Annotated in this window: 104 protein-coding genes and 2 pseudogenes (2 of these 106 only partly in view); 46 read left to right on the forward strand and 60 right to left on the reverse strand. The window is 71.2% G+C overall.

Annotated features, from left to right (window positions below; all coding sequences use genetic code 11):
* The 8 genes in view from nuoH to ACFYY7_RS14270 are tightly spaced (at most 29 nt apart) and all read right to left on the reverse strand, a layout consistent with a single transcriptional unit that may run on beyond the window.
* Window positions 1-1,318, reverse strand: the 5' portion of a protein-coding gene (gene nuoH / locus ACFYY7_RS14235) for an NADH-quinone oxidoreductase subunit NuoH (RefSeq protein ID WP_385825589.1). It extends 86 nt beyond the left edge of the window; the window shows 1,318 of its 1,404 coding nt (coding positions 1-1,318); the start codon lies at window positions 1,316-1,318; its stop codon lies off the left edge, out of view.
* A complete protein-coding gene (locus ACFYY7_RS14240; RefSeq protein WP_388661318.1) occupies window positions 1,315-3,822 on the reverse strand; it encodes an NADH-quinone oxidoreductase subunit G in 2,508 nt (835 codons plus the stop codon). Before ACFYY7_RS14240 ends, nuoH begins: the two co-directional genes overlap by 4 nt.
* Window positions 3,819-5,195, reverse strand: a complete 1,377-nt coding sequence (nuoF, locus tag ACFYY7_RS14245) for an NADH-quinone oxidoreductase subunit NuoF (RefSeq protein ID WP_388661321.1) — start codon at window positions 5,193-5,195, stop codon at window positions 3,819-3,821. Before nuoF ends, ACFYY7_RS14240 begins: the two co-directional genes overlap by 4 nt.
* Window positions 5,195-5,968: an NADH-quinone oxidoreductase subunit NuoE gene (gene nuoE / locus ACFYY7_RS14250; protein WP_388662001.1), complete on the reverse strand. Its 774-nt coding sequence runs from the start codon at window positions 5,966-5,968 to the stop codon at window positions 5,195-5,197. The genes nuoF and nuoE overlap by 1 nt, the downstream gene beginning before the upstream one ends.
* Before the next feature lie 29 nt (window positions 5,969-5,997).
* Window positions 5,998-7,320 (reverse strand): NADH-quinone oxidoreductase subunit D, encoded by a 1,323-nt coding sequence (locus ACFYY7_RS14255; RefSeq protein ID WP_388661324.1) that lies wholly within the window; start codon window positions 7,318-7,320, stop codon window positions 5,998-6,000.
* Window positions 7,320-8,048, reverse strand: coding sequence for an NADH-quinone oxidoreductase subunit C (locus tag ACFYY7_RS14260; protein WP_351259319.1), 729 nt, complete (start codon window positions 8,046-8,048; stop codon window positions 7,320-7,322). Before ACFYY7_RS14260 ends, ACFYY7_RS14255 begins: the two co-directional genes overlap by 1 nt.
* Complete coding sequence (locus ACFYY7_RS14265) at window positions 8,045-8,599, reverse strand: NADH-quinone oxidoreductase subunit B family protein (protein WP_030926341.1); 555 nt, start codon at window positions 8,597-8,599, stop codon at window positions 8,045-8,047. Before ACFYY7_RS14265 ends, ACFYY7_RS14260 begins: the two co-directional genes overlap by 4 nt.
* Window positions 8,600-8,617: 18 nt before the next feature.
* On the reverse strand, window positions 8,618-8,977 hold the full coding sequence (locus ACFYY7_RS14270; RefSeq protein ID WP_003992243.1) for an NADH-quinone oxidoreductase subunit A: 360 nt from the start codon (window positions 8,975-8,977) through the stop codon (window positions 8,618-8,620).
* An 818-nt stretch (window positions 8,978-9,795) separates the two neighbouring features.
* Between ACFYY7_RS14270 and ACFYY7_RS14275 the strand changes: the two genes are divergently transcribed.
* The 3 genes from ACFYY7_RS14275 (at window position 9,796) to ACFYY7_RS14285 (ending at window position 13,605) form a co-directional block, all read left to right on the forward strand.
* A complete protein-coding gene (locus ACFYY7_RS14275; RefSeq protein WP_388661328.1) occupies window positions 9,796-10,611 on the forward strand; it encodes a C40 family peptidase in 816 nt (271 codons plus the stop codon).
* 257 nt (window positions 10,612-10,868) lie between these two features.
* Entirely contained in the window at window positions 10,869-12,077 is a 1,209-nt protein-coding gene (locus tag ACFYY7_RS14280; protein ID WP_388661331.1) for an MFS transporter, read from the forward strand.
* Between the two features lie 145 nt (window positions 12,078-12,222).
* Complete coding sequence (locus ACFYY7_RS14285) at window positions 12,223-13,605, forward strand: acyltransferase (protein WP_388661334.1); 1,383 nt, start codon at window positions 12,223-12,225, stop codon at window positions 13,603-13,605.
* A gap of 28 nt (window positions 13,606-13,633) precedes the next feature.
* Here the strand turns inward: ACFYY7_RS14285 and ACFYY7_RS14290 are convergent, their stop codons facing one another.
* Window positions 13,634-14,086 carry an ATP-binding protein gene (locus ACFYY7_RS14290; RefSeq protein WP_388661336.1) on the reverse strand — a complete coding sequence of 151 codons (453 nt, stop codon included), beginning with the start codon at window positions 14,084-14,086 and terminating at the stop codon, window positions 13,634-13,636.
* Between the two features lie 270 nt (window positions 14,087-14,356).
* Here ACFYY7_RS14290 and ACFYY7_RS14295 point away from each other — a divergent pair, with 270 nt between their 5' ends.
* The 4 genes from ACFYY7_RS14295 to ACFYY7_RS14310 all read left to right on the forward strand — a co-directional run bounded on the left by ACFYY7_RS14295 (window position 14,357) and on the right by ACFYY7_RS14310 (window position 17,372).
* Window positions 14,357-15,211, forward strand: a complete 855-nt coding sequence (locus tag ACFYY7_RS14295; RefSeq protein ID WP_376310365.1) for a helix-turn-helix domain-containing protein — start codon at window positions 14,357-14,359, stop codon at window positions 15,209-15,211.
* Between the two features lie 11 nt (window positions 15,212-15,222).
* Entirely contained in the window at window positions 15,223-15,420 is a 198-nt protein-coding gene (locus ACFYY7_RS14300; RefSeq protein WP_388661340.1) for a DUF397 domain-containing protein, read from the forward strand.
* A gap of 230 nt (window positions 15,421-15,650) precedes the next feature.
* Window positions 15,651-16,052 carry a hypothetical protein gene (locus ACFYY7_RS14305; RefSeq protein ID WP_388661343.1) on the forward strand — a complete coding sequence of 134 codons (402 nt, stop codon included), beginning with the start codon at window positions 15,651-15,653 and terminating at the stop codon, window positions 16,050-16,052.
* Between the two features lie 96 nt (window positions 16,053-16,148).
* Window positions 16,149-17,372 (forward strand): MraY family glycosyltransferase, encoded by a 1,224-nt coding sequence (locus tag ACFYY7_RS14310; protein ID WP_388661346.1) that lies wholly within the window; start codon window positions 16,149-16,151, stop codon window positions 17,370-17,372.
* Between the two features lie 90 nt (window positions 17,373-17,462).
* On the opposite strand, the gene uraH is transcribed toward ACFYY7_RS14310, so the two are convergent.
* The 4 genes and pseudogenes from uraH to ACFYY7_RS14330 all read right to left on the reverse strand — a co-directional run bounded on the left by uraH (window position 17,463) and on the right by ACFYY7_RS14330 (window position 20,359).
* The gene (gene uraH, locus ACFYY7_RS14315; protein WP_388661349.1) at window positions 17,463-17,816 is read right to left on the reverse strand and encodes a hydroxyisourate hydrolase; all 354 of its coding nucleotides are present in this window, start codon (window positions 17,814-17,816) and stop codon (window positions 17,463-17,465) included.
* Between the two features lie 21 nt (window positions 17,817-17,837).
* Window positions 17,838-18,140: pseudogene (locus ACFYY7_RS14320) on the reverse strand (hydroxyisourate hydrolase); the annotation flags it as partial.
* Window positions 18,141-18,425: 285 nt separating this feature from the next.
* Complete coding sequence (gene uraD / locus ACFYY7_RS14325; protein ID WP_388661352.1) at window positions 18,426-18,989, reverse strand: 2-oxo-4-hydroxy-4-carboxy-5-ureidoimidazoline decarboxylase; 564 nt, start codon at window positions 18,987-18,989, stop codon at window positions 18,426-18,428.
* The gene (locus tag ACFYY7_RS14330; protein ID WP_388661355.1) at window positions 18,986-20,359 is read right to left on the reverse strand and encodes an MFS transporter; all 1,374 of its coding nucleotides are present in this window, start codon (window positions 20,357-20,359) and stop codon (window positions 18,986-18,988) included. Before ACFYY7_RS14330 ends, uraD begins: the two co-directional genes overlap by 4 nt.
* 792 nt (window positions 20,360-21,151) lie before the next feature.
* Between ACFYY7_RS14330 and ACFYY7_RS14335 the strand changes: the two genes are divergently transcribed.
* On the forward strand, window positions 21,152-21,538 hold the full coding sequence (locus ACFYY7_RS14335) for a DUF4440 domain-containing protein (RefSeq protein ID WP_388661358.1): 387 nt from the start codon (window positions 21,152-21,154) through the stop codon (window positions 21,536-21,538).
* Between the two features lie 127 nt (window positions 21,539-21,665).
* Window positions 21,666-22,817 carry an abortive phage infection protein gene (locus tag ACFYY7_RS14340; RefSeq protein WP_388661361.1) on the forward strand — a complete coding sequence of 384 codons (1,152 nt, stop codon included), beginning with the start codon at window positions 21,666-21,668 and terminating at the stop codon, window positions 22,815-22,817.
* A 35-nt stretch (window positions 22,818-22,852) separates the two neighbouring features.
* On the opposite strand, the gene ACFYY7_RS14345 is transcribed toward ACFYY7_RS14340, so the two are convergent.
* The 4 genes from ACFYY7_RS14345 to ACFYY7_RS14360 all read right to left on the reverse strand — a co-directional run bounded on the left by ACFYY7_RS14345 (window position 22,853) and on the right by ACFYY7_RS14360 (window position 27,333).
* A complete protein-coding gene (locus ACFYY7_RS14345; RefSeq protein ID WP_388661364.1) occupies window positions 22,853-23,383 on the reverse strand; it encodes a hypothetical protein in 531 nt (176 codons plus the stop codon).
* A gap of 23 nt (window positions 23,384-23,406) precedes the next feature.
* On the reverse strand, window positions 23,407-25,347 hold the full coding sequence (locus ACFYY7_RS14350) for an alpha/beta hydrolase (protein ID WP_388661367.1): 1,941 nt from the start codon (window positions 25,345-25,347) through the stop codon (window positions 23,407-23,409).
* Between the two features lie 3 nt (window positions 25,348-25,350).
* On the reverse strand, window positions 25,351-25,803 hold the full coding sequence (locus ACFYY7_RS14355; RefSeq protein WP_388661370.1) for an amino acid ABC transporter permease: 453 nt from the start codon (window positions 25,801-25,803) through the stop codon (window positions 25,351-25,353).
* A gap of 243 nt (window positions 25,804-26,046) precedes the next feature.
* The gene (locus ACFYY7_RS14360) at window positions 26,047-27,333 is read right to left on the reverse strand and encodes a geranylgeranyl reductase family protein (protein ID WP_072485638.1); all 1,287 of its coding nucleotides are present in this window, start codon (window positions 27,331-27,333) and stop codon (window positions 26,047-26,049) included.
* A gap of 97 nt (window positions 27,334-27,430) precedes the next feature.
* Between ACFYY7_RS14360 and ACFYY7_RS14365 the strand changes: the two genes are divergently transcribed.
* On the forward strand, window positions 27,431-27,949 hold the full coding sequence (locus ACFYY7_RS14365; RefSeq protein ID WP_388661374.1) for a GNAT family N-acetyltransferase: 519 nt from the start codon (window positions 27,431-27,433) through the stop codon (window positions 27,947-27,949).
* Between the two features lie 23 nt (window positions 27,950-27,972).
* Here the strand turns inward: ACFYY7_RS14365 and ACFYY7_RS14370 are convergent, their stop codons facing one another.
* A complete protein-coding gene (locus tag ACFYY7_RS14370) occupies window positions 27,973-30,477 on the reverse strand; it encodes a zinc-ribbon domain-containing protein (RefSeq protein WP_388661377.1) in 2,505 nt (834 codons plus the stop codon).
* A gap of 121 nt (window positions 30,478-30,598) precedes the next feature.
* Window positions 30,599-31,291 carry a demethylmenaquinone methyltransferase gene (locus ACFYY7_RS14375; RefSeq protein ID WP_266730529.1) on the reverse strand — a complete coding sequence of 231 codons (693 nt, stop codon included), beginning with the start codon at window positions 31,289-31,291 and terminating at the stop codon, window positions 30,599-30,601.
* Between the two features lie 138 nt (window positions 31,292-31,429).
* Between ACFYY7_RS14375 and ACFYY7_RS14380 the strand changes: the two genes are divergently transcribed.
* Window positions 31,430-32,161 (forward strand): DUF3152 domain-containing protein, encoded by a 732-nt coding sequence (locus ACFYY7_RS14380; protein WP_388661381.1) that lies wholly within the window; start codon window positions 31,430-31,432, stop codon window positions 32,159-32,161.
* Between the two features lie 22 nt (window positions 32,162-32,183).
* Here the strand turns inward: ACFYY7_RS14380 and ACFYY7_RS14385 are convergent, their stop codons facing one another.
* From ACFYY7_RS14385 to ACFYY7_RS14400, 4 genes are all read right to left on the reverse strand, one after another.
* Complete coding sequence (locus tag ACFYY7_RS14385; protein WP_388661384.1) at window positions 32,184-32,813, reverse strand: hypothetical protein; 630 nt, start codon at window positions 32,811-32,813, stop codon at window positions 32,184-32,186.
* Window positions 32,814-32,820: 7 nt separating this feature from the next.
* Window positions 32,821-34,020: a cyclic dehypoxanthinyl futalosine synthase gene (mqnC, locus tag ACFYY7_RS14390; RefSeq protein ID WP_388661387.1), complete on the reverse strand. Its 1,200-nt coding sequence runs from the start codon at window positions 34,018-34,020 to the stop codon at window positions 32,821-32,823.
* Window positions 34,021-34,092: 72 nt separating this feature from the next.
* On the reverse strand, window positions 34,093-35,925 hold the full coding sequence (locus ACFYY7_RS14395; RefSeq protein ID WP_388661390.1) for a serine/threonine-protein kinase: 1,833 nt from the start codon (window positions 35,923-35,925) through the stop codon (window positions 34,093-34,095).
* 421 nt (window positions 35,926-36,346) lie between these two features.
* Complete coding sequence (locus tag ACFYY7_RS14400; protein WP_351259280.1) at window positions 36,347-37,225, reverse strand: menaquinone biosynthesis protein; 879 nt, start codon at window positions 37,223-37,225, stop codon at window positions 36,347-36,349.
* Window positions 37,226-37,588: 363 nt separating this feature from the next.
* Between ACFYY7_RS14400 and ACFYY7_RS14405 the strand changes: the two genes are divergently transcribed.
* The gene (locus ACFYY7_RS14405; RefSeq protein ID WP_003967102.1) at window positions 37,589-37,792 is read left to right on the forward strand and encodes a cold-shock protein; all 204 of its coding nucleotides are present in this window, start codon (window positions 37,589-37,591) and stop codon (window positions 37,790-37,792) included.
* A gap of 235 nt (window positions 37,793-38,027) precedes the next feature.
* Window positions 38,028-38,855, forward strand: a complete 828-nt coding sequence (locus ACFYY7_RS14410; protein WP_266730539.1) for a MerR family transcriptional regulator — start codon at window positions 38,028-38,030, stop codon at window positions 38,853-38,855.
* 146 nt (window positions 38,856-39,001) lie between these two features.
* On the opposite strand, the gene ACFYY7_RS14415 is transcribed toward ACFYY7_RS14410, so the two are convergent.
* Window positions 39,002-40,234 (reverse strand): amidohydrolase family protein, encoded by a 1,233-nt coding sequence (locus tag ACFYY7_RS14415; RefSeq protein WP_388661395.1) that lies wholly within the window; start codon window positions 40,232-40,234, stop codon window positions 39,002-39,004.
* A gap of 262 nt (window positions 40,235-40,496) precedes the next feature.
* On the opposite strand from ACFYY7_RS14415, the gene ACFYY7_RS14420 reads away from it, so the two are divergent.
* Window positions 40,497-43,454, forward strand: coding sequence for a BTAD domain-containing putative transcriptional regulator (locus ACFYY7_RS14420; RefSeq protein WP_388661398.1), 2,958 nt, complete (start codon window positions 40,497-40,499; stop codon window positions 43,452-43,454).
* 220 nt (window positions 43,455-43,674) lie between these two features.
* Window positions 43,675-43,884, forward strand: a complete 210-nt coding sequence (locus tag ACFYY7_RS14425) for a hypothetical protein (protein WP_376310685.1) — start codon at window positions 43,675-43,677, stop codon at window positions 43,882-43,884.
* Between the two features lie 265 nt (window positions 43,885-44,149).
* On the opposite strand, the gene ACFYY7_RS14430 is transcribed toward ACFYY7_RS14425, so the two are convergent.
* Both ACFYY7_RS14430 and ACFYY7_RS14435 read right to left on the reverse strand, forming a co-directional pair.
* On the reverse strand, window positions 44,150-44,956 hold the full coding sequence (locus ACFYY7_RS14430; RefSeq protein ID WP_388661401.1) for a thioesterase family protein: 807 nt from the start codon (window positions 44,954-44,956) through the stop codon (window positions 44,150-44,152).
* A gap of 125 nt (window positions 44,957-45,081) precedes the next feature.
* Window positions 45,082-46,638: a FadD3 family acyl-CoA ligase gene (locus tag ACFYY7_RS14435; RefSeq protein WP_388661404.1), complete on the reverse strand. Its 1,557-nt coding sequence runs from the start codon at window positions 46,636-46,638 to the stop codon at window positions 45,082-45,084.
* Between the two features lie 90 nt (window positions 46,639-46,728).
* Here ACFYY7_RS14435 and ACFYY7_RS14440 point away from each other — a divergent pair, with 90 nt between their 5' ends.
* From ACFYY7_RS14440 to ACFYY7_RS14450, 3 genes are read left to right on the forward strand one after another with little or no spacing between them, the layout of a single operon-like run.
* A complete protein-coding gene (locus tag ACFYY7_RS14440; protein ID WP_388661406.1) occupies window positions 46,729-47,877 on the forward strand; it encodes a lipid-transfer protein in 1,149 nt (382 codons plus the stop codon).
* A 14-nt stretch (window positions 47,878-47,891) separates the two neighbouring features.
* Window positions 47,892-48,332 (forward strand): Zn-ribbon domain-containing OB-fold protein, encoded by a 441-nt coding sequence (locus ACFYY7_RS14445; RefSeq protein WP_388661409.1) that lies wholly within the window; start codon window positions 47,892-47,894, stop codon window positions 48,330-48,332.
* Window positions 48,333-48,338: 6 nt separating this feature from the next.
* Entirely contained in the window at window positions 48,339-49,112 is a 774-nt protein-coding gene (locus ACFYY7_RS14450; RefSeq protein ID WP_388661412.1) for an enoyl-CoA hydratase/isomerase family protein, read from the forward strand.
* Between the two features lie 16 nt (window positions 49,113-49,128).
* Here ACFYY7_RS14450 and ACFYY7_RS14455 read toward each other — a convergent pair whose 3' ends face one another.
* Window positions 49,129-49,677, reverse strand: a complete 549-nt coding sequence (locus ACFYY7_RS14455; protein ID WP_388661415.1) for a hypothetical protein — start codon at window positions 49,675-49,677, stop codon at window positions 49,129-49,131.
* Between the two features lie 158 nt (window positions 49,678-49,835).
* Here ACFYY7_RS14455 and ACFYY7_RS14460 point away from each other — a divergent pair, with 158 nt between their 5' ends.
* Window positions 49,836-50,531: a hypothetical protein gene (locus ACFYY7_RS14460; protein WP_388661418.1), complete on the forward strand. Its 696-nt coding sequence runs from the start codon at window positions 49,836-49,838 to the stop codon at window positions 50,529-50,531.
* A gap of 144 nt (window positions 50,532-50,675) precedes the next feature.
* Here the strand turns inward: ACFYY7_RS14460 and ACFYY7_RS14465 are convergent, their stop codons facing one another.
* Together ACFYY7_RS14465 and ACFYY7_RS14470 are read right to left on the reverse strand one after the other, a co-directional pair.
* Window positions 50,676-53,093: a PQQ-binding-like beta-propeller repeat protein gene (locus ACFYY7_RS14465; protein WP_388661421.1), complete on the reverse strand. Its 2,418-nt coding sequence runs from the start codon at window positions 53,091-53,093 to the stop codon at window positions 50,676-50,678.
* A 161-nt stretch (window positions 53,094-53,254) separates the two neighbouring features.
* The gene (locus ACFYY7_RS14470; RefSeq protein ID WP_388661424.1) at window positions 53,255-54,172 is read right to left on the reverse strand and encodes a VOC family protein; all 918 of its coding nucleotides are present in this window, start codon (window positions 54,170-54,172) and stop codon (window positions 53,255-53,257) included.
* A 323-nt stretch (window positions 54,173-54,495) separates the two neighbouring features.
* Here ACFYY7_RS14470 and ACFYY7_RS14475 point away from each other — a divergent pair, with 323 nt between their 5' ends.
* A complete protein-coding gene (locus ACFYY7_RS14475) occupies window positions 54,496-55,143 on the forward strand; it encodes a TetR family transcriptional regulator (RefSeq protein ID WP_072485663.1) in 648 nt (215 codons plus the stop codon).
* A 172-nt stretch (window positions 55,144-55,315) separates the two neighbouring features.
* Here ACFYY7_RS14475 and ACFYY7_RS14480 read toward each other — a convergent pair whose 3' ends face one another.
* Window positions 55,316-55,810, reverse strand: a complete 495-nt coding sequence (locus ACFYY7_RS14480; protein ID WP_388661428.1) for a nitroreductase/quinone reductase family protein — start codon at window positions 55,808-55,810, stop codon at window positions 55,316-55,318.
* Window positions 55,810-57,048: an acyl-CoA dehydrogenase family protein gene (locus ACFYY7_RS14485; protein ID WP_388661431.1), complete on the reverse strand. Its 1,239-nt coding sequence runs from the start codon at window positions 57,046-57,048 to the stop codon at window positions 55,810-55,812. Before ACFYY7_RS14485 ends, ACFYY7_RS14480 begins: the two co-directional genes overlap by 1 nt.
* Window positions 57,049-57,212: 164 nt before the next feature.
* Between ACFYY7_RS14485 and ACFYY7_RS14490 the strand changes: the two genes are divergently transcribed.
* A complete protein-coding gene (locus tag ACFYY7_RS14490) occupies window positions 57,213-58,382 on the forward strand; it encodes an acetyl-CoA acetyltransferase (protein WP_351263044.1) in 1,170 nt (389 codons plus the stop codon).
* Between the two features lie 25 nt (window positions 58,383-58,407).
* Here ACFYY7_RS14490 and ACFYY7_RS14495 read toward each other — a convergent pair whose 3' ends face one another.
* Window positions 58,408-58,812, reverse strand: a complete 405-nt coding sequence (locus ACFYY7_RS14495; RefSeq protein WP_388661434.1) for a type II toxin-antitoxin system VapC family toxin — start codon at window positions 58,810-58,812, stop codon at window positions 58,408-58,410.
* Window positions 58,805-59,083: a type II toxin-antitoxin system Phd/YefM family antitoxin gene (locus tag ACFYY7_RS14500; protein ID WP_376421088.1), complete on the reverse strand. Its 279-nt coding sequence runs from the start codon at window positions 59,081-59,083 to the stop codon at window positions 58,805-58,807. The genes ACFYY7_RS14495 and ACFYY7_RS14500 overlap by 8 nt, the downstream gene beginning before the upstream one ends.
* 85 nt (window positions 59,084-59,168) lie before the next feature.
* Here ACFYY7_RS14500 and ACFYY7_RS14505 point away from each other — a divergent pair, with 85 nt between their 5' ends.
* Entirely contained in the window at window positions 59,169-59,849 is a 681-nt protein-coding gene (locus tag ACFYY7_RS14505) for a pyridoxal 5'-phosphate synthase (RefSeq protein WP_388661437.1), read from the forward strand.
* Window positions 59,850-59,938: 89 nt separating this feature from the next.
* Here ACFYY7_RS14505 and ACFYY7_RS14510 read toward each other — a convergent pair whose 3' ends face one another.
* Complete coding sequence (locus ACFYY7_RS14510; RefSeq protein ID WP_388661440.1) at window positions 59,939-60,127, reverse strand: ferredoxin; 189 nt, start codon at window positions 60,125-60,127, stop codon at window positions 59,939-59,941.
* Window positions 60,128-60,198: 71 nt separating this feature from the next.
* Window positions 60,199-61,392, reverse strand: coding sequence for a cytochrome P450 (locus tag ACFYY7_RS14515; RefSeq protein ID WP_388661443.1), 1,194 nt, complete (start codon window positions 61,390-61,392; stop codon window positions 60,199-60,201).
* Window positions 61,393-61,606: 214 nt separating this feature from the next.
* On the opposite strand from ACFYY7_RS14515, the gene htpX reads away from it, so the two are divergent.
* The 4 genes from htpX to ACFYY7_RS14535 all read left to right on the forward strand — a co-directional run bounded on the left by htpX (window position 61,607) and on the right by ACFYY7_RS14535 (window position 64,701).
* On the forward strand, window positions 61,607-62,542 hold the full coding sequence (gene htpX, locus ACFYY7_RS14520) for a zinc metalloprotease HtpX (RefSeq protein WP_388661446.1): 936 nt from the start codon (window positions 61,607-61,609) through the stop codon (window positions 62,540-62,542).
* A gap of 57 nt (window positions 62,543-62,599) precedes the next feature.
* Window positions 62,600-63,184, forward strand: a complete 585-nt coding sequence (locus tag ACFYY7_RS14525; RefSeq protein ID WP_388661449.1) for a hypothetical protein — start codon at window positions 62,600-62,602, stop codon at window positions 63,182-63,184.
* A gap of 104 nt (window positions 63,185-63,288) precedes the next feature.
* On the forward strand, window positions 63,289-63,876 hold the full coding sequence (locus tag ACFYY7_RS14530; protein WP_388661452.1) for a DUF1707 domain-containing protein: 588 nt from the start codon (window positions 63,289-63,291) through the stop codon (window positions 63,874-63,876).
* Window positions 63,877-63,990: 114 nt separating this feature from the next.
* Window positions 63,991-64,701, forward strand: coding sequence for a hypothetical protein (locus ACFYY7_RS14535; protein WP_388661455.1), 711 nt, complete (start codon window positions 63,991-63,993; stop codon window positions 64,699-64,701).
* Window positions 64,702-64,726: 25 nt separating this feature from the next.
* Here ACFYY7_RS14535 and ACFYY7_RS14540 read toward each other — a convergent pair whose 3' ends face one another.
* A complete protein-coding gene (locus ACFYY7_RS14540) occupies window positions 64,727-65,146 on the reverse strand; it encodes a Zn-ribbon domain-containing OB-fold protein (RefSeq protein WP_388661457.1) in 420 nt (139 codons plus the stop codon).
* Window positions 65,143-65,595, reverse strand: a complete 453-nt coding sequence (locus ACFYY7_RS14545) for a DoxX family membrane protein (protein WP_388661460.1) — start codon at window positions 65,593-65,595, stop codon at window positions 65,143-65,145. The genes ACFYY7_RS14540 and ACFYY7_RS14545 overlap by 4 nt, the downstream gene beginning before the upstream one ends.
* A 191-nt stretch (window positions 65,596-65,786) precedes the next feature.
* Between ACFYY7_RS14545 and ACFYY7_RS14550 the strand changes: the two genes are divergently transcribed.
* Window positions 65,787-66,974, forward strand: a complete 1,188-nt coding sequence (locus ACFYY7_RS14550) for a flavin-containing monooxygenase (protein WP_388661463.1) — start codon at window positions 65,787-65,789, stop codon at window positions 66,972-66,974.
* A gap of 42 nt (window positions 66,975-67,016) precedes the next feature.
* Here the strand turns inward: ACFYY7_RS14550 and ACFYY7_RS14555 are convergent, their stop codons facing one another.
* On the reverse strand, window positions 67,017-67,604 hold the full coding sequence (locus ACFYY7_RS14555; RefSeq protein WP_388662003.1) for a Uma2 family endonuclease: 588 nt from the start codon (window positions 67,602-67,604) through the stop codon (window positions 67,017-67,019).
* A gap of 813 nt (window positions 67,605-68,417) precedes the next feature.
* On the opposite strand from ACFYY7_RS14555, the gene ACFYY7_RS14560 reads away from it, so the two are divergent.
* Window positions 68,418-69,071, forward strand: a complete 654-nt coding sequence (locus tag ACFYY7_RS14560) for a PepSY domain-containing protein (RefSeq protein ID WP_388661466.1) — start codon at window positions 68,418-68,420, stop codon at window positions 69,069-69,071.
* Window positions 69,072-69,162: 91 nt separating this feature from the next.
* On the opposite strand, the gene ACFYY7_RS14565 is transcribed toward ACFYY7_RS14560, so the two are convergent.
* Complete coding sequence (locus tag ACFYY7_RS14565; RefSeq protein ID WP_388661468.1) at window positions 69,163-70,518, reverse strand: hypothetical protein; 1,356 nt, start codon at window positions 70,516-70,518, stop codon at window positions 69,163-69,165.
* A gap of 249 nt (window positions 70,519-70,767) precedes the next feature.
* Between ACFYY7_RS14565 and ACFYY7_RS14570 the strand changes: the two genes are divergently transcribed.
* Window positions 70,768-72,999, forward strand: a complete 2,232-nt coding sequence (locus tag ACFYY7_RS14570) for an acetate--CoA ligase family protein (protein ID WP_388661471.1) — start codon at window positions 70,768-70,770, stop codon at window positions 72,997-72,999.
* 94 nt (window positions 73,000-73,093) lie between these two features.
* A complete protein-coding gene (locus tag ACFYY7_RS14575) occupies window positions 73,094-73,933 on the forward strand; it encodes an enoyl-CoA hydratase/isomerase family protein (protein WP_388661473.1) in 840 nt (279 codons plus the stop codon).
* Window positions 73,934-73,953: 20 nt separating this feature from the next.
* Here ACFYY7_RS14575 and ACFYY7_RS14580 read toward each other — a convergent pair whose 3' ends face one another.
* Window positions 73,954-74,517: a Uma2 family endonuclease gene (locus ACFYY7_RS14580; RefSeq protein WP_388661475.1), complete on the reverse strand. Its 564-nt coding sequence runs from the start codon at window positions 74,515-74,517 to the stop codon at window positions 73,954-73,956.
* A gap of 177 nt (window positions 74,518-74,694) precedes the next feature.
* Here ACFYY7_RS14580 and ACFYY7_RS14585 point away from each other — a divergent pair, with 177 nt between their 5' ends.
* Both ACFYY7_RS14585 and ACFYY7_RS14590 read left to right on the forward strand, forming a co-directional pair.
* Entirely contained in the window at window positions 74,695-76,140 is a 1,446-nt protein-coding gene (locus ACFYY7_RS14585) for a sensor histidine kinase (RefSeq protein WP_388661478.1), read from the forward strand.
* Between the two features lie 118 nt (window positions 76,141-76,258).
* The gene (locus ACFYY7_RS14590; protein WP_356089491.1) at window positions 76,259-76,945 is read left to right on the forward strand and encodes a response regulator transcription factor; all 687 of its coding nucleotides are present in this window, start codon (window positions 76,259-76,261) and stop codon (window positions 76,943-76,945) included.
* 87 nt (window positions 76,946-77,032) lie between these two features.
* Here the strand turns inward: ACFYY7_RS14590 and ACFYY7_RS14595 are convergent.
* Window positions 77,033-77,254 (reverse strand): annotated as a pseudogene (locus tag ACFYY7_RS14595) (phosphatase PAP2 family protein); the annotation flags it as partial.
* On the opposite strand from ACFYY7_RS14595, the gene ACFYY7_RS14600 reads away from it, so the two are divergent.
* Entirely contained in the window at window positions 77,160-77,471 is a 312-nt protein-coding gene (locus ACFYY7_RS14600) for a hypothetical protein (RefSeq protein WP_388662040.1), read from the forward strand. The pseudogene ACFYY7_RS14595 and the gene ACFYY7_RS14600 overlap by 95 nt on opposite strands.
* 371 nt (window positions 77,472-77,842) lie before the next feature.
* The gene (locus ACFYY7_RS14605; RefSeq protein WP_376424558.1) at window positions 77,843-78,457 is read left to right on the forward strand and encodes a flavin reductase family protein; all 615 of its coding nucleotides are present in this window, start codon (window positions 77,843-77,845) and stop codon (window positions 78,455-78,457) included.
* A gap of 63 nt (window positions 78,458-78,520) precedes the next feature.
* Here the strand turns inward: ACFYY7_RS14605 and ACFYY7_RS14610 are convergent, their stop codons facing one another.
* Window positions 78,521-79,408: a LysR family transcriptional regulator gene (locus tag ACFYY7_RS14610; protein ID WP_388662005.1), complete on the reverse strand. Its 888-nt coding sequence runs from the start codon at window positions 79,406-79,408 to the stop codon at window positions 78,521-78,523.
* 105 nt (window positions 79,409-79,513) lie between these two features.
* Here ACFYY7_RS14610 and ACFYY7_RS14615 point away from each other — a divergent pair, with 105 nt between their 5' ends.
* On the forward strand, window positions 79,514-80,257 hold the full coding sequence (locus ACFYY7_RS14615; protein WP_388661482.1) for a DUF6585 family protein: 744 nt from the start codon (window positions 79,514-79,516) through the stop codon (window positions 80,255-80,257).
* Window positions 80,258-80,278: 21 nt separating this feature from the next.
* Here ACFYY7_RS14615 and ACFYY7_RS14620 read toward each other — a convergent pair whose 3' ends face one another.
* Complete coding sequence (locus tag ACFYY7_RS14620; RefSeq protein WP_388661485.1) at window positions 80,279-81,631, reverse strand: MFS transporter; 1,353 nt, start codon at window positions 81,629-81,631, stop codon at window positions 80,279-80,281.
* Window positions 81,632-81,800: 169 nt separating this feature from the next.
* On the opposite strand from ACFYY7_RS14620, the gene ACFYY7_RS14625 reads away from it, so the two are divergent.
* Entirely contained in the window at window positions 81,801-82,127 is a 327-nt protein-coding gene (locus tag ACFYY7_RS14625) for a hypothetical protein (protein ID WP_388661488.1), read from the forward strand.
* Here ACFYY7_RS14625 and ACFYY7_RS14630 read toward each other — a convergent pair.
* Window positions 82,084-82,539 (reverse strand): DUF2809 domain-containing protein, encoded by a 456-nt coding sequence (locus ACFYY7_RS14630; RefSeq protein WP_388661491.1) that lies wholly within the window; start codon window positions 82,537-82,539, stop codon window positions 82,084-82,086. The genes ACFYY7_RS14625 and ACFYY7_RS14630 overlap by 44 nt on opposite strands.
* Window positions 82,536-83,756, reverse strand: coding sequence for an MFS transporter (locus ACFYY7_RS14635; RefSeq protein WP_266730597.1), 1,221 nt, complete (start codon window positions 83,754-83,756; stop codon window positions 82,536-82,538). Before ACFYY7_RS14635 ends, ACFYY7_RS14630 begins: the two co-directional genes overlap by 4 nt.
* A gap of 151 nt (window positions 83,757-83,907) precedes the next feature.
* Here ACFYY7_RS14635 and ACFYY7_RS14640 point away from each other — a divergent pair, with 151 nt between their 5' ends.
* Window positions 83,908-84,891, forward strand: a complete 984-nt coding sequence (locus ACFYY7_RS14640) for a GlxA family transcriptional regulator (protein WP_388661494.1) — start codon at window positions 83,908-83,910, stop codon at window positions 84,889-84,891.
* 87 nt (window positions 84,892-84,978) lie between these two features.
* Here the strand turns inward: ACFYY7_RS14640 and ACFYY7_RS14645 are convergent, their stop codons facing one another.
* The 3 genes from ACFYY7_RS14645 to ACFYY7_RS14655 are packed head-to-tail and all read right to left on the reverse strand — an operon-like array spanning window position 84,979 to window position 88,173.
* On the reverse strand, window positions 84,979-86,028 hold the full coding sequence (locus tag ACFYY7_RS14645) for a Zn-dependent alcohol dehydrogenase (RefSeq protein ID WP_388661497.1): 1,050 nt from the start codon (window positions 86,026-86,028) through the stop codon (window positions 84,979-84,981).
* Window positions 86,025-87,221 carry an acyl-CoA dehydrogenase family protein gene (locus ACFYY7_RS14650; protein ID WP_383717396.1) on the reverse strand — a complete coding sequence of 399 codons (1,197 nt, stop codon included), beginning with the start codon at window positions 87,219-87,221 and terminating at the stop codon, window positions 86,025-86,027. The genes ACFYY7_RS14645 and ACFYY7_RS14650 overlap by 4 nt, the downstream gene beginning before the upstream one ends.
* 37 nt (window positions 87,222-87,258) lie before the next feature.
* Window positions 87,259-88,173 carry an SDR family oxidoreductase gene (locus ACFYY7_RS14655; RefSeq protein WP_266730603.1) on the reverse strand — a complete coding sequence of 305 codons (915 nt, stop codon included), beginning with the start codon at window positions 88,171-88,173 and terminating at the stop codon, window positions 87,259-87,261.
* 83 nt (window positions 88,174-88,256) lie between these two features.
* Between ACFYY7_RS14655 and ACFYY7_RS14660 the strand changes: the two genes are divergently transcribed.
* Entirely contained in the window at window positions 88,257-89,183 is a 927-nt protein-coding gene (locus ACFYY7_RS14660) for a cyclase family protein (RefSeq protein WP_388661502.1), read from the forward strand.
* A 31-nt stretch (window positions 89,184-89,214) separates the two neighbouring features.
* On the opposite strand, the gene ACFYY7_RS14665 is transcribed toward ACFYY7_RS14660, so the two are convergent.
* The 4 genes from ACFYY7_RS14665 to ACFYY7_RS14680 all read right to left on the reverse strand — a co-directional run bounded on the left by ACFYY7_RS14665 (window position 89,215) and on the right by ACFYY7_RS14680 (window position 93,594).
* Complete coding sequence (locus ACFYY7_RS14665) at window positions 89,215-89,733, reverse strand: ATP-binding protein (RefSeq protein ID WP_388661504.1); 519 nt, start codon at window positions 89,731-89,733, stop codon at window positions 89,215-89,217.
* Window positions 89,734-90,250: 517 nt separating this feature from the next.
* Entirely contained in the window at window positions 90,251-91,225 is a 975-nt protein-coding gene (locus tag ACFYY7_RS14670) for an acyl-CoA dehydrogenase family protein (protein WP_388661507.1), read from the reverse strand.
* Between the two features lie 7 nt (window positions 91,226-91,232).
* Window positions 91,233-92,393: an acyl-CoA dehydrogenase gene (locus ACFYY7_RS14675; protein WP_388661510.1), complete on the reverse strand. Its 1,161-nt coding sequence runs from the start codon at window positions 92,391-92,393 to the stop codon at window positions 91,233-91,235.
* A 7-nt stretch (window positions 92,394-92,400) separates the two neighbouring features.
* A complete protein-coding gene (locus ACFYY7_RS14680) occupies window positions 92,401-93,594 on the reverse strand; it encodes an amidohydrolase family protein (RefSeq protein WP_356089477.1) in 1,194 nt (397 codons plus the stop codon).
* A gap of 144 nt (window positions 93,595-93,738) precedes the next feature.
* On the opposite strand from ACFYY7_RS14680, the gene ACFYY7_RS14685 reads away from it, so the two are divergent.
* Window positions 93,739-95,277: a class I adenylate-forming enzyme family protein gene (locus tag ACFYY7_RS14685; protein ID WP_388661514.1), complete on the forward strand. Its 1,539-nt coding sequence runs from the start codon at window positions 93,739-93,741 to the stop codon at window positions 95,275-95,277.
* A 64-nt stretch (window positions 95,278-95,341) separates the two neighbouring features.
* On the opposite strand, the gene ACFYY7_RS14690 is transcribed toward ACFYY7_RS14685, so the two are convergent.
* A complete protein-coding gene (locus ACFYY7_RS14690) occupies window positions 95,342-95,863 on the reverse strand; it encodes an EF-hand domain-containing protein (protein WP_388661517.1) in 522 nt (173 codons plus the stop codon).
* Between the two features lie 82 nt (window positions 95,864-95,945).
* On the reverse strand, window positions 95,946-96,320 hold the full coding sequence (locus ACFYY7_RS14695; RefSeq protein WP_388661520.1) for an STAS domain-containing protein: 375 nt from the start codon (window positions 96,318-96,320) through the stop codon (window positions 95,946-95,948).
* A gap of 257 nt (window positions 96,321-96,577) precedes the next feature.
* Between ACFYY7_RS14695 and ACFYY7_RS14700 the strand changes: the two genes are divergently transcribed.
* Window positions 96,578-97,153 (forward strand): RNA polymerase sigma factor, encoded by a 576-nt coding sequence (locus ACFYY7_RS14700; protein ID WP_388661523.1) that lies wholly within the window; start codon window positions 96,578-96,580, stop codon window positions 97,151-97,153.
* Complete coding sequence (locus tag ACFYY7_RS14705; protein ID WP_388661526.1) at window positions 97,150-98,526, forward strand: zf-HC2 domain-containing protein; 1,377 nt, start codon at window positions 97,150-97,152, stop codon at window positions 98,524-98,526. Before ACFYY7_RS14700 ends, ACFYY7_RS14705 begins: the two co-directional genes overlap by 4 nt.
* Window positions 98,527-98,545: 19 nt before the next feature.
* On the opposite strand, the gene purU is transcribed toward ACFYY7_RS14705, so the two are convergent.
* Together purU and ACFYY7_RS14715 are read right to left on the reverse strand one after the other, a co-directional pair.
* Window positions 98,546-99,424, reverse strand: a complete 879-nt coding sequence (gene purU, locus ACFYY7_RS14710) for a formyltetrahydrofolate deformylase (protein WP_388661529.1) — start codon at window positions 99,422-99,424, stop codon at window positions 98,546-98,548.
* Between the two features lie 28 nt (window positions 99,425-99,452).
* Window positions 99,453-99,956, reverse strand: coding sequence for a hypothetical protein (locus tag ACFYY7_RS14715; RefSeq protein WP_388661532.1), 504 nt, complete (start codon window positions 99,954-99,956; stop codon window positions 99,453-99,455).
* Between the two features lie 117 nt (window positions 99,957-100,073).
* Here ACFYY7_RS14715 and ACFYY7_RS14720 point away from each other — a divergent pair, with 117 nt between their 5' ends.
* On the forward strand, window positions 100,074-101,354 hold the full coding sequence (locus ACFYY7_RS14720; protein WP_388661535.1) for an ABC transporter substrate-binding protein: 1,281 nt from the start codon (window positions 100,074-100,076) through the stop codon (window positions 101,352-101,354).
* A 107-nt stretch (window positions 101,355-101,461) separates the two neighbouring features.
* Here ACFYY7_RS14720 and ACFYY7_RS14725 read toward each other — a convergent pair whose 3' ends face one another.
* Together ACFYY7_RS14725 and ACFYY7_RS14730 are read right to left on the reverse strand one after the other, a co-directional pair.
* Entirely contained in the window at window positions 101,462-103,000 is a 1,539-nt protein-coding gene (locus ACFYY7_RS14725; RefSeq protein WP_388661537.1) for a hypothetical protein, read from the reverse strand.
* Between the two features lie 186 nt (window positions 103,001-103,186).
* On the reverse strand, window positions 103,187-104,569 hold the full coding sequence (locus ACFYY7_RS14730) for a transcriptional regulator (RefSeq protein WP_388661540.1): 1,383 nt from the start codon (window positions 104,567-104,569) through the stop codon (window positions 103,187-103,189).
* A gap of 353 nt (window positions 104,570-104,922) precedes the next feature.
* On the opposite strand from ACFYY7_RS14730, the gene ACFYY7_RS14735 reads away from it, so the two are divergent.
* Genes ACFYY7_RS14735 through ACFYY7_RS14745 form a run of 3 tightly spaced genes read left to right on the forward strand, consistent with a single transcriptional unit; the run spans window position 104,923 to window position 108,124 of the window.
* Window positions 104,923-105,594 (forward strand): bifunctional DNA primase/polymerase, encoded by a 672-nt coding sequence (locus tag ACFYY7_RS14735; protein WP_388661543.1) that lies wholly within the window; start codon window positions 104,923-104,925, stop codon window positions 105,592-105,594.
* A 41-nt stretch (window positions 105,595-105,635) separates the two neighbouring features.
* Complete coding sequence (locus tag ACFYY7_RS14740) at window positions 105,636-106,475, forward strand: ABC transporter ATP-binding protein (protein ID WP_388661545.1); 840 nt, start codon at window positions 105,636-105,638, stop codon at window positions 106,473-106,475.
* Window positions 106,472-108,124 carry a transporter gene (locus tag ACFYY7_RS14745; RefSeq protein WP_388661547.1) on the forward strand — a complete coding sequence of 551 codons (1,653 nt, stop codon included), beginning with the start codon at window positions 106,472-106,474 and terminating at the stop codon, window positions 108,122-108,124. Before ACFYY7_RS14740 ends, ACFYY7_RS14745 begins: the two co-directional genes overlap by 4 nt.
* Window positions 108,125-108,244: 120 nt before the next feature.
* Here the strand turns inward: ACFYY7_RS14745 and ACFYY7_RS14750 are convergent, their stop codons facing one another.
* Both ACFYY7_RS14750 and ACFYY7_RS14755 read right to left on the reverse strand, forming a co-directional pair.
* Window positions 108,245-109,138: an alpha/beta fold hydrolase gene (locus ACFYY7_RS14750; protein ID WP_388662006.1), complete on the reverse strand. Its 894-nt coding sequence runs from the start codon at window positions 109,136-109,138 to the stop codon at window positions 108,245-108,247.
* A 758-nt stretch (window positions 109,139-109,896) separates the two neighbouring features.
* Window positions 109,897-110,589 carry a metal-dependent transcriptional regulator gene (locus ACFYY7_RS14755; protein WP_266730631.1) on the reverse strand — a complete coding sequence of 231 codons (693 nt, stop codon included), beginning with the start codon at window positions 110,587-110,589 and terminating at the stop codon, window positions 109,897-109,899.
* A 214-nt stretch (window positions 110,590-110,803) separates the two neighbouring features.
* Between ACFYY7_RS14755 and ACFYY7_RS14760 the strand changes: the two genes are divergently transcribed.
* On the forward strand, window positions 110,804-110,954 hold the 5' end (the start) of the coding sequence (locus ACFYY7_RS14760; protein ID WP_388662008.1) for an SIS domain-containing protein. It continues 605 nt past the right edge of the window; 151 of the gene's 756 nt are visible here — the first part of the coding sequence; the start codon lies at window positions 110,804-110,806; its stop codon lies beyond the right edge, outside the window.

Below are 110,954 nucleotides of genomic sequence, written 5' to 3' on the forward strand. Positions count from 1 at the left end.
CCCGCGGCCTGCGGCGCGGCACCGGCGGCAGGGTCTGTCCGGGCAGCGGCGGCACCGGGAACCCGCCCGCCATCGGGTCGAACGCCGGCTCAGGTCCGGCCTCCGCCTCGGCGGCCCGGCCCTTCTTGTCGCGGAAGATGTCGGCGACGAAGGAGATCAGCAGGATCGCGATCACGGCCCCGGCCACGTACAGCACGATCCTCGTGAAGTCGTAGCCCTCGTTGCGCAGCGCCCGCACCGTCGCGACCAGCATCAGCCAGACCACGGAGACCGGGATCAGGACCTTCCAGCCGAGCTTCATCAGCTGGTCGTAACGGACCCGGGGCAGCGTGCCGCGCAGCCAGATGAAGAAGAACAGCAGCAGCTGGACCTTGAGGACGAACCAGAGCATCGGCCACCAGCCGTGGTTCGCACCCTCCCAGAAGGTGCTGATCGGCCACGGGGCCCGCCAGCCGCCCAGGAACAGGGTCGTGGCGACCGCGGAGACGGTGACCATGTTGACGTACTCGGCGAGCATGAACATCGCGAACTTGATCGACGAGTACTCGGTGTTGAAGCCGCCGACCAGGTCGCCCTCGGACTCCGGCATGTCGAACGGGGCGCGGTTGGTCTCGCCGACCATCGTGACGATGTAGATGATGAACGAGACCGGCAGCAGCAGGATGAACCAGCGGTCCTGCTGCGCCTCCACGATCTTCGAGGTCGACATCGACCCGGAGTAGAGGAAGACCGAGGCGAACGCGGCGCCCATCGCGATCTCGTAGCTGATCATCTGCGCGCAGGAGCGCAGACCGCCCAGGAGCGGGTACGTCGACCCGGACGACCAGCCGGCCAGCACGATGCCGTAGATCCCGACCGAGGCGACGGCGAGGATGTAGAGCATCGCGATCGGCAGGTCGGTGAGCTGCATCGTGGTGCGGTGCCCGAAGATCGAGACCTCGTTGCCGGACGGGCCGAACGGGATCACGGCGATCGCCATGAACGCCGGGATGGCGGCGACGATCGGCGCGAGCACGTACACGACCTTGTCGGCCCGCTTGACGACGAGGTCCTCCTTCAGCATCAGCTTGATGCCGTCGGCGAGCGACTGGAGCATGCCCCAGGGACCGTGCCGGTTGGGGCCGATGCGCAGCTGCATCCAGGCGACGACCTTGCGCTCCCACACGATGGAGAAGAGCACGGTCACCATCAGGAACGCGAAGCAGAACACCGCCTTGATGACGACGAGCCACCACGGGTCGGTGCCGAACATCGACAGATCCTCGGCGGCGAGTACCGCACTGTGCGGTGCCGCGGCCAGTTGAGCGAAGGCACTCACGCCCCCACCTCCGGTGTGACGTCGGGAGTACCCGGTGCGGCGGGGCCGATCCGGACCAGACCGCCGGGCCGGGCACCGGTGTCGGCCGGAACGCCCCGCCCGGCGGAGTTCAGCGGCACCCAGACCACCCGGTCCGGCATGTCGGTGACCTTCAGCGGGAATGCGACGCTGCCCGCCGGGCCGGTGACGGCCAGCAGATCGCCGTCCTTCACGCCCGTCTCGGCGGCGGTGGCCGCGGAGAGCCGGGCGACCGCGGCGTGCCGGGTACCGGCCAGCGCCTCGTCGCCCTCCTGGAGCCGGCCCAGGTCGAGCAGCATCCGGTGGCCCGCGAGGACGGCCTCGCCGTCGCCGGGCCTGGGCAGCGGCCGCGCCGGCTCGTTCGGGTCGGTGGCGTGCGTACCGGTCCAGCCGCCGAGCCGGTCCAGCTCACGGCGTACGGACTTCAGGTCCGGCAGCGCGAAGTGAACGTCGAGGGCGTCGGCCAGCATGTGCAGCACCCGGGCGTCGCCCGGCGCGAGCGTGCGCGTCATCTGCTCGGGCTTCAGCGCCGCCTCGAACATCCGCGCCCGGCCCTCCCAGTTGAGGAAGGTGCCGGACTTCTCGGCCACCGCGGCGACCGGGAAGACCACGTCGGCGCGGTCGGTGACCTCGTTCGGCCGCTGCTCCAGGGAGACCAGGAAGCCGACCTGGTCCAGCGCCTCCAGGGCCCGTGCCGGGTTCGGCAGGTCCACGGTCTGGACCCCGGCGACGACCAGCGCGCCCAGTTCGCCGGTGGCCGCGGCCTCGACGATCTGGCCGGTGTCGCGGCCGAAGCGGGACGGGAGTTCGGCGACGCCCCAGGCGGCCGCCACCTCGCCCCTGGCCCGCGGGTCGGTCGCCGGACGGCCGCCGGGCAGCAGCGACGGGAGCGCGCCCGCCTCCACCGCGCCGCGCTCGCCGGCCCGGCGCGGGATCCACACCAGCGCGGCCCCGGTCGCGGTCGCCGTCCGTACCGCGGAGGTGAGCCCGCCCGGCACCCCGGCCAGCCGCTCACCGACCACGATCACGGCGCCCTCGCTGCGCAGCGCCTCGGCCGCCGCGGCTCCGTCGCCGTCGAGTCCGACGCCGCCCGCGATCGCGTCCAGCCACTCGGTCTCGGTGCCGGGGGCGGCGGCCAGCAGCGTACCGCCCGCCTTCTCCAGGCCCCGGGTGGCGTGCGAGGCGACGGCGTAGGTGCGCTGGCCGTGCTTGCGGTTGGCCTTGCGCAGCCGCAGGAAGACGCCGGGCGCCTCCTCCTCCGACTCGAACCCGACCAGCAGCACCGTCGGGGCCTTCTCCAGCGAGGTGTACGTGACACCCTCACCGTCCAGGTCCCGGCCGCGCCCGGCCACGCGGGCGGCCAGGAAGTCGGCCTCCTCGCTGCTGTGGACCCGGGCCCGGAAGTCGATGTCGTTGGTGTCCAGCGCGATCCGGGCGAACTTGCTGTACGCGTAGGCGTCCTCGACGGTCAGCCGGCCGCCGGTGAGCACCCCGGTCCGGCCGCGCGCGGCGGAGAGACCGGCGGCTGCGGCGGCCAGCGCCTCGGGCCAGCCCGCAGGTTCCAGGACGCCGTCCGCGTTGCGTACCAGCGGAGTGGTGAGACGGTCCCGCTGCTGCGCGTAACGGAAGCCGAAGCGGCCCTTGTCGCAGACCCACTCCTCGTTGACCTCGGGGTCGTTGGCGGCGAGCCGCCGCATGACCTTGCCGCGCCGGTGGTCGGTGCGGGTGGCGCAGCCGCCCGCGCAGTGCTCGCAGACCGACGGCGAGGAGACCAGGTCGAAGGGGCGGGAGCGGAATCGGTACGCCGCCGAGGTCAGCGCCCCGACCGGGCAGATCTGGATGGTGTTCCCGGAGAAGTACGACTCGAACGGGTCGCCCTCGCCGGTACCGACCTGCTGGAGCGCGCCGCGCTCGATCAGCTCGATCATCGGGTCGCCCGCCACCTGGTTGGAGAACCGGGTGCAGCGCGCGCAGAGCACGCACCGCTCACGGTCCAGCAGCACCTGGGTGGAGATCGGGACGGGCTTCTCGTACGTCCGCTTCTTGCCGTCGAAGCGGGAGTCCGCGTCGCCGTGCGACATCGCCTGGTTCTGCAGCGGGCACTCGCCGCCCTTGTCGCAGACCGGGCAGTCCAGCGGGTGGTTGATGAGCAGCAGCTCCATCACACCCTTCTGGGCCTTCTCGGCGACCGGCGAGGTGAGCTGCGACCTGACGACCATGCCGTCGGTGCAGGTGATGGTGCAGGACGCCATCGGCTTGCGCTGGCCCTCGACCTCGACGATGCACTGGCGGCAGGCGCCGACCGGGTCGAGGAGCGGGTGGTCGCAGAAGCGCGGGATCTCGATGCCGAGGAGTTCGGCGGCCCGGATGACCAGGGTGCCCTTGGGCACGCTGATCTCGATGCCGTCGATGGTCAGCGTGACCAGGTCCTCGGGCGGGATGGCCGCCTCGCCGCCCCCGGAGGGCGCACTCGTGGTGACTGTCATGCGTTCACCCCCTGGTGAGCGTTCTTGTCGTCGGCCCAGACGGTCGACCTGGCGGGATCGAAGGGGCAGCCCTTGCCCGTGATGTGCTGCTCGTACTCCTCGCGGAAGTACTTCAGCGAGGAGAAGATCGGCGAGGCGGCGCCGTCGCCGAGGGCGCAGAAGGACTTGCCGTTGATGTTGTCGGCGATGTCGTTCAGCTTGTCGAGGTCGGACATCTGGCCCTTGCCGGCCTCGATGTCGCGGAGCAACTGGACGAGCCAGTAGGTGCCTTCGCGGCAGGGCGTGCACTTGCCGCAGGACTCGTGGGCGTAGAACTCGGTCCAGCGGGTGACGGCCCGCACCACGCAGGTGGTCTCGTCGAAGCACTGGAGCGCCTTGGTGCCGAGCATGGATCCGGCGGCGCCGACGCCCTCGTAGTCGAGCGGTACGTCGAGGTGCTCGTCGGTGAACATCGGGGTCGACGAGCCGCCCGGCGTCCAGAACTTCAGCCGGTGGCCGGGGCGCATCCCGCCGCTCATGTCGAGCAGTTGGCGCAGTGTGATGCCGAGCGGGGCCTCGTACTGGCCGGGGCCCGCGACGTGCCCGCTGAGCGAGTACAGCGTGAAGCCCGGGGACTTCTCGCTGCCCATCGACTTGAACCAGTCCTTGCCCCGGTTCAGGATCGCGGGAACCGAGGCGATGGACTCGACGTTGTTCACCACAGTGGGGCAGGCGTACAGACCGGCGACCGCGGGGAAGGGAGGTCGCAGCCGGGGCTGGCCACGCCGTCCTTCGAGAGAGTCGAGCAGCGCGGTTTCCTCACCACAGATGTACGCGCCGGCACCGGCGTGCACCGTGAGTTCCAGATCGAGCCCTGAGCCCAGGATGTTCGTCCCCAGATAACCCGCCTCGTACGCCTCTCGTACGGCTTCGTGCAGACGCCGCAGCACGGGGACGACCTCACCGCGCAAGTAGATGAACGCGTGCGACGAACGGATCGCGTAACAGGCGATCACGATGCCCTCGATGAGGCTGTGCGGGTTGGCGAACAGGAGCGGGATGTCCTTGCAGGTGCCCGGTTCCGATTCGTCGGCGTTGACAACCAGATAGTGCGGTTTGCCGTCGCCCTGCGGGATGAACTGCCACTTCATCCCGGTCGGGAAGCCCGCGCCGCCGCGGCCGCGCAGACCGGAGTCCTTGACGTAGGCGATCAGGTCGTCCGGCGCCATGGCGAGGGCCTTGCGCAGTCCCTCGTATCCCTCGTGGCGGCGGTAGGTGTCCAGGGTCCAGGATTCCGGCTCGTCCCAGAAGGCGGAGAGGACGGGGGCGAGCAGCTTCTCGGGGCTGCCCCCGTTGCCGCTTCCGTTGTCGTTGATCTCGGTCGTCAACGTCATCACTCCCCCTCCTCGGCGGTCGGGCCGGCCGGCTGGTCCGGGTCCTGCGGGGCGGTGTGGCCGGAATCGCCGTGCGGGCGCTCGCCGCGGGGGGCGACGACGCGCGGGTACGGCTCCTCGCCCTTGGCGAGGCGGAGGCCGATCAGCGAGGCGGGGCCCGCGCCGCCAGAGGCCTCGACGGCACCGGGGCGCTCGTCGGGGAAGCCGGCCAGGATGCGGGCGGTCTCCTTGTACGAGCAGAGCGGGGCGCCGCGGGTGGGTTCGACGGTGCGCCCGGCGATCAGGTCGTCGACCAGGCGGGTCGCGCTCTCGGGCGTCTGGTTGTCGAAGAACTCCCAGTTGACCATCACCACGGGGGCGAAGTCGCAGGCCGCGTTGCACTCGATGTGTTCGAGGGTGATCTTGCCGTCCTCGGTGGTCTCGTCGTTGCCGACGCCGAGGTGCTCCTTGAGCCGGTCAAAAATCGCGTCGCCGCCCATCACCGCGCAGAGCGTGTTGGTGCAGACGCCGACCTGGTAGTCGCCGCTCGGCCTGCGCCGGTACATCGTGTAGAAGGTGGCGACCGCGGTGACCTCGGCGGTGGTGAGGCCGAGCAGCTCGGCGCAGAACGCCATGCCCGTACGGGAGACGTAGCCCTCCTCGGACTGCACCAGGTGCAGCAGGGGCAGCAGGGCGGAGCGGCTGCCGGGGTAGCGGGCGATCACCTCCTTCGCGTCCGTTTCGAGCCTGGCGCGCACCTCGGCCGGGTAGGCGGGGGCGGGGAGCTGCGGCATCCCCAGACTGACTTCCTGACGTGCTTCGGTCACCGGTCGACGCCTCCCATCACGGGGTCGATGGACGCGACGGCGACGATGACGTCGGCGACCTGGCCGCCCTCGCACATCGCCGCCATGGCCTGGAGGTTGGTGAAGGACGGGTCACGGAAGTGGACCCGGTAGGGGCGGGTGCCGCCGTCCGAGACGACGTGCACGCCGAGTTCGCCCTTGGGCGACTCGACCGCGGTGTACGCCTGCCCGGCCGGGACCCGGAAGCCCTCGGTCACCAGCTTGAAGTGGTGGATCAGGGCCTCCATGGAGGTGCCCATGATCTTCTTGATGTGGTCGAGCGAGTTGCCGAGACCGTCCGGGCCGAGCGCGAGCTGGGCCGGCCAGGCGATCTTCTTGTCGGCGACCATCACGGGACCGGGGGCGAGCCGGTCGATGCACTGCTCGACGATCCGCAGCGACTGGCGCATCTCCTCCAGGCGGATGAGGAAGCGGCCGTAGGCGTCGCAGGTGTCGGCGGTGGGGACGTCGAACTCGTAGGTCTCGTACCCGCAGTACGGGTCGCTCTTGCGCAGGTCGTGCGGGAGTCCGGCGGAGCGCAGGATCGGGCCGGTGGCGCCCAGCGCCATGCAGCCGGTCAGGTCGAGATAGCCGACGTCCTGCATGCGGGCCTTGAAGATGGGGTTGCCGGTGGCGAGCTTGTCGTACTCCGGCAGGTTCTTCTTCATGGTCTTCACGAACTCGCGGAGCTGGTCGATCGCGCCGGGCGGCAGGTCCTGGGCGAGTCCGCCGGGGCGGATGAACGCGTGGTTCATGCGCAGGCCGGTGATCAGCTCGAAGAGGTCGAGAACGAGTTCACGATCACGGAAGCCGTAGATCATGATCGTGGTGGCGCCGAGCTCCATGCCGCCGGTGGCGATGCACACCAGGTGCGAGGAGAGCCGGTTGAGCTCCATCAGGAGCACGCGCAGGATGGTGGCCCGGTCGGGGATCTGGTCCTCGATGCCGAGGAGCTTCTCGACGCCCAGGCAGTACGCCGCCTCGTTGAAGAACGGCGTCAGGTAGTCCATGCGCGTGACGAAGGTGGTGCCCTGCGTCCAGTTCCGGTATTCGAGGTTCTTCTCGATGCCGGTGTGGAGGTAGCCGATGCCGCAGCGGGCCTCGGTGACGGTCTCGCCGTCGATCTCCAGGATCAGCCGCAGAACACCGTGCGTGGACGGGTGCTGGGGGCCCATGTTGACAATGATGCGCTCGTCGTCGGACTTGACGGCGGACTCGACGACCTCGTCCCAGTCGCCGCCGGTGACTGTATATACAGTCCCCTCGGTCGTGGCCCGGGGCGTTGCGTGGGGAGTAGACATCAGGAGTACGACCTCCGCTGGTCCGGAGCCGGGATCTGGGCGCCCTTGTACTCGACGGCGATGCCGCCGAGCGGGTAGTCCTTGCGCTGCGGGAAGCCCTGCCAGTCGTCCGGCATCATGATCCGGGTGAGAGCGGGGTGCCCGTCGAAGACGAGCCCGAAGAAGTCGTAGGCCTCGCGCTCGTGCCAGTCGTTGGTCGGGTAGACCGCGACGAGGGACGGGATGTGCGGATCGCTGTCCGGGGCCGACACCTCCAGGCGGATCAGCCGGCCGTGCGTGATCGAGCGCAGGTGGTAGACGGCGTGCAGCTCGCGGCCCTTGTCGCCGAGGAAGTGGACGCCGCTCACCCCCGTACAGAGCTCGAAGCGCAGCGCCGGGTCGTCGCGCAGGGTCTGTGCGACCCGGACGAGGTGCTCGCGGGCGATGTGGAAGGTGAGCTCGCCGCGGTCGACGACGGTCTTCTCGATGGCATTGGCGGGAAGCAGGTCCTGTTCCTCCAGGGCCCCTTCCAGCTCGTCGGCGACTTCGTCGAACCAGCCGCCGTACGGACGGGAGGTCGCGCCCGGCAGGGACACGGTGCGGACGAGGCCGCCGTAGCCGGAGGTGTCGCCGCCGTTGTCGGCGCCGAACATGCCCTTGCGTACGCCGATGACCTCGCCGGTGTCCGTGCGCGGCGCGGGCACACCGTTGTTGTTGCTCTGTTCGTCGTGGTTGTCGTTCCCGCTCATCGCAGCAGCCCCTTCATCTCGATCAGGGGCAGTGCCTTGAGTGCCGCGTCCTCCGCCTCGCGGGCGGCCTCCTCCGCGTTGACCCCGAGCTTGGAGCCCTGGATCTTCTGGTGGAGCTTGAGGATCGCGTCCATCAGCATCTCGGGCCGTGGCGGACAACCCGGCAAATAGATGTCAACCGGAACAATGTGATCAACACCCTGCACAATGGCGTAATTGTTGAACATTCCGCCCGATGATGCACAAACCCCCATGGAGATCACCCACTTGGGATTGGGCATCTGGTCGTAGACCTGACGCAGGACGGGCGCCATCTTCTGGCTGACCCGTCCTGCGACGATCATCAGATCCGCCTGTCGCGGCGATCCGCGGAAGACCTCCATGCCGAAACGGGCCAGGTCGTAGCGCCCGGCCCCGGTCGTCATCATCTCGATGGCGCAACAGGCGAGGCCGAAGGTGGCGGGGAAGACGGAGGACTTCCGTACCCAGCCGGCGGCCTGCTCGACAGTGGTCAGCACGAAGCCGCTGGGCAGCTTCTCTTCGAGTCCCATGGTGTGCCCCTCAGCCCCTCAGTCCCATTCCAGGCCGCCGCGACGCCACACATACGCGTAGGCGACGAAGACGGTGAGCACGAAGAGCAGCATCTCCACGAGCCCGAAGATCCCCAGGGCGTCGAAGGTGACCGCCCAGGGATAGAGGAAGACGATCTCGATGTCGAAGACGATGAAGAGCATCGCCGTCAGGTAGTACTTGATGGGGAAGCGGCCGCCTCCGGCCGGAGTGGGTGTGGGTTCGATACCGCACTCGTACGCTTCGAGCTTTGCCCGGTTGTACCGCTTGGGGCCGATAAGCGTGGCCATGACCACGGAGAAGATCGCAAACCCTGCCCCGAGGGCGCCGAGCACGAGGATGGGCGCGTAGGCATTCACGCTCCTCGCTCCTTCCAGTCGTCCTTGACCGTTGGACCGCATCGGGCGACCGGCTCACCGCCTCACCAAGATCGTGCACATGTGAGGCAGTTCACAAGCCCGACTGCCCCGCATCCTATGCCCGCCATCCTGTGATCTGCGACACGGGGTACGACAACGCCTTTGTGATCTCCACCACCTGACGAAGGATCATGAAGTCGGATGAGCGGTGATCTTCACACGCGAAGCGGCCGAGTGATCACGAGACGTGACATCCGATGCTGTTACCGCTGGTCAAACGGCTGTCGCCCTATCAAGAGATGGCCATGCCAAGCAAATTGGCGGTGGACAACACGGGGTGATAGAGGAACCCTCCCGATCTTGGTCCCGCCGGACGCCCACCACCCCTCCCTCGGCCCGCCGGCCCCCTCCCGGCCGCCCGAACCTCACCCGGGAGAGGGGGCCACGGGGAGCGAAGTGGACGCGCGAGAGCATTTCCGATCTTCGGGACGAACAGGACATCTCCCTTCGTCCGACGCCACCTTGGCCGCATGGCGCATAACCGCCCCTCACCTCGCATTCACACTGTGACCTGCGTCACTTCATCAATGCCCCTACAAAAGCGGGCTTGGCCATCGGTGTGAACGGATGGTAAGCGGCGGGCAATTCGGGCGTATTGCCGAAAGCCCGTGATCACAGCCGTGTTCAAGCATGCCCGTTTTGCCCGTTACGGCGTCAATAAGGGCCCTCGGAAAGCGGATTCACAGATTCCGTACGTAACTGTGTCGCAACACACGTTTCTTGATGGGAACCCCAGGGCCCTGATAGCGCTAGTACTCATGTCCCACACCGCTCACATACCCAGCCACCGGAAGCCCCGCCGAAACGCCTCGAAGACGGCGCTGCGGGCCGGAGTTGCCGGTGGCGTCCTCAGCACCATCGCGGTCGCAGGCGCTGCCGGTCCGGCCCAGGCCGAGCCGGTGACCCAGACCATCGAGATGCCCACCATCACCTCCGGGCTCTCCACCGCCGTCGCCGCGTCCGCCCAGGCCACGCAGCAGGTCGCCCTGGACCTGCAGACGCAGGCCCAGGAGGACGCCGCAGCCACCACCGCGGCCAAGACCGCCAAGAAGGCCAAGGCCGAGGCGGTCCGCAAGGCAGAGGCCAAGAAGAAGGCGGAGGCGGCCGCCAAGGCCAAGGCGGAGGCCGCCGAGCGCGCTTCCCGCTCCACCGCCCGTACGACGCTCAGCACGACCTCCGGCTCGGCCACGTCCGCCTCCGTCTCCACGTCGAACGCGACCGGCTCCGCAGCGGCCGTCATCGCCTTCGCGAAGGCGCAGCTCGGTGACGCGTACGTGCTGGGCAGCACCGGCCCCAGCTCGTGGGACTGCTCCAGCCTCGTCCAGGCCGCGTTCCGTTCGGTCAACATCGACCTGCCGCGCGTCTCGCAGTCCCAGTCCACCGCCGGCACCCAGGTCTCCCTGAGCAACCTCCAGCCGGGCGACATCCTGTACTGGGGCGGCGCGGGCAGCGCGTACCACGTCGGGATCTACGTGGGCGGCGGCGAGTTCATCGGCGCGCAGAACTCCGGCACCGGTGTGGTGCAGCGCCCGCTCTCCTACGACCCGCCGTCGGGCGCGGTCCGCGTTCTCTGATCCGGCGCGACCTTCCGGGTTCACGGATTCACAAGCGCCTTCGCGGCGCGCGCTGAAGGGCTGTCACTCCCCCGCTCGGGAGCGACGGCCCTTCGCCGTTTCCGGTCCTCCGGCGAAAAGTGTCCGCCCTCCGGCGAAAAAGCGACCTCGACCCCGCCCGACGGCGTTGACGTCGCGAACCTGCCGGACACCGTCCACCGTCGCTTGTGAACTGGGGCGAACAGCCCCGCGTCACCGAGCACAGGACGGCACCCGCCATGACCACCCCCGCGGCCACCACCCCATCCGAACGCACCGTCCGCCCTCCCCGCACCCCTTTACGCGGCCGGCTCGCCGTTCTCTCCGTCATGCTGGGCATCTTCTCGATCGTCACCACCGAGATCCTGCCCATCGGCCTGCTCACATCGATCGGGTCCGACTTCGCCGTCTCGGACGGCACGGCGGGCCTGATGATGACCATGCCCGGACTCCTCGCGGCGGTCTCCGCCCCCTTGGTCACGGTGGCGACGGCGCGCATCGACCGTCGCGTGATGCTGTGCGCCTTCATGCTCCTGCTGGCCCTGGCCGACTTCCTCGTCGCCGCCGCGACCGACTACCGCATCGTCCTGGTCTCCCGGGTGATGGTCGGGGTCACCATCGGCGGTTTCTGGTCCATCGGGGCCGGACTGGCCGGCCGGCTGGTCCGCCCGGCGTCGGTCGGCCGAGCGACAGCGGTGATCTTCTCGGCCGTCCCACTGGGCTCCGTACTCGGCGTCCCCGCCGGTACGTTCATCGGCGGCCTGGCCGGCTGGCGGACGGCTTTCGTGGTCCTGGGGGTGCTGAGCGTGGGCGTACTCGCCCTGATGCTCCTGGTGGTTCCGCCCCTCCCGCCGACGCGGGTCACCCGCGCGGGCCTGCTGCGTACCGTGCTCGCCCGGCCCGGAACCCGGTTCGCCACGCTCATCACCTTTCTCATCGTTCTGTCCCACTTCGCGACGTACACCTATGTCACTCCCTTCCTGGAGCGGGTCACTCACGCCGGTCCGGCGCTGATCACGGTGTTCCTGCTGGTCTACGGGGCCGCCGGGATCGTCGGCAACTTCGTCGGCGGCGCGCTCGTGGCGCGCCGCCCGCGCCTCGCGGTCTCCCTCGCCGCGGGCCTGATCGCCACCGCGACCGCGCTGCTCCCGGTCCTGGGCAGGTGGGAGGCCGGAGCCGTCGCGCTGCTGATCGTCTGGGGTGTCGCGTACGGTGCGGTGCCGGTCTGCTCGCAGACGTGGTTCGCCAAGGCCGCACCTGACACACCCGAAGCGGCGTCCGTCCTGTTCACCGCGTCCTTCCAGGCGACCTTCGCCCTCGGCGCCCTGGCAGGCGGAGCCGTCCTGGACCACATGTCCTTGTCGGCGGTCATGCTGCTCGGCGGCGCGGTCGCGGCTCTGGTGCTGGTCGTGGCGGGGCCGGGCTCCGGGCGGCGGTTCGCCGGTTGAGACGGCTACCAAGGGGGTGCCCGAACGGACCGCATCACCTTGAGGCCGGTGGGGAGAACCCCACCATGGCACGAAGTGCTGACCCCCGACCGATTCGGGGGGCCACTTCACTGTGCGTATCGCCTGCTGACGCCACGCTGTTTACATGCAGCAAACCCACGCGCATTCGCCCGGTCGCAGCAGCATTCTCAGCAGCAGTCGCGGCCGCGATCCATTCATAGACGTCATCAGAGCGCTATGCGTGCTGGCAGTGATTTCCCAGCACTGGCTCATGCCCGTACTGGCCTACGAGAATGGGCATTTGAGCACCGGAAATGCTCTCGCGAGCCCCGGCTGGTGGATTGTCACATGGCTGACACAGGTCATGCCCATGGTGTTCTTCGCCGGCGGGGCCGCCAATTTCTTCTCCTTCCGGTCGGCGAAATCGGCGCGTGCCTGGCTCCGTAGCAGAATTGCGCGACTCCTGGTGCCGGTCGTCCCCCTGGCGGCCGTGTGGCTGGTGCTGCCCCACGTGTTGATCGGCGCGGGGGTGCCCGAGCAACCGGTGCTGATGGCGGGCAGGATTGCCGGCCAGCTGCTCTGGTTCCTCGCCGTCTACGTGCTCGTGGTGGCGCTCACGCCGGTGATGTTCAGGTGGTACCGGCGGTACGGGTGGCGCGTGATCGGCGTTCTCGCCGTCTGCGCCCTGGTCGTCGACGTACTGCGTTTCGAGGTCAGCCCCGCGATCGGTTTCCTGAATGCCCTGTTCGTCTGGCCGGCGGCCCACCAGTTCGGCTTCCACTACGCCGACGGCGGCCTGCGCATGCGGAGCGGGTGGACATCGGCGGGCCTGGCCGCCGTCGGCTTCGGACTCACCGCGGCCGCCGTGTTCTTCGGCCCCTACCCGGCATCCATGATCGGAATGCCCGGGGCCCCGGTCTCCAACATGAGCCCGCCGACCGCCGTGATGCTGTCGCTGACGATCGGCCAGCTCGGACTGTGGCTGACGCTCAAGCCGGTAATCACGCGATTCGCCGAGCGTCCCATGGCCACCGCCGTACTCCAGTGGTGCGGAACCCGCTTCATGACGCTCTATCTGTGGCACATGCCCGCGCTCGTGATGACGGCGGGAATCGCCATTGTCGGACTCGGCCTTGCTACACCGGAACCCGGCAGCCCGATGTGGTTCGCGGTGGCACCCCTGTGGGTCGGCGCCTCGGGACTCTTCCTGCTGTGCTTCACCAGAATTTTCGGCCGATTCGAATTCCGTCGCCGTTCCGGTGCGGCGTCGGAATTGAGCCTCGGCAAGGTCGTTCTCGCGGCGGTGCTTTCCGCCGGCGGTCTCCTCGGACTTGCCGCGCAGGGGTTCATCTCCCCCGGAAACCCGGTCGGCCCCGTGCTGTGGGTGCTGTTGGTGGTGGCCGGGCTGCTCGTCGTACGGGAGCAGAACACCCGTGGGACGGTTGTCGCCCAGGGATCTCGCACCGTGCCCGTGCAGTTGGCCGTGCGCCGCGAAGGTGCCCGGGTTCTCTCCCGGCAGGGCGGCTGATGAGGAGGCCTGCGTGGGTCGGGCCACCTCAGCGCCCGGCGGCGGAGAGGGTGAACCACACCGTCTTCGAGTGCGGCGACCGCACCCCGTACGCGGTGGTCCCCCACCGGGCGGCGAGCCCGTCCACGAGGAGGAGCCCCCGGCCGTGCTCGTCCCGGTCCGGTTGCACGGCGGTGCGGGGGCGGGGCGTCGAACCGGGGTCGTCGTCCGTCACGTACACCGTCACCTGCCGGTAATTGACGGTGATCTCCACCCGGACCTGCGGCGAGTCCGTATGGCAGTACGCGTTGGAGACGACCTCGCTCGCGCAGAGCCGGGCGTCGTCGACGAGGCGCGGGTGCTCGGCGACCCACAGCACCGTCGCCACGAAGTCCCGCACGATCCTGGGGGCGGTGGGGGCGTTCGGCACGACGAGCCGGTAGCGCTCACCGCGCTGGGGGAGGTAGGGGGCGGGTGACGGAGGAGCGGTTACGGGGGTCATGACGCGGTCTCCCTGCGTGAGGCGGTCTCCGGGGCGTCGTGCGGTGGGCGTCGTGCGGTGGCGCGGTCCGTGGCATCGGCCGAGTTCCGTGAGCGTTCAACTCGCTTACGGATGGCTGCACTTCGGGCCTATGACGCTCTTGTGCGCCGCCCATTGGGACCATAGGGCGCAGGAACGCACCGTAGCAAGGTTGCCACTGTCACTTCACGCGATCGGGTGGACCGGGACAGCCGCACCACGCAAGACTGCGCGGGGACGAAGGATGGTGACATGCCACCGAGGGACAACCCGACCGCACGCCAGGCGCGCCTGGGCTGCGAACTGAGAAAGCTGCGGGAACAGGCCGGCCGCACCGCTCGCGAAGCCGCCGGACTCATCTCGACCGATCAGGCGAAGATCAGCCACATGGAAGCGGGCCGCATCGGCATCAGCGAGGCGCGGATCCGCCGCCTGGCCAGCTTCTACGCATGTGACGACGCCACGTTGATCGAGGCGCTGTGCGCCATATCGCGGGAGTACCGGGGCCAGTTCTGGTGGGACGAGTACCGCGGCGTACTGGCGCCGGGCTTCTTGAACATCGCGGAGCTGGAACACCACGCCACCTACATGCGCTGCCTCCAGTCCGTGACGTTGCCCGGACTGATCCAGACTCCGCAGTACGCGCGGGCGCTGTTCGAGGGGGTGCTGCCCAAGCTGCCCGAGGACGAGGTGGAGGCGAGAGTCGAGCACCGCATGCGCAGGCAGGCCGTGCTCGACCGCGACAGGCCACCGAAGTTCGACGTCATCGTCCACGAGGCCGGTCTCCGCATGCGGGTCGGCGGACGCGAGGTCGCGCGCGGCCAGCTGATGCACCTCCTGGAGGCAGCCGACCGGCCGGACGTGACCGTGCGCGTGATCCCGTTCGCCAGCGAGAAGTTCGTCGAGGTGACGCAGACCGTGCTGTACGCGGGCGGTGTGGCGCCGCAGCTGGACACCGTCCACATCGACACCCCGTTCAGAGGGGCCTACCTGGACGCTGCGGCCGATCTGAACCGGTACCGCATGCAGCTCGACTTCGCCCAGCGGGTCAGCCTCGGGCCCGAGGAGTCGCGGAGCTTCGTTCACCACCTCGCACGGGACCTGTGATAATCCGCAGCATGAGCGCAGACATCGAGTGGCAGAAGTCGTCGTTCTCCGGTGGCGGAGAACAGTGTGTCGAGGTGGCGTGGCAGGGCGAGGAGATCCTGGTGCGCGAGAGCGACGCCCCGCGCACGGTGACCAGGACGAGTCGCGCCAAGTTCGCTGCCTTCATCCAGGGCGTCAAGGCGGGCGAGTTCGACCACTTCGTCCGGTAGCGCCCTCCCACCTGCCCCAGGAGAGCCCCCGCCCGACCAGGGCGGGGGCTCTCCTGCCATTCAGGCCAACTATGCCCCGGGGCATAGTTGCGCCATGCATTCTCGTAGCGCTACCGTCACACTGTGTCGCCGGAGTGGCGGATCCACCCACCCCCGCCGTTTCGCCTGGCACCACAACTCCCCCACCTCTCACGCCACTCGGCGCAAGCGGCGCGATCGGACGGTCGACCATGCGTACACCCCTCACCCCCTTACAACCAGCCGTCGAGCACGGCTTCAGGTTCGAGGCCCTCCGCTACGGCCCCGCCACCGGCTTCGTCCCCGAGCCGATCGACCTGCGTGTCCTGGCCACGCCCCGGGAAGCCGTCCGCGCCATCCGCGTCCAGCTCCGGGCGAACCATCTCTTCGGCCTCACGCCGCGCGAACCGATCCGCGCCCACCACTGGGCGGACCAGGGCGGCTGGGTTCAGGCCCTGGGGGCGCTCCACCGCGGCGAACCCTGCGGGTTCACGCTCATGCTGCGCGGCGGCCGGCACATCGAATGGCACGTCCGCCCACTGACGTACGTATCGCTCGGCGCCTGCACCCACCGCCGTCCCACCCCACTCCCCATCGCACAGAACTACGTATGAGTTAGGCTCGCCGGGGCGCAGCGAGGGCATCGATCGGGCTCAGGTATCGGCCCGCTGGGCCGGAATGTGAGGCCGCCCGTGCGGGAATACTTGCTCATGCTGTTCATCACGGCGGCCGTGACACTTCTCCTGACCGGCCCCGTACGGAAGTTCGCCATCACGATCGGGGTGGTTCCCGAGGTCCGGGCGCGCGACGTCCACCGCGAGCCCACTCCGCGTCTGGGCGGCATGGCCATGTTCGGTGGGCTGCTGGCCGGGCTGCTCGTCGCCTCCCATCTGCCGCACCTGGAAGGGATCTTCACCGGTAGCTCGACGCCACGGGCGTTGCTGTCCGGCGCGGCACTGATCTGTCTGCTCGGCGTACTCGACGACAAATGGGGCGTCGACGCGCTGGTCAAGCTCGGCGGTCAGGTGCTCGCCGCCGGAGTGATGGTGTTCCAGGGGCTGACGATCCTCTGGCTCCCGGTGCCGGGCACGGACGGGATCTACCTCTCCGACTGGCAGGGCACGCTGCTGACCGTGGGGCTGATCGTCGTCTCCATCAACGCGGTCAACTTCGTCGACGGGCTCGACGGGCTGGCAGCCGGCACGGTGGGCATCGCCGCGACGGCGTTCTTCCTGTACGCGTACCGGCTCTGGTACGGCTACGGGATCGAGGCCGCCGCGTCCACCACGCTGATCTCCGCGATCCTGGCGGGCATGTGCCTCGGGTTCCTGGTCCACAACTCCCACCCGGCCCGGATCTTCATGGGTGACTCGGGCTCGATGCTGCTCGGGCTGCTCATCGCCGGGTGCGCGGTCTCGGTGACGGGCGAGGTCGATCCGAGCCTGCTCAACCAGTCGTTGGACGGCAGGTCGGGTTCGGCCGCGATGGTGCCGGTCTACATTCCGCTGATGCTGCCGCTGTCCGTCATCGCGCTGCCCGTCGCGGACCTCGTGCTCGCCGTCATAAGGCGTACGTGGAACGGGATGTCCCCCTTCGCCGCCGACAAGGGCCACCTCCACCACCGCCTGCTCCAGCTCGGCCACTCGCACCGCCGGGCCGTGCTGCTCATGTACTTCTGGTCGGCACTGTTCTCGTTCGGGATCGTGGCCTACTCGGCACGGGGCGCCAAGTCCTGGATGCTCTTCGGGGTCGCGTTCGTCTGCGCGGTGGGCCTGTTCCTGCTGCTCCAGCCGCGCTACGAGTCCGGCCTCACCCGCCGCCTGCTGCCGCGCAGGCCCGGGGGCCGTGTGGTCGCCACCGGCGGACGGCGCACCGATGCCGATGCCGACGTCGATGCCAATGCCGACGAGGAGCGCCGGGTGCCGTCCAGGTGACCGTGGCGCTCCGACCGCCGGACATCGCAAGGGCGCGGACCGGGCCGGGGATCCCGGCCGGTCCGCGCCCCCGCGTAAATGGCACACGGCTCAGCTGCCGCGGTACGTCGTGCAGTTCCACGGCGTACAGATCATCGGCACGTGGAAGTGCTGCGTCGCGTCGAACACCGTGAAGCGCACGGGCACTTGATCGACGAACGGCGGGTCCGACAGCTTCCCCCTGAGCCCGTCGTAGTACTCATCGACATGGAACAGCAGCTCGTACCGCCCGGCCTTCGCCTCCTCCGGCTTCAGGATCGGCTCGTCGGTCCGGCCCTCCTGATTTGTCCGCACGGTCTTGATGAGCCGGTACTTGCCGTTTTCGAGTATCGAGAATTCGATACGCATTCCGGCGCCTGGTTTCCCATGGGCGATATCCAGAACGTGCGTCGATATTCCGGCCATTTCGTCACCTCCTGGGGCGGGTTAGCTGCCTCGGTAGTAGGAGTAGTTCCAGGGGGTGAAAAGGATCGCCGTGTGATAGTGCTGCGTGGCGTCCGTCACCAGGAACCGGATGGGGACCTCTTCGAGGAATGACGGCTGCGGAAGCCCGGCGGCGGTTCGCGAGAAGTACTCCGCCAGGTGCAGCGTGATCTCGTAACGACCCGTCTTCAGCTCATCGCGGATCAGGAGCGGGTCCTTCGTCCGCCCACCGGCCAGCGTCTCGAACTTCTCGATCAGCTGGTAGCGGCCGTTCCTGAAGACCGAGAGGTCGAATCGCAGCCCGGCCTCGGTCGCCCCCCCGGTAGGTGTCGATCGCGTGGATGGTCAGGCTCGGCTCGACCGGTGGTGCCGCCGGCTTGTCCTTCGCCCTGCCCACCGAGGGGCCGGTTGCCGGGTTCGCCGCGCTGCTCGCCGCACTGCTCGGACCGGCGATGCCCATCGGTGCGATGACAGCGGGGCCGAGGACGAGACCTGCTCGCAGGAGCCTTCGACGGCTGGGGGCACCGCCGTTCGGGGTGTCGCCGTTCAGGGACGGCATGTCCTCGTGGGTCGCCGGCATGTCTTCATGGGTCATGGACGCGCCCCGTCACGGACGACCGCCCGGAGGCGCCGCCCGGTGATCGCGGTGATCTGGCTGACCGCCTCGGACAGCTCCGCCTCGGTCTCGTTGCCGGTGCGGCGCCGGAACTCGTCGAAGATCTCCTGCTTGGTGTAGTTGCCCACGCAGATGATGAACGGGAAGCCGTGGCGTTCCCGGTACTCGGCGTTCATCCGGGTGATCAGGTCCAGCTCGGCCGGAGCCAGGGCGTCCAGACCGGCGCCCTTCTGTTCGGTCGTGGAGTCCGAGGTCATGGTCCCGGACTGCGCCTCCTTGCCCGCCAGTTCGGGGTGTGCGCACAGGAAGCCGATCTGCTCCGTCCGCGGACGCCTCCGGACCACGTCGATCATCGCCGCGTGCAGGGACTCGACGCTGTCGAACGGACGGGCGTCGACGGCCCCGGCCGCGACCCACTCGGAGTGCTCGAAGACCGAGCCGAGCACACGGACGAACTCCTCCCGGTCCAGAGCGTTGACGGCCTGGAGGTCGAGGCCCGGCGCATTCGCTTTCACTGCGGAACTTGCTGCGCTGCTCATGCGAGGGGTGCCTCGACTTCCTGCTTGGCCGGTTCCGAGGCGGTGTGCTTGTCCTTCTTGAACCGGGGGATGCACACGAGGATGAGGACGGTCGCGACGATCTCGAAGGCCGCGACGACGAACAGCCCTGGGGAGTACGAACCGGTGGAGGTCTCGACCGCACCCAGCATGTAGGGGGTGCCGAACCCGGCGAGGTTGGCCATGGAGTTGATGAGCGCGATGCCACCGGCTGCGGCCGCCCCGGCGAGGAACTGGTTTGGCATCTGCCAGAAGACCGGGATCGCGCTCATGGTGCCGACGATCGCCAGGACCAGCGCGACCAGGGTGATGACGGGGCTGACGTCGATCGTGACGGCGATGACCGCGAACGACACCGAGCCGAGTGCGGCGGCGAGCCCGCTGTGCCAGCGGGATTCGAGGTGCTTGTCCGAGTGGAAGCCGTTGTAGATCATCCCGGCGGCGCCGAGGAGATAGGCGAGCGCCATGATCCAGCCGATGGCGACCGGGCTGTCGAACCCGACCTCCTTGATGATCGTCGGCCCGAAGAAGGTCTGCGCCGAATTCGCCACGACGATACAGAAGTAGATCGCGATGAACTGCCAGATCCGGGCCTGCTTGAGCGTCGCGAGCATGTTGTGCTGGCGGTCTCCCAGCGCGGCGTCCTCACGTGCGATGTCCGCCAGCACGATCTCCTTCTGGCGCGGGGTCAGCCACTTCGCGGCCTCCGGCCTGTCGCACAGGTAGAACCAGGTCACGAGACCGGCGATCACGGAAGGAGCGCCCTCGACCACGAACACCCACTGCCAGCCGTGCATGCCGCTGACGCCGTCGAGCGACGTCATGATCCAGCCGGCAAGCGGTCCGCCGAGCACTCCGGCGAAGGCGGAGGCAGACATGAACATGCCGAAGGCCTTGCTCCGCCGGCTGTGCGGGAACCAGTAGGTCAGGAACAGGATGATTCCCGGGTAGAAGCCCGCCTCGAACACTCCGAGCAGGAAGCGGAGGAAGTAGAACATCGCCGGGGTCGTGACGAACATCATCGCGACACTGGTCAGGCCCCAGCCGATCATGATCCGCATGATCGTCTTCTTGGCGCCGATCTTCTGCAGAAGCAGGTTGCTCGGGACCTCGAAGAAGAAGTAACCCAGGAAGAAGACGCCGGCACCGAGGCCGTACACCGCCTCGCTCCACTCCAGGTCTTCGAGCATCGTCAGCTTGACGAAGCCGATGTTCACCCGGTCGATCCAGGCCAGGATCCACAGGCCCGCGAGGAACGGGATGAGCTTCAGCGTGATCTTTCGGTACGCGCCTTCGAGTTCGGCCCCGGACCCGTCGGATTCACCGACCGGTATGGAATTGGGACTGCTCATTGAAGATCCCTCCGATTCTGCGGGCATTCTTAAGCCGGGTGGACATTTATCAAATTTCGGGCAGGCCGATGCATCGGCGGCTCGAAGGCACACTGATGCCAGCCGCCGAAACGCCGGGTACGACAGTTGATGGGCGGTTGATGGGTAATCGATGGGCAATTGATGGACAGCCGACCGGCCGCTACAGGCCTGTGAATCCGGCCGGATCTACAGCGACGCCGGCCGCACACCGGGGCGCGCGCGGCCCAGCGAGCCAGGGGTTCCAGCGGACGGGGTGAGCACCGGCCGCCGGACCGCCTGGTGGGCGTCCCCGATCCGGCCCGGTTCGTCACGCGCCGTCAAGTGCGCGACGGCCTGCGCTCGTGGCGCGTCGTTCCATGCGGTGAGGCGACTCGATGTCATGGCTCAACCAACCCGATGTGATTTTTTGGAATACATCTTCCGCGATGCGAGACGGTATACCGGGGCGGCGATGCGGTCAACGATCCGTGGCAGGGGAACCCATCGGGGCGGCAAAACCGGACCGGGTCGGCGCTCGGCACCCGCACCGATGCCGCTTCGGCGGCTGAATCAGGGCGAGTTGGGCAGTGGGGGTGCGGTCGGAGACGAGATCGCCACCTCCGCACGGGTGCGCGGGCAGAGGTGAGAGGCCAGTAGCGGCAAGTGGTATACAAATCCGAGAGTCGGCTCGATGGACGGCAACCAGCCGCCCCGGAAACCGAACCGCGCTCTGCGCTCCACGCGTGGTAACTCGGTTGCGACGGGCTTGGTCACCTGGGCCAAGATGCCTGCATGAGCCGAGAGACGGATGACGTACGCGAAGCGATCGCAGGCGAGCTGCACCTCATGGACCCCAGCGTGCGCATGTCGCGCTCGGTTGCCCGACAGCTACTGGACCCGGACTTCGTGGAGGTCGGCGCTTCGGGGCGGCGGTGGACGTATGACGAGATGCTTGCCGCGCTGCCCGAGCTGGACGGTGCGACAGAAAGCGGTCCGCGCTACGAGCCCTCGGAGATCACCGGTGTCCAGCTGGCACCCGGGTTGGTGCACCTCACCTACGAGACCACGATGGACGGAGACCGGGCACGGCGGAGTTCGCTCTGGCGCAAGCAGGGTGCGGCCGCAACGTGGCAGATGTACTACCACCAGGCCACACCCGTCCCGGAGGACGATCAGTAAGTAGCTGATCCCCGCGTCGGGTTCATCCCTTGGTCGCGCACCCGCAGACTTTTGGCGGACGCCCGCCCCCGCACCCGCTCGACAGACTTGCGGCACTACGCGAACCGCCGACATCCGGGGAGTCAGAGTGCACCGCGACGAACGCAGCAGGGGAATCAGCCGGGCGAAGTTCCTGGCCGGGGCAGGAGCGATCGGGGCCGCGGCGGCCGCCGTACCGCTCCTCTCCGGCGCCCCCGCCTCAGCGTCAACGGCCGACCGGCGGAGCGGCAACGGCAAGGGGCTGACGCATCGAGGAATCTGCTACACGGTCGGCGCGGGCGAAACCCCCGGTACCGCATGGAGCACCGCCCGCATGCGCAAGGACCTCCGTGCCATCAGGAACGACATGCACGCCACCTCGATCGAAGTGACGGGCGACGGCGTCGACCGTCTCAACGCCACCGCGTCCGAGGCCGCCGAGCTCGGCCTGCACATCTGGCTCCAGCCGACCCTGGGCGACCGCCCCGCGTCGGAGATCCTCGACCACCTCGCGGAGACCGGCCGGCACCTGGAGCGGCTGCGCCGCCAGGGCGCGCGGGCCGATCTGAGCGTGGGGTGCGAGTTCTGGCTGTTCGTGCCGGGCATCGTGCCCGGCGACGACGCACAGGAACGGATCCGCAATCTGATGGCCGGGAACTTCGACCCGGAGCAGATGATGCGCCGCCTGTCCGAGTTCACGGCACGGGCCGCGGCGGCCGGACGGTCGGTCTTCGGCGGCAAGCTCTCGTACGCGGCCGCCCAGGACGACGAGGTCGACTGGAACCTCTTCGACATCGTGGGCATCGACTACTACTCGTACTTCCCCGACCGCGCGGACTACGTGCGCGAGCTGCGCTCGTACCTGCGCTGGGGAAAGCCGGTGGCGATCACGGAGTTCGGCACGTGCACGTATGCGGGGGCGCCCGAGCAAGGTGGCATGGGATGGGACACCATCGACTACACCAAGCAACCGCCCGAGATCAAAGGCGACTTGGTGCGCAGTGAGCGAACCCAGGCCGCCTGTCTCACCGAGCTCCTCGGCGTCTTCGAGGAAATGGGCCTGTACGCCGCGATGGCCTTCGAGTTCATCACCGCCGACGCCCCGCACTCCCCCGTCCCGCGCTACGACCTGGACATGGCGAGCTACGCGGTCGTGAAGCCGATCAAGGACCGGTTCGACGACCCGGAGTCCGACTGGCACTGGGAACCGAAGCAGGCCTTCCACGCACTGGCGCGGTGCTACGGACGGGCGGGCCGCTGACGGGCGTCGGTGAAAGCGACACTCTTCCCGGAAGGTCACGTCAGGGAAGAGGAAGGACTCTTTGCAGACCAGAAATCCGACTTGACGTCAGGAATTGGGGTCATCTTTCCGGAATAGTTCGGGCCAACTGTCTCCGCCTTCGGAGGAGACACCTTGGAAGGGTTCACACAAGGTGTCGAAACTTCAAAAAATGCTTGCCCTGCACCGCCGATGAGCACGCGCACATTGAATTTGTCGGGCGTCCTGTAGTACATGGCCGGCATATCCGAGTTGTTCACCGAGAGCTGCTCGTATCCCTGGCTCTCCCAGTAGCGCTCGATCAACCCCAGAAAGCTCCCCCGCCGTTCCTCCGAGATAATCGTCATGACCGCCCGACGCCTTTGTACGTCACAATTTCCCTCGGTCGGCCGCTCATGCGTCCAGTGCACCGGCGGTTTGATGGCGGCGAATGTACCGTCGAGAATCTCATCCGCCCGAACTGCCGCATCCTGCATGTTCATCTTTACCTCCCGTTCGGCCGGATCACCTGATGCGCCGCACCCAGTCAGGATCAGCACTCCAGTCACCAGCACCACTGTCCTCAAAAACTTCATCGAGGCGTCTCCAGGCTGATCTTTTCAGACTTCCCAACCACAATCTTTGCGATATTGTCGGCCGAGACCTGATCTTCATCCGGATTGAAATAGTTCGAATGCGCCTTCATTTTTCCGTGGTCTTCGATGATGGTTGGCCCGTCGTCCACCAAGAATCGCGTGGCTCCGAAACCCTTACTCGCAGGGTCAGTGCCGAACCAGTGCTCATCGGGGTCGGTTTGTGCGTCTTGCGCCGCGTAGCCGGCAATACCTCCGACGAGGGCCCCGGCACCGCCACCGATAAGCGCTCCCGGCGGGCCGGCCATACCGGCTCCAAGAACAAATCCGGTCGACCCTCCGCCAACCGCGCCGGAGGTCATGCCAGATGCTTCCTCATGGTTCGGGAGTTTGGTGACGATGTCGTTGTCGGCTGCTCCCACATACACGTGGTCCTTACCCACGTTGAGATCCTGAGCGTTGTCCGCGCCAGTACCGGGACTTCCGACCAGGATGATGTCATCGGCACCGGGGACACCGCCTTTCTCCTGAGCTGCGAGCCCGACCGTGAGCGAGCCGTAGGAGTGCCCAATGGCGGTGACGTGCGGGGCGCCGCCTTCGTGCGTTGCGGAGATCCCCGCCATGAACGCGTTGTAGTCAGGCGCTCCCGTCTTGGCGTCGTTCGTGAACATCACGCTGTTGCCGCTGGCCAGATCGCCCGGCGTCACCTGCGGTGCGTCGTATCCGAGCCACACAATCGACGAGGTTCTGCTGGACTGATCGGCATGATGCGCGCCGAGTGCTGTCTGCAACGCGCGATTCACCGTTCCACCGGCGAAGTCCGCGTCCAGCTTGGTGCCGAGCCCAGGTACATACGCCGAGACGTTGTCGGCGGTATCGGGGTTGCCATAAGCGATGATCGCGCGGCCGTTGCCCTCATCGCCGATGCCCAGCAAGTAAATCGGCGGCTCGCCACCCTTCTCCAGCTTCTCCTGGATGCCCTTCAGGCCACCCAGCATTTCTCGGGAAGCTTCATCGTGCTTCACCCCGAGTTGCCCGATGAGCAGCTGGAGATTCTCGCGGTTTGCCTCGTCGCGCACCAGTGCCGGAATCCCGTCCAGGTTCCCGATCACTCCCGGAAACGCGGACATGTACTCCTCGCGCTGCTCCTTGCTGAGGTGGTCCCACCACTCCTTGCGTTCCGCGGGCGACTTGTCGAGCGGGAGGTGCTTCTCCAAGTAGTTCTGGGCGGCTTGGCTCACCGCGTCGGCGTCCGAGGCCACGTCCGCCCACGTCTTGGTGTCGACCGTGAGGCCCGGGGCCGCCTTGAGCTTGTGGAGCGCAGTGCTGTACCGCGCATCGATCTCGTGCGCTTCCCGCATGGCATGGGCGAGGCGGTCGGCGACGTCCTGGGCCCTGGCACGGTGCGGATTGGGACTCTTCAGTGCCGGGCCGCCCGGGCCCATAGCGGGGTCGTACATGCCGTTGGCATCGTGGTACAGCCCCGGGTTCCCGGCGCCGATGAGGCCGTTGTTGCCCACCACGGAGCCGCCGGGGATCGGGGCGCCGGTCAGCTCGTTCTTACCGCCGGCCGGGTAGTCGACGCTGCCGTTGCCGTTGACGGTGTATCCGAGGGAAGCAGCGTCGTCGAGGGCTTCGCGCAGCCGGCGCTGTGGGGCGCCCAGTTCGCCGGCGAGCGCGTCGAGGGCTCCTCGGACGAGGCCGGTCTCGGTGTGGATGTAGTGGTAGTTCTCGCTCAGTCGCTTCAGTCGTTTCACGGCTGCCCGGGCGGACTCGCTGTCCTGGGTCTTGGCGAGCCTGCCGCTCATGTCGCCGTCGACGCGCTCGCGGGCGGCGTCGGCGAACGCGGAGGCGGCGCGCCAGCCGTCGGCCGCATCGGTCAGCTCTGAGAGTTCGAGGTCGCGGAACCGCTGCCACGTCAGTCCGGATGCTGCAACCATGGCCTACTCACCCCTCCTCGTGCCCGGCACCGTGACCGCCTTCGCACTGTCCCCGACCCCGGCATCCACTTCGGCGAACTCAAGCGCCACCTGCCGCAGTTTCGGCTCCAGCGAACCGCACTCCGCACGGACCCGGCCGAGGCGTTCGTCCCACGAGGTGAGCACGGACTTGAGTGCTCCGAGGCTGGACAGCCCGGCCAGACCGCCGACCGTGCCGTCGTGGGCTCTGCGCAGGTCGACCTTCGCGGTGATCGTGCTGGTCTGGAGACCGTCCGCCGTGCCGGCCGCCTGCGTCCACGGGCCGCCCTTGTGCTTGAGCGTGCCGGTCCCGCCACCGCCCCCGGCACCGGCCGACTTGGCGTAGCCGCCTTCTGCCTGGAGGCCGTTGATCTGCATGTGAGTGGCGTGCCGCTCCGCCACCTGCGCCTTGAGCTGTTCCCACTCGTCCCACGCCACGCGCGTGCCCTCCCCGTGCCCCGGTTACGTCCGTTGTGCTGCTGAGACTGCCGGCACAGACGTTACGCCCGAGGTGCAACTCATCGTGTCCGCACAATCACTCAAACGGGCCAAGGCGTCTGAGTATCCGTACCTACACGCACCGTCATCGACGGTCGCCGCGCCGGTGCCGAATCACGACGGAGGGGCAGCGACCGGCGGACGGTCGCTGCCCCTCCGTGGGCATACGTACTTCAGAAGAACTCAGGCCTTCGGGGCCACCTTGGACAGGCCGTTGATGATGCGGTCCATCGCGTCGCCGCCCGTGGGGTCGGTGAGGTTGGCGAGCATCTTCAGGGTGAACTTCATCAGCAGCGGGTGCGTCAGGCCGCGCTGGGTGGCGACCTTCATGACCTTCGGGTTGCCGATCAGCTTCACGAAGGCGCGGCCCATCGTGTAGTAGCCGCCGTAGGTCTCCTTGAGCACCTTCGGGTAGTTGTTCAGGGCCAGTTCGCGCTGGGCGGGGGTCGCGCGGGCGTGGGCCTGGACGATGACGTCCGCGGCGATCTGGCCCGACTCCATGGCGTACGCGATGCCCTCGCCGTTGAACGGGTTGACCATGCCGCCCGCGTCACCGACGAGCAGCAGGCCCTTGGTGTAGTGCGGCTGGCGGTTGAAGGCCATCGGGAGGGCGGCGCCGCGGATCGGCGTCGTCATGTTCTCGGGGGTGTAGCCCCAGTCCTCCGGCATCGAGGCGCACCACGCCTTGAGGACCTCGCGCCAGTCCAGCTCCTTGAACGCGGAGGAGGAGTTGAGGATGCCGAGGCCGACGTTGGACGTGCCGTCGCCCATGCCGAAGATCCAGCCGTAGCCGGGCAGCAGGCGGTCCTGGGGACCGCGCCGGTCCCACAGCTCCAGCCAGGACTCCAGGTAGTCGTCGTCGTGGCGGGGCGAGGTGAAGTACGTACGGACGGCCACGCCCATCGGGCGGTCCTCGCGGCGGTGCAGGCCCATGGCGAGCGACAGCCGGGTGGAGTTGCCGTCGGCGGCGACGACGAGCGGGGCGTGGAAGGTGACCGGGGTCTTCTCCTCGCCGAGCTTCGCGTTGACGCCGGTGATGCGGCCGGTGCGGTCGTCGACGATCGGGGCGCCGACATTGCAGCGCTCGTACAGCCGCGCACCCGCCTTCTGCGCCTGGCGGGCCAGCTGCTCGTCGAAGTCGTCGCGCTTGCGGACCAGTCCGTAGTCCGGGTACGAGGCGAGGTCGGGCCAGTCCAGCTGGAGGCGGACGCCGCCGCCGATGATGCGCAGGCCCTTGTTGCGCAGCCAGCCGGCCTCTTCGGAGATGTCGATGCCCATGGAGACGAGCTGCTTGGTGGCGCGCGGGGTGAGGCCGTCGCCGCAGACCTTCTCGCGGGGGAACGCCGTCTTCTCCAGGAGCAGGACGTCCAGTCCGGCCTTGGCCAGGTAGTACGCCGTCGTGGAGCCGGCCGGGCCTGCCCCGACGACGATCACATCCGCGCTGTGTTCGGAGAGGGGCTGCTCGGTCACGGTCGGATCTCCCGAAGACTCGAAATCACGTGCCGCGCGGCACCTGTCCCATGCAGTCTATGGGGGTCCGCTGATCAACTTTCCGAAGGGCTCCCAGATGTCGACCGTGCTCCCCGGTGCTCCCTCCGTACAGCTGCGCGTCCCGACCGACGAGGACGCGCTTTCCTGGCATCGCGCGTTCGACGATCCGGAGGTGATGGAGTTCTTCGGCGGTGCGTCGGAGGAGCTCTCGATGTACGAGGAGTGGACCGCCCGGCAGCGCCGGCTCGACGCCGAACTCGGCTACTGCCTGTGGACGGTGCTGGGCGAGGACGGCGAGGTGGCCGGCTTCACGGGCGCCCAGCCGTGGCCGCGGACCGATTACGGGCCGGTCGGCGAGACCGAGATCGGCTGGCGGCTGGCCCGGTCGGCGTGGGGCCGGGGTTACGCCACCGCCGCCGCGCGCCTCACGCTGGAGCGGCTGCGCGCGGCCGGGGTGGAGCGGGTGGTGGCGACGATCGACGCGGGGAACGAACGGTCCATAGCCGTGGCCCGGCGGCTGGGGATGGAGCGGGCGGAGAGCTTCACGACGCCGGGGACGGGCCGGGAAGTGGTGTGCTTCCGGCTGGCCCTGTGACCCCGGCGCCGTGAACTCGGGCGTCAGTCGATGTCGTTGAGCATCCAGGTGGACAGGGCGGTGTCGAAGATCCGCCGGGCGTCGGGCCATTCGGTGTCGCGTTCGGTGGTGTAGATGGCGTACTCGGTGCCGTCGTCCGCGATGTAGCTCTGGTCGATCGCGTGGATCGTCTCGCCGCTCTCCCGGTCCTCGTAGGTGTACTCCCAGATCGCGCCGGGCCGCCCCTGGAAGGTGTTGGCCGTCAGCCCGATGCGGCGGTAGTTCTTCTGGTTGGCGTCGGCGGTCCGCTCCAGCGTCGTGAAGTTGTCGTACGAGCTGTACGGGGCGTTGTGGATGACGCCGACCTTGAGCTCGGCCCGTCCGGTGGAACCCGCGTAGGTGATCTGGTTGTTCTTCTCGCTCCGCCGCTCCCAGACCGTGGGGACGGCGAAGGAGAACCCGGCGGTGTCGGAGACGAGCCGGAAGCCTTCGGGGATCGTGGGGGCGGAGGGGGTCGCGTCGGGGGTCGCGGAGACGGCGGAGGCGGTGGGGGTCGGGTCGGCGGAGGGGGTCTGCTGCTGCGACGACTCGGCCGAGGGTGACTGGCTGCTCCGGGCCTGGGCGGTGGGCCTGCCGTCCTCGACGGTTCCGGCCCCGCCCCCGCCCCCGCCGTCCGTCAGGGCCAGCACTCCCGCCGTCGCGCCGCCGCCGACGAGCAGCGCCGCGACGAGGGTGCCGGTCCAGATGAGGGCGGCGCGCTTGCGGGAGTCGGGCGGGGAGGCGGGCGAGACCACGGGCGTGGGGGTGGTGGACGCGGTCGGCGCGGCGGGCGCGGAGGAGAGCGCGACGGTCTGCGGGTCGTACGGAGTCGGAGCCGGGGTCGGAGCCGCGATCGCGGCCGCCGGGGCGGAAGGGTCGTACGGAGTCGGAGCCGGGGTCGGGGTCGGCATCGCCGGGACCACCGTGGTCGGGTTGTCCGGAGCCACGCCCGGCAGCGGCGGTGCCGGCATCGACACCGGCGTCGCCCCCGGCATCGGCATCGGCATCGGCGCCTGCAGCGCGACCGGCGTGGCCCGCCCCGTCAGCCGCAGCAGATGCGGCGCCACGAGCACCGCGCCGCCCACCCACAACAGGCCGAACAGCAGCGCGTCCGACACACTCGTCGCCAGCTCCCCCGTGCCCTGGCCGCCCATGTCCCCGAAGCCGCCCGACAGCTTCACGGACACCCCGCCGACGCCGCTCAGCACCAGGAAAATCGCCAGGAACAGAGCGCCCGCGGTGGCCTGTTCACGCCGGTCCGCCGAGCGTCGCACGGCCCAGATCCCCACGGTCAGCGCACAGACGACACCGGTGGCCAGCGCGCCGGTCACCGCCCAGCCGTTCACTGCCTCGCCCAGTTCGGACAGCCCGACGCTGCCGTGCTCCATGCCCGAACCGAAGAAGCTCACCTGCCCGCGGACGTCGTACTCGACCGGGGCGCCCCAGCTCAGACCGAGCACCGCCAGGCCGATGTTCGGCAGCAGCGGCAGCGCGAGCAGCATGGCGGTGCCGTCCACGTCGTCGGCGTTGGCGTACGCGATGTACCCGATCAGGCCGCAGAGCAGGAGTACGGCGCCCAGCGCCCGTACCGCCGTCCCCACCGCCCGGACCGTGGTGAGCGCCACCGGGCGAGCGGCCAGCCACTGTGCCGCGGCGTCGCGCTGGAGTACGCCCCCCGTGACGAGCAGCGAGATGACCAGCGCCCCGAGCGTGGCCAGGAGCGGCGCGGAAGAGACCGACACCCCCTGGACATCGGGCTGGGCGAACAGCCCGAGGACCAGGACGGCTGCGGAGGCCACCAGGCCGATCCGTACCGCCGCCTCAAGCCCGCCGCCCTGCGCACGGGCCCTGCGGGCGCCCAGGATCAGCGCGCCCACCCACAGCACCGTGACGGTCAGCGGGACCACGGAGAGCGAGGCGGCGCCCTGCGACATGCCTCCGCCGAAGTCGTACCCGCCGTCGCCGTAGCCGCCGTCGCCGTAGCCGCCGTCGCCGTAGCCGCTGTCGCCGTAGCCGCTGTCGCCGAAACCGCCGCTGTTCTCGCCGCCGACCGGGCTGGTGGACCGCAGTTCGAAGCCGCCGCCGAACGCCTGGAGCAGCATCGCCAGCGCGATCCGCAGCCGGTCGCCCCAGCCGACGACGACATCGTCGCCCTGCCCGTACGAGGGGATGGCGAGCGCCACCGCCAGGGCCAGGATCAGTCCGGTGGGCCAGGCGGCCGCCTTCACCGAACCCGCCCAGTCGCCCCGGAAGGTCCGGCCGAAGAACGCGCCGAGGGGCGACGGAACCGCCGGACCCGGCGGCGGAGCGGCCTGCGGCGGCGTGTGGCCGGGCGGCGGGGGCTGGTGGGACGGCGGTCCGAACGGTTCGGGCCGGGGCGGCGCTTCCGGCATCGAGGGCGGGGCGGCCGGTGCCGTATCGGCGACGGTCGGGCGCTCGCGCCCGCACTTCATACAGAAGCGCGCCCCGTCCGGGGCCGGTGTTCCACAGAAGGGGCAGTACAGCGGCATGCGGACTCCGGCAACGGGAACGGGGAGGGGGACGACGATGTCGGCGAAGACATGTGTGCTTCAACGGACACATCTTCCCGGCCGCCCGGTTCCCGTCGGCGGAAGTCGCCGAACCGTTGCCTCAGGGGCGCACGCCCCGGTGCAGCGCCACCACACCGCCGGTGAGGTTTCGCCAGGCGACCTTCGACCAGCCGGCCCGCTGGAGCGCGGCCGCGAGTCCGGGCTGGTCGGGCCAGGCGCGGATGGACTCGGCGAGGTAGACGTACGCGTCGGGGTTGGACGACACCGCACGCGCGACCGGCGGCAACGCCCGCATCAGGTACTCGGTGTAGACCGTGCGGAACGGCGCCCAGGTCGGCTGCGAGAACTCGCAGATCACCACCCGGCCGCCCGGCTTGGTCACCCGGTACAGCTCGCGCAGCGCCGCGTCCGTGTCCTGGACGTTGCGCAGCCCGAAGGAGATCGTCACCGCGTCGAAGCTCTCGTCGCGGAACGGCAGCCGGGTGGCGTCGCCCGCGGTGAAGGGCAGCCAGGAGTTGCGCTTCTTGCCCTCCTGGAGCATGCCGAGGGAGAAGTCGCACGGCACGACGTACGCGCCGGTCGCGGCGAACGGCAGCGAGGACGTCGCCGTGCCCGCGGCCAGGTCGAGGATCTTCTCCGCGGGCCGGGCGTGCACCGCCTTCGCGACCTCCTTGCGCCACAGCCGGGCCTGGCCGAGCGACAGCACATCGTTGGTGAGGTCGTAGTTGGCCGCCACGCCGTCGAACATCGAGGCGACTTCGTGCGGCTGCTTGTCCAGGGATGCTCGGGTCACCCGTCCATTCAAGCAGCCCGGTCCGCGCCGCTCCGCGCCGGTCGCGAGTCGTTACCCGAGTGGGCTGAACCAATCGGTTCGATCGGTGGTCAGTACAAGTGGGGGCACCGAGCCGCCGGGATCCAGGGGGGAGCCCAGATGTCCGCACGAGGTGCAGGGCCCGAGGGCCGCCGAAGACGCCTGTCCGCCGCCGTGGTCGTTCCGGCGGCGCTGATCTGCGCCGCCGCCGTGCTGGGGCCCCGGTGGAGCACCGGCGCCGAGGAGGAGCCGTCCGGGGCGTCCGCGCCGTCCGCGTCCGGGAGTTCGCCGGGCACCGGGAAGTTCACCGTCGCCCGCGCCCAGGACACCGGCGGGGGCGGGGGCGGCGAAAGAGGTCTGGCGTACCGGGTCGAGGTGGAGGACGGTTCGGGCGTCGATCCGGACCGGGCCGCCGCCGAGATCGCCCGCGTCCTGGCCGCGCCACGGGGCTGGTCGCACCACGGCGAGCACACCTTCCACCGGGTCTCCGAAGGACCGGCCGGACTCGTCGTGCGGATCGCCACCCCCGCGACCACCGACGCCATCTGCCGGAAGGGCGGCCTCGACACCCACGGCGAGGTCAACTGCCGGGTCGGCGCCGACGTCATAGTCAACCTCAAACGCTGGCAGCGGGGATCGCCCGAGTTCCACGGCCCGCTCGGCGAGTACCGGGCACTGATCATCAACCACGAGGTCGGCCACTGGCTGGGCCACGGCCACGAGACCTGTCCGGGCAAGGGCCGCCCCGCCCCCGCGATGATGCAGCAGATCGACGGGCTGAAGGGGTGCGTCGCCAACGCCTGGCCGTACGACGCGAAGGGCCGCTATCTGGGCGGCCCGCAGGTGCCGTGAGCCGGCCCGCAGCGCGTACGTGTCAGCTGCGGCGGAAGACCAGCCGGCCGCCGAGCACCGTCGCCACGCAGCTCCCCGCGCCCTCGGCCCGCAGCGCCGCCAGGTCCGCCACCCCGAACACCGCCAGGTCCGCGGGCCCGCCGACGGTCAGCGCCGTCGCGAACGCCTCGCCCGGCTCCGCCACCCCGGCCAGCGGGTCGAGCGACACGTGTCGTCCCGGCACCGGGCAGGGGGCGTGGACGCGAAGGCCCGAGCGGGCGACCGCGGTGCGCACGGCGGGGTGGGCGAACGGGCCCCGGACGGCGGTCGTGCCGTGCCGCAGCATCCGTTGCAGGCCGCGCCGGGCACTCGCGCCCCAGCGGGCGTCGTCCATGCCGAGTGCGGTGAGCGCGTCGCCGGTGAGCGGTTCGGTGCCCAGCTCGTCGGCCTCGCGCGGGTCCGGGTGGTAGGCGGCCTCCAGCAGCGCCGGGGCCGCCTCGTTCAGCAGCCCCGGGGTGATCAGCCCGGACCACCGCCGGACCCGGGCCTGCGGACGGGCGGCGGTCAGCTCCCCGTACGCGCCAACGGCGACGACCACGCCGCCGTCCACGGCCACGGAGTCCGCCCCGTCGGGGGCGCCGTGCACCGCGTCGGCGGCGTGAACCGTCAGCAAGGCGGGCTCAGTTGGCGTTGAGGAGCTTCAGCTCCGGGTGGGCCGTGCCGCCCTCGATCGCCGTGGACGAGATGTGCGAGACGACGCGCTCGTCGACCGGGTCGTTCGCCGGGTCGTCGTGGACGACGAGGTGCTCGTACGTGGTGGCGCGCTGGGCCGGCACCCGGTCCGCCTTGCGGATCAGGTCGATGATCTCCAGGCGGTTGGAGCGGTGCTTGGCACCCGCCGAGGAGACGACGTTCTCCTCCAGCATGATCGAGCCGAGGTCGTCGGCGCCGTAGTGCAGCGACAGCTGGCCGACCTCCTTGCCGGTGGTCAGCCAGGAGCCCTGGATGTGGGCGACGTTGTCGAGGAAGATCCGGGCGATGGCGATCATCCGCAGGTACTCGAAGAGCGTGGCCTGCGTCCGGCCCTTCAGCTTGTTGTTCTCCGGCTGGTACGTGTACGGGATGAACGCGCGGAAGCCGCCCGTCCGGTCCTGTACGTCGCGGATCATCCGCAGGTGCTCGATGCGCTCGGCGTTGGTCTCGCCGGTGCCCATCAGCATGGTGGAGGTGGACTCGACACCGAGGCGGTGGGCGATCTCCATGATCTCCAGCCAGCGCTCGCCGGACTCCTTGAGCGGGGCGATCGCGGTGCGCGGCCGGGCCGGCAGCAGCTCGGCGCCGGCCCCCGCGAAGGAGTCGAGACCGGCGGCGTGGATGCGCTGGATGGCCTCCTCGACGGAGACCTCGGAGATCCGGGCCATGTGCTCGACCTCGGAGGCGCCCAGCGAGTGGATGACCAGCTGCGGGAACGCCTTCTTGATCGCGGAGAAGTGCTCCTCGTAGTACTCGACGCCGTAGTCCGGGTGGTGCCCGCCCTGGAACATGATCTGCGTGCCGCCGAGTTCGACGGTCTCCGCGCAGCGGCGCAGGATGTCGTCGAGGTCGCGGGACCAGCCCTTGGCGGTGTCCTTCGGCGCGGCGTAGAAGGCGCAGAACTTGCAGGCCGTGACACAGACGTTGGTGTAGTTGATGTTGCGCTCGATGATGTACGTCGCGATGTGCTCCGTACCGGCGTAACGGCGGCGGCGTACGGCGTCGGCGGCCGCGCCCAGCGCGTGCAGCGGCGCCGAGCGGTAGAGGTCGAGCGCCTCCTCCGGGGAGATCCGACCGCCCTCGGCGGCTCGGTCGAGGATGGGCTGGAGGTCGGCCTTCTCGGTCACCGGGCTGTCACCTTTCGGCGGTTTTTCAACGGATCTACGGACCGGTTCAGCGTACGCCAGCCCCTTGCGGGGTCAGCCGCCGGACCGGCTCAGCGTGCCGTACGGCAGGCCCGCGCCCCGTTCCTCGGACCGGAAACGCAGGGTGCCGTCGGCGGCCAGGGTGAAGTGGACGTCGGTGGTGGTGGAGGAGCACAGGGCCGGGGTGCTGGGCCGGTCCGGGTCGACGCGCTCATGGAGCGTCAGCTCCTCGGCGGTGCCGGAGGTGAGGCTGGCGACGCTGTTGCAGCTGACGGTGACCCCGAGGCTGGTGACCTCGGTGTTCATCCGGACCACGTCCGTGCCCGTCTTCCCCGCGGTGAAGACGGCGGTGAGCGTGCCGTGCGGCTGTCCGGTGGTCTTCTCGGTGACCGGGCCCTGCCAGGTGCCGATGAACTCCTTCGGGAGTTCGCTGATCTGCTCCGGGCTCCCCGTGCCCGAGTCCGTCGGCTGCGACGGCCCACCGGACGGGGTGGCGGCGGGCGGGGTGCTGCCGACGTTGCCGTGCCCGGCGTCGTTCCCGCCGCTGCCGCCCGGCATCAGGTCGAAGAGGAACGCGCTGCCCACGGTCACGGTGGCGAGCGCGCCCGCCACCGCGAGGGCGACGGTGCAGCTGAGACGCCGGCCACGGTTCGCGTCCGGCCGGGCCGGGGAGGAGTCCGCGCTGACGTTGACGGAGAAACGGGGGTCGGCCGTGCGTTGGCCGGGCAGCCCGGAGTCACCGGTGCGCGGCGACGGCCCGGGGACCCCCGCCGCCCCGGCCGACCCGGCCGTGCCCGCGGCCGCGGGCCACGAGGGCAGTACGCCCGGATGGGACAGCCGGGTCGGGTCGTGCGTGGGGAAGGGCTCGGCCGGCGAACCGAACCCGCCGCCCACACTCCCGACCCCGTTCGCCCCGCTCATGCCATCGGCGCCGCCCGCACCCCACGCCGCGCCACTGAACGGCACCGGCCCCGACTGCACCGGCGCGTCCTGCGGCTCCAGGTCCAGCAGCGCGACCGCCGTGCGGCTGACCTCGCGCACCAGCGGTCCGGGCAGCCAGCCGGCCGCCACCAGCGCGGCGGCCCCGCCCGGCGCCAGCCGCCGGGCCAGTTCCACGGGCGTGGGCCGGTCCTCGGGCTCCTTCTCCAGGCACCCGGCGATGACCTCCCGCAGGTCCCCCTCCAACTCCCCCAGTTCGGGCTCCTCGTGCACCACCTTGTAGAGGAGCACGGCGGAGGAGTCGCCGAGGAAGGGGGCGGTGCCGGTCGCCGCGTACGCGAGCACCGCGCCGAGCGAGAAGACATCGGCGGCGCCCGAGATGTCTACGCCCCGGATCTGCTCCGGCGCCATGTAGCCGGGCGAGCCGACCGAGACGCCGGTGGAGGTGAGCGAGGCGGTGGCGCCGATGGCGTGGGCGATGCCGAAGTCGATCAGCCGGGGGCCGTCCAAGGCCAGCAGTACGTTGGACGGCTTCACATCACGGTGGATGAGGCCCTGCCCGTGCACCGCCGCCAGCGCCTCCCCGAGCCCGGCGCCCAGCGTCCGCACCGCGTTCTCGGGCAGCGGGCCGTGCTCGGCGACCGCGGCGGAGAGCGGGGGGCCGGCCACGTAGCCGGTGGCGACCCACGGAATGGGCGCGTCCGGGTCCGCGTCCAGCACCGGGGCCGTCCACTGCGCACCGATCCGCCGGGCCGCGTCCACCTCGCGCCGGAAGCGCGCGCGGAACTGCTCGTCCAGCGCGAAATGGGGGTGCACGACCTTGACCGCGACGGTGCGTCCGCCCGCGCTGCGCCCCAGATAGACCCGGCCCATACCGCCCGCACCGAGCCTGCCGAGCAATCGGTAGGCACCGATGGTCAGCGGTTCGCCGGCTTCCAGCGGCTGCATATGGACACTCCCCCTGTGGACCGGCCTGACCTCCGACCGAAGCCTAGGGGGCGAAGGTCATCAGGTCACAGAGGAAACCATCCGCCTATTTCGACCCCAAGGGAACGAACAACTGCTTTCGATACAACAAAAGGCGTGAATGCGTCGTTCACCCGAGCGATTCCGGGACCGGCCGGGACGCTCGGCGGACATCGTCCGGGAATCGGCTATTCGACGCGTATTAACCCGAATCGAGCCCGTACCGGCAGAAGGACATAGGGAGAAGCGACGGGAAGCGGCGGGAGAGTCCACGGGAAGGGATAAGCGACCCCGAAAGGTTCGGGATTCACCTATACCCCGGGCATTCCCGCGCGAGGCGCACGCCCCGCGCTCCGCACTCCCGTACCCGCGCCCCCGCGCCGCGCCCCGCTTCCGGTCCGCCTCAGCCGCCGAGCAGCTCAACCTTCACGTCCGCCGGGAAGCCGGTCGTCGGGCCGACCCGGCGCGCGAACTCCTGCACGCCCGCCAGCTGGTCCGGGCCGAAGCGGAAGTCCAGGGTCGTGAAGTACCGCTCCAGCACCTCCGAGTCGAAGGCCTCCCAACGCGCCGCCTGCTCCGCGACCTTGGTGACCTCCTCCAGGGAGAGGTCCCGCGAGGCCAGGAACGCCTCGTGCACCTTGCCCACCCGGTCGGGTTCGGCCGCCAGGTAGTCCTTGCGGGCCGCCCAGACCGCGAAGACGAACGGCAGCCCGGTCCATTCCTTCCACATCTGCCCCAGGTCGTGGACCTGGAGGCCGAGCCGGGGCGCGTCGTGCAGGTTGGCGCGCAGCGCGGCGTCGCCGATCAGCACGGCGGCGTCCGCCTCCTGCATCATCAGGCCGAGGTCCGGCGGGCAGGTGTAGTAGTCCGGGCTGACCCCGTACCGCTCGGCGAGCAGCAGTTGGGCCAGGCGGACGGAGGTGCGCGAGGTCGAGCCGAGGGCCACCCGGGCCCGGTCGAGCTGGTCCAGCGGCACCTGGGACACGATCACGCACGACATGACGGGCCCGTCGCAGCCCACCGCGATGTCGGGGAAGGCGACCAGGTCGTCGGCGTTGCGCAGGTACTCGACCAGCGTGACGGGGCCGATGTCCAGATCGCCCCTGATCAGCTGCTCGCTGAGCTTCTCCGGGGTGTCCTTCGAGAGCTCCAGGTCGAGCAGGGTCCCGGTGCGCGCCAGCCCCCAGTACAGGGGAAGGCAGTTCAGGAACTGGATGTGGCCGACGCGCGGCCTGCTGCGACGGTCGTCGCCTGCGACGGTTGAGACGGTTGAATTGTCCACATCGCGAGGCTAGACCCGTGGCGCGATCCGGACGGCACCGGGGGCGCGGGGCACACCCGATCTCGCTCCCGGGAGCGCCCTCCGGGGCTCCGGAGACCCCCTCCGTACCCCCGGAAGTCACCCCTGCGACACCCTCCCGCAAGCCCACTTCGTCAGCTCATCGGCACGGCAATCAAACATCCGAGTGAAGTGATCTTTCCCTCTACCCTTCGATACACGCTGCGTGCTAGGCTCGACGCAAGTTGCAGTTTGGTTTCCCTTGCAGTACAGAGCCTGCGGAGCATGTAACCCGCAGGCTTTTGTAGTTTTCAGACTTCTTTGCAGGTTCTGGAGCAGGGCAACCCTTTGGCCCAAGGAGGGCTTATGGCTACCGGAACCGTCAAGTGGTTCAACGCTGAAAAGGGCTTCGGCTTCATCGCCCAGGACGGCGGCGGCCCGGATGTCTTCGTCCACTACTCCGCGATCAACGCGTCCGGGTTCCGCTCCCTCGAGGAGAACCAGGTCGTGAACTTCGACGTCACTCAGGGACCCAAGGGTCCGCAGGCTGAGAACGTCACCCCGGCCTAGTTGCCCGGGTCGGCCGATCGCGGCCGGCTAGTAGTACCCAAGGAGCCCCGCTCCTCCGCTTCGGCGGGGAACGGGGCTCCTGCCTTTTCCCATCCCTTTCTCTTCCCCTTTTCCCCTTCCTTCTCCTTCACCTTCCCGTTCGCCTTCACCTTCGCCTTCTTCTCCTTCCGGTGCCGGGCCCCGGGCGGCGGCGCTTGACCTTGACACCGTGTGAAGCGGTGGGCTGGGACACATCATGTTCACCATCGGAGACTTCGCCAGGTACGGACGGGTGTCGACCCGGATGCTGCGTCACTACGACGCCATCGGGCTGCTGCGCCCCGACCGCACCGACCCCGCCACCGGCTACCGCTTCTACGGCGCCGCCCAGCTCGCCCGCCTCAACCGCGTCATCGCTCTGAAGGATCTCGGCTTCACGCTCCAGCAGGTGCGGGCCATCCTCGACGAGCAGGTGGGGCCGGAGGAGCTGCGGGGGATGCTGCGGCTGCGCCGGGCGGAGCTGGAGGAGGCCATGCGGGCGGCGGCCGCACGGCTGACGCAGATCGAGGCGAGGCTCCGGTCGATCGAGAGCGAGGGAAGCATGTCCGTGGACGATGTCGTCGTCAAAAGTGTTGCCGCGGTACGGGTCGCCGAGCTGACCGGCACCGCGTCCGGCTACGAGCCGGAGGACATCACTCCGGTGATCGTTCCGCTGTACGACCGGCTGTTCCCGCTGCTGGGAGAGGCGGGCGTCGCTCCGAGCGGTCCCGGGATCGCGTACTACGAGGACGCCCCGGAGGGCGGCGGTGCGGTCGTCGTCCACGCGGGGGTCACGGTTTCCGCGCCGGTGGGCCCGCTGGGCGGCACCGGGATCACGGTGGTCGAGCTGCCCCCGTTCGAGGCGGCGACCATCGTCCACCGGGGTTCGATGGACGGCGTCCTGTCGACGTCCCAGACCCTGGCCCGCTGGATCGACGCCAACGGCTACCGGTCCGCGGGGTACGCCCGGGAGATCAACCTGGAGTGCCCCGAGGACCGGGACCAGTGGGTGACGGAGCTTCAGGAGCCGGTCATCAAGGTCTGACCCGCTCCGGACACCCGTAACAGGAAAAGAACGTGACACTCGGCACCCGAAGTGTCACGTTCTTTTCCACCCTGGGGTCTTTCGCCTGGATCAGGCCGGATCAGGGAGCGGGGCACGCGAGCCCGGCATGATCCGACCGAGAGGCCCTAGTGCCCGCCGCCGGGCCCCGCCCACAGCCCGTCGTCCGTCAGCCCCAGCAGGTCGATCGCGTTGCGGCGCACGATCCGGTCCACCACATCGGCGTCCAGATGCCCCATCTGCGCCTCGCCGACCTCGCGCGACTTGGGCCATGTGGAGTCGGAGTGCGGGTAGTCCGTCTCGTACAGGACGTTCCCCACACCGATCGAGTCCAGGTTCTTCAGCCCGAAGGCGTCGTCGAAGAAGCAGCCGAAGACATGGTCGGCGAACAGCTCCGACGGCGGGCGGTGGACCTTGTCGGCGACGCCGCCCCAGGCCCGGTTCTCCTCCCAGACCACGTCGGCACGTTCCAGGATGTACGGGATCCAGCCGATCTGTCCCTCCGCGTACATGATCCTGAGGTTCGGGAACCTTTCGAACTTGCCGCTCATCAGCCAGTCGACCATCGAGAAGCAGCAGTTGGCGAAGGTGATGGTGGAGCCGACGGCGGGCGGGGCGTCCGCCGAGGTGGACGGCATCTTCGAGGACGAGCCGATGTGCATCGCGATCACCGTCCCGGTCTCGTCACAGGCGCGCAGGAAGGGATCCCACTCATCCGTGTGAATCGACGGCAGTCCGAGGTGCGGGGGTATCTCGGAGAACGCCACCGCGCGCACGCCGCGCGCCGCGTTGCGCCGGACCTCGGCCGCGGCCAGCTCCGCGTCCCAGAGCGGGATCAGGGTGAGCGGGATGAGCCGGCCGTGCGCCTCGGGCCCGCACCACTCCTCGACCATCCAGTCGTTGTACGCGCGCACTCCGAGCAGCCCCAGTTCGCGGTCCTTCGCTTCGGTGAAGGTCTGGCCGCAGAAGCGCGGGAAGGTGGGGAAGCAGAGCGCGGACTGGACGTGGTTGACGTCCATGTCGGCGAGCCGATCGGGGACCGAGAACGAACCCGGACGCATCTGCTCGTAGGTGATGATCTCCAGCTTGATCTCGTCCCGGTCGTAGCCGACCGCGGTGTCGAGCCGGGTGAGCGGGCGGTGCAGATCCTCGTACACCCACCAGTCGCCGATCGGCCCGTCTTCGCCCTTCGCACCCATCACAGGCGCGAACTTCCCGCCCATGAAGGTCATTTCCTTGAGCGGTGCGCGGACGATCCGCGGGCCGCGGTCGAGGTACTTGGACGGGAGCCGGTCCCGCCAGACATGAGCGGGCTCCACCGTGTGGTCGTCCACCGAGATGATCTTCGGGAAGGTCTCCATGCACACCACCGTAGCGCCGATCTGACGAACCGTCAGCTACCCGGACCCGACCCCGTCCCGTAATCGTTGTCGAGGCCTTGTGCAGAGCGTCACCCACTGCTGACGTGCCACCCAAGACAAGGCAGACTGTTGAGCGCGATACCAGCGGTACCGAGCAATCCGGATCCACCCGCCCCGGACCGGCACACGGGCGGGCAATCCAGGCGGACAGCATCAAGCACGATGGGCAGCACAGGCGGGGCGAGCAGGGCAGGGGGCAGCAATGGACCGTGACATCGGGCCACGCGTGCGTGTTCCGGAGCAACGCGCTCCACAACAGCGGTCGGCGGGCGGCACCGATCTGCGCTTCTCCGTGCTCGGCCCGGTGCGGGCCTGGCGGGACGGCGAAGCCCTGTCGTCCGGTTCGCCGCAGCAGCGCGCCCTGCTGGCGGCACTCCTGCTGCGCGGCGGCCGCACGGCCACCGCCTCGGAGCTCATCGACGCCATCTGGGGCGACGAGCCGCCCTCCCAGGCGCTCGCCACCATACGTACGTACGCCTCCCGGCTCCGCAAGGTCCTCGACCCGCAGACGCTGGTCAGCGACGCCGGCGGGTACGCGATCCGGACCGGCCCCGACGCCCTCGACGTGACGATGGCCCAGGAGCTGGCGGCCGACGCGGACAAGGCCCGTGCGTCCGGCGACCGCGGCCAGGCCCGAGCCCTGCTCGGGAAGGCGCTCGGGCTGTGGGACGGCGAGGCGCTGGCCTCCGTGCCCGGACCGTACGCCGAGAACCAGCGGACCCGTCTGGAGGAGTGGCGGCTCCAGCTCACCGAGACCCGCCTGGACCTGGACCTGGAGGTCGGCTGCCACGCGGAGGCGGTCTCCGAGCTGACCGCGCTCACGGCCGCGCACCCGCTGCGGGAGCGGCTGCGCGAGCTCCTGATGGTCGCCCTGTACCGCAGTGGCCGCCAGGCCGAGGCGCTGGCCGTCTACGCCGACACCCGCAGGCTGCTCGCCGACGAACTGGGCGTCGACCCGCGTCCCGCGCTCGCCCAGCTCCAGCAGCGCATCCTGCAGGCCGACGAGGAACTCGCCCGCCCCGCGGACGAACCGGCTCCCGCCCCGGCCCCGGTGCGCCCCGCCCAGCTTCCGGCCACCGTCCCGGACTTCACCGGCCGCGCCTCCTTCGTACGCGAACTGGGCGACCGGCTGGCGACCGCCGAGGGTTCGGTGATGGCCGTCTCGGCGCTGGCCGGAATCGGCGGCGTCGGCAAGACCACCCTCGCCGTGCACGTCGCCCACCAGGCCCGCCAGCACTTCCCGGACGGCCAGCTGTACGTGGACCTCCAGGGCGCGGGCGCACGGGCGGCGGAGCCGGAGACGGTCCTCGGCGCGTTCCTGCGCGCCCTGGGCACGGCGGACTCGGCGATCCCCGACTCCCTGGACGAGCGCGCCGCGCTGTACCGGTCCACGCTGGACGGCCGCCGCATACTGGTCCTCCTCGACAACGCCCACGACGCGGCCCAGATCCGCCCCCTCCTCCCCGGCACCGCGGGCTGCGCGGCCCTGGTCACCAGCCGCGTCCGCATGGTCGACCTGGCCGGCGCCCACCTCGTCGACCTGGACGTGATGTCCCCCGAGGAGGCGCTCCAGCTCTTCACCCGCATCGCGGGCGAGGAGCGGATCAACTCCGAGCGCGAGGCCGCCCTCGACGTGGTCGCCGCCTGCGGTTTCCTCCCCCTGGCCATCCGCATCGCCGCCTCCCGCCTGGCCGCCCGCCGCACCTGGACGGTCTCCGTCCTGGCCGCCAAGCTCGCCGACGAACGCCGCCGCCTGGACGAGCTCCAGGCCGGCGACCTCGCGGTGAAGGCCACCTTCGAGCTCGGCTACGGCCAGCTGGAGCCCGCCCAGGCCCGCGCCTTCCGCCTCCTGGGCCTGGCGGACGGCCCCGACATCTCCCTGGCCGCCGCGGCCGCCCTGCTCAACCTGGACGCGCACGTCGCGGAGGACCTCCTGGAGGCCCTGGTCGACACCAGCCTCCTGGAGTCCGCGGCACCCGGCCGCTACCGCTACCACGACCTGGTGCGCCTCTACGCGCGTTCCTGCGCGGAGCGGGGCGAAGAGCCCCTGGAGGAGCGGGAGTCGGCGCTGTCGCGGCTGCTGGACTTCTACCTGGCGACGGCGGCGGGGGTGTACGCGCTGGAGCGGCCGGGGGACCGGGCTGTTGCCCACCTGGTGGACACCGAGCACCCGGGACTCGAATTCACGGACGGGCCGCAGGCCGTGGACTGGCTGTACAGCGAGGCCAATTCACTGCTCGCCTGCGCCCATCAGAGCGCGTCGAGCGGAATGCTCCAGCGAGCTGTCGACCTGCTCTGCGCGGCAAAGGACCTCGCCGAGTCGGGCGCGAACTCCCGCCAGTACGAAACCACCGCCGCGGCCCTGCGTGACGCGGCACGGGCCGCCGCCGACCCCCGCTCCGAGGCGCGGGCCCGCGCCTCGCTGTCGACCGTCTACCTCGTCTCCGGCCGTTTCACGCTGGCCGACGAGGAGGCACGGCACGCAATGGATCTGGCGGAGAGCACCAAGGACCCGATCCCCGCGTGCTGGGCACCCAACGACCGCGGCATCATCGCCTTCTACCAGGGCAGGCACGAAGAGGGCGAGAAGTTCCTGAAGGCAGCGATAGAGAACTACCGCGCGGACGGAAACCTGGTCGGCGAGGCATCCGCGCTGTGCAATCTCTCGCGCATCCACGTGAACATGAACCGCACCGCCAGCGCGGTCGAGCTCGCCCAGCAGGGCACGGCCATCTTCGACGGCATGGGACTCAGTCTCCGCACGGCCAACGGCCGCTTCGCGCTGGGCATCGCGCTCACTCAGGCCGGAAGGCCGTCCGACGCCCTGGAGGAGCTCGACGAGGCGCTGCGCGTGTTCCGGGGCAACCGGCAACGGCTCTGGGAAGGCTCGACCCACTTCCGGATCGCCGAGGCACACCTGGCCGACAAGCGCCCCGCGCAGGCGGCCCAGCACGCGGAGCAGGCCCTGGCCCTGCGGGTCATCGGAGGCGAATGGATGCGAGGCAACGTTCTGATCACCCTGGGACACGCCCTCGAACGCCTCGGTCAGATCGATCGGGCCCATGCATGCTGGACCGAAGCACTGGCCATCCATGAGCAGTTCGGAGCGGTGGAGGCGGACAAGGTCCGGGCACTCCTCAATCCGGTCAGTGCCGCCTGACGCACCGGTACGGGCCGAGAGCCGTCGGCGTTCATCGAACGTTTATCACCGCTCGTCAGTCTTAAGCCCATCGATCCGTCGTGTCGGGGGGCAGGCGGGTTGTACGGGGGACCACACCGCTAGGGTGAACGGCCCTGATATGCCCGTCCGGCAGCCCACGGGGGAGCAGCCGGACGGGCATCGCCGACCACGCAAGCAAGAACTTTGGGAGTTGACAGGCATGAGCGACGCATTGAAGCCGAAGACCGGTGCGACCACTCAGGAGAACCACGCCGGCAGCCCGGGCAGCGGTGCAGGCACCGTCAAGCCGCTGGAGAACCACGCCGGCAGCGTGACCGAGGACATCACGACCCTGGAGAACCACGCCGGCAGCACGCCGAAGGACCTCCTCAAGACGCAGGAGAACCACGCGGGTTCCGAGAAGGCCTGAACGTCACCCGACGGGGGAGCGGCCGCGGCGGCGCGGAGGGGGAGCCGTCGCGGCCGCTGCACGCCTGCGGACGCGGGGGGGGGGGGGGGGCGGGGGGGGGGGGGGCGGGGGGGGGGGGGGGGGCCCCCGGACACCCCGGGGGGGGGGGGGGGGGGCCGCCCCCCCGGCCCCCCCCCCCCCCGGGGGGGCGGGGCCCCCCCCCCCCCCGCCCCCCCCCCCCCCCCGCGTCCGCGTACCCGCCGAACACCCCGGGCGGGGCCGGTGGTCACAAGGGGCGGACGGTGAGGATCTGCTGGGCGTGGCCGACCGGCCCGTCGGCGTCGTGCAGGACGGTGCTGGTGACGCCCTGGCCGGTGGGGCCGAAGGTCACCGTGGTGTCGAGTCCCGTCCATCGGCCCTCGGGCCGGCGGTGCAGGTGGATGGTCAGGTCGACGTTGGGGAACATCCAGGCGGTCGGCGACTCGCGTACGGCGATGCCGTTGGCGGTGTCGACGAGCGCGATGTAGGACGCGAGGGGACTCGCGGTCTGCCCGGCGACGAGGTCCAGGGGTGTGGAGATCCAGGCGGTCGTACGGCCCGGCTGCGGTTCGGCGAGCGGGCGGACGTCGATGGAGGCGATGTAGCCGCCGGGCCAGACCTCGCTCATCGGCCAGGACCTGAGCTCCTGGGGAGGGGTGAGCCGGTCCTCGGCGCCTCCGGCGACGGAGGTGGTGTCGCCGGGGGCGAGGAGCCAGGCGCGGGCGCGTACGACGGGGCGGCCGGCGATCAGGGCAACGGCTTCGAGCAGTTCGATGGTGCGGCCGGGCCGGAGGGTCTCGACCCGGATCTCGCACTCGTCGAGGGCGAGCCGCCCGAGGATGTCGAAACTGATCCGGGACAGGACCGGCCGGCGGTCCGGGTCGCTGTCCGGGCCGCTGTCCGGGCGCGCGGCCAGGTGACGGTCCATGGCGTGGACGATGAGGCCGCCGAGCGGGCTGAAGTGCTGCTCGTCGGTGTCCCAGGCACCGCCCGCGTGGGCGGTGGGCTTGTAGCGGTGCTCGTCGATGGGCTCGTAGTAGCTGCCGATGTTCAACGTGTCGTTCCTCGGTCCGGTGGCTGGTGGGGCTCACTGAACGAAGACGCTACTTGCCGGGGCTACGTGGCCTGCGGCGGGCTGCCAGGACCGCGACGACGTCCGCCGCCGACCACCACCGACCGCTATACCCGCCCCCGCAGCTCCCCCTTCACCACCTTGCCGCTCGCGTTGCGCGGCAGTTCGGGCACGAACTCCACCGCTCTGGGGACCTTGTAGTTGGCCATCTCGCGGCGGGACCAGGCGATCAGGTCGTCGGCGGTCGTCGTCGCGCCGGGACGGCGCACCACGTAGGCCCTGCCGACCTCGCCGAGGCGGGGGTCGGGGACGCCGATGACCGCCACGTCGGCCACGTCGGGGTGCAGGCCGAGGAGTTGTTCTATCTCGGCCGGGTACGCGTTGAAGCCGCCGACTATGAACATGTCCTTGATCCGGTCGGTGATCCGGAGGTTGCCCGCCTCGTCGAGGACGCCCACGTCGCCGGTGTGGAGCCAGCCGTCGGGGGTGATCGCGGCGGCCGTGGTCTCCGGGTCCTCGAAGTAGCCCTGCATCACGTTGAAGCCGCGGACCAGCACCTCGCCGGGGCTGCCGGGGTCGGCCAGGACGCGGACCTCGGTGTCCGGGATCGCCCGGCCGGACGTCGAGGCGATCGTCTCGGCGGGGTCGCCACGGCGGCACATCGTGACGATGCCGCTCGCCTCGGAGAGGCCGTACGCGGTGAGGACCGTGGCGATGCCGAGCTCGTTGCGCAGCCGTTCCACCAGTTTCAGGGGGACCACCGCCGCGCCCGTCACCACCAGGCGCAGGGCGGAGAGGTCGTGGGTCGAGCGCGCGGGGTGGTCCAGGAGGGACTGGTGGAGGGTGGGCGGGCCGGGCAGCACCGAGATGCGTTCGGCGGCGATGTTGGCCAGGGCCGTGTCCACGTTGAAGACCGGCTGCGGGACCATCGTCGCGCCCCGCATCAGGCACGCGATGATGCCCGCCTTGTAGCCGAAGGTGTGGAAGAACGGGTTCACGATCAGATAGCGGTCCCCCTCGCGCAGGTCCGCGAGCTCGCTCCAGATCGCGTAGCAGCGCAGGGTCTGGGCATGGGTGATGACCGCGCCCTTGGGCCGGCCCGTGGTGCCCGAGGTGTAGATGATGTCGGAGGGGGCCGAGGAGGCGATCGCGTCGGCCCGGGTTCGCACCTCGGCCCCGGGCACCTTCTCCCCCGCCGCGAGGAAGTCCTTCCAGGTGACGTAGTCGTCGGGGGCGGAGTCGGCGAGCACCACCACCCGCTCCAGGTGCGGGAGCCGCACGTCCGCCCGGCGCAACGACGCCACGTACGACGTGCCGAGGAAGGTGCCCGTGACGAAGAGGAGCTTCGCCCGGCTGCGCTGCAGGATGTACGCCGCCTCGCTGCCCTTGAAGCGGGTGTTGAGGGGGACGAGGACCGCGCCGGCCGTCACCGCCCCCAGCGCGGAGACGATCCAGTCCAGGGTGTTCGGGGCCCAGACCGCGACCCGGTCCCCCGGCTCCACGCCCGAGGCGATGCACGCCGCGGCGGCCCGCTCCACGCGCTCGCCGAGTTCGGCGTACGAGACCCGGGTGCGGCCCTCGACGACCGCCTCCCGGTCCCCGTACCGTCGCGCCGCCGCCCGGATCAGCCTCGGGATGCTGCCCCACTCCTCGTCACCGCGCATCTTTAGCCCTCCTGACGCAGTAGCTGACTATCCGTCAGATTAGCTGTAGCCTCAGCCGCTGTCAGCAGTCATGACGGCCTGGGAGGTGCGGTGACGGCACTCAAGGACGCGACGGCGATAGCCGGCATAGGACAGACGGCCTTCGCGAAACAACTGCCGGAATCCGAGAAGACCTTGGCCTGCCGGGCCATCGTCGCGGCGCTCGACGACGCGGGCATCGCCGCGTCGGAGGTGGACGGATTCGCCTCGTACACGATGGAGGAGACCGATGAGGTGGAGATCGCCAAGGCCATCGGGGCCGGCGACGTCACCTTCTTCAGCAAGGTGGGGTACGGGGGCGGCGGCTCCTGCGCGACGATCGCGCACCTCGCCGCCGCCGTGGCGACCGGGCAGGCGAGCGTCGGTGTCGCCTGGCGGTCGCGGAAGCGGGGGTCGGGACCGCGGCCCTGGAAGAACACCGCCGTGCAACTGCCCACCCCAGCCCAGTGGACCCGCCCGTACGGGCTGCTGCGGCCGGCCGACGAGATCGGGATGCTGGCGCGGCGGTACATGCACGAGTACGGGGCGACCCGCGACCACCTCTTCAACGTCGCCCTCGCCTGCCGCAACCGGGCCAACCAGAACCCGGACGCGATGATGTACGAACGGCCGCTGACCCGCGACATGTATATGACCTCGCGCTGGATCAGTGATCCGCTCTGCCTCTTCGACAACTGCCTGGAGACGGACGGGGCGCTGGCCTGCGTGATCGTCTCCGCCGAGCGGGCCCGCGACTGCCGGCAGAAGCCCGTCTACATCCACTCCGTCGCCCAGGGGCTGCCCGCCCAGCACCACGGGATGGTCAACTACTGGAACGACGACCCGCTCAGCGGACCCGCCTGGACGGCCGCCCGGCAGCTGTGGAAGCAGGCCGACTTCGGCCCGGACGATGTCGATGTGGCCCAGATCTACGACGCGTTCACCCCGCTCATCCCGCTCTCCCTGGAGGGCTACGGCTTCTGCGGGCGCGGCGAGGGCGCCGCGTTCACCGAGGGCGGGGCGCTGGAGAGCGGCGGGCGGCTGCCCATCAACACCGGGGGCGGCGGGCTCAGCGAAGCGTATGTGCACGGCTTCAACCTGATCAACGAGGGCGTCAAGCAGCTGCGCGGCGTCTCCACCGCCCAGGTCCCGGACGCCGGGACGTGCCTGGTCACCGCCGGGGAGGGCGTTCCCACATCCGCCGTACTGCTGAGGAGCTGAGGGAGTTGACCGGGATGGACGGACTGCTGCTGCCCGTCGTGGACGAGGACGGCGCCCCCTTCTGGGAGTACGCGGCCCGCGGTGAACTCCGCGTCCAGGCGTGCGCCGCCCCCGAGTGCGGACGGCTGCGCTTCCCGCCGCGGCCGTGCTGCCCGCACTGCCAGTCCTTCGAGAGCGAGTGGCGGCCGGTGAGCGGACGCGGCCGCATCTGGTCCTACGTACGGCCGCATCCGCCGCTGCTGCCCGCGTACGCCGCGCAGGCCCCGTACAACGCGGTGGTGGTCGAGCTGGCGGACGCCCCGCAGATCCGGCTGGTGGGGAACGTGGTGAGCGGTCCGGACGCGCCGCTGGACTCGGTCGATCCGGAGCGGCTGCGGATCGGTGCACCGGTGCGGGCGGTGTTCTGCCCGGCCGGTTCCGGGGTCACGCTGGTGCGCTGGCTGCTGGAGAGGTGACGGGCGATGGCGCTGCGCACGGAGACGGACAAGGAGACCGGGGTCGCGCTCGTCACCCTCGACCGGCCCGCGAAGCACAACGCGATCGACCTGGCCACGGCCGCCGAACTGGCGGCCGCCTGGCGGGCGTTCCGCTTCGACGGCGGGGTTCGGGCGGTGGTCCTCACCGGTGCGGGCGGCCGGGCCTTCTGCACCGGGATCGACCGGGGCGTGGACGTGCCGCAGCCCTCGTCCCCGTACACGATCGACGATCCGCTGCTCGCGATCGGGCCGAAGGCGAACGACCTGTGGAAGCCGGTGATCGCGGCCGTGGAGGGGATGGCCTGCGGCGGGGCGTTCTATCTGCTGGGCGAGTCGGAGTTCGTGATCGCGTCCGAGGAGGCGACGTTCTTCGACCCGCACACGACGTACGGCATGGTCAGCGCGTTCGAGGCGATCTCGATGGCGCAGCGGATGCCGTTCGGCGAGGTGGCCCGGATGTCACTGATGGGGACGGCGGAACGGGTCTCGGCCCGCCGCGCGTACGAGACCGGCCTGGTCAGCGAGTTGACGGCGCCCGGCGGCGCGGTGGACGCGGCGCTGCGGGCGGCGGCCGTGATCGCCTCGTACCCGACCGGGGCGGTGCAGGGGACGGTACGGGCGGTGTGGTCCGCGCGGGAGGCGGCCAGGGCGCAGGCCATGGCCCACGCCCCGCACCTCGTCGCACTCGGCAATCTGCCGCCGGAGCGGCAGGCCGAACTGTTCCGGGGGCGGGGCGCGGGCGAGTTCCGGACGCGCTGACGGGCCTGACGGAGGGTCAGTAGCTCAGCTCGGCGTCCACGCGGCAGTTCTTCACCTTGGAGACCTTGCGCGGGTTGTCCATCCGCACGGTGACGGTCTTGGTCTCGCCGCCCTCGGCGTCCACGGTCGCGTCACCGGTGTCGACGGTGTTGCCGCGTGCGTCGAGGAAGGTCACATCGACCTCGTAGGTGTGCGAGCCGGTGGCACCGGCGTCGGCGGTGAGCCTCACGGTGGAGGTGGTGACGGCCTTGCGCTTGCCCTTGCGGGGCTGGGCGCAGCGGACGACGTACGCCTGGGGCCCGTCGGACGCCGTGGCGGTCGGTGTCGGGGTGCCGTAGTCGGTGGAGCCGGAGGAGCTGCTCGACGAGTCGTAGTCATCGTCGTCGTAGTCGCTGCTGTTGTAACCGTTGTTGCTCTTCTTGGAGTTGGAGCAGCCGCCGCCGCTGCTCGACCCGCTGCTCTTGCTCTTTCCGCTGCGGCCGCCGTGGCTGGAGGTCGAGAAGCCGGTGAGTGCGAGCACCACCACGACCAGTACCGCGGAAAGCTTTATGTGCCGCCGCATCATCGATGCAGCCCCCCTTGTGTTGTTGTCCGTCTCTGCAGTTGTCGAACGACCGTGCGTCACGCTAGCGCAAGGTGCGAGGGGGAAGGGCCGGGCGTAGCGTCGAGGCCTAGAGCGGTGCAGAGCTGTGACGCCGGTCCGTGGCACGCAGGAGGCCGATGATGATCCGCAACGTCCTCGGCTCTGTGCTCGCTCTCGTCGGAGCGGCGGCCGCCGTGCTGAGCCCCTTCCGTGACTGGTACGACGGTCGCCCCGGGCGTGATTACCGGGTCGCGGAGCTGTTCTCCGGAATCAGCGCGAGCCGGTCCGGACCGCTGGACTCGATCCTGCTCGCATTTCTCTTCGCCGCGCTGCTGACGGTGGCCGGTGTGGTGCTGCGGTCTCGGCTGCTGGTGGCGGCGGCGGGTGTGGTGGTGCTCGGGTTCACCGTGCTGTGGATGGTGCGCCAGGGGGAGTGGGTGGGCAGTCTGGCGATCGCGGGCGACGGTTCCGGGCTGGGGTGGGGCGTGGCCGAGGCCGCGGCGGGCGGGGTGCTGCTGCTGTTGGGCGCGGCGGTGATGCCGGGGCGGCACGGGGCCGGACGCCGGCTCGCCCGCAAGCGGCGCGACCAGACGTACACGGCGCCCGGCTCGGAGCACCCGGACACCTGGCCGCCGACGCAGGAGCCGGGGCCGTCCGTGCAGACGAGCACCCTGCCGGAGCCCGAGCCGGAGCTGTACACGGGGCCCGATCCGGCGGAACGGCACGGTCCGGGCCCGGGCCCTGCCACGGGCGGCCGGGACACGGCCCCGTATCCCGTCGCGCCGGACGAGGCCCCGGACAAGGCCCCGGATGCGGACGGGCGCCCGAACGGCTGAGGCCCTCCGGGCCCGGGGTTCCGTCCTCAAACGCCGGACGGGCCGGGTTTCGCCGCGGCCCGGTCCGCGTCCCGGCCTGGTCCCGGACGGGCCGGGTTTCGCTGCGGCCCGGCCCACGTCCCGGACGGGCCGGATCTCGGTGCGCTACGCCCTGGCCCGGCTGCCCGTGCCCGTTCCCTTCAGCGCGTCCAGCGCGTACACGCAGCGGTCCTTGCTGCACGCGTACACGACACCGCCCTGCGCCACCGGCGAACCCGTGATCTCGCCGCCGGTCGCCAGCTTCCAGCGGAGCTGCCCGCCCGCCGCGTCCAGGGTGTACAGGACGTGGTCGGCGGAGCCGAAGTGGACCCGGCCGTCGGCGACCACCGGGGCACCCACCACCTCGCCGCCCGCCGCGAACCGCCACTTCGGGGTGCCGGTGACCGCGTCGAGCGTGTACAGCGCGCTGCCGCTGCCGACATGGACGTTCCCGGCCGTCACCAGCACCGGTTCGATCGACTGGCGGGCCTCCGTGGCGATGCGCCAGCGGTCCTTGCCGGTCGAGGCGTCGATCGCGTACACCGTGCCGAGGTAGTCGGCGAGGTACACCCCGCCGCCGGTGACGGCGGGGCCCGGCGCGAACGCGGGCGGGGAGAGGAAGACCGCGGGCGACTCGAAGTGCCAGCGCACATGGCCGGACACGGTCTCCACGGCGAGGACCCGGGCCCCCGCGCTGACGTAGACGAAGCCGTCCGGCGCCGCGGTCACCCGGACCGGCACCCCGCCGCAGGAGGCGGCGTCGCCGATGGGGTACGACCAGCGCTCGATGCCGGTACGGGAGTCGACGGCGCGCAGCCGGGCGTCCTGCCAGAGGTAGACCGTGCCGTCGTGGATCGCGGGCCCGGCCTCCGCCGTCTCGAAGTCGGTCTGGACGCCGCCGCTCTCCCACAGCTTCTCGCCGGTGGACGCCTCCCACGCCTGGACGCCGCCGCCCCGGGTGCCGGTGACGACGGTGCCGCGGTCGGCCTTGAGGGAGTACACCCAGGCGTCCGTCTGGAGCCGCCACTGCTCGGCGCCGGTGGTCGCGTCCAGGGCGTACAGGGACGGCCCGTCGGAGGCGTGGATGCGGCCGCCCTCGACGGCCATCGCCCAGGCCACGTCGCGGGTCTTGAACTGGCGCCGCCCGTTGCCCACGTCCAGGGCGTGCACCTCGAAGGACGTGACGTAGAGGAGGTCCCCGGCGACGACAGGTGTCCCCCAGACGTCGTTGGACATCCGGAACCGCCAGGGCCGCCAGCGGTCCGGGCCCGGCGGCGGCTCCGGCGGCTGCGCGGGGCCGGGCACGGGCACGGCGGGCACGGGCGGGGCGGAGCCGTTCACTCCGGCGGGCGGGCGCACCCAGCCGGTCGCGGGGCCCGCGTCCGCGGTGGCCGTGGCGGTGGCCCGTACGTCCTGGGCCCGCGGGCCGGGGCCGATCGGCACCTTCGCGCCGGGCAGCCGCACCGGACCGCCCGCGTCGGACGCGGGCACCGGTTCGGGGGCCTGCGGGCGAGGGTCGGGTGTCTGGGGGCGCGGATCGGAAACCTGCGGGCGCGGATCGGTGTTGGCGCGCCAGCCGGGGTCGACGCCCGGCGGCGGTCCGGGCGGCGGGCCCGGCGGCTGGACCGGGCCGGGTCCCACGGGCCTGCGGCCACCGCGGCGCTGCTCGATCATCGCGGTGGCGGAGGTCGGCAGCCAGGCCGAGGCGGTGCCGCTGTCGTCGCTGCCGGAGGCGAAGAGGTGCGGGGCGAGCTGGGCCTGGAGGTCGGCGGGGGTGGGCCGCAGTCCGGCGTCCATCTGCATGCAGGACTCGATCAGCGGCCGCAGCTCGCCGGGCAGGCCCTCCAGGTCGGGGCCCTCGCGCAGCAGCATGAAGACCGTCTCGACGGGGTTGGCGCCGTGGAAGGGCGCGTGGCCGGTGGCGGCGAAGACGAGGGTGGAGCCGAGCGAGAAGATGTCGCTGGCGCCGGTGACGCTGCGGGAGTCCCTGGCCTGCTCCGGCGACATGTAGGCGGGCGTGCCGACGGCGACGTTGGTCATGGTCAGCCGGGTGTTGGAGACCCCGGACGCGATCCCGAAGTCGATCACCCGGGGGCCGTCCTCGACGACGAGCACGTTCGACGGCTTCATGTCGCGGTGGACCAGACCCGCGCCGTGGATCGACTGGAGCGCCTCGGCGATACCGGCGGCCAGCCAGCGCACCGCCTGGACGGGCATGGGCCCGCACTCGCTCACTATCTCTTCCAGCGAGGGGGCCGGCACATAGGCGGTGGCCAGCCACGGCACGGCCGCGCGCGGGTCCGCGTCCACCACCGCCGCCGTGTAGAAGCCGCTGACTGCGCGGGCGGCCTCCACCTCGCGCGTGAACCGGACCCGGAACAACTGGTCCTCGGCGAGCTCCGTACGGACCGTCTTGATCGCCACGCGCCGGCCCGAAGCCGAGCGGGCGAGATAGACCAGCCCCATGCCGCCGGCACCGAGCCGTCCCAGCACCTCGAACGGGCCGATCCGCCTCGGGTCGTGCTGCGTCAGCTGCTCCACCACTTGCCCTGCCACCTCCCCGTACGAGCCTCAGGAACAGAAGCCCGCGAAAACCCGCCCTGTACGGCGTCTCACCACTGGGCACCACCCGGCGGTGCGCACCCCCGATTCTTCCTGGCTGAGGCCCTGGTTGCGAACCCGGGGGCGGATCGGGGTGTCACAGCTCACTCTGCCCCGTTCTCGGACACAGGGGGCTGAAGTACGGCGAACACGGCGCCCTGATCGTCCTGGAGGACGGCCATCCGCCCGTACGGGATGTCGAAGGGCGGTGCGGAGATGCGGCCGCCGAGGCGTACGGCGTTCCCGGCGGCGCGGTTGCAGTCCTCGACGGCGAAGTAGCTGAGGAAGTAACTGGGCAACTCCGCCGGGAACGCGTCGGTGATGACGCTGCGGCCGCCGACCGCGGTGTCCGGACCGGGCTCGGTGCCCGCCGGGGACCACATACGGAAGCCCGACGGCTCCGCCTCGTCCGCGCCGGATTCGCCGGAGTCGTCAGGTGCTACGCCGGAGCCGTCGAGGTCGGCGCCCCGGGAGAGGTCGGCACCTTCGGAGAGGTCGGTGCCCTGGGGAAGGTCGGTGCCCTGGAAGCCGAAGACCTCCTCGTAGAAGGCGTCCACCCGGTCCTTCTGCCGGGTGCAGACCTCGGTCCAGCAGAAGGAGCCGGGTTCGTTCTGCTTCTGGAATCCCTCGCGGTCACCGGCCTGCCAGAGTCCGAAGACCGCTCCGCCGGGATCGGCCGCCTGGGCGAGCACCCCGGCCCGGCCGGCCCGGACCGGCTCGGTGATCACCTGGCCGCCCGCCTCCCTGATCCGGGCGACGGACGCGGCGATGTCGTCGGTGGAGAAGTAGATCCCCCAGGCGGTGGGCATCCGGCCGTCCTTCTTGGCGGCGAGCGCGGCGACGAGCTTGCCGCCGCTGTAGGCGTCCGCGTACCGCCCTTCGCCGTACGGCCCTTCACCGTGCGGCCCTTCACCGGCCCGGAAGGTCCAGCCGAACAGCTCGCCGTAGAAGCGCTTGCCCGCTTCCAGATCGGGCAGCTGCACATCCACCCAGCACGGCGCAGATCGCGCGAATGCGGCCATGGGCCCGGGTCCTTCCGTGATCCCGCGTCGTTCACGGGTCGTGACAGTGACACTCGTCACAGCAAACGTAACCACGCATCGCTCGCACCGCGCCCCGACCCCTCAATATCGAACTCGTTTTCGAAGAATCTCGATGGAAGCGTTCCATGCCCGCGGCATCACGGAAAGTTATCCACGGAAGTTATCCACAGGCTGTTGATAAGACTTATCGCTCTGTGGGGCGCATGCGTCGAAATCCGGCCACTCCCCCCGCCGTGCCTGCGGTGATCCCCATTTGCAGTCGGCCGAATCGCGCTCGGATCACCCCTCGGTAAGCTGACGGCATGACAGGACAAGTGCGCACCGTCGACGGCCGCGTGGCCGGTCGACGCGGACAGGCGACGCGGCAGAAGCTGCTCGACTGCCTCAGCGAGATGCTCAGCTCCTCGCCGTACCGGGACGTCAAAGTCATCGACGTCGCCCGGAAGGCGGGGACTTCACCCGCGACCTTCTACCAATACTTCCCCGACGTCGAGGGCGCCGTCCTCGAAATCGCCGAGGAAATGGCCAAGGAGGGCGCCGGGCTGACCGAACTGGTCGCCGGCCGCTCCTGGGTCGGCAAGGCCGGCTGGCAGACGGCCGAGGAACTCGTCGAGGGATTCCTCGACTTCTGGCGGCATCACGACGCGATCCTGCGCGTGGTCGACCTCGGTGCGGCCGAGGGCGACAAGCGGTTCTACAAGATCCGCATGAAGATCCTGAACTCGGTCACCAACTCGCTCACCGACTCGGTGAAGGAGCTCCAGGCCAAGGGCAAGGTCGACAAGGAGGTCAGCGCCGCCGCGATGGCGGGCTCGCTGGTCGCGATGCTGGCCGCCGTCGCCTCGCACCAGAAGGGCTTCACGACCTGGGGTGTGAAGCAGGCCGAACTCAAGCCGAACCTCGCCCTGTTGGTGCACCTGGGCATCACCGGAAGGAAGCCCACGAGGTAGCACAGGCGCCGACGGCCCCTCCCCCACCGGGTTTCGCGCGGCCGTCCCGGGCGCCCCAGGTCCTGTCTCACCGACGGCGGGCCACGCATGTGGTCCGCCGTCGGTGCACCCGGACCGTTCTCACGACGCCCGGACCTTCCCCCACTGCCGGTACCCACCGGTACCCCCGGCATCAGGGCGCGGCGTCACCCCTCTCGCGCAGCCTGAAGAGCCGGATCTCCCGCTCCACCCGCGCCTGGTAAGTCGCGTACGGCGGCCAGAACTTCAGCGCCGCCCGCCACACCTCTTCCCGTTCCTCGCCCTCCAGCAGCGTGGCGCGCACCGGAACTTCCCGCCCCTGCCAGTTGACGACCGCCTTGTCGGGACCGGCCAGCAGATTCGCGGTCCAGGCCGGATGCCCCGTACGGCCGAAGTTGCTGCCGACCAGGATCCAGCTCTGCTCCGTCCCCTTCTCGGGCATACAGGCCAGCGGAGTGGTTCTGAGCTGCCCGCTCCGCGCCCCCGGCACCGTCAGGATCAGCCCCGGCAGCATCCGGGAGCTGAGCAGCACCTTGCCGCGCGTGAGCCGGTGCACCGCACGGTCCATGGCGGGCACGACATGCGGGGCGACCTTCGCGAACGCGCGGGTGGAGGAGACCTTCTGGATCAGCCGGATGCCGGGCGCCATCAGACCGCCACCCGCTCGGACGAGGCGGCCGGAGCGGACGGGCCGGCCGGGGCGGACGGGGCCGGTCCCGCGAACAGCCCGGCCAGCTGCGCCGCGTGGTCCCGGAGCCGGTGGACGGGGCCGAAGAGCAGTTCGTCGGCGGCGGCCCGTTTGAAGTACAGGTGCGCCTCGTGCTCCCAGGTGAAGCCGAGTCCGCCGTGCAGCTGGACGGCCTCGGCGGTGGTGATCCGGAGCGCCTCCAGGGCCTGGGCCAGGGCGAGCCCCCCGGCATCGGCCGGGTCCCAGGCCGCGTAGTACGCGGCGGAACGGGCCGCCTGCACCTGTACGTAGAGATCCGCCAGGCGGTGCTTCACGGCCTGGAAGGAGCCGATCGCCCGGCCGAACTGCTCGCGCGCCTTGACGTACTCGACCGTCCGCTCCAGCGCGCTGCCCGCCGCCCCCACCGCCTGGGCGGCGAGCAGCGCGGCGACCGGGTGTCCGGCCGAGGCGAGTGCGCCGGTCACGTCGGCGGTGTCGTCGGCGCCGAGGAGTTCGGCCTCGGTGTCGCGGAGTTCGATCCGGGCCAGCGGGCGGGTCTCGTCGAGCGAGGTCCGGCGGGCGCGGACGACTCCGGCCGCCGTGTCCGGGCGGACCAGGAAGAGGAGCGTGCGGCTGCGCGGGAAGCCCCCGGCGTGGGCCGCGACCAGGAGCAGTTCGGCGCTGTGCCCGTCGAGGACCTGCGCGGCCTCCCCGTACAGCCGCCAGCCCCCGTCCCCGGCGCCCGGCCTGGCCTGCACGCCGCCCGCCCGGCCGCCGCCCGCCCAGGAGCCGTCGGTGGGGTCGCCGGTGAGGCCGAGGGCGGTGGCGAGCGAGCCGCCGGGAACGGCCAGGGTCGCGGTCAGTTCACCGGCCGCGATGCGGGGCAGCAGGGCGGTGCGCTGGGCGTCGGTGCCGAGGGCGGCGATCAGGGGCGCGGCGAGCACGGCGGTGGCGATCAGCGGCGAGGGCAGCAGGGCGCGGCCGGTCTCCTCGCAGGCGACGGCGAGCTCGGTGAGGCCGCAGCCGACGCCCCCGTACTCCTGCGGGAGCGCGAGTCCGGGCAGCCCGAGGTCCTGGGCGAGCCTTCGCCACAGGGCCGCGTCGTACCCGTCGGCGGTCCGTACGGCGCTCCTGACGTCGTCGGGTGCGCAGTGTTCGGCGAGCAGTTCGCGCAAGGTGCGGCGGATCTCGTCCTGTTCCGCGGTGAAGGCGGCATCCATCGTCGGACTCCTTCCCCTCGGAGGCCTCCGGCCTCCGATCTGACGGTGCGTCATGCTAGGGGCGAATTCACCAGATGCCCAGAGTCGCGCACGGGAGGGAGCCGGAAGATCCCCACCCCGCCGGACGGTCCCCCGTCACGCAGATCTGATGTACCGTCAGATTCATGCCTTCTTCCCACCGCAAGGTCGCTGTCGTCGGCATATCCCTCGCCGACTGCGGGCGCGTCGACACGGCCACGCCGTACGCCCTGCACGCCCAGGCCGCCCGCCGGGCGCTGGCCGATTCGGGGCTGGAGAGGTCCGTCGTCGACGGTTTCGCCTCCGCCGGACTCGGCACGCTCGCCCCGGTCGAGGTCGCCGAGTACCTGGGCCTGAAGCCCACCTGGGTGGACTCCACCTCGGTCGGCGGCTCGACCTGGGAGGTGATGGCGGCCCACGCGGCGGAAGCCATCGCGGCGGGACGCGCCAACGCCGTGCTGCTGGTGTACGGGTCGACGGCGCGCGCGGACATCAAGGCGGGCCGGCGGACCTCCAACCTCTCCTTCGGTGCGCGCGGCCCGCTCCAGTTCGAAGTGCCCTACGGGCATTCGCTGATCGCCAAGTACGCGATGGCCGCCCGCCGCCACATGCACGAGTACGGGACGACCCTGGAGCAGCTCGCCGAGGTCGCGGTCCAGGCGCGGGCGAACGCGGCGGCCAACCCGGACGCGATGTTCCGGGACCCGGTCACGGTGGACGACGTGCTGTCGGGGCCGATGATCGCGGACCCGTTCACCAAACTGCACTGCTGCATCCGCAGCGACGGCGGCTGCGCGGTGCTGCTGGCCGCCGAGGAGTACGTACCGGACACGGCGAAGGCGCCGGTGTGGATCCTCGGCACGGGCGAGCACGTCTCGCACTCCACCATGTCGGAGTGGGACGACTTCACGGTCTCCCCGGCGGCGGTCTCGGGCCGGCTGGCGTTCGAGCGGGCCGGGGTGCGGCCCTCGGACATCGACCTCGCCGAGATCTACGACGCGTTCACCTACATGACCCTGGTGACGCTGGAGGACCTGGGTTTCTGCGCGAAGGGCGAGGGCGGCGCGTTCGTGGAGAAGGGCCGGACCGGGCTGACCGGCGAGCTCCCGGTGAACACCGACGGCGGCGGCCTGTCCGCCTGCCACCCCGGGATGCGCGGGCTGTTCCTGCTGGTGGAGGCGGTACGCCAGCTCCGCGGCGAGGCGGGCGAACGCCAGGTGCGCAAGGCCGGCGGCCGGCTACCGGAACTGGCGGTGGCCTCGGGCACGGGCGGCTGGTTCTGCTCCTCGGGGACGGTGGTGCTGGGGCGGGGGTGAGGGTGCAGCTCCGCGGCCGGGGCGGTCACACCGGGACGACGGTGAGCGCGCCCTCCAGCCCCTTGAAGTCGGCCGCGTTGCGCGTGTAGAGCGGCAGCCCCCTGACCGAGGCGATGGACGCGATCATCAGGTCCATGCGCCGGGGCCGGGGATCACGCCGGGCGGCGATCACCAGCGCCACCAGGCTCCCATAACGGGCGGCGGCGTCGCCGTCGAAGGGAAGCGGCTCGAAGTCGGCGACCGCGGCGCCGAGTTTCTCCATCCGGGCCACCCGCACGCCGGGATCCCGGGCCATCGCCACACCCTGCTGGAGCTCGGCCATCGTCACGGCGGTGAGCGCCGGGAGGACCGGCAGATCCTCGGCACGCAGCAGATCGAGGTCGATGTACGTGCAGGTGTCGAGCACGCCCACGGCATGTCGTTCAGCCACGCTCGCGCTCCCACGGGTCGTCGTCCCCGACCCGGTCCTCGGCTCCGAAGAGCGCATCGGCCTCGCGGCGCATCTGCTCGCCGTCCACACGGGGCAGCCGGCGGTGCCTGGCAACCAGCTCTTCGGAGCTCAGCTGCCGTTTCCGGGTCAGCGGCCGCAGTTCGGCGACCTCTATTCCGTTGCGGGTGATGTGAAAGACCTCGCCCGCCTCCACGGCGTTCATGACTTCGGCGGAGTTGTTCCGGAACTCGCGCTGGGTGATGGTCTTCATGCCACCAGGGTAGCCCTGCGTGTCCCGCTGCGCTACAGCGATCGTCTCGTCCGCCCCGTACGGTGCTGTGCGCTGCAATGGGGGCATGACCGACGCACACCAGAGCTTCCTGGACCTCCTCCATGCCCAGCGCGTCTGGGACGTGGAGCTCCCCGGCTTCGACCCGGCCGCCGCGCCCCCGGACCCGCTCCCTCTCTTCCGCAGCTGGTTCGCCGAGGCGGTGGACGCCGGGCAGGTGGAGCCGCACACCATGTCGCTGGCCACCGTGGACGCCGAGGGCCGCCCCGATGTGCGGACGGTGATGCTGCACGACGCGGACGAGCGCGGCTGGCACTTCGCCACCCATCGCACCAGTGCGAAGGGCCGCCAGCTCGCCGCCCGGCCGTATGCGGCGCTCGGCTTCTACTGGCCGGTGCAGGGCCGCCAGGTACGGGTGCGGGGGCCGGTCACCGCTTGCGCACCCGACGAGAGCCTGGCCGATCTGCACGCCCGCTCGACCGGCGCGCTCGCATCCGCGCTGACCGGGTCGCAGAGCGAGGTGCTGGGCTCGCTGGAGGAGCTGACCCGCACCGCCGACGCCGCCTGGGAACGGGCACGGGCCGAGCCGGACGCGGAGGTGACGAGCTGGACCCGGTACGTGGCCGAGGCCCGGGAGGTCGAGTTCTTCCAGGGCGACGCGGCGCGCCGGCACGTACGGCTGCGCTACCGCAGGCAGGACGCGGCCGGGAACGACGCGGCCTGGACCCGGGAGCTGCTCTGGCCGTGAGGCCCGCGCCCCGCCCGTACCCATGCCGGCCCGGCCCGCGCACGCCGTACCCGTGCGGTACCTGCCGCACGGGCACGGGCGGCGGTCCGTCAGTCCAGGGCGATCGCCTGCACCGGGCAGACCCGGACGGCCTCCTTCACCGTGGCACCGTCGAGGGCCTCCTCGTAGCCGGGCAGCAGTTCGCTGAACCCGTCGTCGTCCTGGGTGAAAACCTTCGGCGCGGTGAGCGCGCACTGGCCCGCACCGATGCACCGGTCCTTGTCGATACTGATCCGCATTCCGGCAGATCCTTCCGCTCGCATTCCGATCACCATGTTCCGATCAGCATGTTTCGATCAACACGTTTCGATCACCAGGTCACGGGCAGTTCGAGCAGCCCCTGAATGGTGTCACCGGGCTTGAACGGGATTTCTTCCGCGGGTACCGCGAGCCGCAGACCGGGAAGGCGGTCGAAAAGCGCGGGCAGCGCGATCTCCAGCTCGGCCCGTGCCAGATTCTGGCCCAGGCACTGATGGATTCCGAACCCGAAAGCGACGTGATTGCGCGCGTTCCGGCCGAGGTCCAGCTCGTCCGGTGACGGATAAACGGCCTCGTCCCGGTTGATCACCGCCGTGGTCAGGATGACACCGTCCCCCGCGTGAATGGTCACCCCGCCGATCTCGATGTCCTCGACGGCCACCCGGGAAATCCCGTCGGCGATGGACAGGAAGCGAAGCAGTTCCTCGACCGCCGAACCCATCAGCCCCTCGGACTCACGCATCCGGGCCAGCTGATCGGGATGCTGGAGCAGTGTGAACGTACCGAGCGAGATCATGTTCGCGGTCGTCTCGTGCCCGGCGACGAGCAGGATCTGGGCCAGCCGGACCAGCTCGTCGTGGTCCACACCCCCGGTCTCCAGCTGCTTGACGATGAGCTCGTCCAGCAGCCCTTCGCCCGGGGCGGCCCGCTTCTGCTCGATCAGCACCCGGAAGTAGTCGTCCAGCTCGTCCCGCGCCGCCTCGACATCCGCGGCCGCCGGACCGCGGAGCAGCTTGCGCGACTGCGCCTCGAAGAACTCATGGTCCTCGTAGGGCACCCCGAGCAGGGCGCAGATGACCATGGACGGTACGGGCAGGGCGAAGGCGTCGACCAGATCGGTCGGCGGGCCCTGCTCGGCCATCGCGTCGAGCAGCCGGTCCACGGTCTCCTGGATCTGCGGCCGGAGCGCGGCCGTCCGCTTGACCGTGAAGCTCGGGATCAGCATCCGGCGCTGGGCGTTGTGCTCCGGGTCGTCGACCCCGAGCAGTTCGACGCGGCGCAGGGTGCTCGCGGCCAGCCGCTCGGCGAAGAACGGGAACGCGGGGTTCTCCCGGTCGGACGAGAGCCTCTGGTCCACCAGGAGCGAACGCGCCTCGGCGTGCCCGGTCACCAGCCACACCATGCGGCCGTCGAAGAGTTCGGCGGGAGACACGGGCCGCTGCCCCCGGTGCTCGCGATATCCCGTCGGCGGGTTGTAGGGACAGGTGCGGTTCTGCGGAAAGGAGACGGTCTCGGCATCTGCCATTGCGGACCTCGCAAAGAGAGGGGGGAATCCTGTCGATCTCCCGCCACTAGATGCCTCGGGCACCTAATGGGTCTAGGTGATGTTCGGCCAAATGTCCTCGGGAAGATCCATTCTCCGCCCGCCTGACCGGGTGGGCATTTCGAGCCACCCGATCGCCTCCGTGCTCCTTTCGAAAGGAGCAATATGGAAGGCATCAGGCGGACTGGAGGCGAAAATGAGCCGAACCCTTTCCCGTGCCGGCGCGCATCCCCGTTCCCGTTACGCCCCCGACAGCGGGCTGACCACACGCATGGTCGGCACCATGTTCCTGATCGGCCTGCTGTACGTGGTGCTCGTGGGCGTGCTGCTCGCCGTGCTGCGCGGCGCCTGGCCGATCATTCTGATCCTCGTCGGTGGCATGTTCATCGCGCAGTTCTGGTTCAGCGACCGCATCGCGGCGTTCAGCATGGGCGCCCGTGAGGTCACCCCGGAGGAGGCGCCCGAGCTGCACGGTGCCGTCGACCGGATCTGCGCCCTTGCCGACATGCCGAAACCACGCGTGGCGATCGCCCGGAGCGACGTACCGAACGCCTTCGCGACGGGCCGCAGCGAGAAGACCGCCCTCGTCTGCGCCACCACCGGTCTGCTGCGCAGACTCGATCCCCCGGAGCTGGAGGGTGTGCTCGCGCACGAGATGTCGCACGTCGCGCACCGCGATGTCGCCGTCATGACGATCGCCTCGTTCCTCGGCGTGCTCGCCGGCGTCATCACCCGCGTCGCCCTGTGGGGCGGGCTCTCCCGCAACAGCCGCAGCAATGACCCAGTCGGCATCGCGATCATGCTGATCCCGCTGGTCAGCGCGGTCGTGTACGCCCTGAGCTTCCTGCTGACCCGGCTGCTCTCCCGCTACCGCGAGCTCTCCGCCGACCGCACCGCCGCCCTGCTCACCGGTCGCCCCTCCGCGCTCGCCTCCGCCCTCACGAAGGTGAGCGGCCAGATGGCCCGTATCCCGACCGAGGACCTGCGCAAGGCGGAGCCGTACAACGCCTTCTACTTCGTCCCCGCGTTCTCCTCCAAGGAGAGCCTGAGCCGGCTGCTCTCCTCCCACCCGACCCTCGAACAGCGCCTCGACCAGCTGGCCCGCATCTCCGCCGACCTCGCCCGTCCGTGAGCAACGCCCGATGCGACGCCGATACGGCACCCGAAGCGACGCCCGGAGGAACGCCCCATGGGTCTTCTCGACACCATCCTCGGCCGCAGCAAGCCGGTCCGCCCCGACCTCGACCAGCTCTTCGCCGTACCCTCCGCCGCCCTCACCCTCCAGGCGGGCGCGGGCTTCACACCGACCGGTTTCGGATCGGTCTGTTTCGCGGAGGTCGAGGGCGGCACCTTCGCCCGCGTCCAGCAGGACGTACGAGAACTCCTCGACGCCGACACCGGCCGCGGCGGAATCCCGGTGGAGTTCAGCCAGGACGCGTACGGCTACACCTGGCTGCTCTCCCGCCGCCCGGCCGATGACACCGCCGCCCTGGTCAACGACCTGCACGCGGTCAACACCCTGCTCCAGGACGGCGGGTTCGGCCCGCACCTGCTCTGCTCCCTGATCGGCTTCCGCGATGCGCGGGACCGCCCGCTGGCCCTGGTCTACCTCTACAAGCGCGGCACGTTCTACCCGTTCGCACCCCTGCCCGGTGGTGTGGAGAGGCGGGACAACCAGCTGGAGTTGCAGGTCAGAGCGGTGCTCGGCGACGACCTGCGGGTGGAGGAGGACCTGGCCCGGTGGTTCCCGGTGTGGGGGGCGCCGGGGCTGTGACGCGGGCAGAGAAGAGACCGTGGGAAAGCGAGGGAAAGGAGTGGGGAAGGAGTGGGGAAGGGACGGGGAGGCCCGGCGCGGCACCCGCCCGTATCATCGCTTCCATGACTGCTGAGCCCGCCCGTTCCGCCGCCCGTATGCGCGCTTCGGATGCCGATCGCGAGGCGGTGGTCGAGCAGTTGCGCGAGGCGGCGGCCGAGGGCCGCATCGACATGGACGAGCTGGACACCCGGCTCGGGGCGGCGCTCTCCGCCAAGACCTACGCCGAACTCGCGCCCCTCACCGAGGACCTGGTCCCCATCGAGGTGGCCACCGGTGAACCGCTGGTCCTCAAAGGCGGCATGCACGGCGCGACGCGCTCGGGCGTCTGGAAGGTTCCCCCGGTGATACGCGCCCAGGGCGGCATCGGCGGCGTCCGGATCGACTTCACCCGCGCCGAGTGCCGGCTGCGCGAGATCTCACTGGAAGTGCGCGGCGATGTGGCCGGGGTGAAGATCGTGATCCCGGAGGGCTGGACCGTACACACCGACAGTCTGGACCTGGGGATCGGCGGTCTGAAGGACAAGACCAGCGACGCACGGACCCCCGGCGCCCCGCTCCTGCGGCTGACGGGCTCCTGCGGCATGGGCGGTGTGGTCGTACGCCACCCGAACTTCCGCGAACGGCGCAAGCTGCGCAGCATCGAGCCCTGAGTCGCGCCGATCCGCACCGGCGTCCCGGTGCGGATCAACTGAGTACGCATACCTACTCCTTGCGGGTGACCGCGCCCATCCGGCGCCCTCCGCCGAGGGCATACCGTCCCCCGTATGCCCGACGAGACCTCACCCACCGACGCCACCCCCGCTCCCGGCCCCGCCACGGCCGGGGCGGGATCCAAGTCCCCCTCTTCCGTTTTCGGGGCCCTCGGATGCGGCTGCGTCGCGCTTCTCGTCGTCCCCGTCGTCGTTCTGGTCGTCCTGCTCGCAGGGGCCCTTTCGGGGTCGACGGACACCCCCAGGGTCGCGCCCGAGAAGATGGCGGACCGTGCCTTCCAGCGCTCCCAGGAGGTGTACGGCCTCATGGGGTTCGAGCGCACCGTGCAGCCGGGGGTCGAGAAGATCGGCGTCAGCACGGAGAACACGCTGAGCTCCGGCTACTGCTACGACGGGGGTCTGCTCGGGCTGGAGGACAAGACCGTCGACGGCGCCTACCGGATGAGCCACAGCTGGGCGCTGGACCACGTGCCCGCGGACCAGGCCGTCTCCGGCCTCCGCCGACTGCACCGGCAACTCAAGGACGACGGCTGGGAGGTCTCGTCCTACCGCGAGGGCGGGAAGAGCAAGTCCTGGGACCTGTACGTCAAGCGGGACGACGGGAACGAGCGGATGTCCTTCATCTGGTACCCGGACCGGGAGTACTTCACCGGCGGCGCCTCCATGCCCTGCGCCTACGACCCCGGGTGGAAGGACGGCGATGCCGGCCTCCCGGAGGTCGACCAGTGGCCACCCGCTCTCGGCCCCGCGCAGCGGAAGAAGTAGAACGGGCCCGTCCGGCGAAGCGCGCTCAGCAGTCCCCGGGGCGGAAGACCGGAACGGCCTCCTCCCCTTCCTCCTGCCGGAAAGTCACCCTCAGCGCCATGCCGATGGCGAGCGCGGACTCCTCGCACCCCACGACCTCCGTCATCATCCGCGGCCCCTCCGCCAGGTCGACCACGGCGGCGACGTACGGGACGCGGGCGCCGAACGGCGGCAGGTCGTTCCGGTGGACGACGGACCAGGTGTAGAGCGTGGCGTCCCCGCTCGCCCGCTCCCAGGCGCAGTCCTCGCTCCAGCAGTTCGGGCAGAACTCGCGCGGGTAGTGGTGCGCGCGCCCGCAGTCGTGGCAGCGGCGCAGCAGCAACTGCCCCCGGGCGGCGGCGTCCCAGTACGGGCGGGTGAAGGCATCGGGCTCGGGAAGGTCGAAACGTACGGCGGCCGCGGTCACAGGAAGAGTCCGATCGCGTTGTCGAGGGACCAGGTCTGCCAGGCCATCGCGAACAGCGCGACGAGCGATATGAGCGCCATCATCGCGTTCTGCCCCTGCTCGGCCCAGTCGTGGATCATCAGCACCAGATAGAGCAGGTTGAGGAGGAGCCCCGCGACCAGTGCGACGGGGGTGAGGAATCCGACGACCAGGCCGAGTCCCAGGGCGAGTTCGGCGTACACGACGACGTACGCCATGACCTTGGGGCGCGGGGCCACGATCTTCTGGAATCCGGTGCGTACGGCCGGCCAGCGGTGCTTGCCCGCGACGTCCGCGGCCCAGGCGATGCCTGTTCCGCGCTCGAACCAGCCCTTCTTGTCCTTGTGCCGCCAGCTCTCCAGCCACCACAGGCCGAGGCCTATCCGGAGTACGGCGAGCCACTCGGCTCCGCCGAGCCAGATCGTCTGCATGGGGCCTCCGCTCACTGCATCTGACGGTACGTCAGTTCACCTGATGGCGGGCGACTCGCGCAAGAGGTGCGCAAGGAGTGGGCAAGAGACGGGCGAACCTCGAACAGAAGGCGTGCACCCGTGATCAATTCGCAATCGATTCCGGTCTTGACCGAGACCCATCAACCGGGTGCGCGATTACGCTCCGAACCATGTCCGACAGCGCACTTACCGCCGGTATCCCCATATCGGCCCCCACCGGCCTCACCGAGGGCCGCCCCGTCTACGTGGTCGGCGGTGGTCCGGGCGGTCTCGCAGCCGCGGCAGCCCTGCGCGAGCAGGGCGTACGGGCGGTCGTGCTGGAGAAGTCCGGGACTGTGGGCGCGTCCTGGCGCCGCCACTACGACCGGCTGCACCTCCACACGACCCGGAGCCGGTCCGCGCTGCCGGGGCTCGCGATGCCGCGCCGGTTCGGGCGCTGGGTGTCCCGGGACGACGTGGTGCGCTATCTGGACAAGTACGCCGAGCACCATGAGCTGGAGGTGGTGACGGGCGTCGAGGTGTCCCGGATCGACCGCGCCCCGGACGGCAAGGACTGGCAGCTGACCGCGACCGGCGGACGGGTGCTGACCGGCCGGGCGGTCGTCGTCGCCACCGGCTTCAATCACACCCCGCGCGTCCCCGACTGGCCCGGCCTCGACACCTTCACCGGCGAGTTGGTCCACGCCTGCGACTACCGCAACCCCGCCCCGTACGCGGGCAAGGACGTCCTGGTCGTCGGCATCGGAAACACGGGCGCGGAGATCGCCGTCGATCTGGTCGAGGGCGGGGCGTCGCGGGTCCGGATCGCCGTGCGCGCCGTGCCGCACATCGTGCGCCGCTCGACGGCGGGCTGGCCCGCGCAGTTGACCGGCATCCTGGTACGCAGGCTGCCGGTCCGGCTGGTCGACCGGGCCGGGCGCCTGATGGCCAGGGCCGCCGTGCCCGACCTCTCCGCGCAGGGCCTCCCCCGCCCGGACACCGGTCTGTACTCACGGGTCAAGGACGGCGCGATCCCGGTGCAGGACGTGGGACTGATCGACGCGGTGAAGCGCGGCCGGGTGGTACCGGTGGCGGCCGTCGAGTCGTTCGACGGGGACGCGGTGGTACTGGCCGACGGCGAGCGGATCACCCCGGACGCGGTGATCGCGGCGACCGGCTACCGGCGTGCCCTGGAGGGCCTGGTCGGCCATCTCGACGTACTGGACGCCCGGGGCCGGCCGGTGGTCCACGGCGCCCGCACCCCCAAGCAGGCCCCCGGTCTGTACTTCACCGGCTTCACCAACCCGATCAGCGGCATGCTGCGCGAACTGGCCCTGGACGCACGGAAGATCGCGAAGAGGGTGGCACGCCGGGGCTGAGGCCGCACGGGCGCCCGGCGTGCACCGGCAGACGCACGGGCGTCAGCCGTACAGCGGCAGCCCGTCGGTCGAGATCGTCCACTCGCCGATGGTGACGTCCTCGCCGTACACGAAGTCCTTGCGGATCGCGTAACGCGGGCCTTCCGGCGTCTCGTGGATCTCGGAGAGGACGGCACCCGTGCCCGTACGGGGATCGAAGATCGCGTAGATGGGGACGCCGAGCAGTGGGTAGTCCCGCAGCTTGCTCACCCAGTCGTTGTCCGGATTGGACCGGGAGACGATTTCGACGGCGGCGATGAGCGTACGGGCATCGAAGGAGCAGTCGATCTCCATGTCGGCCTCGGCGATCACCATGACATCGGGGTGCCGCATGATGCCCTGAGCCGCGTTCTCCACGTCGGGAGTCCCGGTGTGGGCCACCAGCTCTTCCGGCATCACCTTCTCCAGGCGCTTCCGCACACGGAGTGCTGTCAGTTCGTGGAGTCCGGCGGGCGCCAACATGTCGTGGACGATTCCTTCTCGGGTGATCTCGAACTTTCCGGGAGCGTCGTCCTGCATCTGCTCGACGATGTTGCGCATGGCCCGGTAGTGGGCCGAGTCCCGCTGTACGTGGTCCGGGACGTTGGCCATGGCGTGCGCTCCTCGTCTGCGCCCGGGGGCAAGGGTCGTCACGTTCATGCTAGGCGGCCTCCTCAAGGCCGGTTCGGCACTGGCGGCAGTGGCCCGGTTCCGGAGCCCGGAAGGCCCGGTCGCAGCCGTCACAGTTCTGCAGGGGGTCGTGGCGCGGCGCGGCTTCCTCAGCCGGGGCGGCGGTGGGCAGGGGTGGCGGCAGGAGTGTGGTGAGGCGGTGGGCGATGAGGCCCGCCGGACGTGTCAGCGATCCGGGCAGGTCGGCGACGAGGGTGCGGCGTACGGCATCGGGGGTGAGCGTCGCGTTCGAGCCATGCGGCGACGGCGGGGGCCAGCCGGTGGATGTCCGCCTCGCCGAGCAGCAGCCGGGGTTCGTGGCGTCGCAGGTCCGCCAGGAGATCGAGGGCCGTGCGATGGCGGTCGAGGTCGTGGACCTGCGGCCTGGGAAGCGACGGGCGCGGCGGTACGCGAGTGACGGGCGCGGGCACGGGATCGGGTCAGGTCGGGTGGGGTTGGGTCGGGAAGGGTTTTCTCCCCGGTTCTTGGATCTTTGACGTCGTGCGCGACCACGTCGCGGTCCGCCGCGTCGTCGTTCACCGGATCGCCGTTCACCGGGTCGCGGTCCGCCGGGTCACGGTCCGTGGCGGGAGTGGGCGGCCGGTGCCTGAACCGATCGCGCCGGTTCGGAATGCGTTCCCGGGCAGCACTGCCTAACTTGAACCCATGGACACTGAATGCAGCTCTTCTCTCACTCGGCGTTACCGTGCGTCGCACAGGCTGCGTGCTGCCGGGCTTCTGTGTGCGGTCGCTGCGGTGGGCGGCCTGGTGACCGGCTGCGGCAGCGACGATGCCGACAGCGGAAGCAAGAAGACCTCCGGCTCGACGCCCACCGCCTCCGCTGCGGCGGCCGCCGCCGCAGCCGCACCGTCGAAAACGGCGAGCGGTGACCACGCCTCGACGAGCCCCGGCGACAAGCTCACCGACGACCAGGCCGAGCGCAAGGCCCTCGTCCCCAAGGTCAAGGTCTTCTACGACAAGGCACTGACCACCGCGACGGATGCCGTACCCGACTCCAAGCCGGTCTCGGTCGAGCTGCAGAGTGCCGCGAACGGTACGCCGTGGTGGGACGCGGACGTCGCCAAGGCGGACGGCAGCGAGTTCACCGTGCGCGTGGACGCGGTCTCCGGGAAGGCGGAGAAGCCGCAGGCCGACGCCGACGAGGACGCCGACGACAAGCGTCAGCTCGCCGCTCTCCTCGGCAAGGCCGAGGTGACGCCCCAGCAGGCCGCCACGGTCGCGACCGACCGCACGAAGGGCACAGTGAGTTCCGTCGAACTCGATGACACCGACCAGGGCGCGACCGTCTGGTCCGTCGACGTCATCTCTCCGAAGGACTGGAGCAAGACGACCTACGACATCGACGCGACGAGCAAGAAGGTGCTGCGAGAAGAGGTGGACCGCGACTGAGCGGCGACACCTGGGCGCCGGCATCGGTGCGGGGCGCGGCCGGGAGGACCGGCCGCGCCCCGCACTCACGCTTCGGGGGACTCCGACTCGGTCAGGCCGCGGGCGTGGCGTTCAGTACGAGCTGGGCCGCGTTGTTGGCGGGCTGGGGGTCGAAGGGGAAGGTCGCGGGGCTGGAGCCGCCGGTGGTGAGCATGACGCGGCCGGTCGCGCCGGGGACGACGCGGTCGATGCGCAGCTGGAACGGGAGGGAACGCGTCGTGTCCGGCAGCGCCCAGTACGGCATCTCGCAGCTGTAGCGCGGGGCGCCGGTCCGCTGCGGGTAGTAGCCGCCGCTCAGGGTGCGCGGCTCGCAGTCGGCGGGGGCGTTGGTGACGGTGGCGCCCTCGGGGACGGTGAAGTCGACGGCCGCGACCGGGTCGCCGGAGCCGAGGTTGCCGATCCAGGCGGGGCCGTTGTTGCGGAAGCCGAGTTCGGCGGTGACGGTCTCGCCGACGCCGCCCGTGACCTGGGCACCCTGCGCCGCGAAGTCCGCCGTGTTCACCGCGCCGAAGGCGGCGATGGTGTAGTTGTCCTCGTCCGAGAGGTCGGTGGCCCCGTTGCCGGGCTCGACGCTGATGTCCAGCCGCTCGGTGTACGCGTGCGCGGCGAGGGCGACCCGCAGTGGCGTCGGCAGGGTGAAGGAGTCGCCCGGCTCGATGACCTGGTCGAAGGAGCAGGTGGCCTGGGACATCGGGGCGTAGTCGCCGCCGGTCGTGCTGTAGGCGCACTCGGTGTACTCGGTGAGGAAGTCGAGCCCGTACGACGCGGTGAAGGTGGCGGTGAGGCCCTCGGACCGCTCGCTGCCCTTGTTGGTCACCGCGAACGGCACGGTCCGGACGGCGCCCGGCTGGAGGTTCTTCACCGGGGCGATCTCCCCGAGGGACAGGTCGGGGGCCGAACCGACCGAGACCGTGGTGTCGAACGAATCGAGCGGGGCTTCCAGCGTTCCGTCGGGGCCGCCGGTGGCCACGGCGGCGTAGGTGATCCGCCCCTGGGCCCCGGGCTCGGCGCCGTCGGCGGCGCGGACCGTGAGGTGGACCTGCGGGCTGTACGCCTCCCCCATGACGGGGACCTCGGGGACGGTGCACACGGCCGTGGTCCCGGTCGGGGCGCAGTTGTCGGGCCAGCTCACATCGGCCACCCCGGCGACACCGGAGATGTCGACCGAGAGCCGGCCGTCGGTGACGGCGAAGTTGTCGTTGTCGTGGTAGAGCCCGATGTCCAGCGGGCTGCCCTCCGACGTGCTGCCGCCGGGCGTCAGTTTCTGCTCGCTGGGGGCCTGTATCCAGAGCTGATCGGTCTGTTCCTCGGCGAACGCGGGAGCCGCGAGTCCGGCGGTCAGCAGTCCGGCGGCTGCGGCGACACAGACACCGAGGCGCACGGTGCGCCGGGCGGAGACGGGTCTCATGTTTCTCCCAGGGGTGAGCCATGGATGGCGATGGATGGCGTACGGCGGCCGGTGTGTCCGGTCCGACCGTTGGACCTTCAAGATCACCCGGAGGTTGTACGGCTCCGGCCGATGCCTCCTCCCTCTCTCAGGCTTTGCCTGCACAACCATTCCTGACGAGCCGTCAGTTCAGTAACCTGACAGAGCGTCAGCTTTTGGCTGGCCCGGCACGATCACCCCGACGGACCCCGAGCAGGAGTGGGCGGAACGATGCTTGGATCGACTCACGGCACCCTCACCACCGACTTCCGCGCCAGGGTGGTGGCCTGCGGCGAAGAGCCGCATGCCGCCGTCCACAGCATGACGGTCGCCGCCGCCACGGAAGGCGTGCTGGACGTCAGCGGCCGGCCGTTGTACGCGGCCGTACCGGATCTGGACCGGTTCTTCCGGCCCGGGTCCGTGGCCGTCGTCGGCGCGTCCGACACCGAGGGACGGCCCAACACCGGCATCACCCGGCAGCTGATCCGCTGGGCCGAGCGGGTCGGGGCACGGCTGTATCCCGTGCACCCCACCCGGAAATCCGTGTTCGGGCTGGCCTGTTCTCCTTCCGTCGCGGAGCTGCCGGAGCAGGTCGATCTGGCCGTGCTGCTGGTCGGCGACCCGCTACCGGTGATCGAGGAACTCGCCCAGGCCAAGGTGCGGTTCGCCGTCGCCTTCGCCTCCGGGTTCGCCGAGACCGGCGAGGAGGGCGCCGCCGCCCAGGCACGGCTGGCCGCCGCGGTGGAACGGTCCGGGCTGCGACTGCTCGGGCCGAACACCAACCTCAACGCCTTCGAGGAGTTCCGGGACGATCTGGACGGGCCGGCCATCGCGCTGATCACCCAGTCCGGCCACCAGGGCCGCCCGGTCTACACCCTTCAGGAGCTGGGCGTGCGGCTCTCGCACTGGGCGCCCACGGGCAACGAGGCGGATCTGGAGACCGCCGACTTCATCTCGTACTTCTCCCAGCGCCCCGAGGTCGGGGCCATCGCCTGTTACGTGGAGGGGCTCAAGGACGGGCGCTCCTTCCTGCTGGCCGCGGACCGGGCCGCGCGGGCCGGGGTCCCGGTCGTGGCGGTCAAGGTGGGGCGTACCGAGACGGGGGCCAGGATGGCCGCGTCACACACCGGCAAGCTGACCGGCGCCGACCAGGTGGTGGACGCGGCGATGCGGCAGTTCGGCGTGATCCGGGTGGACGGACTCGACGAACTCCAGGACACCGCGGCGCTGCTCGCGCGGGCCCGGAAGCCGCAGGCCGAGGGGGTCGTCGTGTATTCGATCTCGGGCGGCACGGGCGCGCACTTCTCGGACCTGGCGACCGGCGCGGGGCTGAGCCTGCCCACCCTGTCCGAGGCGAAGCAGCGCGAGCTGCACGAGTGGATCCCCGGCTATCTGAACGTGGCCAACCCGGTCGACAACGGCGGGCATCCGGTCGGCGACTGGCGCGGCCGGAAGATCATCGACGCGATACTCGCCGACCCCGACGTCGGGGTGCTGATCTGTCCGATCACCGGCCCCTTCCCGCCGATGAGCGACAAGCTCGCGCAGGACCTGGTGGACGCGGCGGAGGCCACGGACAAGCTGGTGTGCGTGGTGTGGGGCTCGCCCGTCGGTACGGAGGAGGCGTACCGCACGACGCTGCTCGGCTCGTCCCGCGTCGCCACCTTCCGTACCTTCGGCAACTGCATCACCGCCGTGAAGGCCTACCTGGACCACCACCGGTTCACCGCTTCCTACCGCTCCCCCTTCGACGAGGCGCCGCGCACGCCCTCGCCCTCGTTCCGCAAGGCGCAGGCACTGATGCGTCCGGGCCAGCAGCTGAGCGAGCACGCGGCGAAGCAGCTGCTGCGGGCGTACGGGATCCGGGTGCCGCGCGAGCAGTTGGTGACCAGTGCCGCGGCGTCCGTCCGGGCCGCGGCACTGGTCGGCTACCCGGTCGTCATGAAGGCGTCGGGCGCCCGGCTCGCTCACAAGACCGAACTGGGCCTGGTCAAGGTCGGGCTCACCTCTGCGAGCCAGGTGCGGGACGCGTATCGCGAACTGACCGACATCGCGCGGTTCGAGGGCATCGAGCTGGACGGGATCCTGGTCTGCCAGATGGTCGAGCGGGGCGTCGAGATGATGGTCGGCGTCACCCAGGACGCGCTGTTCGGGCCGACGGTGACGGTCGGGCTCGGGGGCGTACTCGTCGAGGTGCTGCACGACGCGGCGGTACGGGTGCCGCCGTTCGGCGAGGACCAGGCGCGGTCGATGCTGGCCGAACTGCGCGGCCGGGCCCTGCTGGAGGGTGTGCGCGGTGGTCCGCCGGTGGATGTGGACGCGCTCGTCGAGGTAGTGCTGCGGGTGCAGCGGATGGCGCTGGAACTGGGCGACGACCTCGCCGAACTGGACATCAACCCGCTGATGGTGCTCGGGCGGGGGCAGGGCGCGGTGGCGCTGGACGCGCTCGCCGTCTGCCGCTGACCGGTCCTTCCCTCGTCGGCCCCGCCACCGCAGGCACCATCGCCCGAATCGACCGCCTTCTCGACCGCCACCACGCCCACCCAGGAGCTGCCCCATGCCGTCCTCCCCCGAAGACATCACCGAGTCCGCCGAGTCCGCCGACCCGCTCCATTCATTGGTACTCCACGCCACTGACAACGGCGTCTCGTGGATCACGCTCAACCGCCCCGAAGCGATGAACGCCGTCACCTGGGAGCAGCGGGAGCGCGTCATCGGCCTGCTCGCCGAGGCCTCCGCCGACCCGGCGGTCCGGGCCGTCGTCCTCACCGCCACCGGCCGCGGTTTCTGCGCGGGCGCCGACCTGCGCGGCGCCCCGGCGACCGGCGAGCGGGTGCCGGGCGATGTGGCCCGTACGATCCGGCTCGGCGCGCAGCGTCTGATCGCCGCGGTCCTGGACTGCGAGAAACCCGTCATCGCGGCCGTCAACGGCACGGCGGCCGGCATCGGCGCCCATCTCGCGTTCGCCTGCGATCTGGTGCTGGCCGCCGGATCGGCGAAGTTCATCGAGGTGTTCGTACGGCGCGGCCTCGTACCCGACGGCGGCGGTGCGTATCTGCTGCCGCGGCTGATCGGCCCGCAGCGCGCCAAGGAGCTGATGTTCTTCGGCGACTCGCTCCCGGCGGCGGAGGCGGAGCGCCTGGGGCTGGTCAACCGGGTCGTGCCGGACGAGGAGCTGGCGGCGACGGCGCGGGAGTGGGCGCAGCGGCTGGCCGAGGGGCCGACCCGGTCGATCGCCCTCACCAAGCAGCTCGTCAACACGTCGCTGGACGCCGACCGGTCGACGGCGTTCGCCGCCGAGGCCATGGCCCAGGAGATCAACATGACGACGCAGGACGCCAACGAGGGCGTGGCGAGCTTCGTGGAGCGGAGAGCGCCGAAGTACCGGGGGATCTAGGGCCGGTCGGCTTCGAGCGGTCACGCGGGTGACAGGCCGCTGGTGTCCAGGTCCAGGTCGAACGGATGCGGCAGCCTCAGGACCGCGCCGAACGGGTGCGGGCCGTCCACGTGGGTGTAGCCGAGGTGACCGGGCTCGGAGAAGAGGGTCACGCTGCCCTCGATCCGGTCGACCAGGAGGTACAGCGGCGCCCGGTACTCGGCGTAGCGACGCCGCTTCACCACACGGTCGGTCTCCGCGTTCGACTCCGACGTGACCTCCACGACGAGCAGGGTCTGATCGGGAAGGAGGGCCCCGCCCCCTTTCGCCAGCACCTCGGGCACGACGGCGATGTCGGGGACGTACCAGTTCGACGAACCGGGCAGGTCCAGGTTGCCCGAGCCCTCGACGCAGCCGAGTTCGTCCACCCGGTCCTCGATCTGCCTGCGGACGACCCGGGCCGCCCGTTCGTGGTCCCAGGTCGGCGTCACGGGCTCGATGATCCCTTCGATGATCTGGACACGGTCTCCGCGGATCCGCTGCACCGCGAACTTCAGGGCGCGTTCGGAATCGATGCCCTGGTTGTAGTCGGGCGCGCTGGTCATTCGGTGTCTCCTCCCGCTCAGCCGGTCCGACGACTCAGAGTATCGGTCCGCAACCGAATGCAGTCGTGGGTGGTGCGGCCGCCCCGGCGCCGTTCCCCGCTTGTCCGGCGCCGGGCGGTCGGCAACGGTGACTTTCGGCAGTGTCGGGGCGCCACGCGGCTGCGTACGGTCGTGCGGGTGGAGAGAGTGATGTCGATCGGCGTGGTCCGGCGGGCCCTCGTCGCCCCGGGGAGTCTGCTCGCCGTCGCGGCGGCGGCCTGTGTCGGGCTGAGCACGGTCAGTATGTGGTGGGCGCTGCCCGCAGCCGTGGCGGCGTTCTTCGCGGGGCGGGAGCCGGGGAGGACCGGGCCCACGGTCCTGGTGCTCGTGGCGGTGCTGGCCGGTGGTGTGGTGGCGGTGGCCCTGGTGCCCTCCTGGCTGCTGATGGCGGGGCGGTTCTCCGCGGTGGTGGCGGTGGCCGCGATGCTGCCGTGGTTCGCGGGGCGGTTCTGGCGTCAGTACCAGGAGCTCGTCCGGGCGGGCTGGGAGCGGGCGGGCCGGCTGGAGCGCGAACAGCGGCTCGTCGCCGAGCAGGCGCGGTCCCGCGAACGGGCCAGGATCGCCCAGGACATGCACGACGTCCTCGGGCACGACCTCAGCCTCATCGCCCTGTCGGCCGGCGCCCTCAAGCTGGCCCCCGGTCTCGACGCGGCGCACCGGGCGGCGGCCGGGGAGATCCGGGCCCGCGCGGCCGCGTCGGTGGAGCGGCTCGGCGAGGTGATCGGCCTGCTGCGCGAGGAGGCGGGCGAGGAGTCCCCGCAGCAGCCCGACGGCGGCGTTCCCCGGCTGGTCGAGGAGGCCGCGGCCGCCGGGCTCGCGGTCGGTCTGCGGGTCGAGGGGGAGGCCGGCGCCATGTCCCCCGCGGCCGGACGGGCCGCCCACCGGGTGGTCCAGGAGGCCCTGACCAACGCGGCCAAGCACGCGCCGCGGGCGCGGGTGGACGTGCGGGTGACGCACGCGGCCGGGGAGACGACGGTCCGGGTGGAGAACGGGCCCGCGCCCGCACCGGCCCGCACCGAGGACCTCCCGGGCACCGGGCGGGGACTGATCGGGCTCGACGAACGGGTGCGGCTGACGGGCGGCGAGTTCGCGTACGGACCGTACGGGGGCGGCTTCGCGGTCACCGCACGGATACCGCACGCCACGCCCGCCGCACTCGCCGCACCCGCCCATCGAGAACCTGCGGCTCCCCGGGCCGCGCCCCCGGCCCTGCCCCCGGAACACCGGCACGCCCGCAGCCGCGCCCGCCGGGCGCTGGCCGTCGCGGTCGTGCTGCCCCTGGTGGCGTGGGCGGTGCTGAGTGCGGCGCTGATGGCCTGGGACATCCGCTCGGCCCGGCTGTCCGTGCTGGACCCGGGCGACTACGCCCGGCTGCGGGTGGGACAGGATCGGGAGAGCGTCGGGCGGCTGCTGCCCGACCGCGAGACCACACAGCGGCCGGTGGCCGGGGAGCCGAAGGGGGAGGGCATCACATGCCGGTACTACGCGATGACGGCGGACCGCTTCGACGACCGGTCCGGGGACGCCTACCGGCTCTGCTTCCGGGACGGCCGGCTGATGTCCAAGGAGGCGCTGACGCCATGATTCCGAGTGATGTCCGAGCAGGCGCTGACGCCATGGGTCCGGCTGATGCCCCGGGAAGCACTGACGCCATGAGCGCGCCGCACGCGGAAGGACACGCGGAAGGAATGGTGAGCGGGCGGTGATCCGGGTGCTGATCGCGGACGACGAGCCGATGATCCGCGCGGGGGTGCGCTCCGTGCTGTCCACCGATCCGGACATCGACGTCGTCGCCGAGGCCGCCGACGGGCGCGACGCCGTGGAGCTGGTGCGCCGCCACCGCCCGGCCGTCGCCGTGCTCGACATCCGGATGCCCGGGACGAACGGCATCGAGGCGGCGGCCGAGATCCGGCGCACCGTGCCGGAGACGGGTGTCGTGATGCTCACGACCTTCGGCGAGGACGACTACATCCTCCAGGCGCTGGGAGGCGGCGCCGCCGGTTTCCTGATCAAGTCGGGCGAGCCCGAGGAGCTGATCGCGGGGGTCCGCGCGGTGGCCGACGGGGCCGCCTATCTGTCACCGAAGGTCGCGGCGCGGGTCGTCGCCCATCTCTCGGCGACGGGCGCGGGCGCCCTGGCCGGCCGCCGCGCCGCCGCCCGGGAACGGGTCGGCGCGCTCACCGGCCGGGAACGCGACGTACTGGCCTTCCTCGGCAGCGGGCTGTCCAACGGGCAGATCGCCCGGCGGCTCCACCTGGTGGAAGGGACGGTCAAGGCGCACGTGAGCTCCATCCTGGCCCGGCTGGGCGTGGACAACCGGGCCGCCGCGGCCGTCGTCGCCCACGAGGCCGGAATCGTCGCGCCCGCGCAGCCGCCGCTCGACCGCTGACGCCGCACGCCGGGCGAGCGGCAGGAACGCGACGAGTACGGCCGCCACCACCGAGGCCCCGAGGACCGCGCCGGCCAGCACGTCGTGCGGGTAGTGCGCCCCCACCGCGACCCGCAGCAGCGCCGCCGCCGCGCCCACCGGCAGGGTGACGGCGGCGAGGCGCGGGCGCAGCACGGCGAGGCCCACGGCGAGGCCGGCGGCGAGGGTGGCGTGGTTGCTCGGGAAGGACCAGTCACCGGGCGGCGGGCACTCGGCGGCCGTCTCCGCGATGGAGCGCAGGGCCCGGCAGGGGCGTTCCTCGTCCACCACCAGTTTCGTCGCCTCGCTGACCGCGTACGCCGCCACGGTGCCGATGCCGGTGAGCACCGTGCCCGCGGAGACCCGGGTGTCCCCGCGTCGTACGGCGCTCCAGCAGACCCACGCCAGCAGCAGGCCGAGGACCACCAGGGTGCCGTCGGTGGCCGCCTCCAGCAGCGGTCCCGCCCAGGAGGGCGCGTCGGCCACCGCCCGGGTCACCGAGCGGTAGAGGGAGGCCGAGGCGCTGTCCGTCACCTCCACGGCACGTGCCGTGCCCAGGCCGCCCGGGGCGAGCGCCATGACGGCCGCCGCCCCCGAGGCCAGCACGACGCAGGCGAGCAGGGGCCGCCCGGTACGCGCCCCGGTACCCGTCCCCGCCCCGGTCCGGGTTCCGCTTCCGGTTTCTCGTCTCTTGAACATGAACATGGACGTGAACCTAGAAAGCGGCGGGGCCGCGGACCCGGGCCGAACGGCAGGGACCACCCCCGACGATCGTCAGGGGTGGAGCCTGCCGCACCGGCAGGTCCAAGCTGCCGGTCCCCGGGCCTTCCAATCTGACGGGGTGTCAGCTCTAATCGAAGGGTGATGGGACACGCAGGCATGGCCGCCATCGCCGTCCGGTACCTCAGGTCCGTCGGCGCCGCCACCACCGCAGGGCCGGCACCGGTCGACGCACTGCCGCGCCCGCATCTGCGAGCCGTGGCCGACGGGGAGCGGCCGCCCGTCGATCCGGGCGAATTCCGCCGCGTACTGGGGCACTTCGCCAGCGGCGTCACCATCGTCACCGCACACGACCCGGACGACGAGGAGGGCCCGGCGGGCTTCGCCTGCCAGTCGTTCGCCTCGCTCTCCCTCGATCCGCCGCTGGTCACGTTCATGGTCGCCCGTACGTCGACGACCTGGCCGCGCATCGCGCGCGCCGGGGCCTTCTGCGTCAACATCCTCGGCGCGGGCCAGGGCGAGCTGTGCCGGAGCTTCGCGGTGAGCGGCGCGGACAAGTTCGCGGGGGTGGCGTACGAGGCCGCCCCGGCGACCGGGTCGCCGCTGCTGGACTCCGTACCGGCCTGGATCGACTGCCGCATCCAGGCGGTCCACACCGGGGGCGACCATCTGATCGTCGTCGGCCGGGTGGCGGCGATGGGAGCGGTGGACGGGGCCGATCCGCTGCTGTTCCACCGGGGGAAGTTCGGACGGTTCGGGCCGCTCGACGGGTAAGCACGCGCCGCAGGCGGGTCGGCCGGTGCGCCGGCGCCTCGGCACGCCGGTACACGTACGCCTTCAGCCGGCCGCGTCGCGCAGCAGATCCCGCAGCTTCAGCGCCGCCGGAAGCGGGGCGGCGGCGGGCAGTGCGACATGTACGGTCCGGCGCGGGGCGAGGTCGCCGAGCCGGCAGACGGCGAGTTCGGCGGGGACCGCCCAGGCGGCCAGCGAGGGGACCAGCGCGACCCCCAGCCCGGCGGCCGCGTAACCGAACTTGCCGGTCCACTCGGCGATCCGGACGATCCGCTTCGGCTGGAAGCCGGCCCGGCCGCAGACCTCGGCGAGCATCATGGGCCGGTCGGCGGAGACGTCCTGGAGCCAGGTCTCGTCGCGCAGTTCGCGCAGATCCACCGTCCCGGTTCCGGCCAGGCGGTGGTCGCGGGGGAGCACGACGAACAACTCGTCATCCAGCAGCGCCTCGGTCGTGACGCCGTCGGCCGACGGCAGACCCGACGGGTAGTCGCTGACCACGGCCAGGTCGAGCGCCCCGTCCGCCAGACGCCGCATCGACTCACCGGTCCGGCCCTCGACCGCGACGACCTCGACATCCGGCCTGGACCTGGCGAACGCCCGCAGCGCGGAGGGCACCAGCGAGACATTGGCCGTGGCGAACGCCCCCACCCGAAGCCGCCCGCCCCGCCCGGCCCGGATCGCGGCCATCTCGTGCTCCGCACCCGCCAGGCGCGCGAGCACCTCCACGGCGTGCCGGTGCAGCGCGTGGCCGGCCGGATTCAGCCGTACGCCCCGGGCGAGCCGTTCGAAGAGCGGTCCGCCCGCCTCCTTCTCCAACGAGGCGATCCGCCGGGACACCGCCGACTGCGTGTAGTCGAGCCGGACCGCGGCCTTCGTGAACGATCCGGTTTCGGCCACCGTCACCAGCAGACGCAGCGCGTCGATCTCGAACACATTCCTCCCTCGCATGACTCGCATGCAATCTAGTCGCTGGTGGAATGGCTTGTCCGGTCCTAGCTTCGACAGGAGTTCGCGAGCTTCGAGACGAGGGACACGTCCATGGCAGCAGCACCGAACACCCTGTCACCCGAGGCCGCCGAGTTGGCCGCCGCCCACCGACTCGGCGCTCCGCAGGGCACGTTCGCCCCCAAGCGCCTGAACAAGGCGCTCTTCGTCCTCTACGTCTTCACGACCCTCCACCTCTTGGCGATGCTCGTGATACCCGGCCTGCTGTTCTTCTGGTGGCTGCGCCGGTACCCGGACTTCAGCCGGAGACAGGCCGCCAAGCGCCTCCACCTGTTCGAGAACGGATTGATCGTGCACCCGGAGTCCGGCGACGGCAGGGCCGTCATCCGCTGGGACTCCGTGCGGCTCTACCAGGACATCACCCAGAAGATCATCAACGGCGTCCCGTCGACCACCGAGTACGTCTACTCCGCGGTGGGACCGGGCCGGGCCCACGCGAGAATCACGCACTTCTACGAGGGCCCCGAGACCTGGGGGCCCCATATGCAGCAGGCCGTCCTGCGGGCCCAGGGCCCGGCGGTCCTGGAATCGGTCCTGGCGGGCGGGACGGCCGACTTCGGGGAATTCTCGCTCTCCCGCACCGGCCTGACCGCCCGGGGGAAGGGCCACCTCCCCTGGTCCGGCATCCAGGAGATCCGTGTGTCAGCGGGCCGGGTGAACGCCATGGGGACCGGCGGCTCCGGGCGCCGTTGCAGCGCCGCGGTCAGCGACATCGCGAACCTGCACGTCTTCCTGGCCGTCGCCCAGCACCTTTGCGCCGAAAGTTCGTCGGCCTGAGGCGCCCGGCTCCCGGCAACATCAGCCGAGGCCGGCGACGGCGGCAGCGTCCGAGGGCTCCTTCACCCGGCGGATCACCAGCGCCATCAGCGCCGCCATCGCGCACAGCGCCCCGGACGCGTACCAGACCACGTCGTACGAGCCGAACACGTCGCGCGCCACCCCGCCCAGGAACGCCACCAGCGCCGCGCCGACCTGATGGGACGCCAGCACCCAGCCGAAGACGATGGCGCTGTCCTGCCCGTACTGCTCGCGGCACAGGGCCAGCGTCGGCGGGACGGTGGCGACCCAGTCCAGGCCGTAGAAGACGATGAAGAACACCATCGGCGGCTGCACCGTCGGCGCCATCAGCATCGGCAGGAAGAGCAGCGAGACGCCGCGCAGCGCGTAGTAGACGGCGAGGAGCCGCCGGGCGTCGAAGCGGTCGGTGAGCCAGCCGGAGAAGACGGTGCCGATGATGTCGAAGATCCCGATGACGGCGAGCAGTGACGCCGCGGCGGTGATGGGCATGTGGTGGTCGTGGGCCGAGGGCACGAAGTGCGTACGGATCAGGCCGTTGGTCGAGGCCCCGCAGATCGCGAACGTACCGGCCAGCAGCCAGAACGGCCCGGTGCGCGCCGCGTCGGTCAGTACGCGCAGGGTCCGCCGCGCCGCCCCGCGCGCGGGCGCCGGCTTCTCCACGTAGCTGCCGCCGTACGGGGCGAGGCCCACGTCGGCCGGGTGGTCACGGAGCAGGAACCAGACGAACGGGACGACGACCAGGGCCGCGAGCGCCACCGTCACCGAGGCGGGGCGCCAGCCGTGGTGCTCGACGATCCAGGCGCACAGCGGCAGGAAGACCAGCTGACCGGAGGCGCCGGCCGCGGTGAGGATGCCGGTGACCAGGCCGCGCCGGGCCACGAACCAGCGGTTGGTGACCGTGGCGGAGAACGCCATCGCCATGGAGCCGGTGCCCAGGCCGACGAGCACGCCCCAGTAGAGCATCAGCTGCCAGGAGGCCGTCATCCATACGCTGGCCAGCGCCCCGGTGGCCACGGTGGTGAGGGCGACGACGACCACCCGGCGGATGCCGAAGCGGTCCATCAGCGCGGCGGCGAACGGTGCGGTGAGCCCGTACAGCGCCATGTCGATGGAGACGGCGAGTCCGATCTCCCCGCGCGACCAGCCGAACCGCGCGTTGAGCGGCTCGATGAGGAGGCCGGGGAGGGAGTTGAACGCGGCGCCGCCGATGATCGTCACGAAGGTGACGGCGGCGACGATCCAGGCGCGGTGAACACGTCTGCGCGAGGGGCGCCCGGGGGCCGCCGGGGTGGTGGCCGGCCGGTCGTCGTACCGGGCGGCGCTGTCGGTTGTCTGGGTCACGTCACTCAGCATCGGGTCGCGGCGCACCTCCTCACGAGTGGCCGGAGGGACACCCTTCGCAGGAATCGGGCCATGGGGATGGACGCCCCGGACGGCAGGACCGGACACACGTACGATCGACTGTCCCCGACGGCCGGGCGCCCGCCCTCGAATCCGTCGCGTACCGAACCGGGGGAACGACATGCAGTGGGCAGCACGCGAGCGCTTCACCAACCGCTCCTCGCTGATGCAGGTCTGGGGCGTCGGGCTGCTGCTCGCCGCCTGCGCCCTGTGGATCTGGCTGGGCTTCCTGCTGGCGGACGAGCCGGACACGTACTGCTACCGCGTCTCCTCGTGCGAGGTGCTCACCGAGGTGCCGAAGCAGCTGACCGTCCTGGGGATCTCCGCGCCCCTGTCCGTCCTCGGTGCGGGGCTGCTGGTCGCCGGCAGTGTGCGCAGGCAGACCAGCGCCCATGTCTTCGAGGTCATCGAGATGCAGAAGTCCGAGGAGCGGAGCCGGGAGAAGTAGCCAGGGCCGCCACCGCCCAGGCGAAGCCCGCGCCCACCGCGTACCAGAGCAGATCGGGCGCGTTGAAGGTCGAGCCGAGCACCAGCCGCGCCACCGTGCTGTGCCGGGAGAGATCCGCGGGCACCCCGGTCAGTTGCAGCAGTTCCACCGCCCAGCTGAACGCCAGCCCCGCCCCGGCCGTGACGGCCGGCCGCGCGCCGGGCGCGATCACGGCGGCCAGGGCGCAGATCAGCACGGTGTAGAGCGCGTCCCCGGCGTACTTGGCGAGGTCGCCGTCCATGAAGGCCCTGGCCCCGAGCCCGGCGAGCACGGTCAGCGCCGCGGCGCCGGCCGCGACCGCACGGGCGCGCCAGGCCGTCCGGATTCCCCCGGCCCCAGCCCCGGCCCCGGCCTTGCCCCCTCCCCCGGTCACGCGATCCGCTCCAGCCGGCTGATCGGCCGGGCCACCAGCAGCACCGCCACCACCATCAGGTTGATCACCGCACCGGCCAGCAGCACCTCGGGGGTGCCCACCCGGTCCGCGACCGGTCCGGCCAGCGCACGGCCCGCCGCCAGCATCAGCAGCGAGCCCGCCACGTCGTACGCGTGCAGGCGGTTCAGCGCCTCGGGCGGCACATGGGTCTGGACCGTCGTCGACCACATCACCAGCCAGAACGCGAACGCCGCGCCCGCCGCGAACTGCCCCGCCCCGAGCGCGGGCACCGGCAGCCCGAGCCCCAGCACCAGCAGGTTCACGCAGACCCCGGTCAGCGCGACGGCGCCCGCCGCGAGCGGGCGGCGGGGTCTCAGGCGCAGGGCCAGCAGCCCGCCGACGACGCTGCCCGCGCCGTTCACCGCCATCATCACGCCGTACGTGCCCGAGCCGTGCGCCTCGGTGACCTCGACCGCGGTGAGCGGCAGCATCGGGCCGAGCACCGTGAAGCCGTACACCGTCCAGATCGCGATCACCCCCCACAGCCAGCTGCGGGCCCGGAACTCCCGCCACCCGTCGGCCAGTTCGGCGACGAAACCGCCACGCTGCGCCTCGTCCGAGGGAGCCGGGGCGAGCCGGAGCAGGAACAGGCAGATGCCGGAGACCAGGAACGTCGAGGCGTTCGCCGCGTAGACCGCCCCGGCACTGGCCAGCCCGACGAGCATGCCCGCGAAGGCCGGGCCCGCCATGGTCATCAGCGCCTCGGAGACCCTCAGTACCGCGTTGGCCCGCTGCACGTCCGAGGCGACCCGGGGCACGGTCGAGGCGACACCCGGCTGGAAGAGCGCGGCGCCCACCCCGGCCACCGCGCTGAGCGTGTACACCGCCCACAGCGGCGGGTTGCCGGTGGCGAAGGAGAACGCCAGCACCGAGGCCCCGACCAGCCGCAGCGCGTCCGCGATGATCATCATCCGGCGGGGGGTGAACCGGTCCGCCAGTACGCCGCCGAAGAGCACGAAGACCGCCAGCGGGCCCATCCAGGCGGCGAGCGCGAACCCCACGGAGGAGTGCGGGCGGCCGGCGCCCAGCAGCCCGGCGGTGAGCGCCACCGGGATCATGCCGTCACCGAAGAGCGCGGCGGTGCGGGCGACGAAGAAGAGCCGGAAGTTACGGTTCCAGAGCCCTTCCGACCGGCCGCTCCCCAGGCCCTCGCCCATCGTGCGCACCCCTGACGAACCGGCCGGAAGGGGCTGCGCACCATCGCGTTCGACGGCGGGAATGTGCGGGTGTTCCGCTGACTTTTCCTTCACAGGAGTGACATGTATCAGGGTTGAGGTCTATACCACTAGGGGTGAAGGGAGTCCGCCAATGCCGCACCGAATCGCCGTCCTGGCCCTCGACGGGCTGCTGCCCTTCGAACTGGGCATCCCCCAGCGGATATTCGGCCGCGCGTTCGGCATCGAGCCGCACGAGAAGGGCCGCAGCCTGTACGAAGTCGTGACCTGTTCCGTCCGCCCGCCGGGCCCGGTCCGTACCGACGCGGACTTCACGATCACCGTCGAACGCGGCCCCGAGGCCCTGGCCACCGCCGACACGGTGGTGATTCCCGCCAGCTACGAACTCGGCCCCGTCTTCGACGAGGGCAGGCTCACCGGCGAACTGGCCGCCGCGTTCGCCCGGATCAGGCCGGGAACCCGGATGGTCTCGATCTGCACGGGCAGCTACGTGCTGGCCGCCGCCGGGTATCTCGACGGGCGCCCCGCCACCACCCACTGGTCGCACGCCGACCACTTCCAGCAGCTCTTCCCCGAGGTCCGGGTCGACCCGGACGTCCTGTTCATCGACGACGGGGACGTCCTGACCTCCGCCGGGGTCGCCGCCGGGATCGATCTCTGTCTGCACATCGTGCGCCGGGACCACGGCACCGCCGTCGCCAATGACGTCGCCCGGCGCACGGTCGTGCCCCCGCACCGGGACGGCGGACAGGCGCAGTACATCCAACGCCCCTTGCCCGAGGCCCGGTTCGCGACCACGACCACCGCGCGCAGTTGGGCGCTCGGGCGGCTGGAGCGCCCGATCCTGCTGCGCGACATGGCGCAGCAGGAGTCGATGAGCGTGCGCACCTTCACCCGGCGGTTCCGGGAGGAGGTCGGGGTCAGCCCCGTCCAGTGGCTGACCCGGCAGCGGGTCGAACGGGCCCGGCACCTGCTGGAGTCGACGGACCTGTCGATCGACCAGGTGGCGCGGGACGCGGGCTTCGGGACGCCCACGTCACTGCGGCAGCATCTCCAGGCGGCGCTGGGGGTGTCCCCGACGGTGTACCGGCGCACCTTCCGCGCCGGGAGTGCCTGAGAGGCGCCCGGCGCGGAAGGTCAGAACACCTGAGGGCCAGAACACGCGGAGGGTCAGAATACGCCGGGGGTCAGAACACGCGGGAGGTCAGAACACCAGCACGCCCCGGGCCACCCGGCCGTGGTGCGCGTCGTCCGCCGCCTTGGCGAAGTCCTCCACCGGGTAGGTGGTGGTGACGAGTTCGTCCAGGAGCAGCCGGCCCTCCCGGTACAGCTCCGCGTAGAGCGCGATGTCCCGCTGCGGGCGCGAGGAGCCGTACCGGCAGCCCAGGATCGACTTGTCCAGGTACATCGACGAGACGAGGAACGACGCCTCCGCCGTGGCCGCCGGGACACCGAGCAGGATCGCCTGGCCGTGCCGGTCCAGCAGGTCGATCGCGGTACGGATCAGCTCCGTGCGGCCGACGCACTCGAAGGCGTGGTCGGCGCCGTTCGGCAGGATGTCCCGCACCCCGTCCGCCGAGGTCAGGAAGTGTGTCGCGCCGAACTGCCGGGCCGCCGCCTCCTTCGCCGGGTTGGCGTCGACGGCGACGATCGTCAGCGCGCCCGCGATCCGGGCGCCCTGGATCACGTTGAGCCCGATGCCGCCGGTGCCGATCACCACGACCGTGTCGCCCCGGTCGACCTTCGCCCGGTTGAGCACGGCGCCGACGCCCGTCAGCACCCCGCAGCCGATCAGGGCCGCCGAGGTCATCGGGATGTCCTCCGGGATCTTCACCGCCTGCACGGCCTTGACCAGGGTCCGTTCGGCGAAGGCCGAGTTGGAGGCGAACTGGTACAGCGGCTTCCCGCGCCGCGTGAACGGCTGCCCCGGCATCCCGATCGCCTTGCGGCACATGGTCGGGCGCCCCCGGTCGCACTGGGCGCACGCCCCGCAGTTGGCCAGCGTGGACAGCGACACGTGGTCGCCGGGCGCCACATGACGGACGCCGGCGCCGACCGCCTCGACCACACCCGCGCCCTCGTGCCCGAGCACCACCGGCGGCGGGAACGGAATCGTCCCGTCGATCACCGAGAGATCGCTGTGGCACAGCCCGGCCGCGGCCACCGCCACCAGCACCTCGCCGGGGCCCGGATCGCGTATCTCCAGATCGTCGACGACCTCGGTCCGCTTGCCGTCGAAGACGACGCCTCTCATCTCGGCTCCCTCGGTAGGCCGAGCACCCGCTCGGCGATGATGTTCCGCTGGATCTCGTCCGAGCCGCCGTAGATGGTGTCGGACCGGGTGAACAGGAACAGGCGCTGTGCCTCGTCGAGTCCGTACGGTTGTTTCGCCGACCAGTCGTCCGGGCCGACGGCCGCCGCCGTGCCCCTGATCTGCACGGCCAGCTCGCCCAGGCGCTGGTGCCAGCCGCCCCAGAGCAGTTTCGCCACGCTGGGCGCGCCCGGGTCGCCGGTGGAGCCGAGGGTGCGCAGGGCGTTCCAGCGCATCGTCCGCAGCTGGGCCCACTGCCGTACGAGGCGTTCGCGCAGGACCGGGTCCATGACGGCGCCGCTGTCGACGGCCGCCTCGACCACCCGGCCCAGTTCGGCGGCGAAGCCGATCTGCTGGACGAGCGTGGAGACGCCTCGCTCCAGGGCCAGCAGCCCCATGGCGACCGTCCAGCCGTTGCCCTCGCCGCCGACGCACTCCTCGGCGTGCGCCCCGTCGAAGAAGACCTCGTTGAACTCGCTGGTCCCCGACATCTGGCGGATCGGCCGTACCTCGATCCTGCCGGGCTGGTCCATCGGCACGAGCAGGAACGACAGGCCGTGGTGGCGGCGGGAGCCGGGCTCCGTGCGGGCCAGCACGAAGCACCAGTCGGCCTCCTTCGCGAGCGACGTCCAGATCTTCTGCCCGGTCACCCGGTGACCGCCGCTGCCCGGGTCGCGCACCGCGGCCGTGCGCACCGCGGCCAGGTCCGATCCGGCGTCCGGCTCGCTGTACCCCTGGCACCAGAGCGCGTCGCCGCGCGCCACGGCGGGCAGGAAGCGGCGCTGCTGCTCCTGGCTGCCGTAGGCGATCAGGGTCGGGGCGAGGAGGTTCTCGCCGATGTGACCGACCCGGGCGGGGGCGTCGGCGCGGGCGTACTCCTCGGCCCAGACGACCTGCTGGACGAGGCCGGCGCGGCGGTTGCCGTGGCCGGCGCCGTGGTCGTCCCAGCCGAGGCCGATCCAGCCGTCGCGGCCGAGTTCGCGCTCCCAGGCGCGGCGGACCGCGACGCCCTCGTGCTCGCTGCCGGGGCCGCCGGTGCCGGCGGCCGCCGCGTACTCGCCCACGAGGTGCTCTTCCAGCCAGCCGCGCGCCTCCGCACGGAAGGCGGTGTCGTCGGGGCCGAAGCTGAAGTCCACTGGTGCCTCCTGCTGTTGCCGCTCGCCGTCCAGGACCTCACGCGTTCGGGCGCGCCTTCGCCGCCGCCGCGGCGGCCATCTCCTCCAGCCGTGCCAGCATCGGCATCGGGTCGGTGCCCACCGTCCCCGGCAGGAAGTCCGCGATCCGCTCCGGGGTCCACGCCCCCTCGACGTACCCGGCCCGCAGCTCCCTGGGCTGGGCCCAGACCGCGATCTTCGGCCCCGCGACCGTGTACACCTGGCCGGTGATCTTCTCCTGGCGGGCCCGTTCGCTGAGCAGGTAGACGACGAGCGCCGCCACGTCCTCCGGCTCGCCGATCTCCTTGAGCTCCATGGGGACGTTGGCGGACATCCGGGTGCGGGCGACCGGGGCGACGGCGTTGGCCGTGACTCCGTACTTGTGCAGGCCGAGCGCCGCGCTGCGGACCAGCGAGATGATCCCGCCCTTCGCGGCGCTGTAGTTGGCCTGGGCGACGCTGCCCTGGTGGTTGCCGCTGGTGAAGCCGATCAGGGTGCCGCCGCCCTCCTGCTTGCGCATCACCGCCGACGCGGCCCGGAAGACGGTGAAGGTGCCCTTGAGGTGGGTGGCGACCACCGGGTCCCACTCCTCCTCGGACATGTTGAACAGCATCCGTTCCCGCAGGATGCCGGCCACGCAGACGACCCCGTCGATCCGGCCGAACCGGGCGAGCGCCGTGTCCACGATCCGCTGGCCGCCCGCCATCGTGGCGATGTCGTCGGCGACCGCCACCGCCTCGCCGCCCGCCGCCTCGATCTCCTTGACGACCGACTCGGCCACCTCGCTGCTCGGCTCGCCGCCCTCGATGGAGACGCCGTAGTCGTTGACGACGACCCGCGCCCCCTCGGCCGCGGCCGCGAGCGCGACCGCCCGCCCGATGCCGCGCCCGGCACCCGTGACGGCCACCACCTTGCCTGCCAAGAAGTTCCCCATGCCCGGCCCCTTCCCGCGGTTTCTGACGGACCGTTAGATTTTATGGGCCATCAGGTCCACGAGCACAAGCCCCAGGAGGCGCCATGTCACTGCCGGCCGAGTTCCACGACATCGCGAAGCGGGTCAACAACTGGGGCCGCTGGGGGGCCGACGACGAGATCGGAACGCTCAACCTGATCACCGACGCCGTCGTGCGCGAGGCGGCGGCCACCGTCCGCACCGGTCTGCGGATCCCGCTCGCGCTCCCCCTCCAGCAGGACGGGGTGCAGAGCGGGCTGATCCCCGGGCGGGTCAATCCGCTGCACACCATGATCCAGATCAACCAGGAGCTCTTCGGCCCCGGCACCGTCGCCACCAGCGACGACACGGCGGTCCTGAGCCTGCAGACGGCCACCCACTGGGACGCGCTGACCCACGCCTCGCACTCGGGGAAGATCTACAACGGCCGCCCGGCCGCGACGATCACCGCACACGGCGGCGCGCAGTTCAGCGGGATAGACAAGGCGCCGCACATCGTCTCGCGCGGGGTGCTGCTCGACGTGGCGCGGGCCCACGGCGTGGACCGGCTGGAGGGCGGCCACGCCGTCACCCCCGAGGACCTGGACGCGGCCGAGGATCTGGCGGGGGTACGGGTCAGGTCCGGCGACATCGTGCTCGTACGGACCGGGCAGGTGCAGGTGTATCTGGCGGGCGACAAGCACGCGTACGGCTATCCGTCGCCCGGCCTGTCGGTCCGGACGCCCGAGTGGTTCCGCGCGCGCGATGTGGCGGCGGTCGCCAACGACACCCTGACCTTCGAGATCTTCCCGCCGGAGATCGAGGACCTGTGGCTGGGGGTGCACGCGCTGGACCTGGTCGAGATGGGCATGCTGCAGGGCCAGAACTGGAATCTGGAGGCGCTGTCCACAGCCTGTGCACAGGAGAAGCGGTACGCCTTCCTGCTCTCCGCCATGCCAGAGCCGTTCACCGGTGCGACCGGCACCCCGGTGGCGCCGGTCGCCGTCCTGTGACCGGAGAGCCCTCAGCGAACTGCTTTAACCTTTATGCAAAGTGCTTGACGGCTTGTGACACCTGGTGCGCATCACGGTCCGCATCCCCCGCGCAGGGCGTCGCACCCTGCGCGCCGGGGTGCAGCGGCAGCTGGATCAGCGGCGCGCCCCGGTCGACCTCGCACCAGATGCGCTTGCCCGCACCCTCCGGCTGCCAGCCCCAGCGGTCGGCGAGGCCGTCGACCAGCTCCAGGCCCCGGCCGTTGGTGTCCTCGCCCGCCGCGTGGCGCTGCTGCGGCGGGCGACAGCTGGTGTCGGCCACCTCGACCCGGACGGTCCCGGCCGCACCGGCCGAGCCGGTCAGGCCGAACAGCATGCGCAGCACCGCCGGGCACCCGGTGTGCACCACCGCGTTGGTGACCAGCTCCGAGATCAGCAGGATGAGCGTCTCGGCCAGTGGCTCGTCGTCACTTATCCCGGACCCGACCAGTCTCGACCGGGCCCATCTACGGGCCCGCCCGACCTCTGCGGGATCCGGCCCGACTTCCAGCTGAACCTGAAGCACCTGCACCGCTCACACCATCCGAACCGGCGGACACATCGCCTCGCGCCTCCTCGGGGTCACGGAACGTGATTCCCCTGCGAGACAGCATGGTTGACGTACAGTCACCGCAACAAGCGCTTCGGGCATATTCCAGCGCGAAGGAGTACGCGTGATGCATACTGTGCGACGCACGTTGCGGGGAGTCGAACAGAGGCGCGTCGAGGCCGTACGAACCGCCCCCGGGGCATGCCCGGCGCTTCTGCCTGGAACGCGAGCAGGGCACCGTTCCGGAGCCGGAGTCACCGCAGGGGCAACGCCCGGACCGCCCGGTTCCAGTTCCTGTCGCATCCAACGGAGCGTACCCGAGCCCGGCACCGACTCCACCCCGTGACGGATGACGTGAAGGCCGCAGGCCGGGGCCGGAGCCGGTCAACTGCACTGCGTAACTCCGCAGCGTGAGGCTTGCGGCTCCGCCTGCCATCTGCGTGCATCATGCATTCACCCGCCGCCGGACGCCCGCGGTCCGCACGGAACCCGCCCGGTTTCAGCACAGGTCCTCCGCGAGCACCTCCTCGGCCGCCGCCGCCGTCAGCCACTGTCCGGACCGCAGCCAGGCCCGCTTGAGGTGCAGGTGGACGTCTGCCTCCCAGGTGAAGCCCATGCCGCCGTGCACCTGGAGGCAGTCGCGCGCGTTGCGGACCGCGGCGTCGTCGGCGAGCAGTTTGGCGCCCGCGATCTCCACCGGGTCCGCGGTCACGGCCGCCGCGTACACGGCGCAGCGGGCCAGTTCGGCGCGGACCAGCATTCCGGCGCACAGGTGTTTGACCGCCTGGAAGGAGCCGATCGGCGATCCGAACTGTTCGCGCCCACCGGCGTGTTGGACGGCCATCTCGGTCGTCCGGGCGGCGCTGCCGAGCTGTTCGGCGGCGGCGAGCAGGGCGCCCTCGTCGCGCAGCCGCCCGCCCCGGGGCAGCGGCTCGCCCGCCTCCACCGGGTCCGCGACCCGCCACAGGGGCGTGAACGGGTCCATCGAACGTACGGGGGTGGCGGCGTCCCGGACCGGGGCGACGTCCGCCGGGGCGGCGCCGGACACCGGGGCGGCCCCGGCGGATTCCCGTGGTCCGTCCCCGGGGCCGAGCACCAGCAGCGCGTCCGCCTCGCCCAGGTGTGCCACCGGCTGCCCCTGGTCGAGCACGGCGACCACCGTCTCGCCCTGCGCCGCGCCCTTGACCGGGCCGGCCGCGAGGTGGGTGGCGATCAGCGGTCCGGGCAGCAGCGAGCGCCCCGCCTCCTCGAAGAGCAGGACCGCTTCGGGCAGCCCGAGACCGACGCCGCCCTCCGCCTCCGGGAGCCGCAGCGCGAAGAACCCGGCCTCGCCGAGCTCCCGCCACAGGGCCCGGTCGACGCCCGTGCCGCCGTCGAGCGCCGCCCGCATCCGGTCCCTGCCGAAACGCCCGGCGAGGAGTTCCCGCACCCCCGCCCGCAGGGCCCGCTGGTCGTCCGAGAGCTGGAAGTCCATGAGTGCGTCAGCGCCCCTTCGGCAGGCCGAGTATGCGTTCGGCGACGATGTTCCGCTGGATCTGCGAGGTGCCCGCGGCGATGGTGTACGAGAGCGAGGAGAGCCGGTCCAGGACCCACTCCCGGTCCAGGTCCGCGCTGTCCGCGCCGAGCACCTCGGCGGCCGCCTCGTACAGCTCCTGGCGGGCGTGCGAGTAGCGCAGCTTGAAGACCGAACCGCCGGTCCCGGGCACGCCGCCGGCCCCGGCCCGCTGCGCCTCGCTGACGTTCCACTGGGTGAGCCGCCACAGCGCCCGGAATTCGGCGTTCAGCCTGCCCAGCCTGCGGCGCAGCACCGGATCGTCCCAGCGCCCGCTGCGCCGGGCCTCGGCCGCCAGCGCGTCCAGGGTGCGGCGGCAGGCGACGACCTCGCCGACGAAGGCCGTACCGCGCTCGAAGGAGAGGGTGACCATGGTGACCCGCCAGCCGTCGTTCTCCGCGCCGACCCGGTGGGAGACGGGCACCCGCACCTCGTCGAGGAACATCTCGGCGAACTCGGTGGACCCGGCGAGGGTGCGCAGCGGGCGGACGGTGACCCCCGGCGCGTCCATCTCCATCGCGAGCCAGGTGATCCCGCGGTGCTTGGGCGCCGCCGGGTCCGTACGCACCAGGAGCTCGCACCAGTCGGCGACCTCGGCGTGCGAGGTCCAGATCTTGCTGCCGCTCACCACGTAGTGGTCGCCGTCGCGCACCGCCCTGGTCCGCAGCGCGGCGAGGTCCGAGCCGGCGTCGGGCTCGCTGAACCCCTGGCACCAGATCTCGTCGCCGCTGAGCACCGGGGGCAGCCAGCGCGCCCGCTGCTCCGCGGTGCCCTCGGCGGCGATCGTCGGGCCGGCGTGCAGCAGCCCGACGAAGTTCGCGCCGACGTACGGGGCTCCGGCCTTCTCCGTCTCCTCCAGGAAGATCAGGTGCTGGGTCGGGGTCGCGCCCCGGCCGCCCGCGTCGACGGGCCAGTGCAGACCGGCGTAGCCGGCGTCGTACAGCATCCGCTGCCAGGCCGTGTCGTACGCGCGGCGCCCCGGCCAGTCGTCGGGGCGGGGTTTCGCGGGGAGTCCGGGGAGCACGGCGGCCAGCCACTCGCGCAGCCGCGCGCGGAACTCCCGCTCCTCCTGGGTGTACGCGAGGTCCATCGCGGGCCTACTTGTCGAGGTCCAGGCCGAGCATGCGGATCGCGTTTCCGCGCATCAGTTTGTAGACGGTCTCGTCGTCCAGTCCCTTGACGTGGTCGAGGGCGACCTCCTTGGTGTGCGGGAAGGTCGAGTCGACGTGCGGGTAGTCGGTCTCGAAGGTGGCGTTGTCCCGCCCGACGACGTCGAGCGAGGCGACGCCGTGCTTGTCGCGGAAGAAGCAGCAGAAGATCTGCCGGTAGTAGTACGTGGACGGCGGCTCGGGGATGAGATCGCGCACCCCGCCCCAGGCCCGGTGCTCCTCCCAGACGTCGTCGGCGCGCTCCAGGGCGTACGGGATCCAGCCCATCTGCCCCTCGCTGTAGGCGAGCTTGAGCTGCGGGAACCGCACCAGGACCCCGCTGAAGAGGAAGTCCATCATCGAGGCCATGGCGTTGTTGAAGGAGAGGCTGGCCTGTACGGCGGGCGGGGCGTCCGGCGAGGCGGCGGGCATCTGCGAGCTGGACCCGATGTGCATGTTGACGACCGTGCCGGTCTCCTGGCAGGCCGCGAAGAACGGGTCCCAGTACCCGGTGTGGATCGACGGCAGGCCGAGGTGGGTGGGGATCTCGGAGAAGGTCACCGCGCGCACCCCGCGGGCCGCGTTGCGGTGGATCTCGGCGACCGCGAGGTCGATGTCCCAGAGCGGGATGATGCAGAGCGGGATGAGCCGGCCGCCGCTGTCGCCGCACCACTCCTCGACCATCCAGTCGTTGTAGGCGCGCACGCACGCGAGCGCGACCTCTTTGTCGTGGGCCTCGGCGAAGGTCTGGCCGCAGAAGCGCGGGAAGGTCGGGAAGCAGAGGCTGGCCTCGACGTGGTTGAGGTCCATGTCCTTGAGCCGCTCGGCCGGGTCCCAGCAGCCGGGCCGCATCTCCGCCCGGGTGATCCCCTCCAGCGTCATGTCGTCGCGGTCGAAGCCGACGGCGGCGATGTTGCGCTTGTACGGGAATTTCAGGTCCTCGTAGATCCACCAGTCGGTGGGCGGGCCGTCCGGGTCCATGGTGATGACGTACTTGCCGCCCGTGTAGGCCAGCTCGCCGATGCCCGCGGTGAGCGGCTGCGGCCCGCGCTCGCGGTACTTGGCGGGCAGCCAGGTCGAGAAGAGGTGCGGCGGCTCGATCACATGGTCGTCGACGCTGACGATCCGAGGCAGTTCCGTCATGGTGTCCCCTCCGGCGCGCGGATTTCTGATGACCCGTCAGATTTATGTCGCCATCAGGCTAGCCCCGCACCCCTGGACCGACAAGGCGCAGCGCTCTACGCTCTCCGCACGATCTGACTGTCCGTCAGCTTTAAGGGGTTCGCCGTGACCGAGACCGCGCACGCCCTGGGTGCATCGGGCACCTTCTGGGAACTCGTCGAACGCCGGGCCGGCCTGACCCCGGACCGCCCGTTCCTGATCCAGGACGACCGCACCCTGACCTTCGGCGAGCTGCGCAACCGCGGCGAGCGGGTCGCGGCCGGGCTGTGGGAGATGGGCGTACGTCCGGGCACCGTCGTCGCCTGGCAGCTTCCGACCAGGATCGAAACGGTGCTGCTGTCGTTCGCGCTGACCCGGATCGGCGCCGTGCAGTCGCCCGTCATCCCGTTCTACCGGGACCGCGAGGTGGGGTTCGCGCTGCGCGAGTCGAAGGCGGAGTTCTTCGCCGTACCGGGCACCTGGCGCGGCTTCGACCACACCGCGATGGCCGGACGGGTGACGGCGGACCGGCCGGTGACGGTGTTCGAGGCGTACGCGTCACTGCCGGACGGCGATCCGTCGGTGCTCCCGCCGCCGCCCGGCGACGGCACGGCGGTGCGCTGGATCTACTGGACCTCGGGCACCACCTCCGACCCGAAGGGGGTCCTGCACACCGACCGCAGCCTGATCGCGGGCGGCTCCTGCCTGGCCCACGCGCTGCATCTGTCGGCCGACGACATCGGCTCGATGGCCTTCCCCTTCGCCCATGTCGCCGGCCCCGACTACTCGGTGATGCTGCTTCTGTACGGCTTCCCGGCGGTCCTCTTCGAACACTTCGCGATGCCGGACGCGGTGACGGACTACCGGCGCCACGGGGTGACGGTCGCGGGCGGGTCCACGGCGTTCTACTCGATGTTCCTGACCGAGCAGCGCAAGGCGCCGGACCGGAAACTGATCCCCAGCCTGCGGCTGCTGGCGGGCGGCGGGGCCCCGAAGCCGCCGGAGATCTACCACGCGGTGGTCCGGGAGATGGGCGTCCAGCTCACCCACGGGTACGGCATGACCGAGGTCCCCATGATCACGATGGGCGCCCCCGACGACACGGTGGAACACCTCGCCGAGACGGAGGGCCGGCCGCCCGCGGGCATGGAGATCCGGATCACCGACGAGGACGGCAAACCGCTGCCGCACGGCACGGACGGCGAGGTGCGGCTGCGCGGGGAGGCCGTCTGCAAGGGCTATCTGGACCCGGCGGCGTCCGCGTCGGCCTTCGACGCGGAGGGGTTCCTGATCACCGGCGACGTCGGCCACGTCAGGGCCGGCGGGCATTTGGTGCTCACCGGGCGACTGAAGGACATCATCATCCGCAAGGGCGAGAACATCTCCGCGAAGGAGATAGAGGACCTGCTGCACCGGCACCCGGACGTCGGGGACGCGGCGGTGATCGGGCTGCCGGACACGGAGCGGGGCGAGCTGGTCTGCGCGGTCGTGGAACAGCCCGCGGGCGCCGCGCCGCTGACGCTTGCTCAGGTCACGGGGTACCTGCGGGCCGAGGGGCTCTCCGTGCACAAGCTGCCGGAACGGCTGGAGGTGGTGGCGGCGCTGCCGCGCAACGACACCCTGCGCAAGGTGCTGAAGTACCGGCTGCGGGAGCAGTTCGCCTGACGGGAGGGGCGGGGGCGGCTCGCCCGACGGGGGTGCGGGGCGCCGCCCCGCACCCCCCTGCGTCCTACGCGTCCGGGGCGATCACCGTGAAGTAGTCGGCGAACGCCGACACCGCCTGGCCCTCGGTGATCCTGCCGTCCCCGTCCGCGTCCAGGGTCCGCGCGGCGAGCTGAGCCGTCCCGGCATCCGCGCCCAGCACCCGCAGTGCCCGCTCCACGGCGGGTACGGCCGCCGCGCCCAGGCCGTCCCCGTCCGCCACGGCGATCGCCGCGCGCAGGAAGGGGCGGGCGATCTCCGCGAAACGCTCCGGGCTGTCGCGCAGCCGTTTCACGGCCCCGCCCACGAACTCCTCACGGGTGACGCGCTGGTCCCCGTCGACATCGGCGATGCCCGCCATGCCCTGCCAGAACGCCTCGGCCCCGGTGTAGAGAGCCTGGCCCTTGTCGCAGCGCGCCGTCGTGCCGAACTCGGCGAGCAGACGGGCCGCGGCTGCGTTGAAATCCGCGCGATCGATGTATCCGTTGCCGTCCTGGTCGAAGGCGGCGAAGCGGTGGGCGATCTTGCGCTCGTACTCTGCGCTGTCCATGCGGGGAGCGTACGACGCCGGAAGGCGTCACGTGTCACTTTGGAACGCCCGGCACCCGACCCGGGGTCGTCGCGGAGCGGTTTCACGCGGAGAGCGGCCGGGCCCGGTCGTCGACGGCCGTGTCCCAGTCGGGGTAGACATCGAAGAGCCGGCGTACGCCGAGGGCGGCGAGCACCCGGTTGACGTGCGAGCCCTCCTCCGCGCCCCGGGCCGGCAGGATCAGCCGCAGCCGGCCCCCGCAGGAACGCATCAGCCGCCGGGCTGCGATCAGCACGCCGACCCCGCTGGAATCGCAGAACAGGACCTCGGAGAGATCGAGCACCACGTCGTGGCGGCCGACGGCGACCGCGTCATGGACGGACTGGCGCACCACGGGCGACGTCAGCAGATCCAGCTCGCCGCGTATGTGCAGTACGGTCCATTCGCCCTGCACGGTCTCGGCCACCTTCAATGTCACGCGACCGACCTCTCGTTCCGGGGATTCCGACGATCCGGAAGTTTCCGTTCCTTCTCGCGGCTGCCCCGGCCGCACCCTCATGAAACACCGAACGGCCTGTCAGGACACAGGCGGATTCAGGCAGAAATGATCACTTCACTATCATCCCGGGCCTTTTCGGAGGCGTACTTGCCGTAAAGGGCCGTGCACGGCCGACACCGCCGACTACATTCGATGTGACGAGGGGAACAGAGCAGAGGAAACAGGTCGGGGGTCGCATGACCAGGAACGCACCGCCCCGCTGGGACCGCAAGATGCAGCAGCGGCTGGCACGCGGTGAGGCGGCGGCTCTCGGTGAGCTCTACGACCGGTTCGCCTCGCTGGTGCACAGCCAGGCCCATCGGATGCTGGACGACGAGACCGCCGCCGACCTGGTGACCCGCGAGGTCTTCGGCTACGTGTGGGAGAACCCGGACGCGTACGACCCCAGGCAGGGCTCGATGCGCTCCTGGGTGGCCCGGCTCACGCACCGTCAGTCCGTGCGGCGGCTGCGCGAGGAGCACGGCCATCACGACGTCCCGGACGAGGACGGGAGCGGCCTGGAGGAGCGGGTGCACCGGGCCACGGTCGCGGCCCGCGCCGACTACATCGTCGCGGCCATGCCCGCCCCGCTGCGGGCCGCGCTGGAGCTCGCGTACATCCAGCGCCGGGACTACCGGCAGACCGCGGCCGACCTCGGGGTCACCGAGGACGAGGCCCGCCGCCGGCTCCGGCTCGGGCTGCAGCTGCTCTCCACCGCGCACACCCGCACGCTCGAAGGGACGTCGCCGCCCGGATACGGACGGCCCCTGTGACCGGCGACGACGGGGCGGGCGGGCGCGACGGCGGACGCGACGACGAGGTGCGGGGCGCGCCGCGCATACCGGGTCCCCGGGCCGCCGCGGACGACTTCGACCTCTCCGCCGTCCCCCTGCCGCCGCCCGTCCCCGCGACCCCGCCCGAGGAGCCGCGACCGGCCTCACCGCCGACGACACCGGAACCGGAAACCGCCGTGGCATCACCGGACCGATCGACCCCGTCGGACGCGCCGACCCCGCCGGACCCGCCGGTGCTGGCGCACCGCGTCCTCAAGGCGCTCCTCGGCGCGTGGGCCCTGGCGGCCTGCTCGGCGGAGGAGACCGAGGCCGTCGAGGCGCATCTGACCGAGTGCGCCGCCTGCGCGGACGAGGCCCTGCGGCTGCGCGACGCGGTCGGGCTGCTGCACACCGACCGCAGCCTGGACCTCGACCCGACGCTGCGCACCCGGGTGATCGACGCCTGCCTGAGCCGCCGCCCGGCCGACATCCCGGTGCCGGACTGGGCTTCCCCGTACGACGCGGAGACCGCGCGGCTCGACGCGCTGCTCCGTGACATCGGCAGCTCGGAGTGGCACGCGCCGGTGCGCCTGAAGTGGTTCGAGGGCGAGCAGGAGGCCGGCCGCAAGACCACGGTCGCGGGCGTCATCGGTCATCTCATGGCCGTCGACGGGCTGATCGGCGCCGCCCTCGACCTCGAAATGCCGCTCGGCGACGGAGTCCTCGGCCGGGGCGCCGACTGGCCGCTCTCCCCCGCCGCACGCACCGAGAAGTACTGGTCCGCCGCGCGGCGGCCGCCCACCCGCGCGGTCCACGAGCCGTGGCGCGCGCAGAGCCACACCCTCATCCGTACGGTGTCCTTCGCCGGCCGCGGGGTCCGTGAGCTCTCCGTCTCGTACGGGGACTTCGCCCTCCCGATGCACGACGCCCTGCTGGACCGGGCCTTCGAGTGCTGGGTGCACGGCGGCGACATCGCGGAGGCGGTGGACTATCCGTACGAGGCGCCGTCCGCCGCCCACCTCAACCGGATGATCGACCTGGCGGCCCGGCTGCTGCCCGCCGCCCTCGCCGAACGCCGCAGGACCGGTCTCGCCGGGCCCGCCCGGCAGCTGGTGACGGCCGGGGCACCGGGCCGTTCACTGCATCTGGAGGTCGAGGGCTCGGGCGGCGGCGACTGGTACATCCCGCTGGACTCCCCGGCCGCGCTCGGCTCCCCCGCGCACACCGTGGCGCAGGTCGCGCTGGACGGTGTGGAGTTCTGCCGGCTGGTGGCCGGGCACGTGCCGCCGGTCGAGGCGGCGGCCGGTCAGGAGGGCGACCGAGAGGTCATCCGCGACGTGCTGTGCGCCGCGGCCTCGCTGAGCCGTCTGTGACACCTCTCCCGGTGGGTTCCTACGCGAAGATCACCGTGCGGCGGCCGTTGAGCAGGATGCGGCGCTCCGCGTGCCACTTCACGGCCCGCGCCAGCGCCTGGCACTCCACGTCGCGGCCGATGGCGACCAGCTGGTCCGGCGTGACTCCGTGGCCCACCCGCTCGACCTCCTGCTCGATGATCGGCCCCTCGTCGAGGTCCGCGGTCACGTAGTGCGCCGTCGCACCGATCAGCTTCACACCACGGGCGTGCGCCTGGTGGTACGGCTTCGCACCCTTGAAGCTCGGCAGGAAGGAGTGGTGGATGTTGATGATCCGGCCGCTCAGCTGCTTGCAGAGGTCGTCCGAGAGGACCTGCATGTAGCGGGCGAGGACGACCAGCTCGACGTTCTCCGCACGGACCAGCTCCAGCAGCTCCGCCTCCGCGGCGGCCTTGGTCTCCTTGGTCACCGGGATGTGCTGGAAGGGAACGTTGTACGAGGCGACGAGCTCGGCGAAGTCCGTGTGGTTGGAGACCACGGCGGCGATCTCGACCGGCAGCGCCCCGATCCGGGAACGGAACAGCAGGTCGTTGAGGCAGTGCCCGAACTTGCTGACCATCAGCACCACCCGCATCCGCTCCGCGGAGCGGTGGATCTGCCAGTCCATCCGGAAGGAGTCGCCGACCGCCGCGAAACTGGCCCGCAGCTTCTCCACGGTCACCGGGGCGTCCGCCGAGAAGTGGACCCGCATGAAGAACAGACCCGTGTCGTGGTCGCCGAACTGCTGACTGTCCTCGATGTTGCAGCCGGTCATGAAGAGATAGCTCGACACGGCATGCACGATGCCCTTTTTGTCGGGGCAGGAGAGAGTGAGGACGTACTGCTCAGGGGTGGTGTCGGCAGGCTGCGGCGCGGTCATCCCCGTAGCGTGCCACACCGGCCCGGAATCAGGCCGACCTGGTCATGATGCGGAGCACGTCGAGGGAGCGCGGCGGCGTGTCGGGGTCCTCGCCGTCGTTGCCCGCGAGCAGCACATGGGCCTCGCGGGCGGCCCGGACGGCCTCCTGCCAGCCGTGGTGCTCCAGATACGCCGAGACGGGGGCGTCGGCGCCGACCTGGTGCATGATGCGCAGCACCCGGAGCACGGCGACGTCGACGAGAGCGGCCTCGTCGGTGTCGCGGAAGATCGTTCCGATGTACTTCTCGGCGGACCAGTTGTCCAGCCAGGTGTCCTCGACCAGGCGGTACACGGCGTCGGTGATGTCGCCGTACCCCTCCAGGCCGGTCAGCCAGCACTCGTGGTGGAAGACGGGGTCGGAGAGCATGTGCAGCGCCGAGCGCACGTTGCTGCGCCAGCGCCACCAAGGCATGTCATTCAGCGGCATGCCGCCCATGGTGGAGGAGCGACGGCCGCGACGGGAAGAGTTCTCCGAACCTTGCTGCACGGTCATCGATCGTACGTTCCCTTTTCCGCCGCTCGCATCGCCCCCTGCAATTCACCCGGATGTCACCGAGCGTTGAACGGAGCACACTGCGGCGTTACCCCGCGGCCGGAAATGTTCATGCCTATGACCGGATGGCGACGCCCAACCTCCTCCCGCCCCTACAAGCTCCTCACAAGTGCGGCGGCGGCCGGGGCGTTGCTGATGACCGGTTGCGGCGCACTCCCTGGGGCCACGGGGGGCTCCAGGGAGCCCGTCACCGTACTGACCTGGGCCCCCGGCGGGGCCGCGGGGCCGGACACGGTGAACATGGCGGGCATGACCGCCATGGCCCGCACCTATGCCCGCTGGGCCAACGCCGACGGCGGGCTGGACGGTCACAAGCTGCGCGTCGTCACCTGCGACGAGCAGGACACCTCGATCGGGGCGGCGAACTGCGCCCGGCTGGCCGTCAAGGAGAAGGCGGTGGCGGTCGTCGGCTCGTACAGCCGGCACGGGACGGCGTTCATGTCGCCGCTGGAGGCCGCCGGAATCCCCTACATCGGCGGTTACGGCGCTTCCGACGAGGAGTTCAGCAGCTACAACTCCTTCCCGGTCAACGGCGGTCAGCCCGCCCTGCTCGCGGGCAACGCCCGACAGCTGGCCCGGAGTTGCGAGCGGGTTTCCGTGGTCCGGCCCGACACCCTGAGCGGCGACGGCCAGGCCTGGCTCCTGCGGACCGGCCTCACCGAGGCAGGCCGCCCCGCGCCCGCCGACATCCGGGCCCCGGAGTCGGCCACTTCTTACGACGGGGCCGCCGCGTCCGCGCTCCAGGCGGCGGGGGCGTCCCACGGCTGTGTGACGGCCGTGCTCGGGAAGCGCACGGAGACCTTCTTCGACTCCTTCCGGCGGCTCGAACCGTCGTACGGGAGCGTCCGGATCTCCTCCGTGCTGGGCAGCGTCGACCAGCCGCTGATCGACAGCACCGGCGGCCGGAACAGCCCGTTCGAGGGGGCGTACATCACCGGCTGGTACCCGGACGCGGGCGACGCCCGCTGGAACCCGATGCGCGAAGTGATCCGCGAGCACGCCTTCGGCGACAACCGGATCGACCCGGACGACACGGGCGTGCAGACCACCTGGATCGCGTACACCGTGCTGAAGGAGCTCGTGAAGTCGATCGACTCCCCGGAGATCACCCCCTGGAAGCTCACCTCCGCCCTCAACAAAGGCACCGAGGCAGAGACCGGCGGACTCACCCCGGTGCTGCGCTGGGGCTTCACGGACGTGCTGGGCTCGTCCTCCTACCCCCGGATCGTCAACACCAGGGTGACGTATCAGGTGGTGCGGAACGGCCGGCTCGTCGCGGACCGGAAGGGCTTCATGGACGTCTCGAAGACCTTGTCGGACGCCAGCGCGACGCGCTGACCCGCACCACCCGCCCGGATTCGCCACACCCGCCCGGGTACACGGCACCCGTCCCGATTCGCGGCACCCTCATGGATGCGCGGAACGGGCGCCGTCGGGACGCGCCGTCAGAGCTGCGTGGCCGCCCGCTGGGTCAGTCCGTACTTCGCCGCGATCGAGTTCCACAGCCCGGACGCCTGCTGCTTCTGCTTGCTCGCCTCTTCGCTCTGCTGGGTGGCCGCCTGCGTCTCGGAGGTCGTACGCGCCCTTCCGTGCTTGCACACCTTCTTGCCGTTCTTGGCCTGCTCGGCCCAGGCGGCGTAGTGCTCGTCGGCGGCGGCGGAGGCCCGCCACGCCTTGGTGAGGGAGGTGGTCAGCCGGGCGTGGTCCGGCAGCTTGTCGACGGACAGCCCTTCCAGCCGGGTCACCAGATCGCGGCGCTGCTGGGCGGCGCCCTTCAGATCGGTCACGGCCTGGTCCAGATCCGTGCAGCTCTTGGTCTTCTCGACGGCCCCGATGACCGCGGCACGGCTGTCGTTGCTGTCCGCGAGGAGCTTGTCGAGCGCCTCGGCCTGCGGCTTCGCCGGATCGGCGGCGGCCTGCGTGGAGGGCTCCCCGGCGGGTGAACTCGCCGCGGCGACCGCCTGCTTGTCGTCCTTGCCCTTCTCGTCGTCGCCACCGCTCAGCAGCGCACCCGCGCCGAGCCCGACGACGGCACAGCCGACCACGACCGCCGCGATGAGCGTGACGTGGGCCCGCCTCTTGCGCGGCTGCTGCGGCTCCTCGCCCATCGGCTGGTACGGGGCCTGCGCGGAGTGCTGGGCCTGCGGGGCGCCCTGGTACTGCGGCGGGGCGCCCTGATGCTGCTGCCGGGGGTCGAGCTGGGGCATCTGCTGGGTGGCGCCCGCCGGTTCGTCGCTGCGGAACAGGTTGTCGAACTCGGCGGGCGGCTGCCGGTCGCCCGGGGCTCCGGGCCTGATGCCGTAAGGGGTGCCGCCGGGGACCGGCTGGATGTACTGGGTCGCCTCGGCGTCACCGCCGTTGCCGGGCTGCTGCTGGTACGCCTGCTGCTGCGGCCCCCCGCGGCCGAGGAACGTCGTCGACTCCGCGGGGTTCTCCGGCGGCAGCCCGCCCGGCACGGGCGCGATGTACTGCGTGGCCTCCGCGTCCCCGCCCATGCTCATCCCGGGCACGGCCTCGGGCGGCAGCGGCTGCGCGAACGACTGCGGCGGCTGGGGCTGTTGCTGCATCTGCTGCGGCTGCTGCCCCTGGTGCGGCGGCTGTTGCATCTGCTGCTGCATCGGCTGGGGCTGGTGCGGCGGCTGTTGCATGTGCTGCGGCATGTGCTGCGGCTGGACGGGCGGCAGCGGCTGGGCCTGCGGCATCTGGGGGTGCTGCGGGGCGGACGGCTGCCCGTACCCCTGCCCCGGCTGCACCTGGCCGTACTGCCCCTGCCCCTGGGGCTGGTGGTGCTGCTGCGAGGGGTCCTGGTGCGCCGCCTGCGGCCCCCAGGGCTGCCCCCACGGCTGGCCGCCCGCCGGGGCGGCCTGATCCGCGGGCCCCCCTGGTATCCAGGGCTCGCCGCCACCCGCGGGCAGCACGACACCCTCGTGCGTGGGCCGTACAGCAGGGAGCTGCTGCTCGTCACCCTGTCCGCTCTGCGTCACCGGGACTCCTACGTGTAAACCTACGGAATCGTCGGCTCACGCTATCGGGTGGTTGCCGCCGTTCGCCAAGCGTGTGTTGTCACTCACCAGCCCTTCACAAGCGCTGTAACGCTCAGCGCCCTCAAGACGCAGTTAAGGGGCACCCGGACACGTCCACCCGGCCGGGCCCCCGGTCCCCGGCCCCGGTCAGGCCGCCTGGAGCTCCAGACGGGCACCGAACTCGCGCACCGCCGACTCGTCCCCGTACGGGATCAGCCGCTGCTGCAGATCGTCCAGATACTCCGCACCCCGGCTGGAGCGCACCGACCCCAGCAGCTCCATCGCCCGCGTGCCCGTGTGGCAGGCCTGCTCCACCTCACGCATCTGGACCTGGGCCGTGGCCAGCAGCACCAGGCCGATTCCCCGGCGGCGGGCCCGGGACTCCGGGTGTCCGGCCAGGGACTCCTTCGCGCGGCGCGCGGCGGCCTCCGCCTGGCCGAGGTCGCGGTGGCAGTGCGCCAGCTCGTCCGCGAGATAGGCGCGGTCGAAATGGGCGATCCAGTCGGGGTCGTCGCCCGTGCCCGGCTCGGCCCGCTCCATGGCGGCCAGTGCACGGCCCGTCACCGCCTGGCAGGTGCGGGCGTCGCCGAGCAGGGCGTGACCGCGCGCCTCCGCCGCGTAGAACATCGCCTCCGCCCTCGGGGTGACGCGCCCGCGCGCGCCCTCCTGCGCGGCCCGCGCCAGCTGGGCGATCTCCCGGGGGTTGCCGAGCTGCGCGGCGAGATGGCTCATCGAGGCGGCCAGCACATAACCGCCGTACGCCCGGTCACCCGCCGCCTGGGCCAGGCGCAGCGCCTGGATGTAGTAGCGCTGGGCGAGCCCCGGCTGGCCGGTGTCGACCGCCATGTACCCGGCGAGTTCGGTGAGCCGGGCGACCGCCCCGAACAGCTGCCGGCCGACCGATTCGCGGTACGCCCCGGAGAGCAGCCCGGAGACCACGCTGTTCAGGTAGTGCACCAGGACCGGCCGCACATGTCCGCTGCCGAACCGGTGGTCGAGGTCGACCAGCGCGGTCGTCATCGCCCGCACCGCCTCCACGTCCGAGATCCCGACCCGGGCCCCGGCGGCCCGTGCCACCTGCGGGTCGGCGCCGGTGATCAGCCAGTCACGGCTGGGTTCGACGAGCGCGGACGCGGCGACCGCCGAGCCGGACAGGAAGTCGCGGCGACCGACATCACTGCGCCACAGCTCGCAGACCTGCTCGATCGCGCCGATCACGGTCGGGGCGAACTGGAGGCCGACGCCGGACGCCAGGTTCTTGCCGTTGGCCATGCCGATCTCGTCGATCGTGACCGTACGGCCGAGTTTGCGGCCGAGGGCCTCGGCGATGATTCCCGGCGCCCTGCCGCGTGGTTGCTGTCCGCGCAGCCAACGGGCCACGGACGTCTTGTCGTAACGCAGGTCGAGCCCGCGTTCCGCGCCGACCATGTTGACGCGGCGGGCGAGGCCGGCGTTGGAGCATCCGGCTTCCTGAATGAGCGCCTGGAGCCGTTCGTTCGGCTGGCGGGCGACGAGAGGCCTGGCTGCCATGTTTCCCCCTGAGGCCGCAGTGATCATTGAGCCGATCACTGCCCGGCGAATACGCGGAAAATGCACAGATTCATCGTGTTCGTCACGTGCGTCGTGTTCCTTGCCATTCATGTCGGCATATGACTGAGGCCGACCGTTCCGGACCCGCACGACGACTATCCGGCGGTTGCCCGTATGTGGCTACCCGCCCCGCCCGACACCGCCTCACGCGCGCCCCCGCCCATGCATCCATGCGCCCCGTGTGCCGGATCGATACACCGCGGCCGCAGCCGCCACGCCCGTAACCCCGGGTGTTGGCCGTAGTTGTGCTGTGCGTGGAAGAGCCGATCTCAGTCGAAGAGCCCGTCGGAGTCATGGAAGCCGCGAAGGTCCCCCAGCAGCGGAGCGAGCAACTGCTCGACGCGGCGGTGCGGTACACGGAGGAGCGGCACTGGGACGTGTGCCCCGGCACCTGGCTGGAGGCGGCGGAGGGGACCGAGCGGTGCTCCTGCGGCAACGCCGGCTGCGCCTCCCCCGGCGCCCACCCCACCGGCCCCGACTGGGCGGGCCAGGCGACCGGGAGCGGGGCCGCGGCCCGCCGGATGTGGTCGAGGCACCCCAAGGCGTCGATCCTGCTGCCCACCGGCCGCAGCTTCGACGCGATCGACGTACCGGAGTCCGCCGGCTTCCTGGCGCTGGCCCGGATGGAACGGATGGGCCTGCCGCTGGGCCCCGTCACCTGCAGCCCCGACCGGCGGATGTTCTTCTTCGTGCTGCCGGGCGCGGCGGCCAAGTCGAACGAGCTGGTACGGAAGCTGGGCTGGCGGGCCGCCGCCATCGATCTGGTCGGCCGCGGCGAGGGCCACTACGTCACGGGTCCGCCGACCCGGGTCGGCGCCCGCGGAGCGGTGCAGTGGGCCCGCCGCCCCACCCCTGCCAACCGCTGGCTGCCGGACGCGGAGGAGCTCATCAGCCCGCTCGCCTACGCCTGCGCCAGGGAAGCCGCCGACGCGCGGGCCCGCCTCTCCAGGGACGCCCTTTCGTAGGCTGGTCCCGGAACACGGGGCCACCGAAAGGCAGAGGCATCATGCGTGACCGCGCAGAGACCGACAGAACGGTACGGGCGGACGGGGCGGAAGAGGCGGGCGGAGCCGGTGAGGCGACGCCCGCCGTTCGCGTACAGGGGCTGTGGAAGCGGTTCGGGCAACAGACCGCGGTGGCCGGGATCGATCTGGAGCTGCCCGCGGGCAGGTTCATCGGTCTGGTCGGGCCCAACGGCGCGGGCAAGACCACCACGTTGTCGATGGTCACCGGACTGCTCCGCCCCGACCAGGGCAAGGTCGAGGTCGCCGGCCACGACGTGTGGCGCGACCCGGTCGAGGTGAAGTCCAGGATCGGCGTGCTCCCGGAGGGGCTGCGGCTCTTCGAGCGGCTCTCGGGGCGCGAACTCCTCGCGTACACCGGCCGCTTGCGCGGGCTGCCGGGCGCCGAGGTCGACAAGCGGGCCACCCAGCTCCTCGATGTGCTCGACCTGGCGGGCGCCCAGCACAAGCTGGTCGTCGACTACTCGACCGGCATGCGGAAGAAGATCGGGCTCGCGGCCGCGCTGCTGCACAACCCCGAAGTGCTGTTCCTGGACGAGCCGTTCGAGGGCGTCGACCCGGTCTCGGCGCAGACCATCCGCGAGGTCCTGGAGCGGTACACCCGCTCGGGGGCGACCGTCGTCTTCTCCAGCCATGTGATGGAGCTCGTCGAGTCTCTCTGCGACTGGGTGGCCGTCATGGCGGCCGGCACGATCCGGGCCCAGGGCACCCTGGCCCAGGTGCGCGGCGACGCGCCCTCGCTGCAGAACGCCTTCCTCGAACTCGTCGGCGCCGGCTCCCGCGCCGCCGACGGCTCCCTCGACTGGCTGGACGGCAAGCGATGAGCGTGCTCGACGCCCCCGTGGGGGCCGCCCCCGGCCGGCCCGAGGGCGAGAACCTGGTCCCCGTCTTCGTACGGCTGAAGCTGACCCTGCTGCGCAACGGGCTGCGGCAGTCGGCCGGCCGGCGGGCCGCGTACGTCACCTCCGTCGTCGTCACCCTGCTGTGCGCCGCGGGCCTGCTGCTCGGGCTGACCGCGCTGCACGGGCACGCCCACGCCGCGTCCCTCGTCGTGCTGCTGGCGGGGGTGGCGGCGGTCGGCTGGGCCGTGATGCCGCTGTTCTTCCCCAGCGGTGACGAGACCCTCGACCCGAGCCGGCTGGTGATGCTGCCGCTGCGGCCGCGCCCGCTGGTCTCGGCGCTGCTGGTGTCCTCACTGGTCGGGATCGGTCCGCTGTTCACGCTCTGCCTGGCGGCCGGGTCGGTGTTCGCGGTGGCGCGGGGGGCGGCCGGCGCGGTGTTCGCCGTGGTGGCCGCGCCGCTCGCGCTGCTGGTGTGCGTGGCGCTGGCGCGGGCCGTGGCCACGGCCAACACCCGGCTGCTGACCTCGCGCAAGGGCCGCGATCTCGCGGTGCTCAGCGGGCTGGTGATCGCGGTGGGCTTCCAGGTCGTCAACTTCGGTGCGCAGCGGCTCGGCCGGGCCGGCGGGCTGTCCACGCTCGACCCGGCCGCGGACGTGGTGCGCTGGCTGCCGCCCGCCTCGGCGATCGGGGCGGTGGACTCGGCGTCGCGGGGCTCGTACGGGCAGGCGTCCGTACAGCTGCTGCTCTCCGTCGCGGCGCTGGCCGCGCTGCTGTGGCTGTGGCAGCGGAGTCTGGTGAAGCTGATGACGGCCCCGGACGGTTCGACCCTGGCCGCCGCCGGACCGGGCCGCGAGAAGGCCGGCAAGGGCGGCGCGGGCCGCTCCGGGCTTGCCGCGCTGCTGCCCCAGGGGCGCACCGGGACGGTGATGGAGCGCAGTCTGCGGTACATCGCACGCGATCCGAAGACCAAGGCCGCCTGGACCACGGCGCTGGCGATCGGGCTGATCGTGCCGGTCCTCAACGCGCTCCAGGGCACCGGCTCGGTCTACTTCGCCTGCTTCGCCGCGTGGATGCTCGGCATCCAGATGTACAACCAGTTCGGGCAGGACACCTCGGCGTTCTGGATGGTGGCGCTGACGATCTCCTCGACCCGGGACGCCTATCTGGAACTGCGGGCGCGGGCGCTGGCGTTGCTGCTGATCACGCTGCCCTACACGATCGTGGTGACGGTGGTGACCGCCGCGATGCTCGACGACTGGGCCGCGCTGCCGGAGGTCATGGGGCTGTCGCTCGCCCTGCTGGGCGGGATGCTGGCGACGGGCGCGGTGGCCTCGGCGAACTTCCCGTACTCGATCCCGCAGGACGGGGCGTTCAAGAACGTGGCGCCGGGGCAGGCCGGACTCGCCTGGATCTCGATCTTCGGCGGCATGGTCTCGGCGGGGCTGCTCTGCGCACCGCTGATCGCGGTGACGATCTGGCTGCACGTCGCGGACCACGAGCAGTGGCTGTGGCTGCTGCTGCCCGTGGGGGCCGGGTACGGGGCGCTGATCGCCTGGGCGGGGCTGCGGGCCGCCGCCCCGCGCACCGCGGACCGGCTCCCGGAGATCCTGGCGGCGGTCAGCAAGGGCTGAGGGCCGAGGCGGGCGAGGGCCGAGGGCGGCCGCCGCCCGGCCCCCGGGCGCGCGGCCTCGCCGCTCCCGTCACGGCGGCCCCCGCCTCATTCCGTCACGACGGCCCGTCCCGCCATCCCGTCACGGCGAGACGGGCTCGCGCTCCTCCTGGGAATCTTCGGCGAACTGCTCCAGGAAGGGTTCGACCGCCGCGCGCCAGCCCTCGGGCTGGTCGTAGTGGACGAGATGGCCGGCGTCGGCCACTTCCGCGTACTGCCCGCGCGGCAGTACGCGGACCATCTCCTGGGCCTCCGCCCGGCCCAGCTCGCCGTCGAGCCCGCGGAGCACCAGGGTCGGGCAGCGGACCTGCGCCAGCTCCTCCCAGTGCGCGTCGAACACCCAGGTCGCGCGGGACCGGAGCATCTGGCGGCGGGAGAAGACGGGGCGCCAGCCGTCGGCCCGCTCGGCCATCACCTCGGCGAAGAACTCGCCGCGGGCCGGGTTGGGCCGCTCCACCCAGGGGTCGTCCTCGCCGAACCACTTCCGTACGTCGGAGAGCGTCGCGAACGGCACCGGCCAGGACTTGAACCAGTCCTCCCACTCGCGCTGCGAGGCCGCGCCCAGCGCGGAGGCCCGCATGTCGCAGATGATCAGGGCCCGGACGAGATCGGGGCGCTTGGCGGCGAGCTGCCAGGCCGTGAGCGCCCCCATCGAATGCCCGACGAGGGTGACGGGGGCGAGGCCGAGCTGTTCGATCGCGGCCTCGACATCGGCGACGTACGCATCACGGGTGTACGGGCCTTCGGCCGGCTTGTCGCTGCGGCCGTGCCCGCGCTGGTCGAGGCCGACCGCCCGGTGCCGCTCCGTGAGCCAGCGGGCGGTCGAGGCCCAGTGCGCGGCCCGGCCCATCAGGCCGTGGAGCAATAAGACCCCGGGGGCGCGCTCGCCCTCCGTGCGCCCCTTGGGCGGGTCGGCGAACTCCCAGGCCGCGAGGCGTACGCCGTCGGTCCCGGTCACATCGATGCGCCGCACCATATGTCCTGGCACCCCCTTCTGGTCCTCGATCACCGCTTGATCACTGCTCGATCGCCGCCTGGCCGCGTCACGCCAGACTATCGAACTCGTATTCGAAAACTGGCTTCTGCCACGCAACACCGCTCGTTCGAGTGACCGGCCCCGAGGATTGACCGCGGTGGCGGAGGGGAGACCTTCTCCGGGAGGCGGGCCACTCGGGGATGAGGGCCCGTGGGGATCGACCTCGAGAGCTCGGGGCTCCAGGTCGAAGCAGGGGAGGACAGGCCCCGGCGCCGCGAGGCGCCGGGGCCCTCTGCTTCCGGGAAAGCCGCCGACGGGGATGCGCATCGGCGGTCGCCGTCGCCGGCGCCGGTTCCGGTTCCAGGGGCGGCGGTGTGCGATTCATGGGCACCGGCGCACGATTCACGGGCGGCCGGGACCTCGGCGACCACCCTCCGGTACGCGTGCCGGACCTGCCGGACCTGCCAGTACGACGGGCGCATGCGCCTGCTCCCTCCCCGACCGCGCGGCCAGGTGGCCGACACTCTCAGGTATGCCTCAGCCACAGCCTGGCACGGGATCCGTCCGGGCGCTGCCATTCCGGACGGAAACAGGCGGCGGACGAGCCGCCTCAATGCTCCGGCGGCGCCCCGGCCGCGAAATCCGGCCAAGCAGCACCCCGACAGCGGGGATCCGGCCGCCGGGCGTCCGCTCGACCCTCCCGCCGACCGGCACCCCTCAGCGGCGCCGGACGGCAGTGGTTCCCCGCAGGGAGACTCTCAGCGCTTGGCCACGAACACGTGCGAGGCGACCTCGGTGTCCAGCTCCGCCGCCTCACCGCTGCTGCCGACCAGCACACCGCCGGGCGACTGGGTCACGCTGACCACGGAACCGGGCTGCACACCCGCCCGCCGCAGCGTGTACATCAGCTGGGCGTCCGTCTGGATCGGCTCACCGATCCGGCGCACGACCACCGTCTTGCCGTCCGCCCCCGGGTCGAGCTCCGACAGGCTCACCATGCCCTCGTCGATGAACGGGTCGGCCTCGGCCTTCTCGCCCAGCTCCTCCAGGCCCGGGATCGGATTCCCGTACGGCGACTCCGTCGGGTGGCGCAGCAGCTCCAGCACCCGCCGCTCCACCGCCTCGCTCATCACATGCTCCCAGCGGCACGCCTCGGCGTGGACCTGCTCCCACTCCAGGCCGATCACATCGACGAGCAGGCACTCGGCGAGCCGGTGCTTGCGCATCACACGCGTCGCCAGGCGGCGCCCCTCGTCGGTCAGCTCCAGATGCCGGTCACCCGCGACCTGCACCAGGCCGTCACGCTCCATCCGCGCCACCGTCTGGCTGACCGTCGGACCGCTCTGGTCCAGCCGTTCCGCGATCCGGGCGCGCATGGGGACCACGCCTTCCTCTTCGAGTTCGAGGATGGTGCGGAGATACATCTCCGTGGTGTCGATCAGTCCGGACATTCGTGCCCCTCGATGCTGTGACAGGAAAACGTCGTAAGCGCTGCGCGCTGGCCCTCCCCCAATTCTGACGCATACCGCCGACAACCGTGCCGGGCCGGTCGAACACCGTGCGGCGGAGCCGGACAGGCGGTATTGACATGTCACTGGTCCAGACCGCAACGTGATCGCGGCACGGACACCCATGAACACCTCCCCCGCCGGAAAGGGCTCCTCGATGAGCGACAGCAAGCTGGCCGGTCAGTTCTTCGACGCAGCGATCGGCCTGCTGGAGCGGGTACGCAACGAGGAGTCCGGCAACATCGCGGCCGCCGGTGCCGCGATCGCCGACACCGTCGAGGCGGGCGGCAGGCTCTTCGCCTTCGGCG

The sequence above is a fragment of the Streptomyces sp. NPDC001933 genome (assembly GCF_042890955.1).
Lineage (GTDB): Bacteria > Actinomycetota > Actinomycetes > Streptomycetales > Streptomycetaceae > Streptomyces.

Bases quoted from the DNA above. Each gene is read 5' to 3' on its own strand.
- ACFYY7_RS14240 (WP_388661318.1), bottom strand. From the start codon at position 3,822: ATGACAGTCACCACGAGTGCGCCCTCCGGGGGCGGCGAGGCGGCCATC.
- nuoF (WP_388661321.1), bottom strand. From the start codon at position 5,195: ATGACGTTGACGACCGAGATCAACGACAACGGAAGCGGCAACGGGGGC.
- nuoE (WP_388662001.1), bottom strand. From the start codon at position 5,968: ATGCCGCAGCTCCCCGCCCCCGCCTACCCGGCCGAGGTGCGCGCCAGG.
- ACFYY7_RS14255 (WP_388661324.1), bottom strand. From the start codon at position 7,320: ATGTCTACTCCCCACGCAACGCCCCGGGCCACGACCGAGGGGACTGTA.
- ACFYY7_RS14260 (WP_351259319.1), bottom strand. From the start codon at position 8,048: ATGAGCGGGAACGACAACCACGACGAACAGAGCAACAACAACGGTGTG.
- ACFYY7_RS14265 (WP_030926341.1), bottom strand. From the start codon at position 8,599: ATGGGACTCGAAGAGAAGCTGCCCAGCGGCTTCGTGCTGACCACTGTC.
- ACFYY7_RS14275 (WP_388661328.1), top strand. From the start codon at position 9,796: ATGTCCCACACCGCTCACATACCCAGCCACCGGAAGCCCCGCCGAAAC.
- ACFYY7_RS14280 (WP_388661331.1), top strand. From the start codon at position 10,869: ATGACCACCCCCGCGGCCACCACCCCATCCGAACGCACCGTCCGCCCT.
- ACFYY7_RS14285 (WP_388661334.1), top strand. From the start codon at position 12,223: ATGCAGCAAACCCACGCGCATTCGCCCGGTCGCAGCAGCATTCTCAGC.
- ACFYY7_RS14290 (WP_388661336.1), bottom strand. From the start codon at position 14,086: ATGACCCCCGTAACCGCTCCTCCGTCACCCGCCCCCTACCTCCCCCAG.
- ACFYY7_RS14295 (WP_376310365.1), top strand. From the start codon at position 14,357: ATGCCACCGAGGGACAACCCGACCGCACGCCAGGCGCGCCTGGGCTGC.
- ACFYY7_RS14300 (WP_388661340.1), top strand. From the start codon at position 15,223: ATGAGCGCAGACATCGAGTGGCAGAAGTCGTCGTTCTCCGGTGGCGGA.
- ACFYY7_RS14305 (WP_388661343.1), top strand. From the start codon at position 15,651: ATGCGTACACCCCTCACCCCCTTACAACCAGCCGTCGAGCACGGCTTC.
- ACFYY7_RS14310 (WP_388661346.1), top strand. From the start codon at position 16,149: ATGCTGTTCATCACGGCGGCCGTGACACTTCTCCTGACCGGCCCCGTA.
- uraH (WP_388661349.1), bottom strand. From the start codon at position 17,816: ATGGCCGGAATATCGACGCACGTTCTGGATATCGCCCATGGGAAACCA.
- uraD (WP_388661352.1), bottom strand. From the start codon at position 18,989: ATGAGCAGCGCAGCAAGTTCCGCAGTGAAAGCGAATGCGCCGGGCCTC.
- ACFYY7_RS14330 (WP_388661355.1), bottom strand. From the start codon at position 20,359: ATGAGCAGTCCCAATTCCATACCGGTCGGTGAATCCGACGGGTCCGGG.
- ACFYY7_RS14335 (WP_388661358.1), top strand. From the start codon at position 21,152: ATGAGCCGAGAGACGGATGACGTACGCGAAGCGATCGCAGGCGAGCTG.
- ACFYY7_RS14350 (WP_388661367.1), bottom strand. From the start codon at position 25,347: ATGGTTGCAGCATCCGGACTGACGTGGCAGCGGTTCCGCGACCTCGAA.
- ACFYY7_RS14365 (WP_388661374.1), top strand. From the start codon at position 27,431: ATGTCGACCGTGCTCCCCGGTGCTCCCTCCGTACAGCTGCGCGTCCCG.
- ACFYY7_RS14370 (WP_388661377.1), bottom strand. From the start codon at position 30,477: ATGCCGCTGTACTGCCCCTTCTGTGGAACACCGGCCCCGGACGGGGCG.
- ACFYY7_RS14380 (WP_388661381.1), top strand. From the start codon at position 31,430: ATGTCCGCACGAGGTGCAGGGCCCGAGGGCCGCCGAAGACGCCTGTCC.
- ACFYY7_RS14395 (WP_388661390.1), bottom strand. From the start codon at position 35,925: ATGCAGCCGCTGGAAGCCGGCGAACCGCTGACCATCGGTGCCTACCGA.
- ACFYY7_RS14405 (WP_003967102.1), top strand. From the start codon at position 37,589: ATGGCTACCGGAACCGTCAAGTGGTTCAACGCTGAAAAGGGCTTCGGC.
- ACFYY7_RS14410 (WP_266730539.1), top strand. From the start codon at position 38,028: ATGTTCACCATCGGAGACTTCGCCAGGTACGGACGGGTGTCGACCCGG.
- ACFYY7_RS14415 (WP_388661395.1), bottom strand. From the start codon at position 40,234: ATGGAGACCTTCCCGAAGATCATCTCGGTGGACGACCACACGGTGGAG.
- ACFYY7_RS14420 (WP_388661398.1), top strand. From the start codon at position 40,497: ATGGACCGTGACATCGGGCCACGCGTGCGTGTTCCGGAGCAACGCGCT.
- ACFYY7_RS14425 (WP_376310685.1), top strand. From the start codon at position 43,675: ATGAGCGACGCATTGAAGCCGAAGACCGGTGCGACCACTCAGGAGAAC.
- ACFYY7_RS14435 (WP_388661404.1), bottom strand. From the start codon at position 46,638: ATGCGCGGTGACGAGGAGTGGGGCAGCATCCCGAGGCTGATCCGGGCG.
- ACFYY7_RS14445 (WP_388661409.1), top strand. From the start codon at position 47,892: ATGGACGGACTGCTGCTGCCCGTCGTGGACGAGGACGGCGCCCCCTTC.
- ACFYY7_RS14450 (WP_388661412.1), top strand. From the start codon at position 48,339: ATGGCGCTGCGCACGGAGACGGACAAGGAGACCGGGGTCGCGCTCGTC.
- ACFYY7_RS14455 (WP_388661415.1), bottom strand. From the start codon at position 49,677: ATGATGCGGCGGCACATAAAGCTTTCCGCGGTACTGGTCGTGGTGGTG.
- ACFYY7_RS14460 (WP_388661418.1), top strand. From the start codon at position 49,836: ATGATCCGCAACGTCCTCGGCTCTGTGCTCGCTCTCGTCGGAGCGGCG.
- ACFYY7_RS14470 (WP_388661424.1), bottom strand. From the start codon at position 54,172: ATGGCCGCATTCGCGCGATCTGCGCCGTGCTGGGTGGATGTGCAGCTG.
- ACFYY7_RS14475 (WP_072485663.1), top strand. From the start codon at position 54,496: ATGACAGGACAAGTGCGCACCGTCGACGGCCGCGTGGCCGGTCGACGC.
- ACFYY7_RS14480 (WP_388661428.1), bottom strand. From the start codon at position 55,810: ATGGCGCCCGGCATCCGGCTGATCCAGAAGGTCTCCTCCACCCGCGCG.
- ACFYY7_RS14485 (WP_388661431.1), bottom strand. From the start codon at position 57,048: ATGGATGCCGCCTTCACCGCGGAACAGGACGAGATCCGCCGCACCTTG.
- ACFYY7_RS14490 (WP_351263044.1), top strand. From the start codon at position 57,213: ATGCCTTCTTCCCACCGCAAGGTCGCTGTCGTCGGCATATCCCTCGCC.
- ACFYY7_RS14500 (WP_376421088.1), bottom strand. From the start codon at position 59,083: ATGAAGACCATCACCCAGCGCGAGTTCCGGAACAACTCCGCCGAAGTC.
- ACFYY7_RS14505 (WP_388661437.1), top strand. From the start codon at position 59,169: ATGACCGACGCACACCAGAGCTTCCTGGACCTCCTCCATGCCCAGCGC.
- ACFYY7_RS14510 (WP_388661440.1), bottom strand. From the start codon at position 60,127: ATGCGGATCAGTATCGACAAGGACCGGTGCATCGGTGCGGGCCAGTGC.
- ACFYY7_RS14515 (WP_388661443.1), bottom strand. From the start codon at position 61,392: ATGGCAGATGCCGAGACCGTCTCCTTTCCGCAGAACCGCACCTGTCCC.
- htpX (WP_388661446.1), top strand. From the start codon at position 61,607: ATGAGCCGAACCCTTTCCCGTGCCGGCGCGCATCCCCGTTCCCGTTAC.
- ACFYY7_RS14525 (WP_388661449.1), top strand. From the start codon at position 62,600: ATGGGTCTTCTCGACACCATCCTCGGCCGCAGCAAGCCGGTCCGCCCC.
- ACFYY7_RS14530 (WP_388661452.1), top strand. From the start codon at position 63,289: ATGACTGCTGAGCCCGCCCGTTCCGCCGCCCGTATGCGCGCTTCGGAT.
- ACFYY7_RS14535 (WP_388661455.1), top strand. From the start codon at position 63,991: ATGCCCGACGAGACCTCACCCACCGACGCCACCCCCGCTCCCGGCCCC.
- ACFYY7_RS14545 (WP_388661460.1), bottom strand. From the start codon at position 65,595: ATGCAGACGATCTGGCTCGGCGGAGCCGAGTGGCTCGCCGTACTCCGG.
- ACFYY7_RS14550 (WP_388661463.1), top strand. From the start codon at position 65,787: ATGTCCGACAGCGCACTTACCGCCGGTATCCCCATATCGGCCCCCACC.
- ACFYY7_RS14555 (WP_388662003.1), bottom strand. From the start codon at position 67,604: ATGGCCAACGTCCCGGACCACGTACAGCGGGACTCGGCCCACTACCGG.
- ACFYY7_RS14565 (WP_388661468.1), bottom strand. From the start codon at position 70,518: ATGAGACCCGTCTCCGCCCGGCGCACCGTGCGCCTCGGTGTCTGTGTC.
- ACFYY7_RS14570 (WP_388661471.1), top strand. From the start codon at position 70,768: ATGCTTGGATCGACTCACGGCACCCTCACCACCGACTTCCGCGCCAGG.
- ACFYY7_RS14575 (WP_388661473.1), top strand. From the start codon at position 73,094: ATGCCGTCCTCCCCCGAAGACATCACCGAGTCCGCCGAGTCCGCCGAC.
- ACFYY7_RS14580 (WP_388661475.1), bottom strand. From the start codon at position 74,517: ATGACCAGCGCGCCCGACTACAACCAGGGCATCGATTCCGAACGCGCC.
- ACFYY7_RS14605 (WP_376424558.1), top strand. From the start codon at position 77,843: ATGGCCGCCATCGCCGTCCGGTACCTCAGGTCCGTCGGCGCCGCCACC.
- ACFYY7_RS14615 (WP_388661482.1), top strand. From the start codon at position 79,514: ATGGCAGCAGCACCGAACACCCTGTCACCCGAGGCCGCCGAGTTGGCC.
- ACFYY7_RS14620 (WP_388661485.1), bottom strand. From the start codon at position 81,631: ATGCTGAGTGACGTGACCCAGACAACCGACAGCGCCGCCCGGTACGAC.
- ACFYY7_RS14625 (WP_388661488.1), top strand. From the start codon at position 81,801: ATGCAGTGGGCAGCACGCGAGCGCTTCACCAACCGCTCCTCGCTGATG.
- ACFYY7_RS14635 (WP_266730597.1), bottom strand. From the start codon at position 83,756: ATGGGCGAGGGCCTGGGGAGCGGCCGGTCGGAAGGGCTCTGGAACCGT.
- ACFYY7_RS14640 (WP_388661494.1), top strand. From the start codon at position 83,908: ATGCCGCACCGAATCGCCGTCCTGGCCCTCGACGGGCTGCTGCCCTTC.
- ACFYY7_RS14645 (WP_388661497.1), bottom strand. From the start codon at position 86,028: ATGAGAGGCGTCGTCTTCGACGGCAAGCGGACCGAGGTCGTCGACGAT.
- ACFYY7_RS14655 (WP_266730603.1), bottom strand. From the start codon at position 88,173: ATGGGGAACTTCTTGGCAGGCAAGGTGGTGGCCGTCACGGGTGCCGGG.
- ACFYY7_RS14660 (WP_388661502.1), top strand. From the start codon at position 88,257: ATGTCACTGCCGGCCGAGTTCCACGACATCGCGAAGCGGGTCAACAAC.
- ACFYY7_RS14670 (WP_388661507.1), bottom strand. From the start codon at position 91,225: ATGGACTTCCAGCTCTCGGACGACCAGCGGGCCCTGCGGGCGGGGGTG.
- ACFYY7_RS14675 (WP_388661510.1), bottom strand. From the start codon at position 92,393: ATGGACCTCGCGTACACCCAGGAGGAGCGGGAGTTCCGCGCGCGGCTG.
- ACFYY7_RS14680 (WP_356089477.1), bottom strand. From the start codon at position 93,594: ATGACGGAACTGCCTCGGATCGTCAGCGTCGACGACCATGTGATCGAG.
- ACFYY7_RS14690 (WP_388661517.1), bottom strand. From the start codon at position 95,863: ATGGACAGCGCAGAGTACGAGCGCAAGATCGCCCACCGCTTCGCCGCC.
- ACFYY7_RS14700 (WP_388661523.1), top strand. From the start codon at position 96,578: ATGACCAGGAACGCACCGCCCCGCTGGGACCGCAAGATGCAGCAGCGG.
- purU (WP_388661529.1), bottom strand. From the start codon at position 99,424: ATGACCGCGCCGCAGCCTGCCGACACCACCCCTGAGCAGTACGTCCTC.
- ACFYY7_RS14715 (WP_388661532.1), bottom strand. From the start codon at position 99,956: ATGACCGTGCAGCAAGGTTCGGAGAACTCTTCCCGTCGCGGCCGTCGC.
- ACFYY7_RS14720 (WP_388661535.1), top strand. From the start codon at position 100,074: ATGACCGGATGGCGACGCCCAACCTCCTCCCGCCCCTACAAGCTCCTC.
- ACFYY7_RS14730 (WP_388661540.1), bottom strand. From the start codon at position 104,569: ATGGCAGCCAGGCCTCTCGTCGCCCGCCAGCCGAACGAACGGCTCCAG.
- ACFYY7_RS14735 (WP_388661543.1), top strand. From the start codon at position 104,923: ATGGAAGCCGCGAAGGTCCCCCAGCAGCGGAGCGAGCAACTGCTCGAC.
- ACFYY7_RS14740 (WP_388661545.1), top strand. From the start codon at position 105,636: ATGCGTGACCGCGCAGAGACCGACAGAACGGTACGGGCGGACGGGGCG.
- ACFYY7_RS14745 (WP_388661547.1), top strand. From the start codon at position 106,472: ATGAGCGTGCTCGACGCCCCCGTGGGGGCCGCCCCCGGCCGGCCCGAG.
- ACFYY7_RS14750 (WP_388662006.1), bottom strand. From the start codon at position 109,138: ATGGTGCGGCGCATCGATGTGACCGGGACCGACGGCGTACGCCTCGCG.
- ACFYY7_RS14755 (WP_266730631.1), bottom strand. From the start codon at position 110,589: ATGTCCGGACTGATCGACACCACGGAGATGTATCTCCGCACCATCCTC.